This is a genomic window from Simplicispira sp. GW247-4R2A (assembly GCF_059424465.1).
This window is the reverse complement of the sequence record NZ_JBWKZM010000012.1, coordinates 1-111078: the sequence shown is the minus strand read 5'-3', so window position 1 is coordinate 111078 and position 111078 is coordinate 1. Positions and strand designations below refer to the sequence as shown.

The following is a 111078-nucleotide window of genomic DNA, read 5'->3' as shown; positions in this document are numbered from 1 at the left end:
AGCGCCGCTGCAGTACCGCGAATTGCTCGACTACATGGCGCGCACCGTGCTGGAGCTGCGCGTCAAGCTCCCGCCCGACGTGGCGGCCCACCTGCCCGACGGCGCCGACGCCATCCAGCGCACCATTGCCAGCTACCTGGCCGCCAAGGCCGGCGCGCTCGCCATGGCGGGGCGCGCCTGGCTGGGCGGCCTGCTCTATGCCTACGTGGGGCTGCTGATCGGCGCGCTTGCCGCCGTGCGCACCGTCGCCCCCAGAAGCGGCCCACTGGCGCTGGCACTGGCCAAGCGCTTGCGGGTGTTCGCCGAGGCGTTCCGCCAGATCGTCGCGGCGCAGATCTGGATTGCCGCCTTCAACACCACGCTCACCGCCATTTTTCTACTGTTCCTGATGCCGTTGTGGGGCGAGCGCCTGCCCTACACGCCGGCACTGATCACCCTGACCTTCGTGGCCGGGCTGGTGCCCATCGTCGGCAACCTGCTGTGCAACAGCGTCATCACCATCGTGGCCCTCTCCGTCTCGCCCCAGGCTGCCGCCGCCTGCCTGGCGTTTCTGGTGCTGATCCACAAGGCCGAATATGTGATCAACGCCCGTGTGGTCGGCCAACGCACGCAGATCGGCGTCTGGGAGCTGCTCACGGTGATGTTCGTTGCCGAAGCCGTCTTCGGCCCGGCAGGTCTGGTGGCGGCGCCGCTGTTTTATGCCTACCTGAAGAAAGAGCTGGCGGCGGCGGCTCTGGTGTAGCCGCCCCTTCGGACTGCGTAGAAAATAGTCTGAAATTGATCGGAAAATGTCCGGGTAGACAATAGCGCCCAGGGGCTAGCGCAGGCACCATAAGCGCTGCAATCTTCACCAGCCCAAGGAAATTGTCATGAAAACCTGTCTCATTGTGATCGACGTACAAGAGTCGTTTCGCCATCGTCCCTATTTCACGGACGCCGACATGCCGGCCTACTTGCAGGCACAGAACGCACTGATTGCGGGCGCTGGCGCGCTGGGCCTGCCCATCGTGCGCGTGCTGCACAGCGACGGCCCGCCGAGCGCCGACAACCCGTTCGCGCAAGTCTCCGGCCAGGTGCGCCCGCTCGATGGGCTGGCCGACTTCACCGCCGCCGCCAGCTTCACCAAGTCACGCCACAGCGCGCTGGTGGGCACGGGCCTGGACGTGTGGCTGACGCAGAACGGCATCGGCCGCCTGATCGTCAGCGGCATTCGCACCGAGCAGTGCTGCGAGACCACCACGCGCCACGCCAGCGATCTGGGCTGGCAGGTCGATTTCGTGCCCGACGCCACGCTCACCTGGGACATGGTTCAGCCCGATGGCCAGCCGCTCGCGGCCCGCGACATCAAGGCGCGCACGGCGACCGTGCTCACCGGGCGCTTTGCACGCATCTGCACGGTGGACGAAGCCCTCTCCCAAGCCCGTACGCACGCCCTGCCATGAAGCCCCCGGCCCCGGCGCCTGTTCACGTCTGGTTTGCCCTGCTGCCCGGCAGCCTGGCGCTGGACTGGGCCGGGCCGGCCGAGGCCCTGCGCTCGGCCAATGCGCAATTGGTGGCCGCCGGCCAGGCCGAGCGCTTCGTGCTGCACTTTGCCGCCCCCTCGCCAGTGGTGGCCAGTTCGGTCGGTGTGCAGCTCGCCGGGCTTGTGCCCTTGCCGGGCGAACTGCCGGCGCCCTCGTGGGTCATCGTCGTCGGGATGGCGGGCGGCGACATCGATGTCTCTGGCGACGACGCGCAGCAGCTGCTGCACTGGCTGCGCGGCCTGCGCTTGCGCCAGGGCCAGCTCGAACTGCTCACCGTCTGCGCCGGCGCCGTGCTGGCAGCCCACGCCGGGCTGCTCGCCGGGCGCCGCGCCACCACGCACCACCAGCACCTGGAGGAACTCGCCCGAACCGAGCCGCGCTGCGACGTGGTCGCCAACCGGGTGTTCGTGGCCGATGGCGCGCTCTACAGCAGCGCTGGCGTCAGTACGGGCATGGACCTGGTGCTGCACCGCATCGCCCAGATCTGCGGCCCGGCCGTCGCGGCGCAGGTCGCGCAAACGCTGGTGCTGGCACTGCGGCGCGGGCCGGACGACCCGCAGATTTCACCCTTCATGGCCAACCGCAACCATTTGCACGCCGGCGTGCACCGGGTGCAGGACGCGGTGTGCGCCGCGCCGCAGGCCACCTGGAGCGTGCCGGCGATGGCGGACGTCGCCCACACCTCGCCGCGCCACCTGACGCGCCTGTTCCTTGAACACGCCGAGATTGCCCCGCTGGCCTGGCTGCGCCGCATCCGGCTGGCACGGGCGGAGGCGCTTTTGCACGCCGGCCAGAACGTCACACAAGCCGCCGAAGGCGCCGGGTTTGCGTCAGACACCCAATTGCGCCGCGCCTGGCGCCAGTTCGGCCAACCGGGGTCGCCGGCACATCCGCCGGTCGGCTCGGCGGCATGATCCGGAGATTTCTATCGTTTTGATAGCTTGAAAGGCTTACGGGTATTGCGGTAGCGGCCAATTTACCCGCTATTGATCAACGAACTGACGCGCCATGAAGGCCCAGATCAGCGCCGTGGCATCCGGCCCGCTGGGGTCGCTGTAGGCGGCGCTCGCGGTGCCGCCGCTCCAGGCATGGCCGAGGCCCTCGATCTCGCGCAGCACCACTTGCACTTTGCCGCGTGCACGCCACTCGGTCACGCGCATGGCGCGCCGGGCACCGCGCTGCTGCACGCGCACGGGGCCTGGCTGCGCGCCCAATGCGTGTGCCCACCATGCCGCGGTGCGGCGCGCGCTCTGCAGCGCCACCACGCCGTCGGCGTCACCGTGCAAAAGCAGCAGCGGCGGCGGCGCGATGGCGGCAGATCCGGCATCGGCAGCGGCCAACCCCTGCGGCTCGCGCTCACCCCGCATCGCCGCCAACGCCGTGGCGGTGGACTCTGCGCTGCCCGGCGGCGCACCGGAATGCATCGCCACCGCACAAAAGCGCTGCGGCGCCAGCAGTGCCATCTGCCCCGCCATGCTGGCGCCCGCCGAGAGCCCGGCGACGCCAATGCGCGCCGGATGCACCGGATAGCGCTGCGCCACCTGGTCGATAGCGGCAAGCAGCGTCGCCGCCTCGGCGTCCGCCCGGCCATTGCGGCGTGCGAACCAGTTCCAGCAACCCTGGACGTTCGCCATCCGCTCCTGCTCGGGGTAGAGCACCAGAAAGCGCTCGCGCGCTGCGCGCTGGTTCATGCGCGTGCTGGCGGCAAAGCCGTGGGCCGTTTGCCCGCAGCCGTGCAGCATCACCAGCAGCGGAAGGCGCGTGCGGCTGGTACGGCTGACACCCGGCGGCACATAGAGCTGGTAACGCCGCGCGCCCGCCGGGCCGGGCGCGATGCCAGCCAGCCACTGGCCCAGCGCTGGTTTTGTGCTGATCGCGCGGACGGTTTTGCGCGCTGGCTGGCGCGCTCGAAGCGCCAGCGGCCCGGCAAGCGCCGACACGCGCTTGGGGCGACGCTTGGTTTTTGCCGCAGGCAGCGTTTGCAGGGCGCGCGCCATCGCGCGCAGGTTGCGCTGGTAGGCGCGCGTGAACGCTCCCAGCAAGGGCATCTTGGGGCGACGGGCCATCAATCTCCAGACAAAGCCATGGTGGCGGTGGGTGGGTGGACGGGGTCAGCCGGCCATCTCGGCGCGAGCAGGTGGCGAATGGGGCTACCGTATGGCGCGGCGCAGCGTCTGCAGCCGGTCGGCCAGAATTTCAGTGTTGTCGTCGCCGCGCACATGGTGCAGATAGGTTTCCAGGTCTGCCACCGCCAAGGCTGCATGGCCGCACTCAGCATGCGCCAGGCCCCGGTCGCGCACCTCGTCCCAGGCGGCGGGCAGCAGCAGCACCAGCCGCTCCTGCACCGCCAGCAGGCGCTGCCAGTCGCTGCCCGCGCGGTGCACTTCCTTCAGGTTGCGCAGCATGCGCGCGATGATCTCGCGCGGCTGCGCTGCCTGCAGGTACAAGCCCAGGGGGGGTTCGGCGCCGTCCGGCAGGCCGCCGGGCTGAAACGGCGCCAGGCGCTCCAGCAGCTCCTCGCGCGAGAGCGATTCGCCGGTGAACGGGTCGATCAGTACCTGCCCGCGCGGCAGCAGCGCCTTGACCATGAAGTGGCCGGGAAAGGCCACGCCGCGCACGTGCAGGCCCAGGCTCTGCGCCAACTCCAGCCAGAGCACGGCCAGGCTGATGGGAATGCCCCGGCGCGTACGCAGCACGCTGTTGAGGTAGCTGTTCTCGGCGTCGTAGTAGTCGTTGACGTTGCCAGCAAAGCGCAGGTCGACAAAGAACAACTGGTTCAGCGCACGCAGGCGCTCCAGGGCCGGTGCATCGCGCGCCACGGTGCGCGCCAGCCGCGCCGCCAGTTGATCGACTTCGTCCAGCAAGGCCTGGACGTCCAGCCCGGGGTACGCGTCCATGGCGAGGCTGGCGGCTGTCTCCAACAGGGGAAACTGCGCATCGCTTTGCACCAGCGAGGCGAAGTATTCCAACGGGGTGGGAAGTTCAAGGCTCAGGGGCATGCCGACATCCTAGCGGTTGGCCGCCAACGCTGCACGCAGGTCAGTGCCGCACAAGCGCGCCCACCCGCAGCCCGGCGAGCCACAGCACACCGAAGTACAGCAGCGCTGCCGCCGCCATACAGGCAGCGAGCAGCGCCGCGCGTACGCCGTGCGCATCGCCCATGGCAATCCAGGAAAAGTGCGTGCTGAACCACGACAGCAGCGCCCCAAGCAGCAGGCTGGCCGCAAGCACCTGCGCACCCAGAAGCCGCCAGCCAGGTTCCGGCCGAAAGCTGCCGCGCCGCAGCAGACCCAGCAGCAGCCACCCCGCATTGACCAGTGCACCCAGACCAATCGACAGCGCCAGGCCCGCGTGCGCCATGCGCGGCACCAGCACCACATTGAGCAACTGGGTAATGACCAGCACGGCGATGCCAATCTTCACCGGTGTGCGCACGTCCTGGCTGGCGTAGTAGCCGGGCGCCAGCACCTTGATCGCCACCAGCCCCAGCAGGCCGGCGCCGTAGCCTGAGAGCGCCACGGCAATCTGCACCACGTCGTCAGCTTTCAGTGCGCCGTGGTGGAACAAGGTGGCGACCAGCGGGGTGGCAAAGGTGAGCAGTGCCACGGCGCTGGGCACGGCCAGCAGCACGACGATGCGCAGGCCCCAGTCGAGCATGGACGAATAGCGCGCCGTATCGCCCGCAGCGCGCGCGGCGGTCAGCTGCGGCGTCAGCACCACGCCCAGCGCCACGCCCAGCAGCGCGGTGGGAAACTCCATCAAGCGGTCGGCATAGAACAGCCAGGTGACACTGCCCGGCGCCAGGTAGGAGGCAATCTGCGTATTGATCAGCAGCGAAAGCTGTGCCACGCCGACACCCAGGAGAATGGGGGCCATCAATTGCAGCACCCGGCGCACGCCCGGGTCGCGCGCCGCGTCGCGCAGCTGCGCCCAGTGCATGCCAATGCGCGGCAGCAGATCGAGCCGCAGCAACGCCGGTATTTGCACGCCCAACTGCAGCACCCCGCCCAGCACCACACCACCGGCCATCGCATAGATGGGCTCGATGCCCCAGCGGCGAAACAATGGCGCGCCGAACCAGGCGGCGCCGATCATGGCGATATTGAGCAGCACCGGCGAGACGGCCGGCACGGCAAAGTGCTTCCAGGTGTTCAGAATGCCGGCCGACAGCGCCACCAGCGACATGAAGCCGATGTAGGGAAACATCCAGCGCGTCATGACCACCGCAGCGGCGTACCCCTCGGGGCTCTGGCGCAGGCCGCTGGCCAGCGCCCACACCAGCAGCGGCGCCCCGAACACACCGAGCATGCAGGTGACCAACAGTGCCCAGAACAGCACCGTGGCGACGCTGGCGATCAGCACACGGGTGGTCGCATCGCCCTGCTGCGCGCGCGTCGTCGCCAGCACCGGCACAAACGCCTGGCTGAAAGCGCCTTCGGCAAACAATCGCCGGAACAGGTTGGGGATGCGAAAGGCGACGTTGAAGGCGTCGGTCAGCGCATTGGCGCCGAAAATGGACGCCATGAGCAGGTCACGCACCAAGCCCGTGACGCGGGACGCCAGGGTGAGCAACGAAACGGTGGAGGCGGATTTGAGCAGAGACACAGGCTGCGAAGTGTATGCGCTGGCTCTGGCTGGAGCGTGGAAACAGCTGGTAAAACGCCCGCAGGCTATAATGGCAGGCTTCGCTGGCAACATCCTCAGACCCTAGGAATATTTACCATGGCATCCACCAAGCCCAAGAAAAAGAACCCGCGCCTCGCGTCGGGCCGCAAACGCGTCCGTCAAGGCACCAAACTCAACGCAGCCAACACCTCGCTGCGCTCCAAATACCGCACGGCGGTCAAGAACGTTGAAAAAGCCGTTCTCGCCGGTGACAAGGTCAAGGCCACCGAACTCTTTGGCAAGATGCAGGCTGTGGTCGACACCATTGCCGACAAGGGCATCTTCCACAAGAACAAGGCCGCTCGCGACAAGAGCCGCCTGTCCACCAAGGTGAAAGCCTTGGCACTCGCCGCCTGACCCTCTTCAGGCAAACAGCCCGGGTGGCCCAGCCGCCCGCCGTTTGACACGGGTGCGCTGCCAGCAAAGCAAAAAAGCCGTCGCAAGACGGCTTTTTTGTTGGGTGAAACCCAAGCGCGCGACGCGCGCCTTTGCTGGCACCCTGCTGCTTTGGGGACAGACCTGACGCGGCGAGAGCCGTGGCAGCTCTGCCCTCGACACTTCAATGGATGTTTGCGTGCAGCGCGCCTTTGTTGGCACCCCGCTGCTTTGGGGGCAGGCCTGGCACAAGCCGTGGCAGCTCTGCCCTCTGCCTCTCAAGGGATGCTCAGCGCTTCTTCTCGACCGGCATATCCGGCAGCAAACACGCCTCTGCCACCTGCAACTCGTTGTCGCGCGCGAAGTGCATGACGAAATCCCAGGCCATGGGCTCGTAATCGCGCAGCTTCTCGTTCACCACCACGCATTTGATGCCATTGATGACCTTGGGAATACACCAGGGTGAATAGCTCAAGTGGCTTCCAGGCTGTACGCCACCTGGCCGAAAACTGCTCATCACGCCAGCCAGGCGCTCGGCCCAATCGCTCGGACGGAAAGTCTTGCCAGCAGACGTGATGCCCTGGATGAAAACTTCTTTGGAGGACGGTATGGCCATCGGCAGGAGAGTGGTTCAATCGGCAGCAAAATACTTGCTGCGCCGCAGCAGGAATTCTAACTCTTATATAAGAGCTGGCCTACCTTTTTCAGGCACGCGCTGGCCATCAGCCCAAAACAGGACATTACTGTGATGCGCAATCGTCAACAGGTCAGCGCCGCATCCGCCCTAGAATCGCCTCTCGATTTTGCGCGCCACCCTGGCGCCATGCCTGCCCTGGAGAACCCCGCATGACTGCATTGATTGAGGCTGCCTCGCCCCACGTGATGAACACCTATGGCCGCGTGCCGATCGCGCTGGAGCGCGGCCAGGGTTGCCGCGTGTGGGACGTGAACGGCAAGGAATACCTCGACGCCTTGGCCGGCATTGCCGTCAACACGCTGGGCCACAACCATCCGCAACTCGTGCCGGCGCTGTGCGACCAGATCGGCAAGCTGATCCACACCTCCAACTACTACCACATCCCTGGCCAGGAGCAGCTGGCCGCCAAGCTGGTGCAGCTCTCGGGCATGAGCAAGGTGTTTTTCTGCAATTCAGGGCTGGAGGCCAACGAGGCCGCGCTCAAGATTGCCCGCAAGTACGGGGTAGACCGAGGCATCGCCAAGCCGCAGATCGTCGTGTACGAAAAGGCCTTTCATGGCCGCTCGATTGCCACCATGTCGGCCACCGGCAACCCGAAGATCCACAGCGGCTTCGGCCCACTGGTCGAGGGCTTCATCCGCGTGCCAATCAACGATATCGCCGCCATCAAGGCCGCGACCGAAGGCAACCCGAATGTCGTCGCCGTGTTCTTCGAGACGATTCAGGGCGAAGGCGGCGTACACCCCATGCGCGTGGAATATCTGCAGCAGTTGCGCCAGCTGTGCGATGAGCGCGAGTGGCTCATGATGATCGACGAAGTGCAGTGCGGCATGGGCCGCACCGGCAAGTGGTTTGCCCACCAATGGGCCGGTATCGTGCCCGACGTGATGCCGCTGGCTAAAGGCCTGGGCTCGGGCGTGCCCATCGGCGCCGTCGTCGCCGGCCCGAAGGCGGCCGACGTGCTGCAACCGGGCAACCATGGCACCACCTTTGGCGGCAACCCGCTGGCCATGCGCGCGGGCAACGAGACCATTCGCATCATGGAAGAAGACGGCCTGTTGGCCAACGCAGCCGGTGTGGGGGCCCACTTGATGGCAGCGCTGCAGCGCGAGCTGGGGAACTTGCCGGGTGTGCAGGAGATTCGCGGCCAGGGCCTGATGATCGGCGTCGAGCTGGCCAAGCCCTGTGGCGCATTGGTAGCGCGTGCCGCCGAGGCCGGGCTGCTGATCAGCGTGACGGCGGAGAAGGTGATCCGCATCGTGCCAGCGCTTATCCTCACCCCCGACGAAGCCGACGAAATCGCCACACGGCTTGCCCCGCTGGTGCAAGCCCTGCTGGCCGAATGAAGCGCACTGCGCCTGATGCCATGAAACACTATCTCCAATTCAACGACCTGGACGCCAACGAGTACGCGTACCTCTTCGAGCGCGCCGCGCTGATCAAGAAGAAATTCAAGTCCTACGAAAAACACCACCCGCTGGTGGACCGCACGCTGGCCATGATTTTCGAAAAGGCCAGCACGCGCACCCGTGTGAGCTTCGAAGCCGGCATGTACCAGATGGGTGGCAGCGTCGTGCACCTGACCACCGGCGACAGCCAGCTCGGCCGCGCCGAGCCCATTGAGGACAGTGCCAAGGTCATCAGCCGCATGGTCGACCTGGTGATGATCCGCACCTTTGAGCAGACCAAGATCGAGCGCTTTGCCGAACATTCGCGTGTACCCGTCATCAACGGCCTGACCAACGAGTTTCACCCCTGCCAGATCCTGGCCGACATCTTCACCTTTCTTGAGCACCGCGGCACGAATTCGGAAGGCAAGCCCGACCTGGCTTGCCTGGCCGGCAAGACGGTGGCCTGGGTAGGCGACGGGAACAACATGGCCAACACCTGGCTGCAGGCCGCCGAGCTGCTGAACTTCAAGGTCCATGTCAGCACTCCTCGTGGCTATGAAGTCGATGAGAAATTGGCCGTTGGCGCAGGTGGAGCAAGCGCTGATAGCTATCAATTTTTTAGCAACCCATTGGATGCTTGCCGGGGCGTCGACTTGGTCACCACCGATGTCTGGACCAGCATGGGCTACGAGGCCGAGAACGAAACCCGCAGAAAAGCCTTTGCCGACTGGTGCGTGGACGAAGACATGATGGCCGCCGCCCGCCCCGACGCCCTGTTCATGCACTGCCTGCCCGCCCACCGCGGCGAGGAAGTCACCGCCGAAGTCATAGACGGCCCCCAATCCGTCGTCTGGGACGAGGCAGAAAACAGGATGCACGTGCAGAAGGCACTCATGGAGTACCTTCTGCTCGGTCGGATTGCATGAAATGCAAGCCGATGGCGCGCCAGCGCCAGCAGCCTGTTTCGGCGCAGGCTCCTATCCGCGCAGCGGATGTGAAGCAGCCGCAGGCTGCGCGAAGCCAAAATCGAATGCACGTGCAGAAGGCACTCATGGAGTACCTTCTGCTCGGGCGGGTTGCGTGATCCACCCAAATCCAGCCCGGCTCACGATGGACCTGATGGAGCGCTATCTACCGCAGCACCAGTTCGCTGAGCACCACCAGTTGCGCATGCCTGTAACACCCGCGCGGGCGCTGGAAGTCGCCGGTCACCCCGAAGTATTGGACGACCCGCTGGCGCGCCAGATGACCGTTCTGCGTGAAGTGCCCTCGCGCGTAGCAGGAACCCTGGGCTTTTCGTCAGGTCTGCGGGGGCGCCCCGCGTTTGGCGCGGCGAACTTCACCCTGCTGGGGCGTTCTGACGCTGAGCTTGCTTTCGGTCTGGCCGGGCGATTCTGGCAGGCCGACTATGGCCTGCTGGATGTTCCAGACGCACCGGCCTTCGCCGCAATACAGCAGGCGGGGGTGGCCAAGCTAGTCATGAATTTCGTGGCCGAACCGCACAGCCAAGGCACTTTGCTGCATACGCACACGCGCGTGTGGTGCACCGACGAGGCCGCACGTCGCCGCTTTCTTCCTTACTGGTTGCTGATACGCCCCGTGAGTGGGTTGATCCGCAAGCGCCTGCTGCGGCGCATCCTCGCTGCGGCACTGCCGGGCTGACGCCGTGTCACCCTGCCTCTCTTGCGGTGCCTGCTGCGCTGGCTTTCGGGTGGACTTCGCCGTGCAGGAGCGCAGCGACCAGGGCGGGTGCGTGCCCGAAGGGCTGACAGTGGAGGTCACCAGCACCATCAGCCGCATGCGTGGCACCGACCACGCGCTGCCCCGCTGTGCCGCGCTGACAGGCGTGGTGGGAAAGCAGGTAGCCTGCGGCATTTACGAATGGCGGCCGTCGCCCTGCCGGGAATTTGCCGCCGGCTCCGAGGCCTGCGAGCGCGCGCGGCTGCGGCGCGGCCTGGCGCCTTATCCCTGGTGACCCATACGGGCGCCTGTGCCCGCGCCAGCTCAGTCGAGCGTCAGAATGGTGCAACCTGTGGTCTTGCGCGCTTCCAGGTCGCGATGCGCCTGCTGTACTTCGCGCAGCGGGTAGCGCTGGTCGATGTGGATCTTGACCTGGCCACTTTCCACCACGGCAAACAGATCGTCGGCCATGGCCTGCGTGGCTTCGCGCGTGGCCATGTGCACAAACAGCGTCTGGCGCGTGACATACAGGCCGCCACGCGCGCCCAATGACGCGGGCGCGAACGGCGGCACCGGGCCGGAGGCATTGCCAAAGCTTGCCATCAGGCCAAAGGGGCGCAGGCAGTCGAGCGACTTGTCCCAGGTGTCCTTGCCCACCGAGTCGTACACCACCTTGACGCCCTTGCCGCCAGTGATCTCTTTGACGCGTGCGGCGAAGTCCTCGGTGCGGTAGTTGATGGCGTGCGCCGCGCCATTGGCAAGCGCCAGCTGGCACTTGGCATCAGACCCGGCCGTGGCAATCAGCTCCAGACCGAGCGCACGGGCCCACTGGCAGGCAATCAGGCCAACACCCCCCGCAGCGGCGTGGAACAGCACGGCGTCTCCACGGTGCAGGCCTTCTACCGGCAAGGTTTTCTTGAGCAGGTACTGCGCCGTCATGCCCTTGAGCATCATCGCGGCACCGGTCTCGAAGCTGATCGCGTCGGGCAGGCGGCAGACGCAGCGCGCCGGCATCACGCGCTCGGTGCTGTAGCTGCCGGGCGGGTTGCTGGCATAGGCAGCGCGGTCGCCCACGCGCAGGTGCGTCACGCCCTCGCCCACCGCCTCAATGACGCCTGAGGCTTCCATGCCCAGCGTGAGTGGCATGGCGTTGGGGTACAGGCCGGTGCGCTGGTAGACGTCGATGAAGTTCAGGCCAATGGCGCGGTGGCTGATGCGCACTTCGCCCGGCCCAGGGTCGCCCACCTGGATGTCGACCAACTGCATTTCTTCCGGGCCGCCGTTCTGGCGAATCTGTATGGCAAGGCTCATGGTGTCTCCTGAAGGGGGCTCAAAACCTTGAATCGTGCCATGTTTGCACGCGCTCTGCTGGGCGCCGCTACAGTGGTGGCATGCAAGAAAAACTCAGTGCCCGCACGGCCGTGCTTTTGGGCATTCCGCCACTGCTGTGGGCCGGCAATGCCGTGGTGGGCCGGGTGGTGCACGACATGGTGCCGCCGCTGACCCTCAACTTCCTGCGCTGGCTGCTGGCCTTCCTCATCCTGCTGCCGCTGGCACACGGCGTGCTGCGGCGTGGCAGCGGCTTGTGGCCGCACTGGCGGCGCTACGCCCTGCTGGGCCTGCTGGGCATCGGGCTCTACAACGCGTTGCAATACCAGGCGCTGCAGACCTCCATGCCGATCAACGTGACCCTGGTGGGCTCCAGCATGCCGGTGTGGATGCTTGCCGTAGGGGCGCTGTTCTTTGGTGCGCGCATCACCTCACAACAGTTGCTGGGCGCAGCGTTCTCGATGGCGGGCGTCCTCACGGTGCTCAGTCGGGGGCAGTGGAGTGCGTTGCTCGCGCTGCGGCTGGTGCCAGGCGACTTGTACATGCTGCTGGCAACCATTGCCTGGGCGTTCTACAGCTGGCTGCTGGTGAAAACCAGCGAACCCACCCAATTGCGTGGCGACTGGGCGGCGTTCCTGATGGCGCAACTGGTCTTCGGGCTGGTCTGGTCGGGCCTGCTGGCCGGCAGCGAGTGGGCCAGCGGCCGCACCGCCATCGATTGGGGCTGGCCACTGGTGGCGGCGCTGGTCTTTATTGCGGTGGGCCCAGCCGTGGTGGCCTACCGCTGCTGGGGCATCGGGGTGCAACGCGCTGGGCCGGCCGTAGCGGGTTTTTTCTCCAACCTTACCCCACTGTTTGCCGCACTGCTCTCGGCGGCATTTCTCGGCCAGGCGCCCCATGCCTACCACGCCGTAGCCTTTGCGCTGATTGTGGGCGGCATCCTGGTGTCTTCGCGCCGCTGAATTTTGCTTAAGGCGGTGGCAGCAAGGCCAGCAAATCAGTGATCGGCATGGGCTGGCCCAACAGATAGCCCTGGTAAAAGCTGCAGCCATAATTGCGCAGCAAGGCGCGCTGCTCTTCGGTTTCGACCCCCTCCGCAATCACCTCGAGTTCCAGGTTGTGGGCCATGCCGATGATGGTTTGCACGATCACTTCGTCGGTCGGGCGCGTTCCCAGGTTGCGTACAAACGACTGGTCGATTTTGAGCTGGTGCAGCGGCAAACGCGTGAGGTAGGCGAGCGACGAATAGCCCGTGCCAAAGTCATCCACCGAGAACCGGATGCCACGGGTACGCAGCTGGAGCATGCGGGCAACGGTTTCCTCCACGTTGTCCAGCACCAGCGATTCCGTGAGTTCCAGGGTCAGCAGATGGGCGCGGGCGCCCAGGGAAGCCACCTCGCCGAGCACCTGCTCGACAAACCCTGCATGGCGAAATTGGCGGGCGCTTACATTGACCGACAGTTGCAGCTTTTCGCAGCGTGGGTCTTGCTGCCACCGGGCCAACTGCGCACAGGCCGTGCGCAGCACCCAGTTGCCGATCAACACGATGAGATCGCTTTCTTCGGCAGCCGCTATGAAGGCAACGGGCGGTACCAGTCCACGCTCTGGGTGTTGCCAGCGCAGCAGTGCCTCGGCGCCCACCATGGTGCCATCGTACGCAAACTGAGGCTGGTAATAGAGCAGGAACTCGTCGTTGCGCAGTGCCGATTTCAGGTCGGTTTCCAATTGCGCCCGGTTGCTGATCGCCGTTTGCATTTGCGGGTCGAAAAAGCACAGCCCATTGCCATGGCGTGCCTTGACCTGGTACATCGCGATATCCGCCTGGCGCAGAAGTTCGGCTGCCGCCTGGGGTACCTGACCAAACAGCGTGGCGCCCAGGCTGGCAGTGATCTGGTGCACATGCTCCCCCAACGCATAAGGCTGCTCAAGACTGCACAGCAGCTTTTCAGACACGCGCTGGGCCTGGGCGGCGGCCTCCACCGCAGTGCCGGAGAGGTCATTGAGCATGATCACGAATTCGTCTCCGCCCAGCCGCGCGACGGTATCTGCGCCCCGCACGCCATCGCGCAGCCGACGCGCCACCTGCTGCAGCAAGGCATCGCCCATGTCATGCCCCAGCGTATCGTTAATGGTCTTGAACTGGTCCAGGTCCAGAAACAGCAGCGCACCGAGTTGACTGGAGCGCTGCGCACGCTCGGTCGCCTGGCCCAAACGGTCCAGCAGCAGGCGGCGGTTGGGAAGCCCGGTCAGTGGATCGTAGAACGCAAGCGTCTCGATTTCGGCCTGCGCACGCAGCACGTCGGTCACGTCGCTGTAGGTGATCACCATGCCGCCGTCGGGCGTGCGGTGCTCCATGATTTGGAGCGTCCGGCCATTGGGCAAGACCTGCTCATGCGGCCCGACCGAGTTCTTTTGTGCCGCCAGGCGTTTGTCTATCCAGGCGCTGCGTTCGGCTTCGCTCGCCTGCGGCAGGTGGTGCGATACGGTCGCCTCAAGCACCTTGCGGAACGGCAGTTGCGGCGCCATGACACCGGCAATCCAGGGAAATATTTCGTCGAAGCGCTGATTCCAATGCACCACCCGGTGCTCGCTGTCGAGCAACACGAAGCCGCTGGTCATGGCTTCGAGCGCCTGGTCGAGCTGCACTTTCGACTCTGCAAGCGCGTGGCGTGCCTGGCCAATGCGGTGCAGGTGCGCGGTAAACATATAGGCGGCAGCCAGGCACATCAGCGCAAATACGGCACTGACGACTGCCACGGCCTGGGCGTCATCACGCCAGGATTCCAACGCAGCACGCTCGGACAGGCTGGCGGATATCCACAGGTCGTCGTAGATCAGCGAGCGCGCCACCACCCGGCCCGGGGCACCGGTCAGCCGTGTCGGCATGTCCCAGGTCGGCGGCGCGGCGGGCACTTGCCGCAATGGCGCCAGCGCAGGCGCAGCAGCACCGCTGGCGGGCAGGGTGAACATACGCCTGCCGTCTCCCATTTCAAGAACGACCTCCAGACCCGGAATCTGCGCGTCCTGCGCCAGCACTGAGGCCAGCATGGCAACGGGCACTTCGGCGACGGCCACTAACCGCTCGCCGCTGCGCGTATGCAGATGGCGTGCCAGGAATATGACGTCCTCCGAACTGGCGAAACTGCGGACCGGGCCGCTGAGCACCACCACAGCCACGGCCGGCGCCAGCGCCTGTTGCACAAAACCCTCGGGCAGTTGCAGCTGCACCCTTGCCCCACGCGGATCGGAGGAGGCCAGCACCTGCCCCTTGGCATCGAGCACGGCCAACAGCCGCACGCTCAGATTGGGCCGCGTGGTGCGCGCCAGCATGGCGCTGGCGGCCTCGGGGGGCACGCCATTGGTGGCAGCGTCGTCCAAGCCAAGCACCTCACCCACACTGGCGAGCAAGATGTCGACGCCCAAAAATGCCCGATTGAGTGCCGCCTGGGCACCAGAGACGTAGCGGACCAGCTCGTGATCGGCTACTTCAAGCGCCGTGTTGCGGGTGGAGAGAATCTGCGCCGCCGCGACCAACAAGATCGCGCTGGCAAAAAAAACCACCACCGCCCAGACGGCCGACTGCGCACGTGCGGGCAGCGCCGGCTTCATGGCGAGTGCGCCGCCAGACCGGATACCCGACCAATGGTTTGGGACCAGACCTGCGCACACTGCGGGCCACAGCGTTGCAGCCAACGCGGCAACACGGCACTGGTGAAAATTTCCCGGCTGCGCACGGTATCGGTCGCGCTTGCGGGCACGATGCGCATCTTGCCCGGCCGGCCGGCCGCACAACCGGGTTTGCCACTGTTGCAGACCAGCCCCTGGGCGGTATCACGCTCGGATTCGGCCCAGACCGCCGCTTCAAGTTTCGGCAATTCCCTGCGCAGCAAGTCCTGCAAATCCATCGGCAAGGCCTGCCAGGCTGCCTGGTTGGCGCCAAAAATAGCCATGCCCCAATTCAGCGGCAAGGCATACAAATGGGTTGTCAATTCCGGTAGTCCGATGGTATTGCCCGACAGGGTGCCGGTGATCGCACAATCGAGCGCCCCGGCTTCAAAACGCGGCACAAGCTGCGCAAAGGCCGTGTGCACCGGCTCGGCCCCCAGGGCTTCGACAAAATCTGCCTGTCCTACCGACGATACCCGCACGCGCCAGCCTTTCAAGTCGCTCAGACTGGCAATCGGTTTCTTGCAAAACAGCATTTGCGCCGGATAGACGTAGATGGCAAGGGCTTCTATCCCCTGCTCTTCGCGCAGCGCGCGCTCCAGATACGGCCGAAACGCGGCAAGATGGGTCCGCAGCGTTGGCATGTCCGGATTCAAACCCACCAGATCAGGGGCCGCGTACTGCGGAAACGTGCCAACGAGAGAGCTCATGAGCACGGTGCCAAACGGCACCACGCCCAGCTGCAAGAACCGCAGCATGTCGGCGCCCGGAAGGCCGGCGCGGTCAAACGGCACGATGTTGGCGCGGTACTTGCCCGCGCTCAAGCGCTCAAGCTCGCGCGACCAGAAGGGTTCTTCGAGTTTGGTGTACTGACTGGTGCCAGCCAACCCGCCCACCACACGCAGCGTCATCACAGGCCGGGTGGCAGTGGCGGCCGCGGCCTGCTGGGCCGATGCCCCCCGCGCCCACAGCAAGCCCTGGCACAGCACCAGCAGCAAGCAGAGTATTCGCAGAGGGCGCATGGGATGGGACAAGAGGCTCTCCACTTGCATTTCAAAGACATCGAAGGTGCACATTGGGCTCCAGCATCGGGGCATTCTGCACCACTGGCGGCTCCTGTCCAGACAGGTGAACCGTGGTTTTTTTCAGAACGCCCCGGGGTACGCGCCCCCATCCACCAGCACGTTTTGTCCGGTCAGATAGCCCGCATGCACGCTGCACAGGAAGGCACAGATAGCGCCGAACTCGTCTGCCTGGCCAAAGCGCCCTGCGGGAATGCTGGCGCGCTGTGCCTGGCGCACCTCCTCTGTTGTTTTGCCGCTGCGCGCGGCGGCGCCGGCAAAGGTGGCGGCCAGCCGGTCGGTATCGAACTTGCCCGGCAGCAGGTTGTTGATGGTGACGCCATGCGCCGCCAGCGGGCTGCGCGCCACACCGGCCACAAAGCCCGTGAGCCCGCTGCGTGCGCCATTGGACAGGCCCAGAATATCAATGGGCGCCTTCACGGCGCTCGACGTGATGTTGACGATGCGGCCAAAGCCGCGCTCGGCCATGCCATCCACGGCAGCGCGGATCAGCGCGATGGGGGCCAGCATGTTCGCGTCCAGGGCGGCGATCCAGGCGTCCCGGTCCCAATCGCGGAAATCACCCGGCGGCGGGCCGCCCGCATTGGTGACGACGATATCGAAATCCTTCCCCGGCCCGCCGGGGACCGAGAGCGCCGCCTCGCGGCCTGCCTCGGTGGTGATGTCCGCAGCCACCGTCAGCACCGAAATATTCGAGGGTTTTTGGCCTCCACCGCTTATACCGTCTCGATATTCAGCTTTCAATTCAATAGCAACCTGTTGCAAGGCGGGCGCCCCCCTTGCATTGATCACCAGGTTGACGCCTTCGCGTGCCAGTGCCCGCGCGCAGCCCAGGCCAAGGCCCTTGCTCGCGCCACACACCAAGGCCCATTTGCCGGCAATACCCAAATCCATAACAATCCCCTCGCTCCGCCATCCGTGGCGCCAACGCATGATAAGGGGACTGTTTGATGAAACCCGGACCGATCTCGCGCGCCCTGCTGGCGGCCGCCGTTGCGGGCGCTGCACTGGCCTTGCCAGCCCACGCCCAGCAGGACGCCTCCGTGATCCAGCGCGCCACCGAGCTGCGCGACGCACCCGGCACCACCGGCGCCAGCCTGGGCGCATTGGCGGCCGACAGCCCGGTGGAGCGCACCGGTGAGCGCAAGGGCTCATGGATCAACGTGCGCACGCCGCAGGGCAGCGCCGGCTGGGTGCCCATGTTTGACGTGGGCACGCGCGCCAGCGCGGCGCCAGCGGCCGGCAATGCCGCGACCAGCGGCTTGCGCAGCCTGGGCAGTCTGTTTGGCGGCAACACGGGCACGACCACGGCCACCTCCACCGCGGGCATCCGGGGGCTGGATGCCGAGGACATTGCCAATGCGCAGCCCAATCCTGCCGCCGTCACTCAGGCAGAGCAGCAGCGCGTGAATGCAGAACAGGCCAGGCGTTTCGCCGGTGCCGCCTCACTGCAGGCGCACCAGGTCGCGGCATTGCCTGAGCCCGCGCCTCCCGCTTCCACATCGGCGCCTGCTGGCCGCATCAGCCCGATGAACGAAAACATCAGTCCCAACTGAAGGGGGTGCCATGCACACGATTCAAATTCCACGTGCCGCGCTCCAGCCCATGATCCGGGCGGCGATCGCCTGCGCCGCCCTGGCGCTGGCGCCGGCCCTGGTCCAGGCGCAGGATGTGATGAACCTGCTCAACTCGTTGGGCAGCCGGGCGGGAGGCACGTCCCCCGGTGGCCTGCTGGGCACGCTGACGGGCAACAACTCCGCCCCAGCCGCTGGCCAGGGCGACGACCTGATGGGCCTGCTCAGCCGCTCGGTGGAGACCATCGACGAGCCGCATGAAATCGACATCGGCCGCCAGCTCGCCGCGGTGCTGCTGGGCAGCAAGCCGCTCTACCCCGATGAGCGGCTGCAGCGCTATGTCAACCGACTGGGCCGCTGGATCAGCCTGCAGTCCGAGCGCCCCAACCTGCCCTGGACCTTCGTGGTGCTGGACGACACCGGCTACAACGCCTTTGCGGCGCCGGGCGGCTATGTGTTCGTCACCAAGGGGCTGATCGACCGCTGCGCCGACGAATCCGAGCTCGCCGGCATCCTGGCCCATGAAATCACCCACGTCACCCAACGCCACCATTTGCAGGCCATGCGCAAGACAGCGCAATCGGGCATGCTGACGCAACTCGTGGCCTCGCAGATTCACACCAATGGCGTGGGCAATCTGGTGGCGTCGCAAATCCTGGCGCTCGGGCGCAACCTGTATGCGCGCGGCCTGGACCAAAGCGACGAGTTCGAAGCCGACCGCCGCGGCGTGGCCCTGGCCGCGCGCAGCGGTTTCGACCCCTACGGCCTTCCCGCTGCCCTGCAGGTGCTGCGCGCCGCAGCGCCAGGCAATCCCATGTTCACGCTGGCGCTGGCCACGCACCCGCCGGCCGAGCAGCGCTTGGACCAGCTCCAGCAGGCCATGGGCAACCGGCTCGATGGCCTGAGTGGCGCCGCGCCGGTCACCATTGCGCAGCGCCTGCAAGGGGGCGCCAGCGCCGCGCCGGCAGTGGCCGCTGCCGTGGCTCCGGCAACCGACGCCAAGCCGGCCAAACGGCACAAGAAGAAATAGCGGCTCAGCTTGCGGGCGCGCGCGAGGCACGCGAGAACACGAAAATGCCGCAGATCACCAGCGCCGTCCCCAGCGCCACGCCAGCGGTGAACGGCTCGCCCAGCAGCCACACGCCCATGAGGATGGTCGCCATCGGTCCCACCATGCCGGTCTGCGCGGCGGCACTGGCGCCTATGCGCTCGATGGCCATCATCACCATCAGCACCGGCACCGCCGTGCACAGCGTGGCATTGAGCACCGAGAGCCACACCACCTGCGGCGCCACCAGCGCTGCACTCAAGGGGCGCAGCACCACGAACTGCAGCAGGCACAGCAAGCAGGCCACCGTCGTCGCCAGGCCCACCAGGCGCAGCGACCCCAGGCGCTTGACCAGCTCGCCGCTGTAGACCAGGTACACCGCGTAGCTGACCGCGCTGCCCAGCACCAGGAGCGCGCCCCACGCCGTTCCCGTGCCTTGGTGCACCGCCTCCTGGCCAAACACCAGCACCACGCCGCTGTAGCTCACGGCCATGCCGAGCAACTGGCCCGCACGCACACCGCGCCCATACAGCACCCGCCCCATCAGCAGCACCACGGTGGGGTTGAGGTACAGAATCAAGCGCTCCAGACTGGCGGTGATGTACGCAAGGCCAGCAAAATCGAGAAAACTCGCCAGGTAGTAGCCCGAGAACCCCAGGCCCAGCACGCCCAGCCAGTCGCTGCGGGTCAGCGCGGCCTTGCCGCGGCTCGCCCACCACGCCATGGTGGCAAACAGCGGCAGCGCGAACAGCATGCGGTACATGATGAGCGTGACCGCGTCCACGCCGTAGCGGTAGGCCAGCTTGACGATGATGGCCTTGCCGCTAAAGGCAACCGCGCCAAATAACGCAAGGGTCAGCCCAATTGCTCTGTCTTTGGTAGCTGCTTGCGCAGATGGGATAAGCGCTGCGGGCATATTTTGCTTAAATTTTCAAGCGCTCGACAAACGCGGCCGGAACGCGCGCCACCGTGCGGCTTTGCTTGTCCACAAACACCACCCCAATCTTGCCGCGGGCCACTTCGCGCTGGCTGCTGCGCTCGGTCATGCAGAACACCAGGTCGAAACCGTACTTGTTGAAGTCGGTCGGCAGCATTTGCACGCGCAACGTCTCGCCGTGAAAGCCCTCGGATTTGTACTGCGCGACGATGTCGCCCACCACGATGGACAAGCCTTCCACACCGGCCTCCCGATAACCGAGCGACTGGAAAAACCGCACGCGCGCCTCGGAGACCAGCGTGAGCAGTTGCGCGTTGTCCAGGTGGCCGCCCTGGTTGACGTGGCTGATGTAGATCTGCATCTCGGTCTCGAAACTGAAATGCGCGGGAAGCTCGAAAACGATACGTGGCATGGAAAGGAAATCAGTGGTTGGCGTGGAACATGCGCTGGTGCATGCGCCGCAGCGACCACCAGACCGAGAGGGCGACCACAGGGATCGCCAGTGCTGCCGTGATTTCCGGCGAAAGCGGCCAGCCGATCTTTTCCCCGCCCTTGGCCAGGTAGCTCACCAAGCCGACGATGTAGTAGGTGATGGCCGCCACCGACAGGCCTTCGACCGTGGCCTGCAGGCGCAGTTGCAGGTCCTGGCGCTGGTTCATGCTCGCCAGCAGTGCCTGGCTGCTTTGCTGCTGCTCGATTTCCACCCGCGTGCGCAGCAGGTTGCTGATGCGCGAGACGCGGCGCGAGAGTGCCTCCTGCCGCCGCGCCGCCCAATCGCAGGTGGCGCGCGCGGGCGAGAGGCGCCGGTCCATGAACTCGGCAATCGTCTGCATGCCGGCCAGACGCGACTCCCCAATGTCGGCAATGCGCCGGTCCACCAGCTCGAAATACGCGCTGCTGGCAGAAAAGCGCGAATGCGTGGCGGCAAACTGGCTCTCGACCTGGCCTGCCAGGCGGGTGAGGCGGTCGAGCAGGCCGGCCTCGGCGCTGCTGTCGGCGCTGCGAATGGCGTCGGCCAGCGCCGCCAGTTCGCTCTCGGCGCTGGCCAGCTCGCGGGCGGCATCGCGCGCTGCCGGCAGGCCCAGCAGGGCGGCCATGCGGTAGGTTTCAATCTCCAGCAGGCGCTGCACCAATCGGCCAACGCGGCGCGGCGTCATGCCGCCCACCAGCAGCACCATGCGCGAGCTGCCGTCGGCGTGGATGGCAAAGTCGGTGTACACCTCGCCGTGCCCACCCGCCACGGTGGAGGCGACCAGTGTGTCTTCGTGCAGCACCTGGCCGACCAGGCTGGCGTCGCTGGCGAACTCGCGCGTCTGCAGCGCCCACAGGTTCATGCTGCACAGGCACTGGCCGGGCAGACCGGCAAGCCAATCGCGCGGCACGGCGGCCCCGGCGCCCAGGGGCTCACGCTCGCCAAAGCCCTGCATCTGCAGCGGCACGGTGAAGGTCCAGGCGACGAACTCGGTATGCAGTTCCCAGCGGATCCGAAACGCACCCAGGTCGAGCCGCAAGTGGGTGGTGTGCGCGTCGGGCTGGGGTGCGTGGTGGTCGCGCAGGAGCGCGGCCAGGTGCACGCGGCTGGCTTCACGGCCTGCTTCATCCGCCAGCATGACGATGTGCAGGCAGGCCACCGGTGCCGTGATGGGCTCGGGTGGGCGGGCATGGATTTCGTTGTGCAGTTGCGCGCGCAGCGGGTGCTGCGCGGGGCCGGCGGCCTCGGGCTTGCGAAGGGAAGCATTCATCGTTCAGGTCGCCAGGGTGGTTGGGTTCAATTTTTCGAGCTGCCTGCATATGCCGCGGCGTGCGCATGGGCACGCGCGCCGTGCGCTGCATGTTCCAGATGCTCGGCCAGCAAGGCGCGGGTGACGCCATTGGTCCAGCCAAAGCCGTCCTGCAAGGGGTATTCTCCGCCGCCGCCACCATGCGCCTCGCCGCACGGCAGCTCGCGCAGGGCGTACTTTTCCACCAGCTTGCCCTCGGCCTCGTAAACCTCGGCGACGGTGGTGAGCCAGCGGTGGGCGATGTCCTGCGCCAGCACGCCGTGCCCGTACGCGCTCAAACCGCGTATGCCCATCCATTGCAGCGGCGCCCAGCCGTTGGGGCGGTCCCATTGCTGGTCGCTGGCGCATTCCGTGGTCGCCAGCCCGCCTGGGGCCAGCAGGCGGGCGCGCACCGTGTTCGCCATGGCGTCGGCCTGTGCTTGCTCGGCCAGGCCGACGAACAGCGGCGTCAGGCTGGCGGCGGTGAGACAGCTTCGGCGCTCGCCCTTGCGCCAGTCGTAGTCGAAGAAAGCGCCCTGCCCGGCATCCCAGCACAGCGAGAGCACCGCTTCGCGCCGCGCCTTTGCAAGCGCGGCATAGGACTCGCCCGCTGCCGCATCGCCCGCGCCATGGGACAGCACCGACAGCGTGGTTTCCAGTTTGTAGAGGAAAGCATTGAGGTCCACCGGCAGGATATCGGTGGTGCCGATAGCCGCCAATGTGGCGGCCGAAGCTGCGCGCGCGCGGAGGCTTGAATCGTCCTGCGGTCCAAGCACAGCCTCTTCGGTCAGCCAGCGGCTGCTGAAGTCCCAGCCAGATTCGGCCGCGGCGCGCAAATTGCGGTAAACGTCCTGCGGCTGGCGCTGACCGGCGTGCGCAGTGGCCACGTCTTCCAGCCAGGACTCTTCGCGCGGCGTATCGCGATCGTCCCAATAGCGGTTGAGTAGCACGCCGCCGGGCAGCCGCACCACGCGGCGCGCGGCCTGGCCATGGGCCAGTTCGTGCGCGCCGGCCATCCAGTACGCGTGCTCCTGCTGCAACTGGCCAATATGGTCCGCCGGGCTGGCCACGCCGTACTGGCCGGCGAGCTCCAGCATCAGCGCAAACACCGGCGGCTGCGAGCGACTCAGGTAGTAGCTGCGCGTGCCGTTGGGCACAAACCCATAGGTGTCGATCAGGTAGGAAAAATTCGCCACCATGTCGCCCAGCAGCTCGCTGCGTCCGCTGGCGGCCAGGCCGACCATGGTGAAGTAGGAATCCCAGTAATAAAGCTCGCCAAAGCGCCCGCCTGGGACAACGTAGGGCTGCGGCAACTGCAAGGCCGAAGACCGCGCGGCGTGCTTGCGTGGGTGGCGGGTGAGCACGCTCCACAGCGCGTCGATATGCCCACACAGACTTTGGCCCGGCACCGATACGTACTCGGACTTGGCAAGCTTGCTGATTTTGAAATACCGGTGCACGAAGGCGGCAAGGTCGAAATCGGGCTTGCGGTGCTGGGCGCGGTAGGCCTCGAGGATGGCTACCGGATCGGCGCGCGGCGCGCAATCGACAAAGGTTTTGCTGTCGCCAAACACACCGCCGCTTTGCACGGCAACAAACAGCTCCTGGTAGCGGTCGGCGGGCGAGAGCCGGTCAGGGGCCGGCGCCTTCGCTGCCTGGCGTTGGCGCTGATTGCGCGAGGGCGCCTTGTGGATGGTCTTGGCCTTCATGGCAGGGTGGTGACACGCTCTGGCCTGCCCTGCAGCCGCATCATTTGAGCTCCAGCGGCGGGGTGGCGGAGAGCACTTCCTCCAGCGTGGTAAGGCCCTCGGCCACGCGCAGCGCACCGGCCAGGCGCAACGGGCGCATGCCATCGTTGACGGCCTGGCGGCGCAGGGCGGAAATCGATGGCTCCTTGTTCAGTTCGTGCTTGAACTTGTCGGTCACGCTGAGCAGTTCGTACAGGCCCATGCGCCCCCTGAAACCCGTCATGCGGCAATCCACACAGCCCACCGGCTTGAAAGGCCGGTAGTCGCCCGAGAGCTTCCAGGGCTTGACGGCCTCGGCCAGGGCCTCCTGCGAGGCGGCTTCGTCGGGCTGCTTGCACTGCTTGCACAGCGTGCGCACCAGGCGCTGCGCCAGCACACCCAGCAGCGTGGCGTGGATCAGGTAGCTGGGAACCCCCAGTTCCATCAAGCGCGTGATGGCGCTGGGCGCATCGTTGGTGTGCAGGGTGGAGAACACCAAATGCCCGGTGAGCGCCGCCTGCACCGCCATGTCGGCCGTGGGCAGGTCGCGGATTTCGCCCACCATGATGATGTCCGGGTCCTGGCGCATCAGGGCGCGCACACCTTCCGAGAAACTGAAATCGAGCTGCGGCTGCACCTGCGTCTGGTTGAAGCTGGGCTCGATCATTTCGATCGGGTCTTCCACCGTGCTGACGTTGACCGCTTCGGTGGCCACGCGCTTGAGCGTGGAATACAGCGTGGTCGTCTTGCCCGAACCCGTGGGCCCCGTCACCAGAATCACACCGTGCGGGCGTTTGATGAGATCTTCCCAGCGTTTGGCGTCGTGGGGGGTAAAGCCCAGGGCGTCGAGGTCTTTCACTGCTGTATCGGGGTCGAAGATGCGCATGACCATCTTCTCGCCAAAGGCGGTGGGCAGCGTCGCCAGGCGCATTTCGACTTCGTCGCCGCGCTGGTTGCGGGTTTTGATGCGGCCATCCTGCGGGCGGCGCTTTTCCACCACGTCCATGCGCCCGAGCAGTTTCACGCGCGCCACCATGGCGCTCATGACCCCCAGCGGCATCTGGTAGACCGGGTGCAGCACGCCGTCGATACGAAAGCGGATCACGCCCTGCTCGCGCCGGGGTTCGAGGTGGATGTCGCTGGCGCGCTGGTCAAAGGCGTACTGCCAGAGCCAGTCGACCACCTTGACCACGCCCTGGTCGTTGGCGTCGAGCTGCTTGTTGCTTTTGCCCAGTTCGACCAGTTGCTCGAAGTTGCTGGTGGCAGACTGTCCGCCCGACTTTTGCGCTGCGCGCACCGACTTGGCCAGGGCAAAAAACTCGACCGTATAGCGCTGGATGTCCAGCGGGTTGGTCAGCACGCGGCGCACCGGGCGGCGCGCCTGGCGCTCGACTTCGCCCACCCAGTCGGTAATGAAGGGTTCGGCCGTGGCCACGACCACTTCCTTGAGGGTCACCTGCACCGGCAGCACCTTGTGCCGCTCGGCGTAGCTGGCGCTCATGGTGTCGGCCACCTTGCCCACATCCACCTTGAGCGGGTCAATGCGCAGGTAGTCCAGGCCCACGCGCTGGGCCAGGTACTGCGTGAGCATTTCGATATCGAGCGGCTTGCCGTCGCTGGCGCGCGACATGGCCACGCTGTCGAGGCGCACCAGCGGGTGCTGGCTGCTCTCGGCCTGCGAGCAGCGCGCAATGGTGCGCGCGGCCTCCTCTTCGCTGATCACGCCATCGGCTCGCAGCCACTCGACAATGCGCCGCCATTGCAGCGGGCCGGCGGGGCGATCCGTCTTGGTGGCGTGCGTGGCAGCGTGGGTGGCGGCGTGCGTAGAGGTCATGGCCGTATTTTGCGGCAGGTCGGTCGGGGGTTTACAGCCGCACCGGCCGCAGCCCGCGCACCCAGCGCGCCGTCGGCAAGCCCCAGCGCTGCTGTACGTCGGCGCAACGCTCGGCCTGCTCACCGCGCTTGAAGCGCGTGGGCGTGCGCTGGGCCAGCACCACAGTGTTGCCCTCGCGCGTGGGCTTGAACGCCCAGAGCGCATCTTCGCCAAAAGCCAAAGCCATCTTCTCCAGGCTCTGCACAAAACTCGATCCGCGGCCAAACAAGTTGACGGTCATGCTGCCATCTTCGGTCAGCAGCGCGCGGCAGTCGGCGTAGAAGGCTTCGCTGTCGAGCACAGGGGCCGCAGCGTTGTCGTCGTACAAATCGACGGCCAGCCCATCCACCGTGCCCTGCCACATCGGGTTCTTGATCTCCTCGCCCGCATCGGCCAGCACCACGCGCAGCTTGGGGCCGTCGGGCGGCAGCTTGAACCAGGCACGGCACACGGCCAGCACCTGCGGATTGAGCTCGATGGCGGTGGTGCACAGGCGCAATTTCTTGTGGCAAAACTTGGTGATGGCGCCAGCCCCCAGGCCAAGCTGCATGGCGTGGCGCTCGCGCACGCTGGCCGGGTCAATGAACAGCAGCCAGGCCATCATGCGCTGGATGTATTCGAGTTCCAGGTCGAAGGGCGCGGCCATGCGCATGGAGCCCTGAATCCAGGGCGTCCCCAGGTGCAGGTGGCGCACATCGCCATCGTCGGAGACGCTGACTTCGGGCAGTGGGGCGGGGGCGGCGGAGCGGGATCGGGTGGAAACCATCGGACAAAAATAGTAGATCAGATCAGGCCGTGGGCGGCAAACACGCTGCCCCAGGCCGCGCATTTGCGCTCAAAGCTCCAGACGGCGTGGGCCGGACTGGTGGAAGGAAGGCGGTAGCTGGCCATTGTCGGCTTCTCGCCGCCCAGCCCGGCAAGCGCCGATTGCACCGCCTCCGCATGCCGCGCACTCTCGCCGCCATTGTGGGCGATGGCGGCCAGGCGCGGGCACAGCGCCGCAAGGCGTGAGAAATCGTTGCGCTGGCCGTGGCGGATGGCGGCGTCCAGGCTGCCGCTGCGTTCGCAGGCGGCGTACACATCCCACAGGCCCAGGCCCCGCGCCAGCAGCCAGGCGCAGCGCCCGGCGTAGTCGTGCGCGCCGGGCTGCGGGTGCTGCGGCCACAGCGCGGCCAACAGGGGCCAGAACTGGTTGCGCGGGTGGGCGTAGTACTGCTGGGACTGCAACGAGGCGACGCTGGGAAAGCTGCCCAGCACCAGCAGCACGGTGCCTGGCCCGACGACCGGCGCCAGGCCGGTGTGCAGCTGGGGCACGGGGTTTGGCGTACTTTTTGCTACTCTATTAATAGCTTTTAACGCTTTGCTCATAAGCGCTATAGGCCATTTTTCATTAAATTTTCCAGCTTAGGCAAGGCCGCTTGCGCATTGCGGCAAGTTTGCTCGGCCAGCGCCTGGGCTGTCTCGCCGCGAAGCTGGGCCAGCAATTGGGCGATGCGCGGCAGCTCGCCCGGCTCGTTGCGCGCCTGGGGCGCGCCGGCATCGCGCTCGGCGGCGCTGCGGTAGAGCCAGTGCGGCGGGATGTCGGGCGCGTCGGTCTCCATCACGATGGCTTCGGACGGCAGCGCCTGGGCCAGCCGGCGCACCTGCAGCGCACGGTCAAACGTGAGCGTGCCGCCAAAACCGAGCTTGAATCCCATGCCAACCAAGCGTCGGGCCTGCTGTGCGCTCCCATTGAAGGCATGGGCAATGCCACCCGGCACCGGCACCTCACGCAGCGCCTTGAGCACGCGGTCCACCGAGCGGCGCACATGCAGCAGCACGGGCAAATCAAAGCGCCGCGCCAGGCGCAGTTGCGCGCGCAGCAGGGCCTCCTGGTGGTCGGCATCGAGTTCGGGCACGAAATAGTCGAGCCCGATTTCACCCACAGCCACCAGCGCCGGGTCGCGCTGACCCGCGTCCAGCGCGCATTCGAGCGCCTGCAGATCGGCCTCGCCCGCACCGGGCGAGCACAGCGGGTGGATCCCCAGCGCGTAGCTGTCGCCGTAGCGATGCGCCAGACCCCGTACCGCTTCGAAGTTGTGCACGTCCACCGCCGGAATCACGATGTGGCCGACACCGCGCTCGCGGGCACGCTGGCGCACAGCATCGACGTCATGCGCGAACTCACGCGCGTCCAGGTGGCAGTGGGTGTCGATCCAGAGGGGCATCGCAAACATCATGCCGCAAGTGCCTGCAGCAGCTCCCTGGATATGCTGCTTTGGCGTACTCTCCGAGCGCATGTACCCTGTGTACACCCGATCACCATGTTTCACAGCCTTCTACTTTCCCTTGGGCGAGCGCTGGCACGCTATCTGTCGCAGCCGCACACCAGCATCCAGACCGGCATGCCCACGGACCGCGCAGCGCTCGCACAACAACTGCAACCGGGCGACGTGCTGCTCATAGAAGGCAACAGCCGTGTCTCCACCGTCATCAAGTACTTCACACAGTCCACCTGGTCGCATGCGGCATTCTTTGTCGGCCCGCAGCTCGGCGGGTTCAACGCGCTCGGTGAGCCGTATCTGCTCATCGAGGCGGACATGCTTGACGGTGTCTGCAAACGCCCCTTGTCGCATTACTACACCTACCCGACGCGTATCTGCCGTCCCATCGGCCTGAGTGCTACCGACCTGCAGCAAGTGCTGATGGAAATCACCAGCAAGCTGGGGGCGCAGTACGACCTACGGAATGTCTTCGACCTGGCACGCTACTTTTTGCCGGCCCTGCCAGTGCACGGGCTTTGGCGCCGGCGCCTGCTGGCCCTGGGCAGTGGCGACCCAACGCGTGCCATTTGTTCTTCGCTGATTGCCGAGGCGTTTCAAAGCGTTGGCTACCCCTTGCTGCCCACCATCACCGTGGATCGCCAGGAAGACCCGGAACGCCACCACGCGGTGACCGAGACCATTTTCCATATCCACGACCGCCGGCTGTTTGCGCCTCGCGATTTCGATGTCTCACCCTATTTCGAGATTGTCAAACCCACACTGACCGAGGATTTTGATTTCCACCAGATCCATTGGGGGTAGCCACCAGCACGATTGAAGGAGTGTTGGGAGGCCAGGCAGCCGACTTTTCTGCTGCCCCGAGTTGGGTGGACGGATATCCCGGCCTCCGCGCTTTGGCTCACCACGGAAAAATGAGCGCTACACCCTCAAGCGCCTTCCCCACCGTCCCCACCTCTACGGGCCGAAGGATTCAATCCGAAGCGTCCTGAAGCCGTCCCGCCACCAGCCGCAGCACCCGGTCGCAGCGCGCCGCCAGGGTTTCGTCGTGCGTCACCAGGACAAAGGCCGTGCCCTGCTCGCGCGCCAGTTGCAGCATGTGCTGGAACACGCCCTCGGCGGTGCTGCGGTCGAGGTTGCCGGTGGGCTCGTCGGCCAGCACGCAGGCGGGGCGCGTGACCAAGGCACGCGCAATCGCCACGCGCTGTCGCTCGCCGCCCGAGAGTTCGGCCGGGCGGTGCTGCACGCGCTCGCTCAGCCCTACCTGGGCCAGCATCTGCGCGGCCTGGCGCGTGCATTCCTCGTACGGCAGGCGGCGAATACGCAGCGGCATGGCGACGTTGTCGAGCGCGCTGAACTCGGGCAGCAAATGGTGGAACTGGTAGACGAAGCCCAGGTGCTGGTTGCGCAAAGCGCCCTGCTCGGCGGCAGAGCGCCGCGCCAGGTCCTGCCCTAGGAGCTGCACATTGCCGGACGTGGGCGCATCGAGCGCACCCATCAGGTGCAAGAGCGTGCTCTTGCCCGAGCCCGAGGCGCCCACGATCGCCAGCGTTTCGCCGGCGTACACATCAAGGTCCACACCTTGCAGCACGGTCACGTCCAGGCGCCCTTCGGTGAAGCGCTTGGTCAGACCACGGGCTTGCAAGACAACATCATTTTTCAAGCCTATCTGGCCTCCAGCGCTTGTACCATAAGCGCCAACAGCTATATTATTCATAGCGCAATGCCTCCGCAGGGTTGACGCGGCTGGCACGCCAGCTCGGGTACAGCGTGGCGACAAAGGCCAGCACCAGCGAGATCAGCGCGATCGGCACGATGTCGCTCTGCTGCGGGTCGCTCGGCATCTTGCTGATGAGGTAAATATCCTTGGGCAAAAAGCTCGCGTGCAGCAGGTGCTCGATGGCCGGCACGATCACGTCGATGTTGAAGGCGATCCCCAGGCCCAGCAGCAGGCCGGCCAAGGTGCCGATCACGCCCACCATGGCGCCCTGCACGACAAAAATTCCCATGATGCTGCGCGGGCTCGCGCCGAGCGTGCGCAGGATGGCGATGTCCGCGCGCTTGTCCTGCACCGTCATCACCAGGGTGGAGACGAGGTTGAACGCCGCCACCGCGACGATGAGCGTGAGGATGATGAACATCATGCGTTTTTCGACCTGCACCGCCGCGAACCAGGTGCGGTTCTGCTGTGTCCAGTCGCGAATCAGGAGGTTGCCGCTGAGCGTGCCGGCGAGTTGCTGCGCCACATCGCGCGCCTGGTGCAGGTCGGTGAGGCGCAGGCGCACGCCGGTCGGGCCCTCCAGCCGGAAGATGCGCTCGGCATCCTCGATGTGCAGCAGCACCAGCGTCGAGTCGTACTCGTAGTGGCCCGAGTTGAAAGTGCCCGCCACGGTCACCTGCTTGAGGCGCGGCACCACGCCCGCTGGCGTCACCTGGCCGGACGGCGCGATCAGCGTGACCAGATCGCCCACTTCCACACCCAAGTCGCGCGCCAGCTCAACGCCCAGCACCACCTTGAACGAGCCCGGCGTCAGCTTCGCGATCGCCGCCGCGTTGGTGCTGGCAAGGTCCGTCACCTCGGCTTCGTGCGCCGGGTCGATGCCGCGCACCAGGGCGCCTTTCATGTCTTCGCCACGCGCCAGCAGCGCCTGGGAGGAGACAAAGGGGGCCGCGCCAACCACCTGCGGATTGCGCCGCGCCTCCTGCATGGTGAGCTGCGGGTCGGCCATGGCCGCGCCGCCCGGTGCGAAGATTTCGATGTGCGAGACCACGCTGAGCATGCGGTCGCGCACCTCTTTCTGAAAGCCGTTCATCACCGAGAGCACGATGATCAGCGCCGCCACCCCGAGCGCAATGCCCAGCATGGACACACCCGAGATGAAGGAGATGAAGCCGTTGCGGCGCGTGGCACGGCCAGCACGCGTATAGCGCCAGCCGAGCGCCAGTTCGTAGAGCGTGCTATGCACTTTTACATACCCGCGAAAGCCGGGAAAAGGTCCGGCAACAAGACGCAGGACACGCCGCGGTATGGACACCGCAAGTGGCCTGCAACGCAGTGGCAGGGCCTTTTCCCGGCTTTCCCGAAGGGTTGGGCAGCCAGGCCAGCGCCCGCAGCGTTGCGCCGTTTGGCAAGGCGCGGGCCTTGCCTGCGCGTCGCGTCTTGCGCTCACTGGCCTGGCTGCCCAACGCGGGTATGTAAAAGTGCATAGCACGCTCTCGGATTTGCATGAGTGCGCGATTGTGCCCCGGCGCACAATCGCGGGCATGTCGGACACAACCCATTTGCTGCTGCCCTGGGCAGCCACCAGCTCACCGGGCAGCGCCCAGGCCTGGCAAGGCCTGGCGCTGCCGCAGCTCGAACGCCTGATCAGGCAACTCACCCCACTGGCTGCCGATGTGCAGGACGAAGAGTGCTTCTCGCCCCCGCACGAGCGCGCGCTCGGCCGCACGCTGGGCCTGGGCGACGCGGACGGGCGCATTGCCTTCGCCGCACTGCACGCCGCACAGACCGGCTTGGCCAACGCCGCCAAGCCGGGCGACGGCTGGGCCTTTGTCACCCCCTGCCACTGGCAGGTGCGCACCGACCACGTCACGCTCTCGGACCCGGCCGGCCTGGACCTCGGCGACGAAGAATCGCGCGCGCTGCTGGCGCTGATGGCGCCCTGGTTCGCGCAAGACGGCATGGCCCTGCACTACGAGCAGCCAGGGCGCTGGCTGGCGAGCGGCCCGCTGCTGGCCGAAGTGGCCACCGCCTCGCTCGACCGCGCGCTGCAGCGCGATGTGCGCGCCTGGCTGCCGCACGAAGCCGCCGCTGCACCCCTGCGCCGCCTGCACAGCGAAATGCAGATGCTGCTCTACACCCACGCACTCACCGACGCCCGCGAAGCGCGCGGCCTGCCGCCGGTCAACGCCTTCTGGCTGCATGGGTCGGGCGCCCTGCCTGCACCGCTGCCCGCCAGCCCACCCCCGCAAGTGGTGGAGTCGCTGCGCGGCCCCGCCCTGCGTGAAGATTGGGCTGCGTGGCGCAGCGCCTGGGAGGCGCTGGACGCTGGCGCCGTGGCACAACTGGCGGCGCGCGCGGCGCAAGGCCAGCCGGTGCAGATCACGCTGTGCGGCGAGCGCGGCGCGCTCTCGTGGCGCAGCGCACCGCGCAGCCTGGGACAGAAAATTTCAAGCCTTTTTGGCCGCCATCGCTTACCCCAATTGCGCGAGCAGCTATGAACATAGTAGCAAGGCAAGTGCCCCCACGCGCCGCCTGGGCGCTGGAGCAAGCGGGCGTGCACCCGCTGCTGGCACGCCTGTTTGCGGCGCGCGGTGTGCTGAGCCACGACGAGCTGGACGACGGCTTGGCGCGCCTGCTGCCGCCCGCCGGCCTCAAAGGCATCGCCGCCGCTGCCCGGCTGCTGGCCGACGCCATCGCCGCGCAGCAGCGCATCTGCATCGTCGCCGACTACGACTGCGACGGCGCCACCGCCTGCGCCGTGGCGCTGCGCGGCCTGCGTTTGCTGGGCGCAGAGCACGTGGACTACCTTGTGCCCGACCGTGTGGTAGACGGCTATGGCCTGACGGCGCCGATCGCCCGCCGCGTGAAGGAGCGTGGCGCGGACCTGCTCGTCACCGTGGACAACGGCATCGCCAGCGTCGAGGGCGTGGCCGAGGCCAAGGCGCTGGGGCTCGCGGTGCTGGTGACCGACCACCACCTGCCGGGCGAACAGCTCCCCATGGCCGACGCCATCGTCAACCCCAACCAGCCGGGCTGCGGCTTCGAGAGCAAGGCCCTGGCCGGCGTGGGCGTGATGTTTTACGTGCTGCTGGCGCTGCGCAGCGAACTGCGCGCGCGCGGAACCTTCGACAAGGCCACACAGCCGCGCCTTGAGCCGCTGCTGCCCCTCGTCGCCCTGGGCACCGTGGCCGACGTGGTGCGGCTGGACGCCAACAACCGGCGCCTGGTCGCGCAGGGCTTGAAGCGCATCCGCACGGGCTACGCGCCTGCTGGCATCACCGCGCTGTTTGCGGCAGCCGGGCGCAAGATAGACGCTGCCACGAGCTTGGATTTTGGCTTTGCCCTGGGCCCGCGCATCAACGCCGCGGGGCGCCTGTCGGACATGTCACTGGGTATTGAATGCCTGCTGACGGACGACGCAGGCCACGCGGCGCAACTTGCCGCCCAGCTCGACGCCATCAACCGCGAGCGCCGCGACATCGAGGGCGGCATGCGCGAGCAAGCGCTGCTGATGGCCGAGAACCTGTTTGAAGAAGGGGCCGAACCCCCGCCCGCCGTCAGCGTGTTCGACGCCGATTTCCACGAGGGCGTGGTCGGCATCGTCGCCTCGCGCATCAAGGACAAGCTGCACCGCCCCACTTTCGTGTTCGCCACCAGCGGCGCGCCGGGCGCAGAGGGCGAACTCAAGGGCTCGGGCCGCTCGATCGCCGGGTTTCATCTACGCGACGCGCTGGACCTGGTCGCCAAGCGCCACCCTGGCGTGCTGCTCAAGTTCGGCGGCCACGCCATGGCGGCGGGCTGCACGCTGGCGGCCGGTCAGTTCGCAGTGTTCGAGCAGGCGCTGGCGCAGGTGGCGCGCGAATGGCTGGACGCCGCTGCCCTGACGCGCCGCATCGACACCGACGGCACGCTGGCGAGCGAATACTGCCGCGCCGATCTGGTGGACACGCTGCACCGCGAAGTCTGGGGCCAGGGCTTTGCGCCGCCCACCTTCAGCGAAGAAGTGGAGGTGCTCAGCCAGCGGCTGGTGGGCGAAAAACACCTCTCGCTCAAGCTGCGCCACCAGGGCCGGCCGGTGGACGGTATCTGGTTTGGCCACACCGACCCACTGCCCGCCCGCGTGCTGCTGGCCTTTCGGCTCGACGTCAACGAATGGAAAGGCGAGCGAAAAGTGCAGTTTCTGGTGGAGGGGGCGCAGGTCTAGAAGCTTTCCCAGTCGCCTTCTGCCACAGCCGCAGCTTGGCGCTTGGCGGGCGCAGCGATGCGGGCCGCAGGGACAACGGGTGCGCGGTATGCGCCGGTTGCGGTGCCTGTTTTGGTTTTTTCCGGCCCAGCAACCGCAGCCCGTGCAGCAGGCGCGGCGCCCAGCTTGCGCGGGGCCGGGGCAGCTCGCAAAGCAGCAGGTCGGGCCGGCGCCGGCGCACTGCGGTGCAGCGGTGCGCCGGCGGGCGTCAGCGCCACAGCGCCCACGTTGAACACCGACACCACACCGGTCAGGTGCTGGGCCTGGTCGCGCAGCGCCGTCGCCGCGGCGGTGGACTGCTCCACCAAAGCCGCGTTTTGCTGCGTCATCTGGTCGAGCTGGGTCACGGCCTGGTTCACCTGGGCAATGCCGTCGCGCTGCTCGGTGGACGATGCCGTGATCTCGCCAATCAAATCGCTCACACGGTGCACGCTGGCAACGATTTCCTCCATGCTCTGGCCGGCCTCGGTTACTTGGCGCGAGCCCGTTTCGACATTCGCGACCGAAGTGCCAATGAGCTGCTTGATCTCCTTGGCCGCCTCGGCGCTGCGCCCGGCCAGGCTGCGCACTTCGGACGCCACGACGGCAAAACCGCGCCCCTGCTCGCCCGCCCGGGCCGCCTCGACGGCGGCATTGAGCGCCAGGATGTTGGTCTGAAAGGCGATCCCATCGATGACGCCGATGATGTCGGCAATCTTGCGCGCGCTCTGGCTAATTTCCTCCATGCTGCTGACGACCTGCCCCACCACTTCGCCGCCGCGCGTGGCGGCCTTGGCGGCGTTGGCGGCCAGCTGATTGGCCTGGCGCGCCGTATCGGCGGACTGCGTGACGGTAGTGGTGAGCTGCTCCATGCTGGCCGCAGTCTCCTGCAAATTGGAGGCCGATTGCTCGGTGCGGGCCGACAGGTCCTGGTTGCCAATGGCGATCTCGGACGACGCCAGCGAGACCGCCTCGACACCAGTGCGCACGTCGCCCACCACACTGCGCAATTTCTCGGTCATGCCCGAGAGCGCGCGCAGCATGTGGCCGAATTCGTCCTTGCGCGTGGGGTGCAGTTCGCGCGTGAGGTCGCCAGCGGCAATGGCGTCGATCAGCTCCCCCGCCTGGGCCAGCGGCACGGTGATGGAGCGCACCAGCTTCCAGGCCAGCAGCAGGAAAACGGCCATCAGTACAGTGGCTGCCACCAACCCCTGGATGGCGTAGGACGTACGCTGCAAGAGCGCCTCCGCCCGCACCGCAGCGCCATGCTGGCGCAGGGTCTCGACAAAGGCATCCTGGTCTTTGAGGTAGCCGGCGATCAGTGGCGCAAACTGATCATCGGCGAAGGCCTGCGTCGCCGCCACATCGCCCGCGCCCTTGAGATCCCAGGTCTTGGCGGTTGCCGCCAGCACCGCCTTGCGCGCGACAAGTACCTTGTCCACCGCCGCCTTTTCGTCCGGCGCAGTGGCCTCGGCAACGACCTTTTCCTGAAGCTTGTTGATGTCGCCAATGATGGCCTTGACCTTGGCGTTGTACTGCTCTGCCAGCACAGAGTCGGACGTCACCGCCGCACCCATGACCATGTTGACGGCAATTTCAGTGGCGCCGCGCCAGCGTACGGCTGTGGCGATCCGCTCGTCGATATGAACGACTTCGTCCATGGCGTTGACCATGGAAGTGTTGGCGCGGTATTGCTGAACGCCAGAAATCACCAGCATGGCGAGCATCAGCGCCAAAAAGGCACCCCAGAGCTTGCGCGAGACACTGACATTGTCGAGTTGCATATTTTTTCCGAAAAACTGTCAAACCACCACTGTCGTACACAACAGGGGCCATAGATACATTCGTTCACATTTTAACGAGCGAGGCGGCTGACGCTTGGGTTTACCCCTAGTGACCACCCGGCGAACACAAAACCGTAAGATGGTCGCAACTATGTACGCCAACGCCGACCTGCACTGCCACTCCGTCGTCTCTGACGGCACCCTCACGCCCGAGGTGCTGGCAGCGCGAGCGCACGCCAACGGCGTGGACCTGTGGGCCCTGACCGACCACGACGAAGTGGGCGGCCAGGCGCGCGCGCTTGCCGCCGCCCAGGCGCTGGGCATGGCCTATATCACCGGTGTCGAGATTTCCGTCACCTTTGCCGGCACCACGGTGCACATCGTCGGCCTGGGGTTCGATCCGACCAACCCGCAAATGGTGCAAGGCCTGGCCGCCACGCGCGGCGGGCGTCTGGAGCGGGCGCGCGACATGGCCGGGCAGCTGGCTGCGGTCGGCATTGCCGGTGCGTACGAGGGTGCGCTGCGCTATGTGGGCAACCCAGAACTGGTCTCGCGCACCCACTTCGCGCGCTTTCTGGTGGAAGCCGGCATCTGCCGCGACACTTCCGAGGTGTTCCGCAAATACCTGGTCGAAGGCAAACCCGGCTACGTGCCCCACCGCTGGGCTGCCCTCGGCGACGCGGTGCGCTGGATCACCGAAGCAGGCGGCGTGGCCGTCATTGCGCACCCGGCGCGCTACCGCTTCACGCCCAACGAAGAATTCGCCCTGTTCTCTGAATTCCAGCAGCACGGCGGGCGCGGCGTCGAGGTCGTCACCGGCAGCCATTCCGCCAGCGAGGCCGTGCGCTATGCTGACCTGGCGCGCGAACTCGGCCTGGCGGCATCGCGCGGCAGCGACTTCCACAGCCCCGACGAATCCCACACCGATCTGGGTATCCTGCCCCCCTTGCCGGCGGACCTGACGCCCGCCTGGGATCTGGTGGCGGCGCACATCCACCCAGGCCGCTGAATCCATTCCCCCTATTTTCCATGGCCCTGTATTTCGAAGTCCATCCCGACAACCCGCAGCCCCGTTTGATCAAACAGGCCACCGCCCTGCTGCAGCAAGGCGGCGTGCTGGCAGTTCCCACCGATTCCAGCTATGCCCTGGTCTGCCAGCTGGACGACAAGGCCGCCGTGGACCGCCTGCGCCGCATCCGCGGCGTGGACGACAAGCACCATCTGACGCTGTTGTGCCGCGACCTCTCGGAGCTGGCCAGCTACGCACGCGTGGACAATCGCCAGTACCGGCTGCTCAAGCTGGGCACGCCGGGGCCGTACACCTTCATCCTCGACGCCACCAAGGAAGTGCCGCGCCGCATCAGCCACCCCAGCCGCAAGACGATTGGTCTGCGCGTGCCCGAAGGCGCGGCACTGCAGGCGCTGCTGGAGCTGCACGGCGGGCCGCTGCTGGGCACCACCTTGATCGCACCGGGCGAAACGCAATCCATGAACGACGCCGAGGAAATCCTGGCCCGCTTTGACAAGCTGATCGACGGCGTGATCGATGCGGGTGCCTGCCCGTCGCAGCCCACCACGGTGCTGGACCTGACGCCCATGGAGCGCGGTGGCGACCCCGAAGTGGTCCGCGAGGGGCGCGGCAAGCTGGCAGCGCTTGGGCTCTGAATTTTATAAAAATAGGCCTATAGCGCTTATCCAATAAGCGCTTCAAGCTATTTATAAGATAGCAAAAAGACACCATCTGGCGCTACCAAATCGCGTCCCTGGCCACACTTTGGGGTGTGCGCAGCGCGCAATGCGCGGCATAAGAACGTATTTACGATCTCCCAGGGGCCTCCTGCGAGATCGTAAACACGTTCTAAGGGACAATGTGGCCGGTGAACTTTTCCAACACCCTCCAGACCGTCCTCATCTACGCACTGCCAGTGCTATTCGCCATCACGGTGCACGAGGCTGCCCACGGCTATGTGGCGCGGCACTTTGGCGACCCTACGGCGACGCGCCTGGGGCGCGTCACGCTCAATCCCTTCACGCACATTGATCCGGTCGGCACCATCCTGATGCCGCTGATCCTGTACTTCGCCACCTCGGGCGCCTTTCTGTTTGGCTACGCCAAGCCGGTGCCAGTGAATTTCGGCGCGCTGGGCAACCCCAAGCGCGACATGATCTGGGTGGCACTGGCGGGACCGGTGTCGAACTTCATCCAGGCCATTTTGTGGGCCCTGCTGCTGGTGGCATTGGTGGCCATGGGCGTGAACGAACGGTTCTTCATGGAAATGGCGCGTGCCGGCGTCCTGGTCAACCTCGTGATGTGGGCCTTCAATCTGTTTCCGCTGCCACCGCTCGATGGTGGGCGGGTTCTGGTGGGGCTGTTGCCCTGGAAGCAGGCACAAATGGTGTCGCGCGTCGAGCCCTGGGGCTTCTTCATCGTCATGGCGCTGGTGCTCGCTGGCGTCGTCGGCACGCTGTGGCTGACCCCGCTGATGTCGCTGGGCTACGCTGCCATCAACCTGCTGCTGTCGCCTCTTGTCGCCCTGCTGGGCTGAGCCTTTTTTGATTTTGATTTCGTCATGAGCACCACCCGTTTTCTCACCGGCATCACGACCACCGGCACACCGCACCTGGGCAATTTTGTTGGCTCGATCCGCCCGTCCGTCGCGGCCAGTCTGCGCCCCGGCGTGCAAAGTTTTTACTTTCTGGCCGACTACCACGCGCTCATCAAATGCGAAGACCCGGCGCGCATTCAGCGCTCGACGCTGGAGATCGCCGCAAGTTGGCTGGCTGCCGGGCTCAATCCTGAGAAAGTGATTTTTTACCGCCAGTCGGACATCCCCGAAATCCCCGAGCTGACCTGGCTGCTGACCTGCGTGACCGGCAAGGGCCTACTCAACCGCGCCCATGCCTACAAGGCCAGCGTGGACAAGAACCACGAAGCCGGCCGCGAGAGCGACGACGGCGTGACCGCCGGTCTCTTCATGTACCCGGTGCTGATGGCCGCCGACATTTTGATGTTCAAGGCGCACAAGGTGCCCGTGGGGCGCGACCAGGTGCAGCATATCGAGATGGCGCGCGACATGGGCGCGAGCTTCAACCACCTCTACGGCGAGCATTTCGTGCTGCCCGAGGCCGCCATTGACGAGCACGTCGCCACCCTGCCCGGCCTGGATGGCCGCAAGATGAGCAAGAGCTACGACAACACGATTCCACTATTTGCCAGCAAGGCGCAGCTGCAAAAGCTGATCCAGGGCATCGACACCGACTCGCGTGCGCCCGGGGAGCCCAAGGAGACCGAGGGCTCGGCCCTGTTCCAAATCTACCAGGCCTTCTCCACGCCCGACGAAACCGCCGCGCTGCGCCAGCAGTACGCCGATGGCATTGCCTGGGGCGAGGCCAAGGCCATGCTGCTCGAGCGCGTGGATTCGGTGGTGGCCCCGATGCGCGCCCAGTACGAGGCCCTGATGGCCGACCCGGCCCGCATCGAAGCCACGCTGCTGGCCGGCGCCGAGCGTGCCCGTGCACTGGCCACGCCCTTCCTGCGCGAACTGCGCAACGCCGTGGGTTTGCGCAGCCTGGCGCAGGCCAGCACGGCGGCCAAAGCCGCCAAAGTCGCCAAAATCGCCCTGCCCTCCTTCAAGCAGTACCGCGAGCAGGATGGCAAGTTCTATTTCAAGCTGGTGGACGCCGATGGGCGTTTGCTGCTGCAAAGCCTGGCATTTGATGCCCCCAAGGAGGCGGGCGCCGCCATTGGGCAGTTGCAAAAGGACCCCGCCGCTCTGGGTCAGCTTGCGAGCCGGCTGGACCCGCTCCCCGGAGTGACCGAGCAGGACGTGGCTGCGGCCCTGGCGCTGCTGCGGGAGTAGCTTCGTTTTTCATAGCTGCCAACGCAAGCCCGATAAGCGCTAGGAGCCAAAAATTATCCGAATTTCCGGCCTTCCATCTCACGGCCGACAGCGTCTGCAATTTTCTCGGGGCTGAGGGAGTGTTGTTCGCGCAGCTTCATGCGCCTGACCTTGCCAATCATGTCCATGGTGATCACCTTGTATCCTCGCTGAAAGTATCAGCAGGCCCGTGGAACACCCTGGTCATTGTGGATCGGCACTGTGCGGTCTAGCAGGTCAGTTCTGCAACGGCACCAACACTGGGGAGAAAGGGCGAAAAAAAACCAACCGGGAACGGTTGGTTTTTTGAATAGTGGTGGAGCTGGCGGGAATTGAACCCGCGTCCGCAAGCCTTTACCGGGCAGATCTACATGTTTAGCGGTCTGATTTAAGTCTCGCCACCGGCATCGCGCAGTCGCACGCTCTACCGGCCGCCAGCACCCTATTGTCTCGCCCCAACCCAAGGTACCCGGATCAGGGCCAGCCCATGTAATTATCCTTGCAGCCGGGAGGCACCGATTGCTCGATACCCCCTTGCCCAGCCCATCGGCCAACTGTTGCAAGGCTCACTGGCAATTAAGCAGCGAGTGCGAAACGTTCGTCGTTTGCAGTTAGTTTTTTGAATGCAGATTTACGAGCGCCAATCAAGCTCGACATGCACCACGCCGATTCCGAACCCACGTCGAAACCAGGGCAGCCCCAAACCCCCTATATTAAGCGGGAAGACAGGAATTGCAAGAGCTGCGCAGGCGAATTAATTTCTGCGTCGGCACCCCAGGCCCTGACCGATGCAGTGGCGCCAAGATAGCCATAGTTGGCGGCCACGGTGGGCATGCCTGCTGCCCGTCCTGCCACGATGTCGCGCTCGTCGTCCCCCACATAAATACACTGGCCTGGAGCGACCCTCAGGCGCCGCGCAGCCTCGAACAGGGGCTCTGGATGCGGCTTCGCGTGCAGCGTGGTGTCGCCGCTGATGGCGACAGCACAGTTCGCGAAAACCGGCAGGGTGCGCAGCAGCGGCTCGGTGAAACGCGCCGCCTTGTTGGTCACAATACCCCAAAGAAAGCCACGCGCCGTGAGGGTAGCCAGCAGCTCGACCACCTCGTCGAATGCTGCCGTATGGTTGAACATGCACGCCGTGTAATTGGCAAAGAACTCTTCGCGCAGCAAGTCAAAGTCTGGATCTCCGGGCCCAATGCCAAACGCCACACCCAGCATGCCGCGTGCGCCGGCGCCTGCCATGGCACGGTAATCAGCAAGCGGCAGCGGCTCCAGGCCACGGTCGGTACGCATCTTGTCGGCAGCATGGCCAAGGTCGGTAGCGCTATCGATGAGCGTTCCGTCCAGATCAAACAGAACAGCGCGGACACCTTCAAACATCGGAAGGCAGTCGCTGCGCCGCCACCAGGTAGTTCACGCTGGTGTTTTGGCTAAGCCAATAGCGCCCAGTGAGCGGGTTATGCTCCAGTCCCCTCGTATGGGCAATGTCCAAACCAGCGTCGCGGCAGCTTTTTGCCAGCTCACTGGGGCGGATCAGACGCGCATATTCATGGGTACCACGGGGCAACAGCTTCAGCAGGTATTCGGCCCCCAGAATGGCAAATGCAAACGCCTTGGCGTTGCGGTTGATGGTGGAGAAAAACACCCAACCACCTGGCCGCACCAATTGGGCACAAGCACGGACAATGGAGTCCGGGTCAGGGACATGCTCCAGCATTTCCATGCAGGTGACGGTGTCGAAGCCCGCCGGCTGCTCCTGCGCCAGGGCCTCGGCGCTGATCTCCCGGTAGCTTACGCGGGGGGTCTCAGCTTCCAGAGCGTGCAACTGGGCGACTTTGAGGGACTTGGTAGCCAGGTCGATGCCCAGCACCTGGGCACCCTTGCGCGCCATGGCGTCCGCGAGAATGCCACCACCGCACCCGACATCAAGCACCTGCTTGCCCGAAAGGGGGGCGATGGAATCGACCCACGCCAGGCGCAAGGGGTTTATTTCGTGCAGCGGACGAAACTCGCTGTCCTTGTCCCACCAGCGATGGGCGAGATCGGAAAACTTGGCCAGTTCGGCAGGGTCAACGTTGGCGGTATTCGTCATTTCAGCGATCGATGGCAAAAGCATGGAAGCAAAAAACCATGAAAAAAGCCCCGTTGCCGGGGCTTTTTTATCAGCAATCAAAGATTACTGGGCAGCGCGGGTACCGACCACTTCGATCTCTACGCGGCGGTTCTTGGCGCGACCTTCTTTGGTCTTGTTATCGGCCACAGGCTGCTTCTCGCCCTTGCCTTCGGTGTAGACGCGGCTCTTTTCGATACCCTTGGACACCAGATAGGCCTTGACGGCTTCAGCGCGGCGAACCGACAGCTTCTGGTTGTAGGCGTCGGTACCGATAGAGTCGGTGTGGCCCACGGCAATGATCACTTCAAGGTTGATGCCTTGAACCTTGGAAACCAGATCATTCAGCTTGGCCTTGCCTGCGGGCTTCAGAACCGACTTGTCAAAGTCGAAGAAGGCATCGGCAGCATAGGTGACCTTGCTCGAAGTAGCCACTGCGGGGGCAGGAGCGGGAGCAGGAGCGGGAGCAGCTGCAGGTGCCGGTGCCGGTGCAGCGGCTACGGGAGCAGCCAGAGCGCCGTCGCAGCCAGGAGCTGCCGTAGCAGGGGTCCAGTTGGCATCGCGCCAGCACAGTTCGTTGGTGCCGTTCTTCCAGACCAGTTCATTGGTACCGTTTTTCCAGTTATCAACAGTCTGGGCACCAGCGGCGGTAGCAAGCGCTGCAGAGGCCAACAACATCGCCACTTTGTTCAGTTTATTCATGGTTCTCCTCTTGGGGGCAAAGGCCGCAGCAGCGCTGCGAATCAAGGACGTTATTCGGTGACCACCACCAAAAACGTTGACCGAATTGTGCCATACGTAACAGGGGAGAGTGGCCCCACATACCGCTCAGACCGTAGGACAAAAGCGCTTGAAAGCTTAAACGTTGCTCTACAGCTACAAAGCCTTGCGCCTAAAATGCCCGATTCCGGCCGTTTTGTACCTTATCCATGACCCAGTTCGCCAAAGAAACTCTCCCGATCAGCCTCGAAGAGGAAATGCGGCGCAGCTATCTGGATTACGCCATGAGCGTGATCGTGGGACGGGCGCTTCCCGATGCGCGAGACGGCCTCAAACCCGTGCATCGGCGCGTGCTGTTCGCCATGCACGAGCTCAACAACGACTGGAATCGGCCCTACAAGAAATCTGCCCGCATCGTCGGCGACGTGATCGGCAAATACCACCCGCACGGCGACAGCGCGGTGTACGACACCATCGTTCGCATGGCGCAGGATTTTTCCCTGCGCCATATGCTGGTGGACGGTCAAGGCAACTTCGGCTCGGTGGACGGCGACAACGCCGCCGCCATGCGGTACACGGAAATCCGCCTGGCCAAGATTGCCCACGAGATGCTGGGCGACATCGACAAGGAAACCGTCGATTTCGGCCCAAACTACGACGGCAGCGAGAAAGAACCTCTGGTGCTGCCTAGCAAGCTGCCCAACCTGCTGGTCAATGGCTCGTCGGGCATTGCAGTGGGTATGGCGACCAATATTCCGCCGCACAACCTGAACGAAGTGGTGGACGCCTGCCTGCACCTGCTGCACCACCCGGAGGCCTCGATCGACGACCTGATGGAGATCATCCCGGCACCTGATTTCCCTACCGCCGGCATCATTTACGGCATCAATGGCGTCAAGGACGGCTACCGCACCGGGCGCGGCAAGGTGGTGATGCGCGCGCGCTGCCACTTTGAAGACATCGACCGGGGCCAGCGCCAGTCCATCATCGTGGATGAGCTGCCCTACCAGGTCAACAAGAAGACGCTGCAGGAGCGCATGGCCGAGCTGGTGCACGAGAAGAAGATTGAAGGCATCAGCCACATCCAGGACGAGTCCGACAAATCGGGCATGCGCCTGGTGATCGAGCTCAAGCGCGGCGAAGTCCCCGAGGTGGTGCTGAACAACCTGTACAAGCAGACGCAGCTGCAGGACACCTTTGGCATGAACATGGTGGCGCTGATCGACGGCCAGCCGCGCTTGTGCAATCTCAAGGACCTGGTCAGCGTCTTCTTGCAGCACCGCCGCGAGGTGGTCACCCGGCGCACGGTGTTCGAACTGCGCAAGGCGCGCGACCGCGGCCATGTGCTCGAAGGCCTGGCCGTGGCGCTGGCCAACATCGACGATTTCATTGCCATCATTCGCAGCGCCCCCACGCCACCGGTTGCCAAAACCGAACTGATGGCGCGCTCCTGGGACAGCAAGCTGGTGCGCGAAATGCTCACCCGCACGCGCACCGATGGCGGCGTCATCAATGCCGACGACTACCGTCCCGAGGGGCTGGACAGGGAATTCGGCATGGGCCAGGACGGCCTGTACCGCCTGTCGGACACCCAGGCACAAGAAATTTTGCAGATGCGCCTGCAGCGCCTCACCGGGCTGGAGCAAGACAAGATCGTCGCCGAGTACAAGGACATCATGGCGGTCATCGAAGACCTGCTGGACATCCTGGCCACGCCCGAGCGCGTCTCGACCATCATTGGCGACGAACTGACTGCCATCAAGCAGGAGTTCGGCCAAACCAAGCTCGGCGCGCGCCGCAGCCTGGTCGAATACAGCGCGCAAGACCTGTCCACCGAAGACCTGATCACACCCACCGACATGGTGGTCACGCTCAGCCACACGGGCTACATCAAGAGCCAGCCGCTGTCCGAATACCGCGCGCAAAAGCGCGGCGGGCGCGGCAAACAGGCCACGGCGACCAAGGAAGACGACTGGATCGACCAGCTCTTCATCGCCAACACGCACGACTACATCCTGTGCTTCTCCAACCGTGGCCGCCTGTACTGGCTCAAGGTCTGGGAAGTGCCTGCCGGCTCGCGCGGTTCGCGCGGGCGGCCCATCGTCAACATGTTCCCGCTGGTCGAGGGAGAGAAGATCAACGTCGTGCTGCCGCTCACCGGCACCATGCGCACCTTCCCTGCTGACCACTATGTGTTCATGGCAACCAGCATGGGCACGGTCAAGAAAACCGCGCTCGACGATTTCTCCAACCCCCGCAAGGGCGGCATCATTGCCGTCAACCTCGACGAAGGCGACTACCTCATTGGCGCCGCACTGACCGACGGCCAGCACGACGTCATGCTGTTCTCTGATGGCGGCAAGGCGGTGCGCTTCGACGAGAACGATGTCCGCCCCTTGGGTCGCCAGGCACGTGGCGTGCGCGGCATGACGCTCGAAGAAGGCCAGAGCGTGATTGCCATGCTGGTCGCCGAAGACGAGACGCAAAGCGTGCTGACCGCCACCGAGAACGGCTACGGCAAGCGCACCGGCATTACCGAGTACACGCGCCACGGCCGTGGCACCAAGGGCATGATCGCCATCTCGCAAAGCGAGCGCAATGGCAAGGTCGTCGCCGCCACACTGGTGCGGGGGCACGACGAAATCATGCTCATCACCGACAAGGGCGTGCTGGTGCGCACCCGCGTCAGCGAAATCCGCGAACTGGGCCGGGCGACGCAGGGCGTCACACTGATCGCCCTGGACGAAGGCGCCCAACTCATCGGCCTGCAACGCATCGTGGAAAACGACGCCCAAGGCGCTGATGGTGCAGACGGTGATGCACCGGGGACAGAGCCCGAAGCAGGAGCGGAGTAACGCAGGGCCGCCAGCCCCCGTTTCGACATTTCACTTATTGATAGCTGCTAACGCTTACCCCATAAGCGCTAGCGCCTGATTTGATACCTATTTTGTGATGCAACGTCCTTACAACTTTTCTGCCGGGCCCGCCGCCATTCCCGAGGAGGTACTGCAGCGCGCTGCGGCCGAAATGCTGGACTGGCACGGCAGTGGCATGAGCGTGATGGAAATGAGCCACCGCGGCAAGGAGTTCCTCTCGATCTACGAGGCGGCCGAAGCGGGTCTGCGCAGTCTGCTCGCCGTGCCTCAGTATTTCAAGATTCTGTTCATGCAGGGCGGCGGCCTGGCCGAGAACGCCATCGTTCCGCTCAACCTCTCGCGCGCGGCCGGCGTGGATTTCGTCGTCACCGGCAGCTGGAGCCAGAAGTCGCAGAAAGAGGCGCGCAAGTACGCGTCGGAAGTGAACATCGTCGCCTCAGGCGAATCCAGCGGCTTCACCACCCTGCCCGACCCGGCCAGCTGGACGCCCAGCGTGGGCGCGAGCTACCTGCACATCTGCAGCAACGAAACCATCAACGGCATCGAATTCCACGAGCTGCCCGACCTCAAGGCACTGGGCAGCGATGCGCCCCTGGTCATCGACTTCTCCTCGCACGTCGCCTCGCGCCCGGTGGACTGGTCGCGCGTCGGCCTGGCCTTTGGCGGAGCGCAAAAGAATCTGGGGCCAGCGGGCCTGACCATCGTCGTGGTCCGCGAAGACCTGATCGGCCAGGCGCTCCCCGCCTGCCCCAGCGCGTTTGATTACAAGCTGGTGGCCGAGAACCATTCCATGTTCAACACGCCGCCGACCTGGGGCATCTACATGGCGGGCCTGACCTTTGATTGGCTGGCGCGCCAGAGCGAGGGCTCGGCGCGCGGCATTGCCGCCATGGAGCTGCGCAACATCGCCAAGGCGGAGCTGCTGTATGGCGCGATTGACAGCTCCGATCTGTACCTCAACAAAGTGGCCGCCAACTGCCGCTCGCGCATGAACGTGCCCTTCTTCCTGCGCGACGAATCGCTGAACGACGCGTTCCTCGCTGGCGCACGCGAGCGCGGCCTGCTGCAGCTCAAGGGCCACAAGTCGGTGGGCGGCATGCGTGCGAGCATTTACAACGCCATGCCGCTGGCCGGCGTGCAAGCGCTGGTGGACTACCTGCGAGAATTCGAAAAAACCCGCGCATGAGCTCCACCACACCCACCCCCGTAACCACGGCCGTCGCCTCGCCCGATCTGGCAAGCCTGCGCGTGCAGATCGACAACATCGACCAGCAGATGCTCACGCTGCTGAACCAGCGCGCACTGGTCGCCGAGCGCGTCGGCGAGGTGAAGAAGCGCGAGGGCACGCCGTTTTTTCGCCCCGACCGCGTGGCGCAGGTGATCGAGAAAATCGTCCGCACCAACCCTGGCCCGCTGCGCAGCGCACATGTCTCGGCCATCTGGCGCGAGATCATGTCGGCCTGTCTGGCGCTTGAGTCTCCCCAACGCGTCGCCGTGCTCGGCCCGGCCGGCACCTTCTGCGAGCAAGCGGCGATCGAGTTCTTTGGCGGCGCGGCCGACATCGTCTATTGCGCCAATTTCGACGAAGTGTTCCATGCCACGGCCTCGGGCAGCGCGCAGTTTGGCGTTGTCGGGGTTGAAAACTCGGTCGAAGGCGTAGTCACGCGCTCGCTCGACCTGTTCCTGCACACGCCCACGCACGTGGTGGGCGAAGTCAGCCTGCTGGTACGCCACAACCTGCTGCGCACCAGCGCCTCTGTCGAAGGCATCGAAGCCGTGCTGGCGCACCCACAGGCGCTGGCGCAGTGCCAGGCCTGGCTCTCCAAGCACTTGCCGCACGCCGAGCGGCGCCCCGTGTCGAGCAATGCCGAAGGCGCGCGCATGGCCGCTGGCAACCCCGCCCTGGCCGCGCTGGCCAGCGACCGTGCCGCAGCGCAATTTGGCTTGCATGTGGTAGCGCCCGCCATCCAGGACGACGCCTACAACCGCACACGCTTTGCCGTCATCTGCCTGCCGCACACGCTGGACACCCCACCGCCGTCGGCGCACGACTGCACAAGCCTGATTGTGTCTGTACCGAACAAGCCGGGCGCCGTGCACGACCTGCTGGTGCCGCTCAAGAACCACGGCGTATCGATGACACGCTTCGAGTCGCGCCCAGCACGCACGGGTCAGTGGGAATACTATTTTTATATCGACATCGACGGCCATCCAAGCCAGCCGCACGTGGCAGCGGCCCTTGCGGAACTGCGCAGCCTGAGCGCCTTCTACAAGGTGCTGGGCACCTACCCGGTGACGTCATGACCCCCACGCTTTTCACTGCGTGTAAGACGCTGCCCCCCAAGGGGGCCTTCGCGCCTTGGGGCGGCCCGGCGGCGCTCATCACCCTCACGCTTTTCACTGCGTGCAAGGCGCTGCCGCCAGGAGCACGCCATGTTTGAACAGCTTGGCCTGATCGGTTGCGGCCTGATGGGTGGCTCCTTTGCCTTGGCGCTCAAGCAGGCGGGGCTGGTCAACCGCGTGGTGGGCTACAGCAAGTCGCCCTCCACCACCGACCGCGCCCGGCAATTGGGCGTGATTGACGTCGAGGCGCCTTCCGCCCTGCTGGCGGTGGCCGGGGCCGACATTGTGCTCGTCGCTGTCCCGGTATCGGCCACGGAAGCCACCCTCAAGGCGATCAAGCACCTGGTGACACCGCAAATGCTGGTGATGGACGTGGGTTCGACCAAGGCCGACGTCGTACAGGCCGCGCGCCGTGCTCTGCGCGAACAGGTCGGCTCCTTCGTTCCTGCGCACCCGATCACCGGGCGCGAGGTGTCGGGCGTCGAGCATGCCGACGCCGAGCTCTACAGCGGCCGCCAGGTCATCCTGACACCCACGGAGCGCACACTGACCGCGCAATTGCAAAAGGCCGAGGAAGTCTGGACAGCGCTGGGCTGCCGCGTCACCAGCATGTCGCCCGAATCACACGATGAGGCCTTTGCCGCGGTCAGCCACCTGCCTCACTTGCTGGCGTTCTCGCTGGTCAACAGCATCACCGGGCAAGCCCAAGCCGACACGTTTCTCTCGCTGGCTGGCCCAGGGTTTCGCGATTTCACCCGCATTGCCGCCAGCGACCCCAAGATGTGGCGCGACGTGCTGCTGGCCAACCGAGACGAACTGCTGGCGCAGTCGAAACTGTTCCAGCAGGCGCTCTCGCAATTGGAAAACGCCATCCGCACCGACGACGCGCAGGGGCTGGAAGACATGCTGACCCTGGCCAGCGAAACACGCGCGCACTGGCGCATGGGCGCGCAGCGGAAGAAATCCCCCTGAAAAGTCACCCCCCCTGAGTCGCCTACGGCGCCTTCCCCCAAGGGGGACGCACCCGGTGGCCTGGCAAAGCCAGTTCCAGGGGTGCACGGGTATTGGGCCGCGCCGGGTTCATCGGTTTCTAGCGGCAGACACGCACCACGTTCGCACTAAAAATATAGTGTCAATAGGCCTTAGACGAACCTTTACCGATGTACAGCACCGCATTTCTCGATATCCCTGCACTTGCCTCGGCAGGCGGCAGCGTCCAACTGCCCGGCTCCAAGAGCATTTCCAACCGCGTGCTGCTGCTGGCGGCGCTGAGCAGCGGCACCACCGCCGTGCACGACTTGCTCGACTCGGACGACACCCGCGTCATGCTGGACGCCCTGCGCGCGCTGGGTTGCCAGGTCGAGCAGGCAGAAGGCACAACCCGCATCACTGGGCTGGGTGATGCGCGCCCCGCAGCAGCGCTGTCGCTGTTCATGGGCAATGCGGGCACCGCCATGCGCCCGCTGACCGCCGCGCTGGCCCTGCTGGGCGGTGCCTTCACGCTCGACGGCGTAGCACGGATGCGCGAGCGCCCGATTGGCGACCTGGTGGACGCGCTGCACCAGTTGGGCTGCCACATCGACTACCTGGGCGTTGAGGGCTTCCCACCGCTGCGCATTGCCCAGGGCGCGGGGGTACCGGCGCTGGCGCTGGGCCAGCCAGTCCGGGTGCGGGGCGACGTCTCCAGCCAATTCCTGACCGCCCTGCTGATGGCGCTGCCGCTGGCAGCGAAATCGCAAGAAGTGGTGATCGAGGTCGTTGGTGAGCTCATCTCCAAGCCCTACATCGCCATCACGCTGGCACTGCTGGCGCGCTTTGGTATCGCCGTGGCCAACGAGAACTGGCAACGTTTTCGCATTCCGGCGGGCAGCCGCTACCAGTCGCCCGGCAGCATTCACGTCGAGGCCGATGCCTCGTCTGCTAGCTACTTCATAGCGCTAGGCGGAATCGCAGCAAGCGCTAGAGGCCAAAAAGGCATTGAAATCCACGGCGTAGGGCTTGGTTCCATCCAAGGCGACATCCGCTTCGTCGAGGCGGCCCAGGCCATGGGCGCCCAGGTGAGCGGCGGCCCCAACTGGCTGCGGGTGGAGCGCGGCACCTGGCCGCTCAAGGCCATCGACCTGGACTGCAACCACATTCCCGACGCCGCCATGACGCTGGCCGTCATGGCACTGTATGCCGACGGCACCACCGTGCTGCGCAACATCGCCAGCTGGCGCGTCAAGGAAACCGACCGCATTGCCGCCATGGCCACCGAGCTGCGCAAGCTGGGCGCCACCACGGAAGAAGGGCCGGACTTCCTGCGCATCACGCCACCCGCGACGGCGCAAGCCTGGCACGCCGCCAGCATCCACACCTACGACGACCACCGCGTGGCCATGTGCTTCTCGCTCGCTGCCTTCAACCCCGCTGGCCTGCCGGTGCGCATTGAAGACCCGCGCTGTGTCGCCAAGACCTTCCCCGACTATTTCGAAACCCTGTTTGCCGTGGTGCAGCCTGCATCCGCAGGCGCTCCGGTCATCTGCATCGATGGCCCCACCGCCTCGGGCAAAGGCACCGTGGCCGCAAAAGTGGCCCAGGCGCTGGGCTACCACCTGCTGGATTCGGGCTCCATTTACCGGGCGACCGGGCTGGCGGCGCGGCAGGCCGGCCTTGCGATCGGCGCGGAGCATGCGGAGGCCATCGCGGACCTCGCACGCACCATGGCGCTGCGCTTTGACGCCGGGCGCGTGCTGCTGGCCGGCGTGGACGTCAGCGACGCCATACGCACCGAGCAGGCAGGCATGGACGCATCGCTGGTGTCCGCCCTGCCGCAGGTTCGCACGGCGGTCGTCGCGCTGCAGTTGGGGTTTCGCACCCTGCCCGGCCTGGTCGCCGACGGGCGCGACATGGGCACCGTGATCTTCCCGGCGGCGCCGCTCAAGGTGTACCTCACCGCCAGCGCCGCGTGCCGAGCCGAGCGGCGCCAACAACAATTGCTTGCGCGCGGAATAAACGCTAAAATAGCCGACCTTCGCGCAGACCTCGAGGCGCGCGACGCCCGCGACATGAACCGCAGCGTTGCCCCCTTGAAGAGCGCGCAGGACGCATTGCTTCTGGACAACTCCGAGCTCACGATCGAACAGGCCGTGGCCCAGGTGCTTGCCTGGTGGCAGCAGCGCCAGCCCTTTGCGCAGTCCGCAGCGGGCTGAAAAACCGGGGCCGCAAGGCCCCACCTTGGTCCACATGGCCTCCAGCCCGCGCCGCAGCGCACTGGCCTTGTGGTTGTTTCAACTCTAACCCGCGGCATCCGCCGTACCCCAACCACCACGGGCAGCCTTTCAAACCGCAGCAATGGTGCTGCTGTCAACCTGCACGTGGCAAGGAAATACATGTCTGAATCTTTTGCCGACCTTTTCGAAGAATCCTTGCAACGCACCGAGATGCGCCCGGGCGAAGTCATCACTGCCGAAGTCGTGCGCGTCGAGCACAGCTTCGTCGTGGTCAACGCCGGCCTCAAGTCTGAAGCCTATGTGCCGCTCGACGAGTTCAAGAACGACAAGGGCGAAGTCGAAGTCCAAGTGGGTGACTTCGTGTCGGTGGCCATCGGCTCCATCGAAAACGGTTACGGCGACACCATCCTCTCGCGCGACACGGCCAAGCGCCTGGCCTCGTGGATGAGCCTGGAAAAAGCCCTGGAATCCGGCGAATTCGTCACCGGCACCACCAGCGGCAAGGTCAAGGGCGGCCTGACGGTGCTGGTCAACGGCATCCGCGCCTTCCTGCCCGGCTCGCTGATCGATACGCGCCCGGTCAAGGACCTGACGCCGTACGAAAACAAGACCATGGAGTTCAAGGTCATCAAGCTTGACCGCAAGCGCAACAACGTGGTGCTGAGCCGCCGCGCTGTCGTGGAAGCTTCGATGGGCGAAGAGCGCGCCAAGCTGATGGAAACGCTGAAAGAAGGCGCCATCGTCCAGGGCGTGGTCAAGAACATCACCGAATACGGTGCCTTCGTGGACCTGGGCGGCATCGACGGCCTGCTGCACATCACCGACATGGCATGGCGCCGCGTTCGCCATCCTTCGGAAGTGGTCACGGCCGGTCAGGAAATCACCGCCAAGATCCTCAAGTTCGACACCGAGAAGAACCGCGTCTCGCTGGGCCTCAAGCAAATGGGCGACGACCCATGGATGGGCGTTTCGCGCCGCTACCCGCAAAGCACGCGCCTGTTCGGCAAGATCACCAACATCGCCGACTACGGTGCGTTTGTCGAACTCGAACCCGGCATCGAAGGCCTGGTGCACGTGTCTGAGATGGACTGGACGAACAAGAACATCGCTCCTGCCAAGCTGGTCACCCTGGGCGACGAAGTCGAAGTCATGGTCCTCGAGATCGACGAAGACAAGCGCCGCATCAGCCTGGGCATGAAGCAGTGCAAGGCCAACCCCTGGCAAGAATTCGCACAGGACACCAAGCGCGGCGACCGCGTCAAGGGCCCGATCAAATCGATCACCGACTTCGGCGTGTTCGTCGGCCTGGCGGCCGGTATCGACGGCCTCGTGCACCTGTCCGACCTCTCGTGGAACGAGCCCGGCGAAGCCGCCGTGCGCAACTACAAGAAGGGCCAGGAAGTCGAAGCCATCGTGCTGGCGGTGGACGTGGAGCGCGAGCGCATCAGCCTGGGCATCAAGCAGCTCGACGGCGACCCGTTCACCACCTTCGTGACCGTGAACGACAAGGGCCAGACCGTCACCGGCAAGGTCAAGACCGTGGACGCCCGCGGCGCCGAGATCGACCTGGGTGAAGACATCGTCGGCTACCTGCGCGCTTCGGAAATCTCGCGTGACCGCGTGGAAGACGCCCGCAACGTGCTCAAGGAAGGCGACGAAGTCACCGCCGTGGTGGTCAACGTGGATCGCAAGACCCGCAACATCCAGCTCTCGATCAAGCAAAAAGACATGCTCGACGAGCAAGGTGCCATGGCCAACCTGAGCCAGCAGTCGAGCCGCGAGAGCGCCGGCACGACCAGCCTGGGCGCCTTGCTGCGCGCCAAGCTGGACAACTCGGACAAGTAATTCCGTTTCTCAATCAATCGGGTGCGCGATGGCCAAGCGCAGACAGTACAGGCGTACTGGCTAAGCGAAGCCAACGAAGCAACCGTTTGATTTAGATTGGGAATCCAGCTTGTTCTGCCGGCGCCTCTGCTGCGCCGGCCTCATTTTTCATCGGGTGGGTGCACAATGCGCCCACCCGTTTTCATGTCTACGCCTCTCCCATGACCCGATCCGACCTTGTGGAAGCCCTGGCCGAGCGTTTTGACCAGCTCACCCACCGCGACGCGGAAGTCGCCGTGAAGGCGCTGCTTGACGCCGTTGGCGACGCCCTGGTGCGCGGCCACCGCATCGAAGTGCGGGGTTTTGGCAGTTTTTCCGTCAGCCACCGCCCGCCACGCATGGGCCGCAACCCGCGCAGTGGCGAAGCGGTTGCCATTCCCTCCAAACGTGTGCCGCACTTCAAGCCCGGCAAGGCCTTGCGCGAGGCGGTGGACCAACGCACCGACGAGCTCACCCAGCAAAGTTCAGTGAAATAAGGCTATAAAAATTATAGCTACCAGCGCATGCTGTATAAGCGCTAGAAGCCAAAAACACCCAGATTTCCTGGTAGATACGGGCCCGCCCGCCAGTTTGGCCGCTGGGCTTCGTAGAATCGTCCTACCACTGGGACCACCATGAAATACTTCCTGTGGCTGCTCAAGGCAGCCATTTTTTTTACATTGTTCGCCTTCGCGCTGAACAACCAGCAAGACGCCACCGTGCACCTGTTCTTCGGCACGCAATGGCGCGCACCGCTGGTGCTGGTGGTGCTTACCGCCTTTGCCTTTGGCCTCGTCGCCGGTGTGCTCGGCATGGTGCCGCGCTGGTGGAAGCACCGAAAAGCCGCGCAGCGCGCCCAGGCAAGCCAGGCCCAGGCTGCAGCACCTCTGCCGCCGGCACCTGCCGATTCCGTGCCGCCCCATGGAGTTTGACCTCACCTGGATCCTGCTGGGTCTGCCGCTCGCCTTCATACTGGGCTGGGGCGCCTCGCGCCTGGACCTGCGGCAACTGCGCGCGCAGAACCGCGACGCCCCCAAGGCCTACTTCAAGGGCCTGAACTTCCTGCTCAACGAGCAGCAGGACAAGGCCATTGACGCTTTCATCGAGGCGGTGCAAAACGACCCCGACACGTCAGAGCTGCACTTTGCGCTAGGCAACCTGTTTCGCCGCCGGGGCGAATACGACCGCGCCGTGCGCGTACACGAGCACTTGCTCTCGCGCGGCGACTTGAGCGGCGCCGACCGCGATCGCGCACAGCACGCGCTGGCGCTCGATTTCCTCAAAGCCGGCTTGCTCGACCGCGCGGAAGATGCACTCGCGCGCCTCGAAGGCACGGCCTTCGAGGGCGAGGCACGGCTGGCGCGGCTGGCCATTTTCGAACGCTCGCGCGACTGGCCGCAGGCCGCCAGTGTGGCGCGCCGCATGCACGCCGCCGGTCAGGGCGACTTCAGCACCCGCCAGGCGCACTACCTGTGTGAGCAGGCGCAGAGCCAGCGCGCAGCCGGCGACAACGCCGGTGCCGTCGCCCTGCTGGAACAGGCGCTGGCCGCAGCGCCGCAGGCCGCGCGCGCACGTCTCGAACTGGCGCGCATTGCCCAGCAGGCGGGCAACAGCGCAGAAGCCCTGGGCACGCTGCGCGAGCTGTGCGCGCAGGCCCCCGCTGCCCTGCCCCTGGCCGCAGCCCTGTTCACCGAAATCGCGCGAACCAGCGGCCGCGAGGCCGAGGTACTGGAACTGCTCACGGGGTACTACGCGGAGGCCCCCTCGCTCGATGTACTCGATGCCATCGTGGCGCTGTCCGCATCAGAACCGAAGGCGATACCGGGCACGGACGACAGCCGCATGTGGTACCTGCGCCACCTGGAACGCGAACCGTCGCTCGTCGCCGCCGCAAAATGGCTGGCCGGCGAACGCTTGGAGCATGAAGAATTCCACCCCCAAATCCAGGCGGCGCTCGACACCGCCGCACGCCCGCTGACACGCTACCGCTGCGCCGCCTGCGGCTTCGAGGCGCGCCAGCATTTCTGGCACTGCCCCGGTTGCCAGGCTTGGGACAGCTACCCGGCCAAGCGCGTGGAGGAGCTGTAGTGGGGCGCGTCGGCGCGCGCCGTGCCTGCCTGCTGGCGTGCGCCCTGCTGTGGTGCAGCGCCGCACTCGCCCAGGTGGATCTCAACAGCGCGAGCGAAGCACAGCTTGACGGCATTCGCGGCGTCGGTCCGGCGACCACGCGGCGCATCCTGGCCGAACGCGAGCGCCAGCCTTTCAAGGACTGGGCCGACCTTGTCGCGCGCGTACGCGGCATCGGTCGCACCAATGCCGCAAACTTCTCTGCCCAAGGTTTCACCGTCAACGGCCAGCCGTATCCGGGAGCGCGCGAGGCCGGTCACGCTGCAGAAAAGTAAGGTCCATGGACCTGCCGCAGTTGCCACTCGCCACCCTTGTCGCCCTGCCCTTTGTCGGCAGCCTGCTGGCGGCGTTCCTGCCGTCGAACGCACGCAACACCGAATCGACCATCGCCGGGTTGATTGCCGTTTTCTGCACAGTGCAAGCGGCCCTGCTGTTCCCGCACATTGCCGCTGGCGAAGTGCTGCGCCAGGAGATCAATTGGGCGCCGGCGCTGGGTCTCAAGCTGGTGCTGCGGCTTGACGGCTTTGCCTGGATGTTCTGCCTCCTGGTGCTGGGCATGGGTGCACTGGTGGTGCTGTACGCACGCTACTACATGTCGCCCAAAGACCCGGTGCCGCGCTTCTTCGCGTTCCTGCTGGCCTTTATGGGTTCCATGGTGGGGGTGGTGCTCTCGGGCAACCTGATTCAACTGGCGCTGTTCTGGGAGCTGACCAGTCTGTTCTCGTTCCTGCTGATCGGCTACTGGTACCACCGCAAGGACGCCCGGCGCGGCGCGCGCATGGCGCTCACGGTGACGGGTGCCGGCGGTCTGTGCCTATTCGCCGGGGTGATCGTGCTTGGCCACATCGTGGGCAGCTACGACCTCGACCATGTGCTCGCGGCGGGCGCGCTGGTGCGCGCGCACCCGCTCTACCCCGTGGCCCTGGTGTTGATCTTGCTGGGCGCGCTGACCAAGAGCGCGCAGTTCCCCTTTCACTTCTGGCTGCCGCACGCCATGGCAGCGCCGACGCCCGTATCGGCTTACCTGCATTCGGCCACGATGGTGAAGGCCGGCGTGTTCCTGCTGGCGCGGCTGTGGCCCGTGCTCTCGGGCACGGAGCCCTGGTTCTGGATCGTGGGCGGCTCCGGCCTCATCACCCTGCTGCTGGGCGCCTATGTGGCGATGTTCCAGAACGACCTCAAGGGCGTGCTGGCGTACTCAACCCTCTCGCACCTGGGGCTGATTACCCTGCTGCTGGGACTCAACAGCCCGCTGGCAGCCGTGGCCGCCGTGTTCCACACCATGAACCACGCGACCTTCAAGGCCTCGCTGTTCATGGCGGCGGGCATCATCGACCACGAAACCGGAACGCGCGACATGCGCCGGCTCTCGGGCCTCGCGCACGGCATGCCGATTACGGCCACGCTGGCCACCGTAGCGGCGGCGGCCATGGCAGGTGTGCCGCTGCTCAATGGTTTCTTGTCCAAGGAAATGTTCTTTGCCGAAACCGTGTTCGTGCAGGCCAGCCCACTGGTCGAGGCGCTGCTGCCCTGGGCCGCCACGCTTGCCGGTGTGTTCAGCGTGGCCTATTCCGTGCGCCTGTGCCTGCAAACCTTCGCCGGCCCGCCCGCCACCGACCTGCCACGCCAGCCGCACGAACCCCCGCACTGGATGCGCGTGCCGGTGGAGCTGCTGGTGCTGGCCTGCCTGGTGGTGGGCGTGCTGCCGCAGTGGTCGGTGGGGCGTGTGCTCGATACGGCTGCGCGCCCCGTCGTAGGCGGCGAACTGCCCAGCTACAGCCTGGCCGTGTGGCACGGCTTCAATACCCCTTTTCTGATGAGCCTGGTCGCCTTGGGTGGCGGCGCACTGCTCTACGCTTTGCTGCGCCGACGCAGCGACACCTCGGGCCGCACGCCCGGTCTCACCTGGGCCGACGGCCAACGCGCTTTCGAGGCGCTGCTCGCAGGGCTGACCGTGGCTGGCCGGCGCGGGCGGGCACTGCTGGGCACGAAAAAACTGCAGTGGCAGATGCTGTGGCTGGTGGCATTTGCACTGGTAGCGGCAACGCTACCGCTTTGGACGCGCGGCCTGCCGATCGGCAACCGCGCCAGCCTGCCCTTTGAGCCAGCGTTCGCAATGCTCTGGGCACTGGGCATGGTCTGCGCGCTGGCGACGGCATGGCAAGCCAAGTACCACCGCCTGGCCGCACTCACGCTGCTGGGCGGCGCGGGCCTGGTCACCTGCGTCACCTTTCTGTGGTTCTCCGCTCCGGATCTGGCGCTGACGCAACTGGCGGTCGAAACAGTGACCACGCTGCTGATCCTGCTGGGCCTGCGCTGGCTGCCCAAGCGCGTGCCGGAATGGCAGCGCCGCGCCCTGCCTGCGGCGGCGCGGCGGGCCCGCCTGCGCCGCACGCGAGACTTTGCCCTGGCAGCGGCGGCCGGCTTGGGCATGGCGCTGCTGTCCTTTGCCATGCAAAACCGGCCGTTTCCCACCAGCACCTCGACCTTCTTTCTGGAGCATGCGCTCTCGGGCGGCGGTGGCTCCAACGTGGTCAACGTGATGCTGGTGGATTTCCGCGGTTTCGACACCTTTGGCGAAATCGTGGTGTTGGGCGTGGTGGCGCTCACGGTGTACGCCCTGCTGCGGCGCTTTCGCCCAGCCATCGAGATGCTCGACCTGCCACCGCAGCAGCGCGCCCTGCCGGCCGACCTGGACACCGACCTCATCAACCCACGCCTGGCGAGTGACACGGCCATTGGCTACCTGCGCGTGCCTGCCGTGCTGGTGCGCCTGCTGCTGCCTTTCGCCACGCTGGTGGCCGTCTACCTGTTCTTGCGCGGACACAATGCCCCAGGCGGTGGTTTTGTCGCCGGCCTGGTGTTCTCGGCGGCCATCGTGCTGCAGTACACCATCTCCGGAACGCAGTGGGTCGAAGCCCACCTTGCGCTGTACCCGCGCCGCTGGATGGCGGCGGGCTTGCTGGTGGCACTGGCCACCGGTCTGGGTTCGCTGGTCTTTGGCTACCCCTTCATGACCACGCACACGGCGCACTTCACGCTGCCGCTGGTTGGCGAGGTGCACGTGGCGAGCGCCATGTTCTTTGATACCGGCGTGTTCCTGCTGGTGGTGGGCGCGACGCTGCTCATCCTCACCTCCATTGCCCACCAGTCGGTTCGCGGCCACCGGGCACACGCACGCCGCGCCGAAGAAGCGACAGCCGCGAAAGCAGAGGTCGCCTGATGGAACTTACCCTGGCGCTGGCCATAGGCGTACTCACCGGCTCGGGCGTCTGGCTGCTGCTGCGTCCGCGCACCTTCCAGGTCATCATGGGGCTGTCGCTCATCTCCTACGCGGTCAACCTCTTCATCTTCAGCATGGGGCGCCTGGGCCTGGCCACCGGCAAAGAACCCGTACTGCACGCTGGCGTACCGCAGGACCTGGCGCATTACACCGACCCCATGCCGCAGGCCCTGGTGCTCACGGCCATCGTCATCGGCTTTGCCATGACGGCGCTGTTCCTGGTGGTGCTGCTCGCGTCCCGAGGCTTGGCGGGCACCGACCATGTGGACGGCACCGAGCCGCCCGAGGGCGATGGGCCGGACGACGAAGGACTCGCCCCATGAGCGATGTCCTGGATACCGCCGCCGTACAGCACCTGATGCTGGTGCCGGTGCTGCTGCCACTCCTGGTGGCGGCCTGGATGATGCTGCTCGGCGAAGAGCGCCACCGGCTCAAGATGGCGCTCAACGTGGGCTCCTGCGCCGTGCTGCTGGCGGTCTCGTCGACCCTGCTGCTGCGCACCGCGCAGGAGGGCGCAGCCAACGCGCTGGGGGTGTACCTGCCGGGCAACTGGCAGGCGCCGTTTGGCATCGTGCTGGCGCTCGACCGGCTCTCGGCGCTGATGCTGGTCCTGACCAGCCTGCTGGCGCTCGCCGCCTCGGTGTTCGCCTGCGCGCGCTGGCACCGGGCAGGCGTGCACTTTCATCCGCTGTTCCAATTGCAACTGATGGGGCTGTGCGGTGCCTTCCTCACCGCCGACCTGTTCAATCTGTTCGTGTTTTTCGAGGTCACGCTGGCGGCCTCGTACGGCCTGCTGCTGCACGGCTCGGGCCGCGCGCGCGTGCTCGCCGGCATGCACTACATCGCCATCAACCTGGCGGCCTCGGCACTGTTCCTGATTGGCGTGTCCATGCTCTATGGCCTCACCGGCACACTGAACATGGCCGACCTGGCGCAGCACATTCCGGCCCTACCAGACGCCGACCGCGGCCTGCTGCATGCGGCGGCGGGCATTCTGGCCACGGCCTTCCTCATCAAGGCCGCCGTCTGGCCGCTCAACTTCTGGCTGGTGCCGGCCTACAGCGCGGCCACGGCGCCGGTGGGCGCGCTGTTTGCCATCATGACCAAGCTGGGCATCTACGCCATCCTGCGGCTGTGGACGCTGCTGTTTGGCGCCGAGGCCGGGGCGTCGGCGCAGTTTGGCAGCCAGTGGCTATTGGGCGCTGGCCTGCTGACCATGGCCTTTGGCGCCATCGGCATGATGGGCTCGCAACGCCTGGGCCATCTGGCGGGGTATGCGGCGCTGGTGTCCTCGGGCACGGTGCTGGCCGCCAGCAGCTTTGGGCAAAACCTGCTGACCGCCGGCATGCTGTACTACCTTCCCGGCTCGACACTGGCCGTTGGCGCTCTGTTCCTGCTGGGCGACGTGCTCGACCGCTGGCGCAGCCCCAATCAGGGCGCCGACCCCTACGAGCAGGAGGACGAAGAGGCGCCCTTTCTCAACGCCCGCCTGGAACACACGCGTGGCTTCAACCTCGACGAAAACGAAGACGCGCTGGTGGGGCGCCCCATCCCGGCTGCCACGGCGTTCGTCGGCCTGGCTTTCATGGGCTGCACGCTGATGCTCGCGGGCATGCCGCCGCTGCCCGGTTTTCTCGGGAAATTCGCCATGCTGAGCGCGCTCTTGAACCCCCTCGGGCTCGCCGCGTCGGCCGGGCAGCGGCCAGGGCTTGCCGGCTGGACTTTTCTCGCTGTACTGATCGTCAGCGGCTTCCTGGCGCTGACCGCACTCGTGCGCGTCGGCATCGCCCATTTCTGGGCGTCACAGGGACGCCGCCCGCTGCGCGTGGGGCTTGCCGAAGGCCTGCCGATTGGCGCCCTGCTGCTGGCCTGCGTGCTGCTGGCGGTGGCCGCCGGCCCGGCGCTGCATTTCACGCAGGCCGCAGCCGACGCGCTCTACGCACCGCGCGGCTACGTGCAGGCGGTGCTTGGCGCCGAGCCCGTGCCAAGCAGCGCTGCGGGCTCGACACCTTCAGAGCCTGGGGAGAAAACGCCTTGAAGCGCCTGTTGCCAACCTCATTGCCAACCCTATTGCGGGCACTCTTGCCGGCGCCCTTGCTGTCGCTGGCCCTGTGGGGGCTGTGGATGGCCCTGGGCCGCAGCTTCGACGCGGGCCAGGCGCTGATGGGCCTGGTGCTGGGCATCGCGATTCCGCTGCTCACGCGCGGGCTGCGGCCGCTGCCCGTGCGCGTGCGCCACCCGGCCGCCATTGCGCGGCTGGCACTGCGTGTCGCGGCGGACGCCATCGCGTCGAACCTGGACGCGCTGCGCGTGTTCCTTGCACCCAGCCTGCGCCGCCACCCTGCCGGCTTCGCCCACGTGCCACTGGAGTTGCGCGACCCGAACGCGCTTGCCGTGCTGGCGGTGATCGTCTGCCTGACGCCCGGCACGGCCTGGGCAGAACTCTCAAGCGACCACAGCATGCTGCTGCTGCACGTACTGGAGCTGGGCGATGAAGCCCAGTTCGTCGCCCTGGTGAAAGCGCGCTACGAGCGCCCGCTGATGGAGATTTTCGAATGAACCCGGTGCTGTCCTATGCCCTGCCTGCTGCGCTCTTCATTCTGGCGCTGGCCATGGCCTGCTCGCTGGTGCCCGTGCTGCGCGGCCCGACGGCCCAGGACCGGGTGCTGGCGCTCGACTGCCTGGCACTCAACGCCATGCTGCTGATGCTGGTGCTCGGCATCCACCAAGGCAGCAGCAACTACTTCGAGGCGGCGCTGCTGATTGCCCTGCTCGGCTTTGTCAGCTCCATGGCCATGGCCAAGTTCCTGCTGCGCGGCGAGGTGATTGAATGACGCCGCTGCCGTTGTGGGCGGACATCCTGGTCTCGGTCTTGGTGCTGGCTGGCGCGCTGATTGCGCTGATTGGCTCGTTCAACCTGATGCGCTTGCGCACGTTTTTCGAGCGCGTCCATGCGCCGGCCGTTATCGCCACGCTGGGCTGCTGGTGCGTGGTGGCCGGCACGGTGCTGTACTTCTCGCTGCAAAGCCGCGCCGTGGCGGCAAACGGCCTGCTGATCGCCGTGTTCCTGGCGGTCACGGTGCCGGTGACCAACATTTTCCTCATGCGCACCGGGCTGTTTCGCGCCCGGCTGGCTGGCCAGGACGTACCGCCACCGCTCTCGGGCAGCGGCGAGGGCAGCAAGGCTGCGGCTGCAGTTCGCCCTGCATCCGGGCAAAAGAACTCCTAGATTCATAGCTGCAAGCGCTTACTGGATAAGCGCTAGAGGCCATTTTTCCTCTATTTTTCTGATTCTCCGAAGCCGCCACCGCCCGGCGTGGTGACTTCAAACACATCGCCTGCCTGCATCTGCGCCTGCCCGATGTGGCCGAGCAGCGCTACCGTTCCATCCGCACGCAGCACGCGGTTGCGGCCCGGTGCGCCGGCGCTGCCGCCAGCCATGCCAAAGGCCGGGTGGATGCGGCCGTTGGAGAGGATGCTGGCGGTCATGGGTTCGAGAAAGCGCACCCGCCGCACGCCGCCATCGCCGCCGCGCCAGCGCCCGGCGCCGCCCGAGCCGCGCTGGATGGCAAAGCTCTCCAGCCGCACCGGAAAGCGGAACTCCAGCACCTCAGGGTCGGTGAGGCGTGAATTGGTCATCTGCGCCTGCACCACGCTGGTCCCCGGGAAGCCGCCGATCAGGCGACCGGCATCGTCAAACTCACCGCCTGCCCCGGTGCCGCCGGCAATGGTTTCGTAGTACTGGTGGCGCTCGCTGCCGAAGGTGAAGTTGTTCATGGTCGGCTGGCTCGACGCCATGACGCCCAGCGCGCCGAACAGCGCGTTGGTGATGCAGGTGGAGGTCTCCACATTGCCAGCGACCACCGAGGCCGGCGGATTCGGGTTGAGCATGCAGCCGGGCGGAATCACCACCTTGATCGGCTTCAAGCACCCGGCGTTGAGCGGAATGTCGTCGTCCACCAGGCAGCGGAACACAAACAGCACCGCCGCCATGCACACCGCCGTGGGTGCGTTGAAGTTGTTGGTCTGCTGCGGCGAGGTGCCGGTGAAGTCCACCACGGCGCTGCGCGAGGCGGCGTCGAGACAAACCGACACGGTGATCTGCGCGCCATTGTCGAGCTGAAGGGTGAAGGCGCCGTCCTGCATGCGCACCGCCAGGCGGGTGATGGCGCGGCGCACCGATTCCTCGGCGTTGTCCTGCACGTGGCCCATGTAGGCCTGCACCACGCCCAATCCGAATTGCTCGGCCATGCGGCGCAGCTCCTGCACGCCTTTTTCATTGGCGGCAATTTGGGCTTTCAGGTCGGCAAGATTCTGCTGCGGGTTGCGCGACGGGTAGCCACCCGAGGCGAGCAGCGCGAGGATCTCCGCCTCGCGCAGCACGCCCGCATCGACGAGTTTGAAATTGTCGATCTGCACACCCTCTTCTTCGATGCGCGTGGAAAACGGCGGCATCGAGCCCGGCGTGGTGCCGCCCACGTCGGCATGGTGGCCCCGGCTGCCCACGTAAAACGTCGGTTGGCCGCTTTGGTCCAGGTACACCGGTGTGATGACGGTGATGTCGGGCAGGTGCGTGCCGCCGTGGTACGGGTCGTTCAGCACAAACACGTCGCCAGGCCGCATGGCGCCTGCGTTTTCACGAATGACCGTCTTGATGCTCTCGCCCATGCTGCCCAGGTGCACCGGCATGTGCGGCGCGTTGGCAATGAGCTGGCCCTGGGCGTCGAACAGCGCGCACGAAAAATCAAGCCGCTCCTTGATGTTCACCGAATAGGCCGTGTTCTGCAGTTGCAGCCCCATCTGCTCGGCAATGTTCATGAACAGGTTGTTGAACACCTCCAGCAGCACCGGGTCGACCTGCGTGCCGACGGCATGGCGCGCGGCGCGCGGGACGCGGCGTTGCAGCAGCAGGTTGTCCTGCGCGGTGAGCTGCGCCTCCCAGCCGGGCTCGACGATGGTTGTCGCGTTCTGCTCGGCAATGATGGCCGGGCCAGCCAGGCGGTCGCCAGCGCGCAGGTCACCCCGCACCACCAGTGCGGCCTCGTGCCAGGCGGGGGCGCCATCGACGCCGCCCGTGTACATGCGCGCCGTGGCGCGGCGCGGCACCTCACGCTCGGGGTACAACGGCAGGTCGGGCACAGCGGGGGCAACGCCGGGCAAGATTGCTTCGACGGACACCGCCTCAACCACCAGGCGCTTGCCCTGCATGACAAAAGCGTAGCGCTGGCGGTAGGCCGTTTCAAAGGCCTTGCGCAGCAGATCCACGCGCACGGCTGCATCGTCCGAAGTCTCGGGGGTATGCGGCACGACCAGCGCAGCGTCGCTGCCCTCATAGCGCAAATGCACACGCCGGAGCACACGGACCTTGGCGGGCCGCGACCCAGCGGCACCCTCAGCGGCGGCAACCGCCTGCTGGCTGGCCAGCTCCTGGCGTGCCGCTTCGCCGAGCTGCGCCAACTGCGCCTCCACCTCGACCAGCACCTCGGCACCCAGCAGGCGCTCAACCGCCTGCTCGCGGATCACGTTCTGGTCGGCCAGGCCCATGCCGTAGGCCGAAAGCACACCCGCCAGTGGATGCACCAGCACCTGCTCCATGCCCAGCGCATCGGCCACCAGGCAGGCGTGCTGGCCGCCAGCGCCGCCAAAGCACTGCAGCGTGTAGCGCGTGACGTCGTAGCCGCGGGCGACGGAAATCTTCTTGATGGCGTTGGCCATCTGCTGCACGGCAATTTGGATGAACCCGTGCGCCACGTCTTCCGGCTCGCGGCCAGTACCCAAACCCAAGGCGGCAAACTTCTGCGCCACCACATCGGCATCCAGCGCCTCATTGGCCGCCGGGCCAAACACCTGCGGAAAGTGCGCTGGCTGGATTTTGCCGACCATGACGTTGGCGTCGGTCACGGCCAGCGGACCGCCGCGTCGGTAGCTCGCCGGGCCAGGGTTGGCGCCGGCGCTCTCGGGGCCGACACGAAAGCGTGCGCCGTCGAAGCTGAGCAGCGAGCCGCCACCCGCGGCAACGGTGTGGATGCTCATCATCGGCGCGCGCATGCGCACACCAGCCACTTGCGTTTCAAATTCGCGCTCGAAGCTGCCGGCATAGTGGCTCACGTCGGTAGAGGTGCCGCCCATGTCGAAACCGATGACGCGCGTGTGCCCGGCGATTTCCGCCGTGCGCGCCATGCCGACGATGCCGCCCGCCGGGCCCGAGAGGATGGCATCCTTTCCCTGAAAAGCGTTGGCATCGGTCAGCCCGCCAGACGACTGCATGAAGTACAGCGGCACGCCCGGCATCTGCCGTGCCACCTGTGCCACGTAGCGGCGCAGGATGGGCGAGAGGTAGGCGTCCACCACCGTGGTGTCGCCCCGGCCGACGAACTTCATCATCGGGCTGACCTCGTGCGAGGCACTTATTTGCGTAAACCCCAGCTCGCGCGCGATGCGGGCGGCCGCTTGCTCATGCTGCGCGTAGCGGTAGCCGTGCATGAACACGATGGCGCAGCTGCGCAGACCGGCGTCGTATGCCGCCCACAGGCGCTCGCGCAAACTGGCTTCGTCGAGCGGCGCTACCACATCGCCATGCGCACCAATGCGCTCGCTCGCCTCGACCACGCGCTCGTAGAGCAGCTCGGGCAGCACGATGTGGCGATCGAACAGGCGCGGGCGGTTCTGGTAGGCAATGCGCAGCGCATCGCGAAAGCCCCGCGTGGTGATGAGCAGGGTCGGTTCGCCCTTGCGTTCGAGCAGCGCGTTGGTGGCCACCGTGGTGCCCATCTTCACGCACTCCACCTGCTCGGGCGTCACCGGCACGCCACTGGCGAGTCCCAGCAACTGGCGGATGCCCGCCACCGCAGCGTCTGGGTACTGCTCGGGGTTTTCCGAGAGCAGCTTGTGCGTAACCAGGCTGCCATCGGGCCGGCGCCCCACCACATCGGTAAAGGTGCCGCCACGGTCAATCCAGAACTGCCAGCGCTGCTTGGGAGTGGGCTCGGTCATGGGGTGCTCTCGAATATGTAGCTGCTAGCGCTTATGGGTATTGCGCGAGAGGCCATTTTTGCTTGAAATTTCACAAGGACGCGGCGGCCCGCGCCGCCTGGTCGTACATGCCCGAGAGCACGCGCAGCAGCCGGGCCAGCTCGCCGATGTCGCGGTTGAGCGACTCATCGGCATTGAGCGCATTGATCAGGCAGCTCTCGCGGATTTCACGGTAGCGCTTGACGTAGGCGCGGCCCTGTTCGGTGGCGGCGTAGGTCACATCCTTGCCGCTCTTGTGCGACGCCACGACGGCCAGCCCCTGAAGCTTTTTGAGCGAGTAATTGACCAGGTGCGTGTCCTCGACGTTCATGATGAAACAGATGTCCGCCAGGCGCTTGTCGCGTGCGCGGTGCGTGACATGGTGCAGCACCAGCACATCGAGCGGTGTCAGCTCCTTCAGACCCGCCGCCGACATGCAGTGCACCACCCAGCGGTGAAACGCATTGCCGGCAACGATGAGGCCAAACTCGAATTCGCTCATCTCGGCACTGTGCGTCGAGACCAGATGCGCCGACGAGACGATGGGACCCGACTCGGACTTGGGACGCTTGGCTGCATTCATGCGGAACTCCGGCTGTGCAGCGGCATGGAACGCGGCTGCGCAGCGGATTGTAGGCAGCAGATCACCGATTTGCCGACAATTTGTTGACATTTAGCGTAAACACCTAGCGGCTCGCACGGCGTGCAAGGCTACAGTCATCCGCACTTCCTCAACCCAACCACAGTGGAGCGTCCCATGAAGCGTAGAACCCTTTCCACCGCCGTGCTAGGCCTTGCGCTGGCCGGCGGCCTGGCCTGTGTCCCCGCAGCAGCACAAACCGCCTGGGACCTGGCCGCCGCCTACCCGGCCAGCAACTTCCACACGCAGAACCTGGCCCAGTTCACGGCCGACGTGGACAAGGCCACGGGCGGCGCGTTCAAGATCACGCTGCACGCCAACGCCTCGCTGTTCAAGGCGCCGGAAATCAAGCGCGCGGTACAAGGCGGGCAGGCGCAGATCGGTGAGATCATCTTTGCCAACTTCCAGAACGAATGGCAGATTTTCGGCGCCGATGGCCAGCCCTTCCTGGCCACCAGTTTTGCCGATGCCCGGAAGCTCTACGAAGCGCAAAAACCGCTGCTGGACAAGAAATTTGCCGAGCAGGGCATGATGATGCTGTACTCGGTCCCCTGGCCGCCCCAGGGCCTGTACACCAAGAAACCCATTGAATCCGCCGCCGACTTGAAGGGCATCAAGTGGCGCGCGTACAGCCCCGCCACCGCACGCATTGCCGAGCTGGTCGGCGCCCAGCCCGTGACGGTGCAGGCAGCCGAGTTCTCGCAGGCCCTCGCCACCGGCGTGGTCGAGGCGACCATGACGTCGGGCGCCACCGGCGTGGACAGCAAGCTCTACGAGCAGCTCAAGTACTACTACGACCTGCAGGCCTGGTTGCCCAAAAATGCCGTCATCGTGAACAAAAAGGCGTTCGACGGCCTGAGCAAAGGCAATCAGGAAGCCCTTCTGAAAGCCGGCAAGGAGGCCGAAACACGCGGCTGGGCAGCGGCCGAGAAGGTCAACACCGAGACGCTGGCCACGCTCAAGGCGCACGGCATGCAGGTGCTGCCGCCCTCGCCGCAACTCAAGGCCGACATGGCCAAGGTGGGCGAGACCATGCTCAAGGAATGGCTGGACAAGGCCGGCCCCGACGGCAAGGCGCTGATCGACGCCTACCGCAAGTAAGCCCGCGCACTCCCTATGCGCCGCTTGCTCGATGGCCTCTACACCGGCGCTGCGGCGCTGGCAGCCCTGTGCATGGTCGTGCTCCTGGCATGCGTGCTGCTTTCCATTGCCAGCCGGCAGCTGCATTTCATGGTGCAGGGGCTGGACGCCTACGCCGGCTACCTGATGGCGGCGGCGGGGTTTCTGGCACTGGCACACACCTTGAAGCGCGGCGAGCACATTCGCGTCACGCTGGTGCTCAACCTGCTGCAGGGCCGCTGGAAAAAAGGCGCCGAGCTGTGGGCGCTTGGCGCCGCCACGCTGCTGGCGCTGCTGTTCGCCTTCTACAGCTGCAAGCTCGCCTGGCAATCGCACGTGTTCAACGACATCTCCACCGGCAACGATGCCACGCCCCTGTGGCTGCCGCAAATTGCCATGGCGCTGGGCACGGTGGTGCTGGCCATCGCCTTTGTCGATGAACTGGTGCTCGAAATCCTGGGCCGGCGCGTGCCGGCGCAAAGCAGCGAAGCGCTGCGCAACGAATAGGCCCCGCGACACCATGAGCGACATTGCCATCACCGGTCTGCTGATCGCCACGCTGTTCCTCATCCTGGGCAGCGGGGTGTGGATCGGGCTCACGCTCTCGGGCGTGGCCTGGATCGGCATGCAGCTGTTTTCGTCCCGTCCCGCGGGTGACGCCATGGCGGTCACCATCTGGGGTTCGTCGTCAAGCTGGACGCTGACCGCGCTGCCACTGTTCATCTGGATGGGCGAAATTCTGTTTCGTACCCGGCTCTCGCAGGACATGTTCAAGGGCCTGGCGCCCTGGGTGCAGGCGTTGCCGGGGCGGCTTCTGCACACCAACGTGATCGGCTGCACCATCTTCGCCGCCGTGTCGGGGTCAAGTGCGGCCACCTGCGCGACGATTGGCAAGATGACGCTACCGGAACTCACCCGCCGCGGCTACCCCGAGCACATGGTGATCGGCACGCTGGCCGGGGCCAGCACCCTGGGGCTGCTCATTCCGCCCTCCATCATCATGATCGTCTACGGCGTGGCGGCGGACGTGTCGATCTCGCAGCTCTTCATTGCCGGGGTACTCCCGGGCATCCTGCTGGCGACGCTGTTTTCGGGCTACATCGCTCTGTGGGCGCTGCGCCACCCGGACCAGATTCCCCAAGCGGACGAGCGCCTGTCGCTTATGCAAAAGCTGTCGGCGTCGCGCAGCCTGATTCCGGTGGTGCTGCTGATTGCCGCGGTGCTGGGCAGCATCTACACCGGCTTTGCCACCGCCACGGAAGCGGCGGCCGTGGGCGTGACCGGAGCGCTCATCCTCTCGTCGCTGCAGGGCTCCATGAGCTGGCAGACCTTCCAGGACGCACTGATGGGCGCCACGCGCCTGTACTGCATGATTGGGCTGATCCTCGCGGGTGCGGCCTTCCTCACGCTGTCCATGGGCTACATCGGCCTGCCGCGCCACCTGGCCGAATGGATTGCCTCGCTGGGCTTGAACCAGGCACAGCTCGTCGCAGCGCTGGCGTTGTTTTACATTGTGCTGGGCTGCTTTCTCGACGGCATCTCCATGGTGGTGCTGACCATGGGTGTGCTGATGCCCACGGTCCAGGCAGCGCACATTGACCCGCTGTGGTTTGGCGTGTTCGTGGTGCTGGTGGTCGAAATGGCGCAGATCACACCACCCGTGGGTTTCAATCTGTTTGTGCTGCAAGGCATGACCGGGCGCCAGCTTCCCTGGATCGCCCGTGTGACGCTGCCCATGTTTTTGCTGATGTGCGTGGCGGTGGCGCTGATTTACGTGTTCCCCGGCATCGTCACCTGGCTGCCCCAGCAGATGAGCGGACATTGACAGGCCGCAGCGCGCGCTACCATTGCGCCCCATGCTGAACGTCTTCTCCATTTGCGCTGGCGCCAGCCTGGGCGCCCTGGCCCGCTGGCGCCTGGGCCTGTGGCTGAGCCCCGGTGGCCTGCTGCCCTGGGGCACGTTGGCGGCCAACCTCATTGGTGGCTACGTCATCGGGCTGGCTGTGGGAGCCTTCCAGATCATGCCCCAGCTCGACCCGACCTGGCGGTTGGCGCTCATCACCGGTTTTCTGGGCGCGCTCACCACGTTTTCGAGTTTTTCGGTGGAAATCGTCGAACTGCTGCAGCAGCAGCGCCTGCTGCTTGCCTTCACCAGCGTGCTGCTGCACCTGGGCGGTTCGCTGCTGCTGACTTGGCTGGGCTTGCAGACGGTGGCGCTGGCACTGCGCGGTTAGACGGGTTTGGCCAGCCGCAGTGGCACACACGCCCAGCCGCTGGCCGGGTGCACGGCAGGCTCCGGCACTTGACCCGGCACGGGCGCTAGCACCACGCCAAGCGCGAGCAGCTCTTCCAGCAGCACGCGCAACTCCATCCGTGCCAGGGGCGCACCCGGGCAGACGTGGATGCCCGCGCCCCACAGCAGATTCGCCTCTTGCGAGCGCTCAGGGCGGTACTCCAGCGCGTCTTCAAACGCCTGCGGGTCGCGGTTCGCCGCCGTCCAGTGCAGCGTGACACGTGTGCCCGCTGGCAAATGGCGCCCCCCGATGTCCACCGGGCACGTAGCGACACGCCGATTGGTGGCCAGCGGGCCGCGCAGGCGCAGGATTTCCTCCACCGCCGAGGGGATGGTCTCGGGCCGCCCACGCAACTGCGACTGCACCGGCGCATGCTGCGCCAGCCAGTCGCACAGGATGCCGACCGAGGCGGCAATCGAGCCGATCTCGCCCACCGTCCAGTTGCGCAGGATGCTGGCGATCTCCGCATCCGTCAGAGGCACGCCATTGACCTGCTCACGCATCAGGGAAGCCGTGATGTCGTTTACATCAGCGCCAGGCGCGCGGCGCCGTGCCAGTTGGCGCGTGACGATGGACTGGAACTGAATCGCCAGGTCGGCCAGCAAACTGCGCTCCTGTGCCAGCGTAGCGGCATGGTTGGCATGCGTCCAATCGGACAATGCGGCGTAGTCTTCCTCGGTCCAGCCCAGAAAGGCGCACTGCACCTGCACCGCAAAGGGCAGCGCGAGCTGCGCGATGCATTCGACCTCGACGCCCTGAGGCAAGGCGCCCACCAAGCCACGAGCGATCGCTCGGCATTGCGGCTCAAAAGCGGCGACGCGCTCAGGTGAAAAATAGGGCTCGATCGCGCGCCGGTACGCGGTGTGCTGCGGCGGGTCCATGCCATTGGGCACCGCGACATGCTGGGACACCACGCTGCTGAAGGTTGCCGGGTCGTGCAGCACACGCAGCACATCGGCATGTCGCAACAGCGACCAGTGCAGCAAATTGCTATACGCCACAGGGCAATGCTCACGCAAGGCATCGGTGGCGGCCTGGGGATCGCGCTGCACCTCTGCGGCACGCGGATCCCAATCGGGTTCAACAGGGCTGGTCATGGCAGCATTTTCGAGCAATTGCCAAGGCTCTCGGATTGACCCATCTCACGCACGGGCTGAAGCAGGCAAAATCACTATCCGTTTCATAGCTCGCCGCGGTTGTCAGCTATGCCCAAACATCGTTTTCCCAAAAAAATAATGGACGCCACTACCCACCTCAACCAACGCCGCCTTGCCGACGCCCTGGCCGAGCTGCAACCTGACCCGAGCGACGTGGCGGCGCTGGAACCACACTCGAACCGCCTCGCCTTTACCGACCCCGAGTTTCTGTTGCGCCGCGAAACGCGCGGCATTCGCTTCCAGCTCGAAATGCTCAAGCCCGACCTGGGCCAAACCGCACAAGGCATTGAAAACACGGTGGTGGTCTATGGCAGCGCACGTTTTGTCGCCGCCGACGAAGCCGCTGCATTGCTCGCTACCGCCAAGGCCCAGGGTGACGCCGCAGCCCTTGCGCTGGCCGAGCGCGCGGTGCGCAATGCGCGCTACTACGAACTGGCGCGCGAGTTTGCCGGACTCGTCGCCCGGCACAGCAACGCGCAGGAGCTGGCCAATCGCCTCTACATCTGCACCGGCGGCGGCCCCGGCATCATGGAAGCGGCCAACCGGGGCGCCCATGAGGCCGGTGCGCTCACCATCGGCCTGAACATTGCGCTGCCCCACGAGCAGGGTGGCAACCGTTTCATTACCCCGACGCTGAGCTACCAATTCCACTACTTTGCGCTGCGCAAGATGCACTTCATGATGCGCGCCAAGGCACTGGTCGCCTTCCCCGGCGGTTTTGGCACCATGGATGAGCTGTTCGAGGTGCTGACCCTGGTGCAAACGGGCAAGGCCAAGCCGGTACCCATCGTGCTGTTCGGCACGGAATTTTGGAACCGGTTTCTGGATTTCGAGGCGCTGGTGGAGGTCGGCACCATCACCGAGGCCGACCTCGACCTGTTTCACCTCACCGACGACCCCCACGACGCGTGGAGCCGAATCCAAGCCTTTTACCAGCTCTGAGAATCAAGCGGCAACGCAGCCGCTTCAAGGAATGATTGGAATCGGAGGCCGAAACAGGATCGGGGGAGACAGCAGCACCGGAGGGATTCTGATGACAGGTGGCCTCGCCACACCGCCTGCCCCATTGCCTCCGGGCCTGGTGCCCCCGCCAGGCACCGTCCCACCAGGTGTGGTGCCTCCCGGCGTTGTCCCGCCAGGTGTCGTCCCACCGGGCGTTGTACCTCCAGGCGTCGTCCCGCCGGGCGTGGTACCTCCATTGCCAGGCGGAGTAGGCGTTGTCGGAACCACCGGCACAGGCGCAAGGAACACTGCCGCATTGCTGCCATCGCTGCGCACCTGCTCGCCTGCGGCAAACGGCCACGCAGGCGTGGGCAGGGGAAGCAAGGCCTGCGTATGGGTATAGACCGCAAGCCGGTCGCTGGACAGCACCAGAACCGACTCACCGACCTTCAAGCCGACGCAGCCAGCGTGGGTGCAGACCTCAATCTCATCTTGCTCGCCTCCGACTTCAAGCTGCCCTTGAGGGTTGAAGAAGGCCCGGTAGGCAGAACCCCGAATGCCCACCACTGCGGTCGGCGTGGTGAGTTTGTAATTGGCCGGGTTGCGCTTGCCAATCAGCCCCGTGATCGCGCGCATGCTGCCCCGCAGAAAGCTGACGGCAAAGCTGTCCTGCGCTGGGTCGCCGTTGTCCACGTACCGCGTCACGGTGAATTCGGAATCGGGGTACAGGGACACGAGGCCACCGTCGGTAAACCGAAGCTGGGCACGGCCCGTGGCTCCGGTCAAGACGGTATCCCCATTGTCGAGCGACGCACCACTCGCCAAGGCGGCCAGTGCAGCGCCTCGGCGCATCTGGACGTCGCCCGCAGCAAACTGCACCCGGCCAGCGGCCGCCAGCGCCGACAAGGGAAGCCCTGCGGCAACGACCAGCACCAGGCACAGGCGCGCAATGCAATGTTCAGCTTTCATGACATGTCTCCGTCTGGCTGGCGCACCGGCGCACTTCAGAAATCACGCCGTACCGTGATGGAAAAGACCCGCCGCTCGTACTGGGTGACCGGAATGCTGGAGTCGTTTTTCACCAGCGTCCATTGCGGGGTAATGCGCCAGTCCTGCGCCGGCACCCAGGACACACCGAGCGACACGCTCGCTTGCTGGTCGTGCCGTCGCACCGCAAAGAACGGGTCGCTGGCGCCGTAATGGCGCCTCTCCCCACTCAGTGCGGCAAACAGCGCCAGGCTGTGCGTCAGCGGCACCTGCCCCCCCAGCTGCCAGCCCGTCAGATGCTGTCCAAGATCCGCGGCCCCAGACGCATCTGGAGATTCCCGCCCTCCATACACGCTGCCATAGGCCAGTGCTCCATTGCGAAACACCTGGGAATACGAAACGCCGGCAATCGAACGCTGCACACTTCGGATGGACTGGTGGGGGTAGCGCACATCCAGCCATTGCACAAAGCTGCCCCATTGGCGAAAGCCATCGACCCGGTAGATCCACTCGCCCTGCACACCGCCCATGCTGCGCAGGCGCGCGCCATCGAGCAGTTGCGAGCCATACACACCCGAAAGAATGACTTCGTTGCGCTCCCGGCGCCATGCCACACCGGCATTGGCATCGAGCTGGCTGTTGTCATAGGCACGTGCGGCTTGTGTGTGGTTCCGGGTGCTGGCTGAGGCCGCCCCCACCAACGACCAGCCGGCATCCAGCACACGGCGCCCACGCACCGCCAGCAGCGCCGAGCCAAAACTGGCGGAGGTCGCCTGCGCCCCGGGAGCGAGGACCCACGCGGGTACCCCAGCCAACGGGGACGCCAGCAGGGCGCTCGCATCCGGCCCCGCATTCGCATTCGAATCGTGGCCCACCGCGAGCTCGGCGTAGCCCTTGATGCTGGAGGCGCCTCGGTAGTCGGCACGGTCGTAGGAGACCAGAAACTGGTCAATATCCAGCGCTGCATCGACCGGAATACCTTGCTCGCGCACAGCCTTGGAGAGGGCCAGCGCCGTGCGCTTGTCGCCTACGGCAAACAGCGCGCGGCCCAACTCCAGCTGGGCGATCATATTGTCTGGCTGCAAGGCCACCACACGCTCCCAGGCCAGAACGGCGCGCGGGTACTGCGCCGCAGCATAGGCGGCACGGCCGAGGGCAGCGTCAAACGCGGGATCCCCAGCGCGTTGCGGCTCCTCTGCAGCGAGCCGCGGAAAGTCCTCAGCGGATACCGTTTGCGCGCCCTCTGGTGTCACGACGGGCAAGTCACCCGCCCGCGCCCCTCCACTGCCACACGCCGCCAGACACACGCACCACACGGCAATCCAGGGGCTCCGATCGAACGAATCGACTGGCATGTCAACCCTCCTGCTCTGTTTGGCGCCCAATCTACTCCCGTTGCCTGCACCTGAGTGGATTGGCAGCACGAAAACGCTACTTCGTGATGAAAATCACTGCCGGGAACGCACAGATTCCTCAGCACGCGCACGCACGCGCGCGCCGCGAACCGCTATTCGGACTCGTCCCGCGCGCGCTCCACCAGTGCTGGCGGCAGCGCTTTGGTGGGCTTGACCCCCAGCTCTCGCAGCATCTCCGCCTGTCGGATGACGTTGCCCTTGTTTTGGCTCAGCTTGTTGTAGGCCTTGGTGTAGGCGTCCTGGGCCTGGCTGAGGTTTTTGCCCACCTTGTCCAGGTCGTCCACGAACCCGGCCAGCCGGTCGTAGAGCTCGGCGCCGCGCTTGGCGATTTCCTGGGCGTTGCGGCTTTGCGCCTCCTGGCGCCACAGGTGGGCCACGGTGCGCACGACGAATAGCAAGGTAGAGGGGCTGACCAGCAGCACGTTCTTGTTCCAGGCGTCACTGTAGAGCTGGCTGTCGCCGGTCACGGCGAGCATGAAGGCGGGCTCGATGGGCACGAACATCAGCACGAAGTCGAGCGACTGCAGCCCGTGCAATTGCTGGTAATTGCGCTCGGCCAGGCCCTTGATGTGCTGGCGCACCGATTCCATGTGGCGGCGCTGTGCGGCGGCGCGCTGCAGGTCGCCCTCGGCATTGGCGAACTCCTCGTAGGCAATGAGCGACACCTTGGCATCGACCACCAGGTGGCGGTCTTCCGGCAGGTGGATGACCACGTCGGGCTGGGCCCGCGTACCGTCGTCGCGCAAGTGGTTTTCCTGGACGTCGTATTCGATGCCCGGGCGCAGGCCGGCGAGTTCGAGCACGCGTTCGAGGATCAGCTCGCCCCAGTTGCCCTGGGCCTTGGTCGACCCTTTGAGGGCATGCGTGAGATTTTTTGCGTCCTCGCTCAGTGCCTGGTTCAGGCCCATGAGCTGGTGCACCTGCTGGGCGAGCGCCGAGCGCTGCTTGCCTTCGGTGTCGTAGAACAGCTCCACCTTGCCCTGGAACTCCTGCAGCCGCGTGCGCAGCGGGTCGAGCAACTGGCCCAGGCTCTGCTGGTTCTGCTCGGCAAAGCGCTTGCCTTTTTCTTCCAGGATGTCGTTGGCCAGGCTTTTGAACTGGTGGGTGAGCGCTTCGCGCGCCTCGCTCAAGAGCTGCAGTTTTTCTTCAGATGCCAGGCGCTGTGCCTCCAGTTGCGCGGCCTGGACGGCCAACTGGCTCTGCAGCGCTGACACCTGCTGCCGTGCAGCCTGGGTGTGCCCTGCCTGCTCCTGCGCCTGGGCTTCCAAGGTGGGCACACGCGCGGCGCGCTCGGCCAGCTGCGCGCGTTCGTCGCGGGCAGCGTCCAGCGCTTCGCGCCAGCCGTCGGCCTGCAGGCGCGATTGCTGCAGTTCGGACAGCAGGTTGGCACGCTCGGCTTCCAGCCCGCGCACGCGCTCTTGCGCGGTGGCGATCTGCGCACTGGCCGTGCCCTGAATTTCTATCTGCGCCTGGCTGCGCGCTTGCGCTGCGATCTGCTCGTGCAGCAGCGCCGCCGCGCGGCGTGCCCGTGCAGCGCCCCAGAGCCAGCCCAGGCACAGAGCGGCCAGCGCCAGCAGGGCTGCAGCGAGCGCGGTAGTGAAGTCAAAGCGCACGGTAATTACTTCTCTTTTTATAGCTGCTAGCGCTTACTGCATAAGCGTTAGAAGCCATTTTCAATCATATTTTCGCGGTGCAGGCGTGTTCACCGGCGTGAGCGGCCCGCGCCCATCGAAAAAGGCGATCAGGTTGTCAGCGGCCAGTGTGGCCATGGCGCGCCGCGTAGGCACGGTAGCGCTGGCAATGTGGGGGGTGAGCACAACGTTGGACAGTGCCAGCAGATCGGGGTGCACCCGCGGTTCGCCCTCGAACACGTCCAACCCGGCCGCCGCGATGCGCTGCTCGCGCAGGGCAACGGCCAGAGCGGCATCGTCCACGATGCCACCGCGGGCGATGTTGACCAGCGTGGCCGTGGGCTTCATCAGCGCCAGTTCCGCCGCGCCAATGGCGTGGTGCGACGCTGGCGTGTAGGGCAGCACCAGCAGCACATGGTCGGCCGTGCGCAGCAGTTCCTCTTTGCCCACGTAACGCGCCTTGCAGGCAGCTTCCAGGTCGGGCGCCAGGCGCGAGCGGTTGTGGTAGACCACGTCCATGCCGAAGCCGTGCGCGGCGCGGCGGGCAATGCCCTGTCCGATGCGCCCCATGCCGATGATGCCCAGGCGGCTGCCGTGCACCTCGGCACCCGCGAACTGGTCGTAGCGCCACTGCTTCCACTGGCCGGCGCGCAGGTAGTGCTCGGCTTCGGTGAGGCGGCGCGCTGTTGCCATGAGCAGGGCAAAGCCAAAATCCGCCGTCGTCTCGGTGAGCACATCGGGCGTGTTGGTGCCTTGCACGCCCGCCGCACCCATGGCGTCCACGTCAAAGTTGTTGAAGCCCACCGCCATGTTGGCGACGATGCGCAGCTGCGGACAAGCCGCCAACAGAGCAGCGTCGATGCGTTCGCTGGCCGTGGTCAGCACGCCCTGCTTATCCGCCAGACGGTGCGCCAACTCGGCCGGCGCCAGGATCTGGTCCTCCTGGTTGGCCTCGACATCGAACACGGCACGCAGCCGCTCCAGCACATCCGGGAACACTGCCCGGGCGACGAGTATGCGGGGGCGCACCGCAGCGTGCGCAAGAGTGGTTGGGATCATGCAAGTACTCCAGTGCACTGTGCACCACCCGCATTACATGCCACTGGCATGAACCCGCCCAGCGGCAACCGTGCAATGACGCCCCACCGCACGGGCTGCGCCCCCCTTCCCGCATCGGACCCACAATGCAAGGGGGAAGGCGACTCAGGGGAATGGCACATCTTCAGAACCAGATAAAGGTCATCACGATGAACAGCGGCACGAGGATGCCTCCCGACCACAGCATGTAGCCAAAGAAGCTCGGCATCTTCACACCGCGGTCTTCGGCAATGGCCTTCACCATGAGGTTCGGTGCATTACCGATGTAGCTGTTGGCGCCCATGAACACCGCACCCGCTGAAACGGCTGCGAGCGTCGGAGCCAGCGTGGTCATCAGCGTCGCCGGGTCGCCGCCTGCGGTGTTGAAGAACACCAGGTAGGTGGGTGCGTTGTCGAGAAAGGAACTCAGCGCCCCCGTCGCCCAGAAGTACATGCCTGGCAGCGGCGCTCCATCGGGTCCGGTCACCGCACTGACGATGGCACCAAATGGCCCGTGCACGCCCGCCTTGAGCATGGCGATCACGGGAATGATGGTCAGAAAAATACCGGCAAAGAGCTTGGCTACTTCCTGCATGGGCCCCCAGCCGAACTGATTGGCATCGTGCACGCGCGCGGGCGTGAGCCAGAGCGAGAGGCCGGTCACGGCCAGCAGCCCAACGTCGCGCACGATGCCGGGCAGGCCAACGTCCGTGCCTGCGATAGTGAAGACCACCGAAGATTTCCAGAAACCGCTCAGCAGCACCAGTCCCACGACAGCGCCCAGAAAGGCAAAGTTGACCTTGCCGTCAAAGCCAATGCCACGTGTGTCGGGCGTGGGGTCGGGGGCTGCAGTTTCGCCGCTCGTGTGGAAAAACCAGCTGTCGAGCGCAAAGAACAGAACCAGCAGCATGCCAACCAGAAACAGCGCCTCCGGGAGGATATGGCTCACTGTCCAGAAGAAATCCACCCCCTTCAAGAATCCCAGGAACAGCGGCGGATCACCCAGCGGCGTCAGCGAGCCACCGGCGTTCGAGACGATGAAGATGAAGAACACGACCACGTGTGCCTTGTGGGCACGGTTGTCGTTGGCCCGAATCAGCGGGCGAATGAGCAGCATCGACGCACCTGTCGTGCCCATGAAGCTCGCCAACACCGCGCCGATCGCCAGAATCGCGGTATTGAGAATAGGGGCTCCGTGCAGATTGCCGCGAATATAAATACCCCCCGCCACAGTGAACAAGGCGGTGAGCAAAATAACGAAGGGCAGGTATTCCGCCAGCAATGCGTGCGCCAGGCTGGCGCCCGCTGCCCCGCCGCCAAACACCAGTGCAAACGGCAGCAGGAACGCCAAGCCCCACGCGGCCGCGACTTTGCCGTAATGGTGGTGCCAGAAAATGGGTGCCAACAACGGCATCAGCGCAATGGACAGCAGGATACCGGCAAAAGGAACGCCCCACCACAAGGGCAGCGCAGCACCATCGATTTCTGCCGAACGGGCCAGCGCGGGAAGCACCAGCAAGGCCACAGGGACGAGGCTGCGCAGTCGTTTCATGGGGGTGTCTCCGTTGGTTTTATTGCGATCCGGGGTGCGCAGCAGGCACAAATCCGGCCCTGCTGTCGCCCTTGCCAAGTGTAGGCCGCGCCCGTGCACGGACCTGAGGCCAGCCTGTCAATGCGCCAGCAGGCGTTCGAGCACTGTGCGCAGTGGCGCCGGCAACGCCGCCGGACGCCGTGTGGCCCGGTCCACATACACGTGCACGAAGTGCCCGGCGGCTGCCGTCATGGACCCGCCACCAGCGAACAGCCCCACTTCGTAGCGCACGCTGGAGCCGCCAATGCGCGCTACGCGAATGCCGGCGTCCACCTGCTGGGGAAACGCCAGCGGCTCAAAGTAGTTGCACTGGGTTTCCACCACCAACCCTATGGTCTGGCCGGCATGGATGTCGAGCACGCCCGCTTCGATCAAGTGCGCGTTGACCGCCGTATCGAACCAACTGTAGTAAACAACATTGTTCACATGCCCATAGACATCGTTGTCCATCCAGCGTGTGCTGATACTGCGAAAAACCGGGTAGGCACTGCGCTGCTGCGGCAGCGCACGCGCGGAAGTGGCAGGTGAATTCATGTCGGACATTTTGCCAGCCCGCCTGACCGGCGTGTCCAGGTTGCGTGTCCCGGCACCCAGACCTCTGAAAATGTGCACACGTTCTGCGCGCGCGCCCCGTCGACTGGGCAAGCCTCTCTAATATGCTGCATTGCAGCAAAATCACTTGCATTTCTTCAGGCTTACCCTAGAATAGCCTCCATGCTGCACTGCAACATGCCGCTCAGAATGGCCAGCGCAGATATTTCGAGTTCCGTTTTCGGACCCCTATACCTCACCTGGAGAAATCTCATGTCCCTGACCCCTGAACAAATCCTCGCAGCCCACAAAGCCAACATTGAAACCCTCTTCGGCTTGACCAACAAGGCCTTCGAAGGCGTGGAAAAGCTGGTCGAGCTGAACCTGACCGCCTCGCGCGCTGCACTGAACGAAGCCGCTGCTCACACCCAGGCCGTACTGAATGTCAAGGACGCTCAGGAACTGATGGCTCTGCAAGCCAGCCTGTTCCAGCCCCTGGCCGACAAGGCTGCTTCCTACAGCCGCCACCTGTACGACATCGCTTCCGGCACCGGCAGCGAATTCGGCAAGGCCATGGAAGTCCAGACCGCTGAAGCACAGAAGAAATTCGCTGATTTGGTCGACAGCGCTGCCAAGAACGCCCCTGCCGGCTCGGAAACCGCCGTCGCCGTGATGAAGAGCGCCGTCTCTGCTGCCAACAACGCCTACGAATCGGTGCAAAAGGCCGTCAAGCAGGCAACCGACGCTGCAGAAGCCAACTTCAACGCTGTAGCCGCTACCGCCGCAGACGCAGCCAAATCGGCTACTCCCCGCAAGCGCTAAGCAAGTCCCGCAAGCGGTGCAGACCGCAGCGTGAACCCGAAGCCCGGCTCCCGCCGGGCTTTTTTCATGGCGAAAGCCGACGTGAGTGGGCGCCGTCATCCATCCGGCAGGCATTCACAATGTTATTGCGATGAGAATGACTCGCGTTTGCGTTATCATTTGATTTGTCTTATGCCCACGCTCTGAATTCATGCCACCCACCCTCCTTGCCCGCTGGGCAACCCCTTGGCTCATGGCCGCCAGCCTGCTCACGCCCGCACATGCCGAAGAGCCTGTCGTCAACCTCTATTCCGCACGCCACTACGCCACCGACGAAGCGCTGTACACGGGGTTCACCAAGGCCACCGGCATCAAGCTCAATCGTGTGGATGCCGACGACGCTGGCATCATCGCCAGGCTCAAGGCCGAGGGCGAAGCTTCGCCCGCTGATGTCATCCTGCTGGTGGACGCAGCACGCCTGTACCGCGGCGAGAAGGACGGCTTGTTCAAACCCATTCAGTCTCAAGCCCTGAACGCGGCCATTCCCGAGAATCTGCGCAGCCAGCCGACCGCCGATGGCGGTATCTTCTGGTTCGGCCTGTCCACCCGGGCACGCATCATCGTCTACAACAAGGCGCACGTGCAGCGGGACGATGTCGATACCTATGAAAAGCTGGCCGACCCCAAGAACAAGGGCAAACTGTGCATACGTTCGGGTTCACACCCCTACAACCTGAGCCTGTTTGGCGCCGTCAATGAACATATGGGGCCAGAAAAAACCCAGGCTTGGCTGAACGGCATGGTGGCCAACATGGCGCGCGACCCCAAGGGCGGGGACACCGACCAGATCAAGGCTGTGGCCTCGGGTGAGTGCCAAATTGCGGTCACCAACAGCTACTACCTCGCCCGGTTGATGCGTTCGTCCAAGCCCGAGGACGTCGCGGTTGCCAACAAAGTCGGCGCTGTCTTCCCGAACCAGCAAAGCTGGGGCACGCACGTGAACATTGCAGGCGGCGCCGTAGCCCGCTACGCCAAGCACCCAGACAACGCGATCAGGTTCCTCGAATACCTCGCCAGACCCGAGGCCCAGAACTACTTTGCCAATGGCAACAATGAGTGGCCCACCGCCAAAGGCGTTCATCCAGACAACCCTGCACTCAAGGCCATGACAGGCGGAAAACCGTTCAAGAGCGAAAGCATCCCGATCAGTGCCGTGGGTGCGCACATGGGCGCCATCCAGCAAATGCTTGACCGCGCTGGCTTCAAATAAGCCGCGCCACGCTCCCCAACGAGCCGCCCCACTCGGACGGCTTTCGTGTTTGTGCACCAACGGCATCCCGCATAATTGACGTTTACGTCAACGTCACTTAGAGGAGACTGGGCATGCAGATCAAAGGCAAAGTATTCATCGTCACCGGCGGCGCTTCGGGCCTGGGCGAAGGCACGGCGCGGCGGCTGGCCGCACAGGGCGCCACCGTCGTCATCGCAGACATGCAAGCAGATAAGGGCGAAGCCGTCGCCAAGGACATCGGCGGCGCCTTCGTGCGCTGCGATGTGAGCAGCGAGCAAGATGGCCAGGCCGTCGTCGCCAAAGCGGTGTCGCTGGGCAAACTGATGGGCCTGGTCAACTGTGCCGGCATTGCGCCCGCAGAAAAGACCGTGGGCAAGAACGGCGCGCATTCGCTGGCCGTGTTCAGCAAAACCATTACCGTCAACCTGATTGGCAGCTTCAACATGATCCGACTGGCCGCCGAGGCCATGGCCAAGAACGAAGCCGAAGACACGGGCGAGCGTGGTGTGCTGATCTCGACCGCCAGCGTCGCCGCCTACGACGGCCAGATCGGCCAGGCGGCGTATTCCGCCTCGAAGGGCGGCGTGGTCGGGATGACGCTCCCCATCGCCCGCGACCTGGCCCGCAGCGGCATTCGCAACATGACCATTGCCCCCGGCATTTTCGGCACCCCCATGCTGTTTGGCATGCCCCAGGAAGTGCAAGATGCGCTGGCTGCCGGCGTGCCCTTCCCGAGCCGCCTGGGTACGCCCGAGGATTACGCCAAGCTGGTGCAGCACATCATCGAGAACGACATGCTCAACGGTGAGGTGATCCGCCTCGACGGCGCCATTCGCCTGGCGCCGCGCTGAGGCAAGCCTCGGCTGGCGGCGTGTCCGTGCGGTATGGCACGCCGCTGGCCCCGCGCCGCAGCGGAAAACCCGCTGCGCGCCCACGGCCTCGCGTGGGCTGCGAGGGCCAGGAGTGCGCAGAAATTAGAGCATTTTTAGGCTCTAGCGCTTATTCCATAAGCTTTTATAGCTACATATAATATAGCATTCAGGCAAACCAGCCGGTGCTCAGCGCCCCAGCTCCTTGGCGCTGACCCCCGCGATGCCCCAGTTTTCCTTGGGCACGTCGTGAATCCAGACGCGCACGTTCTCCTTGGGGGCGCCCACGGCCTCGTGCAAGGCCTGGGTGACCTTTTCAATCACCGCTTTCTTCTGCGCTTCGGTGCGGCCTTCGATCATGTAAATCTGTGCAAATGGCATGGCAAGTCCTTGAGTGGTTTTCAAACAAACCGCACCGACACGCTGCCCAGGTGCTGAATGCGCAGCGTGACGTTGTCACCTGCCTGCACCGCCACGGCCTCGGTGATGCCCCCCGAAAGCACCAGGCTGCCCGCGGGCAATACCTTGCCACGCCGTCCCAAGTGATTGACCAGCATGGCAACTGCAGCTGCCGGGTGGCCCAGCACGGCAGCGCCAGCGCCCAGCGCCACCGGCTGGCCGTTCTTTTCCAGCACGATGCCCAGGGTGCGCAGATCCAGATCGCGCGCCGAAGCCACTCGGCCGCCGACAACGAAGCGCGCAGCCGAGGTGTTGTCGGCCACCACGCTCTTGAGGTCGAACTTGAAGTCGCGGTAGCGGCTGTCGATCACTTCGATGCCGGGCAGCACCACGTCGCTGGCGGCGAGCACAGCGCCGATGTGGCAGCCCGGGCCCTTGAGTTCGGTGCGCGTGACAAAGCAGATTTCAGGCTCGACCTTCGGGTGAATCAGGTCGCTGACCTTGATCTCTCCGCCTTCGGGCACGACGAATTCGTCCACCAGAAAGCCGAACACCGGGTCGGTCACGCCCATCTGCTTCATTTTGGCGTGCGAGGTAAGCCCCGCCTTGAAGCCCACCACGCGGGCGCCGCGCGCGAGCTTGCGCGCGAGGATACGGTCCTGAATGGCATAGGCATCGTCCCAGTCCATGTCCGGGTGTGCCTCGGTGATCTTGAGGGTGTCGTGCGCCTGCAGTTGGCAGTTTTCCAGTTGCTCTGCAAGCTGGTCGAGGGTGGTGGTATGCAATGCCATCGTGTTTCCTTCAGGCCACTTGGAGATTGCGGGCCTTGGCCAGCGTGAGGGCGGTGTCTTCGATCATGTCTTCCTGGCCGCCGACCATGCCGCGGCGGCCCATCTCGACCAGGATTTCGCGCGCCGGTACGCCGTACTTCTGGCTGGCGCGCTTGGCAAACAGCAGGAAGGAGCCGTACACGCCGGCATAACCCAGCGTGAGCGCATCGCGGTCGATGCGGATCGGGAAATCCATGATCGGCACGACCAGGTCTTCGGCCACGTCCTGAATCTTGAACACGTCCACGCCGGTCTCGATGCCCATCAGGTCACACACCGCAACGAGTACTTCCATGGGGGTGTTGCCCGCCCCTGCCCCCAGGCCGGCAGCCGCAGCGTCGATGCGGCTGGCGCCCACCTCGATGGCAGCCAGGCTGTTGGCCACGCCCATGGCCAGGTTGTGGTGGCCGTGGAAACCCAGCTCGGTCTCGGGCTTGAGGGCCTGGCGTACCGCACCGAGTTTTTCTTTCACGTCGTGCGGCAGCATGTGGCCAGCCGAGTCCGTGATGTAGATGCAGTTGGCGCCGTAGCCTTCCATCAGCCTGGCCTGCGCGACCAGGCCTTCGGCACTGTTCATGTGGCTCATCATCAGGAAGCCCACGGTGTCCATGCCGAGCTTACGCGCCAGACCAATGTGCTGTTCGCTCACATCCGCCTCGGTGCAGTGCGTGGCCACGCGAATGGTGGCGACGCCCAGGTCGTGCGCCATGCGCAAGTGGTCCACGGTGCCGATGCCAGGGATCAGCAAGGCCGAGACCTTTGCTTGCCGCATGAGCGGAATCACGGCGCCCAGATACTCCTCGTCAGTGTGTGCCGGGAAACCGTAGTTGACCGAGCTGCCGCCCAGACCGTCGCCGTGCGTCACCTCGATCAGCGGCATGCCGGCCTGGTCCAGTGCGGTGGCGATAGACGTCATTTGCTCCAAGGTCATCAGGTGGCGCTTGGGGTGCATGCCGTCGCGCAGCGTCATGTCGTGCAGACGAACTTTTTTGCCTTTGAGTGGGGTCATGGTGTGCTCCTTACGCGGCTACGGCTTCAAGCGTGAGCGAGCCGGCCAGAATTTCTTGTGCAAACATTTCGGCGGTCCGTGCAGCCGCCGCCGTCATGATGTCCAGATTGCCTGCGTACTTGGGCAGGTAGTCGCCCAGGCCTTCCACCTCCAGGAAGACCGAGACGCGCTTGCCGTCAAATACCGGGCCGTTGACCAGCCGGTAGCCAGGCACATATTTCTGCACCTCGCGGATCATGTCGTGAATGGACCGCGTGATGGCGGCCTGGTTGGGCTCGGCGTCAAGCAGGCAGTGCACGGTGTCGCGCATGATCATTGGCGGCTCGGCCGGGTTGATGATGATGATGGCCTTGCCTTTCTTGGCGCCGGCCACCTTCTCGACCGCACCAGCCGTGGTGCGGGTGAATTCGTCAATGTTCTTGCGCGTACCGGGGCCCGCCGAGCGCGACGAGACCGTGGCGACGATTTCGGCGTACGCCACCGGCTGCACCCGCGATACCGCTGCCACCATGGGAATCGTGGCCTGTCCACCGCAGGTGACCATGTTGACGTTCATCTCGCCCATGCCGACATGCTCCTTCAGGTTCACGGGCGGCACGCAGTAGGGACCGATGGCAGCGGGTGTCAGGTCGATCATCAGCGCGCCCTGGGCGTTGACCTTGCGGCTGTTCTCTGCATGCGCGTAGGCGCTGGTGGCGTCAAAGACGATCTGCACGCCGTCCGCCTTCATGTGCGGGATGAGGCCATCGACCCCTTCGGCGGTGGTCTTGATGCCCATGGCCTTGGCACGCTTGAGCCCATCGGACTCTGGGTCGATGCCGACCATCCACACGGGCTCCAGGACCGCGCTGCGCTGGAGCTTGGCCAACAGATCGGTGCCAATGTTGCCAGGCCCGATGAGGGCGCATTTGATTTTCTTCATGGGGATTTCCTGTATCAGATAAACCGTACCGAGCAACCGCCAATGCCACCGATGGTGACGCGCAAGGTGTCGCCTGCTACCACGGGGACCATGATGGCCAGCGACCCCGACAGCACGACTTCGCCCGCTTCCAGCGCGATGCCGTGCGCGCCCAGCGTGTTGGCCAGCCAGGCAACGGCATTGGCCGGGTGGCCCAGGGCAGCAGCACCCGCGCCGGTGGCGACGATTTCGCCGTTCTTCTCCAGCACCATGCCGCAGGTGACCAGGTCTACATCGCGCGGGTCCACCAGGCGGTCGCCGAGCACGAAGACGCCGCAAGAGGCGTTGTCGGCCACGGTGTCCTGAATCTTGATCTTCCAGTCCTGAATGCGTGAATCGACAATCTCGAAGCACGCCATCACGCCCTCGGTGGCAGCAAGCACGTCGGCCGCAGTGACGCCGGGGCCCTTGAGCGTCTTCTTGAGCACAAAGGCAATTTCGCCCTCGGCCTTGGGCTGGATCAGCGTGCTGGCGGCAATGGCCTCACCTTCGTTGTAGACCATGGCGTCGGTGAGCCAGCCGAAGTCAGGCTGGTAGACACCCAGCATGTTCATCACGGCGGCGCTGGTGACGCCAATTTTCTTGCCCACTACGCGCTCACCTGCTTGCAAGCGGCGCGCCATCATGCGTTGCTGGATGGCGTAAGCGTCTTCAATGGTGATGTCGGGTTCACGGTCGGAAAGTGGCACAACCGCCTGGCGACTTTGCAGCGCCTGGTAGAGCTCGTCGCCGTAGGTTTGAATTGTGGAAATATCCATGGGTTTCTTGTAGTAAGAATGAAGGAATCAGACGGTATCGGCCTCGCCCAGAAAGTCGGCGACCAGTCGGGCGAAACGCGCGGCATGTTCAATCTGGGTCCAGTGGCCGCAGTGACCGAACACATGCAGCTGACTGTTGGGAATCCACTGGCTGAGCGTGAGCGAGTTCTGCAGCGGGATGACCTCGTCTTCTCGGCCGTGCACGATCAGCGTCTCGTGCGGCAGCGCGCGGATGTCGGCCTCAGAGCTGACCATGGAGTCCACCCACCGCTGGCGCGGCGCCGGAAACATCGCTGCAAACGATTCCTGGAAGCCAGGGCGGATGCTGGCCTCGTACCGCAGCTGCGCCAGTTCGTCGGTGACCAAGGCCCTGCTGTAGGCAAAGATGTCGAGCAGACCTTTCATGTGGGCCAGTGAGGGCTGGTAGCCCCACACGGCGTCAAGCCCGGGTGTGATGGCAAACGGCACACCGACCGACCCCATAAGTACCAGCCTGCGCACGCGCTGCGGCGCGCGAATCGTCAGCGCCAACGAGAGTGCGCCGCCAAAGCTGTTGCCGACCAGGTCCACTTGCGGCACCTCCAGCGCGTCCATCAAGTCCAGCGCCTGCTGCACCCAGGTGTCCATGGTGTAGGCGATGCCAACGGGCCGGTCGGTGTAGCCAAAACCCACCATGTCGGGGGCAATCACCCGCCGCTGCTGACCGATGACGGGGAGCGCCAGACGCCAGTTGGCCCAGGCGCTGACACCAGGGCCGGAACCATGCACGAACAGCACGGGTGGCTGGCCCGGAGCAGAGGATCCGAGGTCATGCACATTGGTGTTGAAGGCGCCGGTGCGCACGCTGCGTGCGACTTCTGGGTTGTGCGGGAGGCTCATGCAAATAGCCTCAGAGCTTGATGCAGACATTCTTGAGCTCGGTGTAGAACTCCAGCGAATGCACGCCGCCCTCGCGCCCGATACCCGATTGCTTGGAGCCACCAAAGGGCGTGCGCAGGTCGCGCAGGAACCAGCTGTTGACCCATGAGAGCCCCACCTTCATGCGCTGCGCGACACGGTGCGCCCGCGCCAGGTCGCGCGTCCAGATGGCGGTGGCCAGGCCGTACACGTTGTCGTTGGCCTTGGCGAGCACCTCGTCTTCGGTATCGAAGGGGGCGATGTGGCAGCAGGGGCCAAAGATCTCTTCCTTGATGACGCGCGCCGTCTCGGGCAGGCCGGTCCAGATCGTCGGCTGAATCCACGAGCCCCCCGCATGCGCCGGCCCCATGTCGGGCACGCCGCCGCCGGTGACCACCGTGGCGCCCTCTTCCACTGCAAGCTTGTAATACGACAGCACTTTGGCCTGGTGCTCCTTGCTGATCAAGGGGCCCATGCCGACCGCGGCGTCTTCAGGTACACCGATCTTCATGCCCTCGGCGCCTTGCTTGAGCGCAGTGACGAACTTCTCGAAGATCGGGCGCTCAACATAGACCCGCTCAGTGCCCAGGCAGACCTGGCCACAGTTGACGAACACCGAGCGCAGCGTGCCCTCGATGGCGGCGTCAAAGTCGCAATCGGCAAACACGATGGCCGCGTTCTTGCCGCCCATCTCCAGGCTCACGGGGCGCGCACCGTGGGCGGCAGCCTTCATGATGGCCTCGCCTGTGCGCGTCTCGCCCGTGAAGGTGATAGCGTCCACGCCGGGGTGCGTGGTGAGGAATTCACCCGCCGAATCAGGGCCAAAGCCGTGCACGACGTTGTACACACCGGGCGGAATACCGGCCGCGTTCATCACTTCACCCAGCAAGGCGGCGGTCTGCGGCGTTTCTTCCGAGGGCTTGACGACCACGGTGTTGCCGCAGGCCAGCGCCGGGCCCACCTTCCAGGTCATCAGCAGCAGCGGCAGGTTCCAGGGGCAGATCACGCCGACCACGCCGACTGGCGTACGGTAACCGTAGTTGATGGCGCCGCGCCCGTCGGGCGTTGCGGTTTCGAAAAATTCGGTGGCGACGTTCTTGACGACGTCGGCAAACACCTTGAAGTTCGCCGCGCCGCGCGGGATGTCGATGTGGCTGGCCAGGCTGCGGGGTTTGCCGGTATCGGCGCACTCGGCATCCAGAAATTCATCGAAACGTTGGTTGATGCCGTCGGCCAAAGCGTGCAGGCGCTCGACTCGCTCAGCCACGCTCATCTTGCCCCAGGGACCCTCAAGGGCAGCGCGGGCGGCAGCCACCGCAGCGTTGACCTGCGAGCGATCGGCCTCATGCACCTTGGCAATCACGGCGCCGGTGGTCGGCGAGTGCTTGTCGAACTGGCGCTCGCTGCCGAGGTATTCGCCGTTGATGAAGTTTTGGATATTTTTCATGGGTTCTATTCAATAGAAGGTTCAGGGGCTCCAAGCCCCAAGGCGCACAGGCCCGCACGGGCAATCGCCTCGTCCTGCGCTTCGCTGCCACCCGAAACACCGATGGCGCCAATGCGTTCGCCGCCTTCGATTGCAGGCAGGCCACCGCCAAAGGCAATAAAGCGCGGGCGCAGCACCAGGCCTTCGCGGACGGCGGGCGAATGCCCCGCCAGCACCGCGCGCCACTGCGAGGTTGCCAAGCCAAAGCTCGCCGCGGTGTAGGCCTTGTCGATGGCGATGTCCACCGAGTGCAGCGGCGCGCCCGTCATGCGCACAAAGGCCGCCAGCACCCCTGCCGCATCGACCAGCGCCACGTTCACCGCAACGCCCATCGCCGCCGCTTGCGCCGCGGCTGCACCCGCGGCTGCGTGCGCAGCCTGCCAGGTGATGCAGCGCTGCACGGTGCTGTGCAGGCCTACCGAAGTGGGGGTGGGCTCAGGTGTAGACATCGGTGAACGAGGTCACAAGCTCGCCCGTGTGGTAGAAAATTCCACTGCCCAGGCGGTCTTCGGTCCAGGTGGTCACGGGGCGGTCAGGCTGCGCCAGGTAGCCCAGGCCGGCAAAGGTTTCGTTGCGGTTGCCACTCGGGTCGAAGAAGTAAATCGTCTCGCCACGCGTGATGCCATGGCGGGTGGGCGCCACATCGATCTTGACCTTCTTCTTGGCCATGATGTCGGCGGCCTTGAGCACGTCGTGCCACGAATCGAGGAAGAAGGCAATGTGGTGCAGGCCGCTGACCGGGCCGCCGACGAAGGCAATATCGTGCGGCGTGCTGGTGCGCGCCAGCCAGGTGGCGGCCTGCATGTCGCCGTTGGGGCCGACCAGGATTTGCTCGGTCAGGAAGAAGTCCAGGCACTCCTTCATGAAACGCGTGTTGTCCTGTACGGTATTGATGCCGGCCTCAGGATTCATCTCGCACATCAGCAGGCAGTGGTCCAGCCAGTGCGCGCCGGCACCCCGGATGCCGTCCGGCCACGGATCGGGGTTCGTGGTGCCCACATCGGTGCCTGCATATTCCTTCATCGCATACAGGCGCATTTCGTGGCCGCTCGGCAGGTTGAACTGCAGCATGCGACCGGTGGACGGCAGCGCGCCTTCCGCCAGCATGGTGGTCTTGATGCCCCAGGCTTCAATGCGTGTCTGAAGGGCCTCCAGATCGGCGTCGTCCTGCACCTTGTAGGCCACATGGTTCAGGCCCGCGCGGTCGCTGGGGCTGAGGATGAGCGAGTACTTGTCCCACTCGTCCCAGCACTTGAGGTACACGTTGCCGGCCTTGTCCTTCATGACGGTCTTGAGGCCCAACACGTCCTCGTAATGCCTGACGGCAGCCTCGATATCCATCACGCGCAAACTCGCGTGGCCCATTCGCAATACACCCATGTCTGTCTCCTTCGGTTGGTGAATCAATCGGTCATTCGGTTGGGGGCGCACCGCTGCGCTGCGGCCCAGAAGAAAAAGGCTTGCACAGCCTGCCTGCCACTTCGAGCCGCACCGCTTCGGTGGGCGCCACCCGGCAGGCCAGGGTGTATCCGTCAGCCTCTTCGGCCAGGCTCACATGGGCGCGGCTGACTGGCCCGATCGGCTGCACCGTGCCCTCGAGAATCCGCACCTTGCACACGCCGCAGCCGCCGTTGACGCAACCCACCGGAATGCCTTTGCGGCCCAGGCGCAACATGCCGGCCAGCAGGCTCTCTGTCGTGGCGCAGACGTAGCACTCGCCGGTCTGTGCGACGCTCACGCTGACTTTTGGCCGGGTATCAAAAAGCATGGCTACGACTCCCTCAGACGCGCTTGAACAGCGGGCTGCGTGCGCCCTGTGCGTCAGCAGCCGAGAGGAACTTCTCGGTATAGATGTCGCGCTCGAACAAGCGGCCCTGCATCAACGCACCGATGCAGGCTTCAATCATGGGCGGCGGGCCGCAGAGGTAGGCCTTGTGGCCCGCAAAGCCGTCTTTGAAATGTGCCTGTGCCGCCTGGTGGACAAAGCCACGTGCACCACTCCAATCGTGGCCTTCACCCACCTCGGAGAGTGCCGGGACATAGGTGAAATGCGGGTGCTGCTCGGCGAGCGCGCGAAACTCCGCGTCGTAGTACAGCTCTTCGGCTGAGCGCTGTCCATAGACCAGGGTGATGGGCTCGGTGGCGCCGCTTGCCAGCAATTCAAGAATCATGGCGCGCGGGCTCGACAGCCCCGACCCCCCGGCCATGAAGACCATGGGCATGGCGGCCGAGCGGCGCACAAAGAAGCGCCCATACGGCCCGGCCAACTGCACACGGTCGCCTTCCTTCAAGCTTTGGTGCAGCCAGGTGGTGCCGGCACCGCCAGGCACCAGGCGCACATTCAATTCAATTTCACTGCTCTGCCCATCGGGCCCCGGAGCATTGGCAATCGAAAAGGCGCGGCCACCTTCGACGCCAGGAATCTGGACCTGCACATACTGACCTGCCTGGTAGCGTATGGGCGTGCTCAGGCGCAGGTGCAGCGCCTTGATGGTCGGCGTCAGCGGATCAATGCGCACCACGGTGGCGGCAAAGTCGCGCACGGGGATGGTTTGCGCATCAGGCTCGTCTTCCATGTCGGCTTCGACCGTCACATCGGACAGCAGCGTGGCGCAGCACGCCAGCGCCATGCCATCGTCACGCTCCATCTCCATCAGCGCAAAGGGGTTGGCCGGGCCTAGGTCGACCTCGCCTTCGGTGACCTGAATCTTGCAAGTACCGCACAGGCCATGGCCACAGGCGTGCGGGATGTACAGCCCGGCGCGCAAAGCGGCGTCGAGCACGGTCTGGCCGTCTTCCACGTCAATGGTGGCGCCCAGCGGTTCAAGCGTCAGTTGGTGGCTCATGGCATGTAGGGCTGGCGGACTGGTGACAGGACCGCCAGAGCCCTCTCCTCAATGGTTAGCTAAACGATCCCTGGATACCGGTCAGGCCGGGCGTGCGAAAGCGGATCGCATCCTTGTGCTTGAGCCCATTGGCTTCCAGAGATTTGGCGGGGTCGGGCTTCCAAGCCTGGCCCGACTTGAACCATTCCACCTTGTCCCAATCGATGCGTCCGAAATCGGGGTGCGCGCCGTACACGCCAGGCAGCACCGCCTGCACCAGGGCGCCAAACGGCGTTTCGGCGGGCAGCGGCAGGGCCACGGGCGAGCAATACATCAAGTGGTCTTCCCAGCCGATGTACAGCAGCGGCGCCGGGAAATTGGCGCGCACATCCTTGGCAGGAAAGTCGTAGGGCTTGAGGGCTTTGACACTCATGGCTTGGCTCCTTGTGCCGTGGCATCGGCAGGATTGGCCGGCACGGGGTCGCCGCGCCAGGCGGCAAAGTTCTTCTGGTCTTCCGAGCCTTCAAAATCGAAGTTGTCGCGGCCGACTTCCATCTGGTACCAGTCGAGCACGGCCAGCAGCGGATCAAAACCTTCGGCGGTGGGATCGACATCCGGCTTGAAGCAGTGGCCCTGGTAGATCTGGTGCACCGGCAACCAGGCCTGGATGTATTTCTCGGGCTCGTGGTCGAAGATGTCCTTGCAGCCATCGCTGCAGAAGTGGTACTTCTCACCCGCGTGCTCCGACTCGCGGTAGCAGATCTTGGTGGGGTCGCCCGGCTCGGTGAAGCCCATAGGAATCTGGCAGGTCGTGCACAGCATAGGCAGCGTGCTGTTGTAGAAGCGCTTGCCCGCTTGCTGTTGCTCGCGGTAGTGCTCCAGGCGGGGGCGGTAGTACTTGTCGAACGTATCCGGGTACTTCTCGCTGAGCCACTGCATTTCTTCTTCCTTGGGCACCCAGGTGTGGAAGGTGGCGGCGGCGGTGTAGTTGTAGAAGATGTTCCAGGCCTGGTGGCTGATGTGGTCCTTGCCCTCGCAGGCCATCTTCCAGCCGAGTGGCTCACGGATGCCGTAACGCGCCAGGTCGCGGAACAGCGCGCCGCCGTTTTCTTCCGCATACATCTCCCAGGCTTCCTTCCAGCTCATCACCCGCTTGGGCAGCATGTAGTCCTGCATCATGGCCACGAGCGTCAGCACGCGGTAGCCGCGCCAGAACCATTTGTCGATCCAGCCCTGCACGATGGGCACGTTGGCCGGGTCTTGCTCCAGCATGAACTTGATGCACTCGATGCCCAGCGTCATGTGGCGCGACTCATCGCTCTGCGCCGAGAAGCCGAAGGTGACGGTGGACAGGTCGCCGTTGTGCGCGGCGCCCGACATGAAGGGCACGAAGAGCAGGTTGGTCAGCACGTACTCGAACGAGAAGCTCACTGCCGTGAGGAACTCGAATGGCCCGGCGGTCAGCGCATCCTCAAAGAACGACTTGGGCACCGACAGGAACCAGACCCGGTCAAACCAATGGCTGCTGTTGTGCATGCCGTTGAAGTACTTGTTGTAGTGCGACAGCGCGTGGGTTTCGGTCTGGAAGTGGCGCAGCTCGTCGATCGACTGCATCTGCGCCGCCACCCGTGCACCCGGACCGGTGAAATGCCGGCCAGCGTGCGCGAAACCCCGGTGCGCGTAGTACTCGAGCGGCACCACGCCCTGAATGAAGAGCTTGAGCGCGTTGATGTAGCGCGCATCCGAGACGCCCAGCTGGCCATTGTTCTGTGCAAAGGCCTCGATGACGGCGTAGAGCTTTTTCTCTTTTTCGCCCTGGTACTTCCAGTAGGCATCCATGGTCAGGCGAAACGGGTCTTCCCACTTGTCCCAATCGTGAATCTTGATGCCCTCGTACTTGTCGTACGGGAACACCTTGTCCATCGGCTGGTAGGTCGTGTCCCAACCCAGGCCGCGCGTCATGGCGGTGTAGCGGTCTTTCAGGCCGAGTTTCTTTTTGCTGACAGGGGCGTCCATCGGTGTCTCCTTGTGTGCTTATGGGGTACTGGTGGGGGGCTTAGCCGAGCCAGCTGAGCGAGAGCTCGTCGTCGTCTTCATCGACGTTCCCGGACAGGGTGACCAGGTTGACCTGAATCTGCTGCAGATCGAACGGGCGGCCCACGATGTCTTCAATCGTGGCGCGGCGAATGACCATGCGGCCGGGGGCGTCGAGCTTCACGAGGCCAGGCGAATGCACTGCTGTGGCCTGTGGGTTGTCGGCGAGGATCGCCTCCACCACGGGGCGGGACTCTTCGTTGTCCTGAAAGGCAATGAAGACCTTGGAAATCACGGCTGTTGTCATGGGTGTTCCTGGCTGAAGGGCTTAGACATCGAGGCCGGCCTTGCGGGCGCGGGCGTCGAGCGACTCACGAACGGTTTGCAGCGCGTCCAGGCCCTGCGCTCCCAGAGCAAGCTCGGCCACTGGAGCAAGCGCCGCCTGGGCCTGAGCGGCATAGGCCTGGTACCAGCCACTGATCAGCGAGCGATTGGCCTCGGACTCGGCAGCCGCCACCTTGACCACCGCATCCACCCAACGTGCCGACTCTTCGTGCCATTCGGGGATGAAGGCCGTGAGCATGGACACCGCCGTGCCGCCGTGCGGCGCCAGGTAGTCGTCCACGAAGTGCTTGTAGATCAGCGGGTACAGCAAGCCATCGAGCGCCAGGTTCTGCGCCACGAACAATTCAAACGGGTCCTGCACCACCAGGGTGTCTTCCACCAGTCGGCGCAGCGCCTGCCAGCGGGGGTGCTCCAGCCAGTCCTTCTTGCCCGCATCCAGGGCGCCTGGTTCTTCGAGCGCCAGTCCTAGACGCGTCAGGTACTGCGCCACGCCGAGCTGGTCCATGGCGTGCAGCATGGCCGGCGCCGTGAAGGCGGTGCCATAACCACGCGCGCACACCTGGGTGTTGTTCATGTTGCCGCCCCAGGCCACATGGCGCAGGGGCAGCAGCACCTCACAGGCCTTGGCACGCAAGGCGTCGGGCATTTTTGCCGCCAGGCCGCGCAACTCGACGAACTGGTAGTTCGACTCCATCGCGTCCTGCTGGCGCGCCCGGGCGATGGTCCAGTTGGCGTAGTAGTACTGGCGTGGATCGCGCAGCACGTACCAGTCGGCCAGCTTGACCGCTGTGCGACCGGTGTCGAACAGCTCAAACTCAGGCTCCCAGGTGGGTCGGTAATGGAAATTCGCCGTGGGCTGCACCCCCAGCGTCGCCTCCTGGTAGCGCGAAGCGGTCTTGTCGCCAATGTAGGCGGCCACGCGGGCAAAGGTGTGGCGCTGCGGCTCGATAGCCCTCGCCTGCAAGTCGATATTCATCTGGTTTGTCTCCTCAAACGGTAGGGAAATTCGTGCCTGGAGCGGCAGCGTCGAGCCTGCGCACCTGGTGCGTTTGGCAGAACGCATCGAAGTCCTGGTGTGGCAGCATCAGCTCCACCACCAGCTCCGGCCAGCCGATCGAAAACTCGAACTCAACAAGGCCGTTGTCGCGTCTTCTCAATACACGGATGAAGCGCTTGGTCACGTCACACTGCGGACTGTTGGTGGCGAGCGATTCGGTATTCATGGCGGACTCCCTGGATTGGCTTTGCCCATTCGTTATTGCACGGGCTGTGCCAGATATCGATAAAAATGTCTCATTGGGGAAAATTCAAGGGTTAACACTTAGCAAATGGAAGCATTCCAGCTGCCGGGCCTTGTTTTTGGTCTTTTCTTTTTGGAAATCGCCAAAAATTGCGGCATTGCAGCATCATGAATTGATGAAAACGTAGAATTTCGATAGATCAAATGATGAATTCCTGGGCGAGGCAGGCTAAATAAAGCCCACAGATCAAATTTATTTATCGATAATTAAGGCATGTCCTCTTCTGAGATCCCCCCACTCCCCTCAGACACCGATCTGCGGCGCCTGGTGCATTTCTCGGCCGGCGACGGGCGTATCTGGCTGTCGGGCCAGCGCATGCTGCTGGTCCACGCCGCCGCATTCGGAGCCATGCGCAGGGAGTTGATGGCCACCCTCGGGCCGCTGCAAACGCGGCGCGTGCTAATGCGTGCCGGCTATGCCTCAGGTGAGCGCGATGCGCTGCTGGCGCGCCAAGTGCGCCCCGACGCGGCGCTGTTCGACACCTTTGCCGTCGGGCCACAACTGCACATGCTTGAAGGCGCAGTGCAGGTCACGCCTCAAACATTCGAACTGGACGAAGCAGCCGGCCATTTCCTGGGGCGGTTCCGCTGGGACCACAGCTGGGAGGCGGAATCACACACACGCGATTTCGGCCCTCAGCAATCCCCTGTTTGCTGGATGCTGCTGGGCTACGCCTCGGGCTACACCAGCGCGTTCTTTCGCCGCTCGGTGCTGTACAAGGAAGTCCAGTGCACTGCCTGCGGCTGCAGCCACTGCCTGATTGAAGGGCGTTTTGCCGAAGAGTGGCCAGACGCCGCCGCCCTGGCACGTGACTACGACGCCGATTCGGTGCTGGTCAAACTCGACGAATTGCAGTCGCAGGTGCAGTCCCTGCGCACGCAGATGCAGCCAGCGGACGAGCAGGGCCCGCTGGTGGGGCGCTCGCGCGCATTCGAGCAAACCGTGGACCTGCTGCGCAAAGCGGCACAAACCCAGGTCACCGTGCTGCTTACCGGAGAAACCGGTGTCGGCAAGGAGCGGTTTGCCCGCGCCCTGCACAGCATGGGCTCCCGCGCCGACAAACCGTTTGTGGCCGTGAACTGCGCTGCACTACCGGCCGAGCTGGTCGAGAGCGAGTTGTTTGGCGCCGAAAAAGGCGCCTACACCGGCGCGGGCGCCGCGCGCATCGGGCGGTTCGAGCGTGCGCACGGCGGCACCCTGATGCTGGACGAACTTGGCGAGCTGCCGCTGTCGGCGCAGGCCAAGCTGCTGCGCGTGCTGCAAACCGGGGAAATCGAGCGCCTGGGCGGCACCGAGGCGCGCAAGGTGGATGTGCGCCTCGTTGCCGCCACCAACCTCGATCTGGAAAAGGCGGTGGAGGCCGGCCACTTCCGGCGCGATCTGTTGTACCGCCTGAACGTGTACCCGATCCGCATCCCGCCACTTCGCGAGCGCGCCGACGACATCGAAGCACTGGCCATGCACCTGCTGCAAAAGTACGCGGTTCGCCACGGCAAACGCATGCTGGGGTTTTCCGACCGTGCTCTGCTGGCCATGCGCGCCCACAGCTGGCCAGGCAACGTGCGCGAGCTGGAGAACCTGATCGAGCGCGGCGTCATCCTCACGCCCTCAGACGACAACGTGGAGGCCGAGGTGCTGTTTCCACATGTCACCCTGCAAGCGGGCGCCACCATCAACGACGCCGGCACGCTGGAGCGCGCTGCCGCGCCCACGGCACAGACAGTGCAAATGTACGACGCGCTACAAGATAGTGGCCTGACCCTGGAGGCACTGGAAGACACCCTGATTCGCGAAGCCGTTGCACGTGCTGGCGGCAACCTCTCGGCCGCCGCACGTGCACTGGGGCTGACGCGCCCACAGTTGAGCTACCGCCTGGCGCGCCTGCAAGAGCGCGCGCAAGTCTGAACGTCTAGACCCCTACCATGGCCAAACGCCCCTTTTTACAAGTTCTCGGAACAGACGCGGGGTTGTCCGATGATGGCACGGCCACCTCGCGCACCCTGATCGAGCAGACCTACGCCGAACTGCGCAACGACATCATCGAAGGCCGGCTGGAGCCCGCGAGCAAACTGCCCATCGAGCACCTGCGCGTGCACTACGGTGTGAGCGCAGGCACGCTGCGCGAGGCGATCACCCGTCTGGTCAGCGATGCGTTGGTGACCACCGAAGGCCAGAGGGGCTTTCGCGTGGCCCCGATTGCCATTACCGAGCTGGAAGACCTGACACGCCTGCGCGTGCAACTGGAAATCGAGACCTTGCGCCTGTCGATTCGCCACGGCGGCAGCGCCTGGCGCGACGGTCTCGCAAAAAGCTACGAGGCTATTTCAGCACTGGAGCAACCTATAAAACCGGTCTATCGGCGCCAATGGGAAGCGCTGAACGTGCAGTTCCACGATGCCCTGCTGGCCGGCCACCACTCACCCTGGACGCAAAAGGTGCTGCGACTTCTCTCCCGCCACAGTGAGCGCTACCGGCGCTACGCCATGGGGCTGGCCAACTCGGCGCGCGACGTGCACGCCGAACACACACAGATCTTTGACTTGGCCATGGCGGGCCACGAAGCGCGTGCGGCGCTGGCGCTGGAGGCGCATATCCGCGCCACACCAGATCTGCTGGCACAGGCGCTGCGCAGCGGCGAACTGGTGCTGCCGACAGGCGCATGCCGCGACCTTGCGGCCAATCAAACGGCCGCCTGATACCGCGCCTTGGCGTGGCAAGAGGCTGTTGCCCCCCTATCCCCACGACGCAATTTGTCTGTCTGAATGCACGCCGTAGCTACACCGCAGGCACTGCGTAGCCACTGCTGTCGGCAAATACAACGGTGCCCTCACCATCGAGCCGAAAACTGCCAGCCCGGTATTCGCTGCGCAGGTGCGCCTGCACGCGTCCAAAGGCCATATCCACGGCACCTGCCACGGCCACCCCAACGGCTACCACCGCATGGCGCGACAGTGCCATTTGCTGTTCCAGGTCCTTGAACGCCAGCAGGGATTTGGCATGTGCGCTCTGCGCATTTTTTAACGACGCCTGTGCACGGCTGAGCAAGCCCTTGGGATCGCCCACGGCAGTCAGATGGGCGATCAACTTGTGCAAGCTCTCCTGCGCAGCAGTTTCCTTTTCCATCTGCTGTTGCAAGTCGTGGCAGCGTGCATCCAGTTCGGGGTTGGCACCAAGCACCAGCTTGGTGATACCCCCGCTGGGCGAACCCACCAACGGCGCCTGGATCAGCATCATGGCCGTGGCACAACCGCCGATCAGCCGCCCGCGCTGGGGTGCGCTGGCGCCGATCACGATCTGGTTGAGCGATTGCAACTCACATTCCAGCGCCATGTCGCCGATGGCGATGGAAGTGCCGGCATACAGCTGCGCGGCCTCGGCAAAGCGCGCGCTGATAGTGCCTGCAGCGCGCAGCATGGCGTGGGCAATGACGCCGCCCGTGACCTTGATGTCGCCCCCGGCTTGCAAAATGCCGCCATCGACCATGCCCCCGACAAGGATGTCGCCGCTCGCTTGCACCCGCATGCCTTGACCAATTTCACCATCGACCTGCACCGTTCCGTCGTAATGGATGTTGCCGGTGTCCATGTTGACCTCTGCAAGTCGCAGGATCGGTTCGACCATCACACCGCCGTGCACCCGAACCGGATGACCGGTCTGGCTGGCCTGGAGCAGATTGGGGTCTTCGTCGGACACCTTGGCACCCGTCAGTTGGGCCGCAAAGGGCTCGTCCAGCCCAGGCTTGGCCGACAGGGTGTCGCCGCGCACGGTAAACCCCGGAACGCCCGGCGTTGCCGGCTGGCGGCGCATCAACAAGGCACCGGTGTGCACCATGACGATGTCCCCATGCTCACGGTAGTCGATGAAGCCGCTGTCATCGAGCTTCGGGGCGCGGTCGGGAGCGGCGGGAATCAGTTCCTCGAACGCTGCATCGTGGCCATTCTGCACCAGCGCACCACGCGCCACCACAACGGCTTCACAGGCTTGGGCCACGACCGCCTGGGCGATTGCCACCTCATCGATTCCGGCCACCACGCCCGCAAGCATGAGGCCATGGCGCACGTCCTCAACTGTTGCCGGTGCACCGCCGCGCGCTGGCTTGATGTCGAGGCTGGCAGACATGGCATCCGTGGCGATATGGACCACCACCGTGGCATCACAGCGCTCTGCAACGGGTAGCGAGAAGGGCGCAGACGCAGCCCTCGCATCCTTGGCGGCACGCTCCAGCGCCTCGTGGTGAAACAAACAGTCCCCATAACCGTCGCGCACCAGCCAATCGCGCAGCGCCGCTGCGTCAATGTCGCCCCGGTCTTCCAGAGGCTGGACGTGAAGCAGGATGCTGCCGCCGGACTCGCTAAGCGCCATGCCAACAAAATCCATAGTCGATCGCCTCCATCCAGGCAGGTGCCTTGCCTGTGATCGCATCGTTGCCGTAGGAACTGCGATCCGGGATTTATCGCTGCGAAAGGTCTCGTCCGCTATCCCAGAAAGGCAATGCTGCTACTGCGCTTATAGCGCACTCAGGGCACTTGGGGAATGCGCAAAATCCGCTTGCAGACGGCAAGGGAATGCATACGAATTTGGAACATGCCCACAACCTCAGGTCAGCAGGCTTGCCTCCAACCAGCCGCGCAGGTGGTTGAGGAACGCCCAGGCCTGAATGCGGGGAACCTCTTCCAGACGCACCGTCGCTTCCTGTACCCGGCCTGCTTCCAGTGCCAGGGCGCGGCCCACACCGGGCAGCAGACCGCACGCGAGCGGCGGCGTGACCCACCGACCGCCGAGCAGCATGGCGACATTGCCGCGCGTGCATTCGGTGATTTCGCCTGCCGCGTTGTAGAGCACGGTGTCGAACACGCCGGCATCCTGCGGCGCAAACGCCTCGTAGTGTGCACGCCGGGTGGTCTTGTAGCGGACAAATTCACCATGCGCCTCGGCCAGGGGCCGGCTGGCCAGTTGCAGGCGCACCGGTTGGTGCGTTTCCCGCAGCGCAAACGCCTCGGTGCACGCCACGCCATCGGCGCCGAGCAGCAGCCGTACGCGCCAGGCGCCGTAGAGATGCTGCAAGGCCACAATTTGCAGATCCTGGCGCACCGCGTGGGCGTTCCAGGGGAAGCCGAAATGCGCCGCCGCCTCGCCCATCCGGGCCAGATGGCGGTCTGCCTGGTGAAAACTGCCCTCCTCCAGCAACAGCGTTTCGAGCAGCTCGAACGGGGCGCTGGCACGCTCCAGGAATGCGGCTTTGTAAAGCCACTCCTGCCATTCGGCATCCGGCTGCGACCCAGCCGTAATGCCGCTGCCCACGCCAAAGCGCAGCTCGCCGCCTGAGAGCACCGGCGTGCGGATGGGCACATTGAAAGTGGCATGCACGCCGCCCTGCGCACCAGGGCGCACGACACCCAGGGCCCCGCAATAGAGGCCGCGCGGGCCGGATTCCAGTGCCTGGATGGCGGCCATCGCTGCCGCCTTGGGCGCTCCCGTTACCGAGCCACAAGGGAACAGCGCAGCAAACACATCGGACAGGCGGGTACCGGTGCGCGTGCGTGCCTGGACATCGGAGGTCATCTGCCACACCGCTGGCAGCGCCTCGGTGTGGAACAGCCTGGGCACCTGCACGCTGTGCGGCTCGGCAATACGCGAAAGATCGTTGCGCAGCAGGTCCACGACCATGACGTTTTCCGCGCGCTCCTTGGGCGACGCGCGCAACCGAGCGGCTTGCGCGGCGTCCTGCTCCGGCGTGGCGCCGCGCGGCGCCGTGCCTTTCATGGGGCGGGTGAGGATATGGCCCACTTCAGCGCTACCGCCGCTCTCCCAGTCAAAGAACAATTCAGGCGACACGGACAGCACCTGCTCGCCTCCCATGTCCATGCAGGCCGCGTAGCCGCCGGGCTGCGCACATTGCAGCGCGGCGAACAAGGCTGAAACCGCCTGCACGCCGCCGCCGTGCAGCGTGGCCCGAAGCATGGCGGTGTAGTTCACTTGGTAGCAGTCGCCGGCAGCTATGGCATTCCCAATGGAAGCCAATGCTTCATCGAAGCGCGCACGATCTGGCGGCGCCTGCCAATCCAGCGTGGGCGCATCTGCGATCGCCGACGCGCCCGGCCAAGGCAGCGGCGCATCGTGCACGGCAAACCAGGCCAGTGGGCCGTCGGCAGGGTGGGTCTTGAGCGCGGCGTCTAAGGCTGGCGCCGCCTCGTAGCGCACGCCTCCGACGCACCAGGCGCCAGCTTCGGCAGCAACCTGCACCGCGTCAAGCACGCCGCGCACCTCCTCTGCCCGCCGCGCTATGAGCAGATCCCGTGGCGCCCCGAACGCGTGGCGCAGGCGCGGGGCACTGGCGTCACGGGGGTTGGCGAAGTCAAGCAGAGTTTTAAGTACCAAATTGACCTCCAGCGCTTTATTGATCTGCGCTGTCAGCTATCAAAAAAATAGTAAAACAAAGCCAGGGGCACTCAGGCTGCCCCGATGTTGGGCACCAGCCCCGCCACTGGCTGGCCCTTCTTGAGCGCGGCGGTAAAGGCCAGCATGCGATCGATCGGCAGGCGCGCACGCGGAATAATGGCCGGATCGACATGGATGGTGTTGCTGCCCGTCTCCAGCACCTGGGCCACGCCTGCCAGGCCGTTCATCGCCATCCAGGGGCAGTGGGCGCAGCTCTTGCAGGTGGCGCTGTTGCCAGCGGTGGGTGCTTCGTAAAACACCTTGCCGGGGTTGAGCGTGCGCAGCTTGTGCATCATGCCGTTGTCGGTGGCGACGATGAACTCGGTGGCGTCCATCTCCTGCGCAGCTTTCAAAATGCCCGAGGTAGAGCCCACGGCGTCCGCCAGGGCAATCACGTCCGGTGGCGATTCAGGGTGCACCAGCACCTTGGCGCCGGGGTGGTCTTTTTTCAGCGCTTCGAGCTCGAAGGCCTTGAACTCGTCGTGCACGATACAGGCGCCGTTCCACATCACCATGTCGGCGCCCGTTTCACGCTGGATATAGGCGCCCAGGTGGCGGTCGGGCGCCCAGAGGATTTTCTGCCCGGCATCTTTCAGGGCGCGCACGATGTCGAGCGCGCAACTCGACGTGACCAGCCAGTCGGCCCGTGCCTTCACCGCCGCGCTGGTGTTGGCATAGACCACGACCGTGCGGTCCGGGTGCTGGTCACAAAACGGGCTGAAGGCTTCGATGGGGCAGCCCAGATCAAGCGAGCAGGTGGCGTCCAGATCGGGCATGAGCACGGTTTTCTCAGGCGAGAGGATTTTCGCCGTCTCCCCCATGAAGCGAACGCCCGAGACGACCAGCGTCTGCGCGGCGTGGTCGCGGCCAAAACGCGCCATCTCCAGCGAGTCGCTGACGATGCCGCCGGTCTCCTCGGCCAGATCCTGTAGGTCGGGGTGCACGTAGTAGTGCGACACCATGACCGCGTTCTTTTCCTTGAGCAGGCGGCGGATTTTGTCCTTGGTCGCTGCGCGCTCGTCCGGCGTCAGCTCGGCGGGCACGCGCGCCCAGGCGTGTTTGGTGGAGCAGACCGCGCCGTCCGTGCCCTCGCGGGGCTGCTCGTACTCGACCTCTTTAATGGCAATAACAGGATTCATTTCAGTGCTCCAGAGTGCGTCGCTGCGCCCGCCAAACGTCGAAGTTGCAGAGCCAAGGCCAGCGGACGCCGTGCAAGGGCCGCCCCGCCGCACTGGCGTCGTCCCCCTTCCCGCGCAGCGAGAGAAGGGGGAAGGCACCGAAGGCGACGCAGGGGGTTGTTCACCATACTTCTATGCGCATCGAAAAATCCGTGGCTTTGACGTCCTTGGTCAGCGCTCCGGTGGAGATGCGGTCGACCCCGGTTTCTGCAAGCGCACGCAAGCCATCGAGCGTGACGCCGCCCGAAATTTCCAGAATGGCGCCTCCGCCCGGGTGTGCGGCATTCATGCGTACCGCCTCATGCAGCGTGGCGAGATCCATGTTGTCGAGCAGCACCATGCGCGCGCCGGCGTCCAGCGCTTCGCGCAGCTGCTCCAGGGTTTCGACCTCGATTTCGATGAATTCGGCACGCGCGGCCACCTCGGCGGCAGCGCGCAGCACGGCGGCAACGCCACCGGCAGCGGCAATGTGGTTTTCCTTGATCAACACCGCATCGTGCAGGCCGATGCGGTGGTTGGTGCCGCCGCCGATCCGCACCGCGTATTTCTGCGCAATGCGCAGGCCGGGCAAGGTTTTGCGCGTGTCCACGATGTGGGCCTTGGTGCCGGCCACTGCGTCCACGTAGCTGCGTGTCTTGGTGGCCACGGCCGAGAGCATCTGCAGAAAGTTGAGCGCCGTGCGCTCGGCGCTGAGCAAGGCGCGGGCGTCGCCCTGCATCGTCAGCACCACCTGGTCCGCAGCGCAGCGCCCGCCCTCGGCCACATGCCAGGTGAGTTCCACGGCCGGGTCGAGCGTGCGCAGCGCGGCCTCGGCCCAGGGGGCGCCGCACAGCACAGCCGCCTCGCGCACCAGGATGCGGGCGCGCACGCGCCGGTGGGCAGGCACCAGGCCCGCAGTCAGGTCGCCGGCGCCCAGGTCTTCCTGCAGCGCACGGGCCACGTCCAGCAGCACCTGCGCGCGCAGCGGGGCTTCAAGGGTGTCCAAAGGAGAGTTCATGGGTGCCAAGCATAGCGCCGGCTGCGCGCTGCATCCGGCTGCCAGCCAATAGCTGCACAAAGCGCACGACTACACTCCCGGGTCCATCCTTTCAGCGCCGCCAGCCATGACCGAACCGCTTGCCCCGCCTGTCCAGCCCGCAGGCACGCCCTACGGCACCCTGCCTCCCGCATCGCCCCTGCCCCAGCGCCGCCCGGTCAGCCTGCCGCGCCTGCAGCAGATGCGCGAGGCCGGCGAGAAGATCACCATGCTGACCGCCTACGACGCCACCTTTGCCGCGGTGGCCGATGCCGCAGGCGTCGAATGCCTGCTGGTGGGCGACTCGCTGGGCATGGTCTGCCAGGGCCTGCCCAGCACCGTGGGCGTGACGCTGGAGACCATGGTCTACCACACGGAGAGCGTGGCGCGCGGCCTGCACCGGGTGCAGGGCACGGCCTGGCTGATTGCCGACCTGCCCTTCGGCAGCTACGCCGAAAGCCGCGAACAAGCCTTGCACAGCGCCTGCGCCCTGATGCGCGCCGGCGCGCACATGGTCAAGCTGGAGGGCGGCGGCTGGACGGCCCCCACGGTGCAATTCCTGGTGGAACGCGGCGTGCCCGTCTGCGCCCACCTGGGCCTCACGCCCCAGACCGTGCACGCCCTGGGCGGCTACCGCGTACAGGGCAAGACCGACCAGGCCGCCCAGGCCCTGCGCCGCCACGCGCGCGAACTGCAGGATGCCGGCGCCGCCATGCTGGTGCTGGAGATGGTGCCGGCGCAACTATCGGCCGAGCTGACGAGCGAACTGACCCAGTGCGCCACCATCGGCATCGGCGCCGGCAAGGGCACTGCCGGCCAGGTGCTGGTGCTGCACGACATGCTGGGCATGAACCTGGGAAAGATGGCGCGTTTCGTGCACAACTTCATGCAGGACGCCGGCAGCATGCGCGGCGCCATGGAGGCGTACGTGGCCGCCGTCAAGGCCCAGACCTTTCCCAACGACGCGCTTCACGCCTGGTAAAACGCCTGGCCCTACACCGCCCCCTTTGCCGATTCTTCCCATGCACATCGTCCACAGCATTTCCGACCTGCGCGCCGTGCTCGGCCCCCTCGGTCGCCCCGCCTTTGTACCCACCATGGGCAACCTGCACGACGGCCACATTGCCCTGGTGCGCCGCGCCGTGCAACTGGGCGAGGTGCCGGTGGCGAGCATTTTTGTGAACCGCCTGCAATTTTTGCCGCACGAAGATTTCGATAGCTACCCGCGCACCTGGGACGCCGACTGCGAGCGCCTGGCCGCAGCCGGCTGCCAGGTGCTGTTCGCCCCGCGCGAGCACGATCTGTACCCCGAGCCGCAAACCTTCACGGTGCAGCCCGATCCGCAGCTCGCCAACCTGCTGGAAGGGGAATTTCGCCCTGGTTTCTTCACCGGCGTGTGCACGGTGGTGATGAAGCTGTTTTCCGCCGTGTTTGCCGGCAAGGCGGGCGGCGCCGCCGTGTTCGGCCAGAAGGACTACCAGCAACTGATGGTGGTGCGGCGCATGGTGCAGCAATTTGCGCTGCCCATCGACATCGTCGCGAACCCCACCGAGCGCGCACCAGACGGTCTGGCGCTGAGTTCCCGCAACGGCTACCTGAGCGCACTGGAGCGCACGGAAGCCGTTGAATTGTCCAAGGCGCTGCGCAGCCTGGGCGAAGCAGCAAAGGCGGCCGGCGATGCCCTGCCCGCACAGCGCGAGGCGCTGGAGCAAGCGGCGCGTGCGCAGCTCAATGCCCGCGGCTGGCAAACGGACTACCTCAGCGTGCGCCGCCGCAGCGACCTGCTGGTGCCGCAGCCGGGCGATGCGCTGGTGGTACTGGGCGCCGCCCGGCTGGGCGCCACGCGCCTCATCGACAACCTTGAAATCTAAGGCAATGCTGAACAAGTCCCTCACGCGCCGCGCATCCGTCCCTCGGGCGGTCTGCGGCGTTGCCAATCCTCGCCATAGCTACAGCTATGACTGCAGTTTGCGCCTTGCATCCCATCCCGATGCACGGCGCGCGCCATTGCAGTGACTGATTCAGAATCGCCCTAAGCCCGACACACCTTCATGGACCCCATGTTTCTTTTTCTGCTGCTGGGCAGCGGCGGCCTGCTGATGGCCAATGGCCACCAGCAGCGCCAGCGCATTGCCCTGCTCGCCCACCACCTCGGCCCGCTGCAAATCGAAAAGCTGATGGAAACGCTGACGCAGGGCTATTTGCGCGCGCTGGGCGAGCGCGACCCCACGCGCCAGGCGCAGATATTTGCCGTGCTGGAGGGCAGCGAAGCGCAGCTCGCCACCCAGTTCGCCCAGCTGGCGCGTGAATTTGCCGCCGTGCCCGCCGCCCAGGCGCGTGCCAGCACCCTGCCGTTCTCGATGCCCTGGGCCAGCACCCTGCTGCCGCGCGCCAGCTTTGATATGCGCAAGCTCCTGGCCGTGCACGCCAATGGCATCGCACGTGCCCTGCGCACCGATGCAGCGCGCTCGCCACGCGACCGTGCCTTTTTGATCTCTGCCGAACTGTTTCTCATGCAACACAGTTGCCACTGGTTCTGCAAGTCGCGCGCGGTGGCGTCGGCGCGCATGGTGGCGCGGCACCACACGCCCCACGCCCAACTGGTGGCTTCGGTGTCTGCCGAAACACGCAGCGCCTACCGGGCGCTGACCGGCAGCTAAAACGGCTGCCCACAGGCATGGCGACTTCGCCGCCCTCGCGCCCACACCGCGTGCAGCCCCAGGTGCGGCGCAGCGCCCGGCCAGCGCCTGCCGCGCCGCGCCTGATCCTGCTCAACAAGCCTTTTGGCGTGCTGAGCCAGTTCAGTGGAGATGGCACGCACCAGACCCTGAGCGACTTCGTGGATGTCCCCAACGTCTACCCCGCAGGCCGGCTGGACCGCGACAGCGAAGGCCTGCTTCTGCTGACCAACGACGGCGCCCTGCAAGCGCGCATTGCCGACCCGCGCCACAAACTGCCCAAGACCTATTGGGCGCAGGTAGAAGGAGCGCCCAGCGAAAAGGCCTTGGCCCAGTTGCGCGCCGGCGTGCTGCTGAACGACGGACTGACCCGCCCTGCCGAGGCAACGCTACTGCCCGAGCCCGCGCTGTGGCCACGCGACCCACCGATCCGCGTGCGGGCGCAGATCCCGACGCACTGGATCGCCCTCACCCTGCGCGAAGGCCGCAACCGCCAGGTGCGTCGCATGACCGCCGCGGTGGGCTTGCCTACGCTGCGCCTGGTGCGGGTACAGATCGGGCCCTGGTGCCTGGACAACCTGCCGCCAGGCAGTTGGCGCGACGGCGATCTGCCCCGAGTTTGATACCGGGTTTCTGCCGTGGTCCACAGAAAAAACTATTAAAAATATAGCTTGATACGCTTGCTATATAAGCGCCAGAGCCCTATTTGACCAAAAATTCCCCGTCAACCCGCCCGACTGCTTTCCCCCTGCACGGCAGCTTCAGTGGCTCATGGCAATGGCAAGGGTGGCGGTAGGGGTGTGCGCTATAGTGCCAGCGTCTTCAGGGCGGGGTGCAATTCCCCACCGGCGGTAGGCGGCACACAGGGCAACCTGGTGGCCGCGAGCCCGCGAGCGCCCTGGCCGCCTCCAAGCGGCCAGGGGTCAGCAGACTCGGTGCGACGGGGCAATGCCCCGTCCAGTCCGAGGCCGACGGTCATAGTCCGGATGAAAGAAGATCCGCCAAGCACCTAGGTGCCTGGCGACGTACCCGCGCGCGGCCTGGTCTGCACGCGGGTGCTTCTTGCATGCCTTGAAGCGTTTTCTGTCACTTTCAGGAGCGTTTCATGATTCAACTTACCCCATCGCCATTGGCCGGCGCAGACCACACCACGCTTGCCGCAGAGCCATCGCTGGCACCGGTCGCCGACGTCATCGGCGCCATCCGGGCAGGACAGCCCGTTCTGGTGCTGGACGACGCCAACCGCGAAAACGAAGCCGACCTGATCTGCGCTGCAGAGCGGATCACCGAAGCCACCATGGCCTTGATGATCCGTGAAGGCAGTGGCATCGTCTGCCTGTGCTTGCCGGCTGGGCATGCCCAGCAGCTCGGTCTTCGGCCCATGGTCGAGGTCAACCGTTCGGCGTTCTCCACGGCCTTCACCCAATCCATCGAAGCGGCGCACGGCGTGAGCACCGGCGTGTCGGCCGCGGACCGGGTCCAAACCATTCGCTGCGCACTGCGCCTGCCAACACCGGGCACTGCCCCAGAAATCGTCAGCCCCGGCCATGTGTTTCCGCTGGTGGCGCGCCCCGGTGGCGTGCTTGAGCGCACCGGCCACACGGAGGCTGCCGTAGACCTGGTCCGCTGGGCAGGCCTGCAACCCGCAGGCGTACTGTGCGAACTCATGAACCCCGATGGCAGCATGGCGCGTGGCGCGCAGGTCGCCCAATTCGCCCACACACATGGTCTGCTGTGCACTACGGTACAAGCACTGGTCGCATTTGCCCAGTCCCACTCCACCCCGCAATGCCCTACCATCCGGTTTCGCTCTCAAGGCACCACTTTTCGAGAAATCCCATGAGCTCTTCCAACGATCGCGTCGTTTACAGCACCGAGCATGTGCTGACCAGCCTGTGCAATTCGGTCACCCGTGTGCTCACCGTGGCAACCCAGAGCCAGATTCAGTACTCGGCCATGGTGCAGCGCATCACCAAAACCTGCCTGCGACCCGACATTGGCTGCTTCGTGCTGTTTGATGGCGGTTTCTCAGGCCTGATGGTCATCAACTTCTCGGCACAGGCGGCGATGGAGCTGTATTCCAGCTACCTCCTGAGCATGGGCATGTCCAAGGACGAGCTGGCACGCTCCTATACGGCCGACGAAGTGAGCAACGTCATGGGCGAGCTGATGAACCAGGTGGCCGGCGACTTCACCAGCAAGGTGCGGCGCGAGCTGCAAACCCACATCACACAAAACCAGCCCAAGATGCTGGTGCTCAACAAACAGGTCATGCTGAGCGTGGACGCCAACCTCGACCAACCCGAGGCGCGCCGCGTGACCTTCTACACGGGCAACAACAACATCTTTTACCTGGAGCTCGCCATCGACCGCACCGAGTTCATCAAACTCTACGACTTCGAACCCCAGGCACGGGCCAATCCCGATGAAGTCATGGCCGAAGCCAACGCGCCGCGCGAGCTCGCCCCACCGCCGCCGCCCGACAGCGACACCGATGAGCTGCTGCGCTCGCTCGGCATGTAAACGCGCCGCGGCCCGCTAGAATGCGGGCCTGCCATGGGAGACTTGGGTGAGTGGTTTAAACCAGCAGTCTTGAAAACTGCCGACGGGCAACCGTCCGTGAGTTCGAATCTCACAGTCTCCGCCAATATTAAGCCTAAGTGATTGATTTACTTAGGCTTTTTTCTTTGTCTACTTTTTGACCCCCATGCCGTCCCCCGCATTTCTCTGGTATTTGGCGGGACCTCTTGAAATCATTTGACACAGATTTCTGAAGGCTCAGCGGGCTGACTGCAGCGCAAATCCTGCCATCCAAGTGCCTGCAGCGCCACGGGCTCAAGGCGTATGCCTAGTCCTTCGGGGCCATTTCGCCGCTCTGCAGTTGCACAGTCTCACGTTCAACGTGACGGCCCCAGCAACCCCGTGCACCGCCCCTCAGAATCGCACAGAGAGCGCGAGCCATCCACCCTCTCGCGCAGCGTCACCAGCTCCCCCTTGCGCAGACTGGCCCCCTCCTGCAGCGAATAGAACCCCACATCGGTTTCCACCAATGCCCGGGTGAATAGGCCCCCCTTGAGCTTGACCCGCAGCACCTGCCCGGCAGCCGTCTCCTTTTGCACGCTTCCACCACGCTCATGGGTCAGCCACCACATCGGGCTCAGCACCAGCGAGATCGCCAGCATGGCCAGCAAGCCGATCCCGATCAACTGAATCAAGGCGAACAGGCCGCTCAGTCGGGCCATCGCCCTGTGCAGGCGCCCGGTACGCGCAGCACCTGGGCGTTTGTCGTTGTTTGGACCTTCGGCTTTGTCTTCGCCGTCGATTGCGTCGTTGGGTTTGATCGTCATTACGGTCCTTCCTTGATTGGTTGAGGGGCTGGGGCCAGCGCACAGGGACAGGGCGCTGCTTGTGTGCCCCTGAATCGGCAGACCTGCCCCATGCCCCGTAGAGACAGGCCATCTCTGGCTCCGGGCAGCGATCGCTCAATCCTCGCCGTCGCACTCACCCTGCGGGTCGAGCAGCCAGTACCAGTCCTTGGCGAGCGGCTGGTACACATGGGCCTCCAGACGCTGCAGGGTGCGGCATTTGCCCGGTGCAGAAGAGTCGCTCGCCTGCAGGTGCGTGAGCAGATGCCGGGCGCCGCTGGCAAGCACAGCTCCTACCTCCGTCTGCACCGCCACCAGCTCCATCTCTTCCTGCACTTCCCGCAGGAGGAGCTGGAGCGCATGGCGCTCGCGCTGCAAGCGCCTGAGCGCAGCCTCCACATGGGCCGCCCAGGTGGCAAGCGAAACACGTCCCTCCCAGTGGATCCCGGCCAGCTCCAGGTCCTGCACCAGCTGCGCGGGAAGTGGCTCAGCCAGAATATGGGTGCCGGGTGCCTGTGCAAACAGCGCCCGAACGCCACGCGCGACCTCCAGCACCGCCTGGATGCGAAACCCTACGGTGGACAGCGCCAACTGCTCGCGCTCAAGGCGGCGCTCCAGGATGGTCTGGTCCAGCTGGCGCAGCTGGGCAGAGAGTTCGGAATTGAGCAATGCCGGAAGGATGGAATCGGCCACCTGGGCATGCAGGCCGCCGAGTGCGCAGGCCAGGGCAGCCTGGGAACCGGCCAGGCCCGAGTCCTCCCAGCAGATGAACTCGGGCTCTTGCAGGGGAGCCACGGGGCTGCTGCGCAGGACGGACGATACAGAAGGTGCGGGGCCTTGCGTGCCCGCGTTGGAGGAAAGAGAAGTTGCAGTAGGTTTGATCGTCATGATGGTTTTCATGTGAGTCTGGATGCCACCCGGTCAGACCATCTGGTCGGGTTGGCAATACCAAGATCTCATGGAAATCGGCGAAGTCAAATCGGAGCAATGCACCGCAGCGGCCACGTAGAACCGGTCCGCCATCGGAACGCTAGTCGAGCAATCAAGCTGCTTCACTATTGCTCCGCCCCATGAAGTCTCAACCGGCGGCATATTTGACCCTGGGATCTTGGAAGTAGCTCATCACGCGCTCGGGTGACTTCTCCAACATGGCCATGTGCTCGTTGGCTGCATCGCGCAGCTTGGCCTCGGTCCTCACCGGTACACGCTTGCCCATGGCCTGCTTGAGGTCGGCGTTGAGCCGCTCCTCTGGGTTGAGCTCCGGGCTGTAGCTGGGTAGGTAGAACACCTCAATCTGGTTTGTTCGCTCGGCCAGCCAAGCCTTGACGGGCTTGCTGTGGTGAACCCGCAGGTTGTCCAGAATCAGAAACACCTTCTTGCCCGCGTCCTTGATCAGCGCCTGCAGGAACTCGATGAGCTTGTCACTGTTGAAGGTCTCGTCAATGATCATCCAGCGCGCCTTACTGCGCACGTCACGCATGCGTGCAACGACAGGAGGCAGGGCTTTTAGATGGCCCCTTCTGATGGCTGCAGATGGGGAAGCAAGTCTGAGCTAAAATTACAACTTATCTCAGGCATCCTGCTATCATTAACTGGCGGAAAATCTACTTGGAACCACCATGGATGCACTCAACGACGGCTCGCCTAGCTTGGAAAAGAACCGCCCGAGCGGCATCTGCTACCTTATCGGCCGACTCGACCATGCACTGAACCGCCGCATCCGCGATGCCCTGACCCCGCTTAATCTGACGGTCAGCCAATACACGGCGCTGTCCTTTCTCGAGTCGCAGACGCAAATCAGCAATGCACAGCTCGCCGAGCGCTCGATGATTTCGCCGCAATCGGCCAATGAAATGGTCAAACTGATGGAGAAGAAGGGTTGGGTCGAACGCCAGCCTGACGCCACGCATGGCCGCATCGTCCGCCTGAGCCTGACCGCTGCCGGCCAAGCTCTGCTCGACCAAGCTCACCACCATGTCTCGCGACTTGAATCCGGCGTGATGACCAAGCTGACATTGACCCAGCGAAACGCGCTACACCAGAACCTGAGGCAGGTCCTGCACGCTCTCAGCGCGATTATGATGGACCCGGACCTCAGTGATCAGGTTAGCAACGGCACCCGAAGCGCGCGGCAAAACGCAGCTCTATCGCTCCAACGTCTTGATGGACGCTCCGGGCTTTAGGATTTATCCGTAAATAATATTAACTGGCAGCTCGATCTTGCGCAGGGCGATGATGGCTGCAGCGAGGTGGTTGAGCGCCAGGAACGTGTGTTCGAGCTTTTCGTAGCGCACCAATAATTTCCTGAATCGGTTGAACCAGCCATGGCAGGCCTCGACCACCCAGCGGCGTGCCTTCTTATTGGGGTCTCGCTTTTTCTGGGCCGCTTCGCTCTTGCGGCTGACCACATGCGCAATGTAGCCATGGGCCAGGATCACGACCATGGCACCTTTGCCACGATATCCTGCATCGGC

General features: G+C 65.1%; 109 protein-coding genes, 1 tRNA gene, 1 other RNA gene, 1 pseudogene and 1 riboswitch (1 of these 113 only partly in view). Of the genes and pseudogenes, 55 read left to right on the top strand and 57 right to left on the bottom strand.

The window, feature by feature from the left end:
* From AC07ZH_RS10245 to AC07ZH_RS10235, 3 genes are all read left to right on the top strand, one after another.
* Positions 1-742, top strand: the 3' portion of a protein-coding gene (locus tag AC07ZH_RS10245) for an AI-2E family transporter (protein ID WP_495199632.1). The gene continues 344 nt to the left of window position 1, outside the view; only the last 742 of its 1086 coding nucleotides appear in the window; its start codon lies beyond the left edge, outside the window; it ends in the stop codon at positions 740-742.
* 127 nt (positions 743-869) lie between these two features.
* On the top strand, positions 870-1442 hold the full coding sequence (locus AC07ZH_RS10240; RefSeq protein WP_495199631.1) for a cysteine hydrolase family protein: 573 nt from the start codon (positions 870-872) through the stop codon (positions 1440-1442).
* On the top strand, positions 1439-2437 hold the full coding sequence (locus AC07ZH_RS10235) for a GlxA family transcriptional regulator (protein WP_495199630.1): 999 nt from the start codon (positions 1439-1441) through the stop codon (positions 2435-2437). Before AC07ZH_RS10240 ends, AC07ZH_RS10235 begins: the two co-directional genes overlap by 4 nt.
* Positions 2438-2506: 69 nt before the next feature.
* Here AC07ZH_RS10235 and AC07ZH_RS10230 read toward each other — a convergent pair whose 3' ends face one another.
* The 3 genes from AC07ZH_RS10230 to murJ form a co-directional block, all read right to left on the bottom strand.
* Entirely contained in the window at positions 2507-3589 is a 1083-nt protein-coding gene (locus AC07ZH_RS10230; RefSeq protein ID WP_495199629.1) for an extracellular catalytic domain type 1 short-chain-length polyhydroxyalkanoate depolymerase, read from the bottom strand.
* An 84-nt stretch (positions 3590-3673) separates the two neighbouring features.
* Positions 3674-4522: a SirB1 family protein gene (locus AC07ZH_RS10225; protein ID WP_119108203.1), complete on the bottom strand. Its 849-nt coding sequence runs from the start codon at positions 4520-4522 to the stop codon at positions 3674-3676.
* Between the two features lie 40 nt (positions 4523-4562).
* Positions 4563-6128, bottom strand: a complete 1566-nt coding sequence (gene murJ / locus AC07ZH_RS10220; RefSeq protein ID WP_495199628.1) for a murein biosynthesis integral membrane protein MurJ — start codon at positions 6126-6128, stop codon at positions 4563-4565.
* A gap of 117 nt (positions 6129-6245) precedes the next feature.
* On the opposite strand from murJ, the gene rpsT reads away from it, so the two are divergent.
* A complete protein-coding gene (gene rpsT, locus AC07ZH_RS10215; protein ID WP_119108205.1) occupies positions 6246-6545 on the top strand; it encodes a 30S ribosomal protein S20 in 300 nt (99 codons plus the stop codon).
* A gap of 307 nt (positions 6546-6852) precedes the next feature.
* Here the strand turns inward: rpsT and AC07ZH_RS10210 are convergent, their stop codons facing one another.
* Entirely contained in the window at positions 6853-7179 is a 327-nt protein-coding gene (locus AC07ZH_RS10210) for a DUF3579 domain-containing protein (protein ID WP_119108206.1), read from the bottom strand.
* 230 nt (positions 7180-7409) lie between these two features.
* Between AC07ZH_RS10210 and AC07ZH_RS10205 the strand changes: the two genes are divergently transcribed.
* From AC07ZH_RS10205 to AC07ZH_RS10190, 4 genes are all read left to right on the top strand, one after another.
* Complete coding sequence (locus AC07ZH_RS10205; RefSeq protein ID WP_495199627.1) at positions 7410-8606, top strand: aspartate aminotransferase family protein; 1197 nt, start codon at positions 7410-7412, stop codon at positions 8604-8606.
* Between the two features lie 20 nt (positions 8607-8626).
* A complete protein-coding gene (gene argF, locus AC07ZH_RS10200) occupies positions 8627-9577 on the top strand; it encodes an ornithine carbamoyltransferase (protein ID WP_495199626.1) in 951 nt (316 codons plus the stop codon).
* Positions 9578-9761: 184 nt separating this feature from the next.
* Complete coding sequence (locus AC07ZH_RS10195; RefSeq protein WP_495199642.1) at positions 9762-10313, top strand: hypothetical protein; 552 nt, start codon at positions 9762-9764, stop codon at positions 10311-10313.
* Positions 10314-10317: 4 nt separating this feature from the next.
* Positions 10318-10626 carry a YkgJ family cysteine cluster protein gene (locus tag AC07ZH_RS10190; protein ID WP_495199625.1) on the top strand — a complete coding sequence of 103 codons (309 nt, stop codon included), beginning with the start codon at positions 10318-10320 and terminating at the stop codon, positions 10624-10626.
* A gap of 29 nt (positions 10627-10655) precedes the next feature.
* On the opposite strand, the gene AC07ZH_RS10185 is transcribed toward AC07ZH_RS10190, so the two are convergent.
* Positions 10656-11642 carry a quinone oxidoreductase family protein gene (locus tag AC07ZH_RS10185; RefSeq protein WP_495199624.1) on the bottom strand — a complete coding sequence of 329 codons (987 nt, stop codon included), beginning with the start codon at positions 11640-11642 and terminating at the stop codon, positions 10656-10658.
* Between the two features lie 80 nt (positions 11643-11722).
* Here AC07ZH_RS10185 and AC07ZH_RS10180 point away from each other — a divergent pair, with 80 nt between their 5' ends.
* Complete coding sequence (locus tag AC07ZH_RS10180; RefSeq protein ID WP_495199623.1) at positions 11723-12622, top strand: DMT family transporter; 900 nt, start codon at positions 11723-11725, stop codon at positions 12620-12622.
* Positions 12623-12629: 7 nt separating this feature from the next.
* Here AC07ZH_RS10180 and AC07ZH_RS10175 read toward each other — a convergent pair whose 3' ends face one another.
* The 3 genes from AC07ZH_RS10175 to AC07ZH_RS10165 form a co-directional block, all read right to left on the bottom strand.
* Positions 12630-15269, bottom strand: a complete 2640-nt coding sequence (locus AC07ZH_RS10175; RefSeq protein ID WP_495199622.1) for a bifunctional diguanylate cyclase/phosphodiesterase — start codon at positions 15267-15269, stop codon at positions 12630-12632.
* The gene (locus tag AC07ZH_RS10170) at positions 15266-16348 is read right to left on the bottom strand and encodes a TRAP transporter substrate-binding protein (RefSeq protein WP_495199621.1); all 1083 of its coding nucleotides are present in this window, start codon (positions 16346-16348) and stop codon (positions 15266-15268) included. The genes AC07ZH_RS10175 and AC07ZH_RS10170 overlap by 4 nt, the downstream gene beginning before the upstream one ends.
* A gap of 123 nt (positions 16349-16471) precedes the next feature.
* Positions 16472-17302: an SDR family oxidoreductase gene (locus AC07ZH_RS10165; protein WP_495199620.1), complete on the bottom strand. Its 831-nt coding sequence runs from the start codon at positions 17300-17302 to the stop codon at positions 16472-16474.
* Positions 17303-17358: 56 nt separating this feature from the next.
* On the opposite strand from AC07ZH_RS10165, the gene AC07ZH_RS10160 reads away from it, so the two are divergent.
* Entirely contained in the window at positions 17359-17964 is a 606-nt protein-coding gene (locus AC07ZH_RS10160; protein ID WP_495199619.1) for an SH3 domain-containing protein, read from the top strand.
* Between the two features lie 10 nt (positions 17965-17974).
* Positions 17975-19012: a M48 family metalloprotease gene (locus AC07ZH_RS10155; protein WP_495199618.1), complete on the top strand. Its 1038-nt coding sequence runs from the start codon at positions 17975-17977 to the stop codon at positions 19010-19012.
* A gap of 4 nt (positions 19013-19016) precedes the next feature.
* Here the strand turns inward: AC07ZH_RS10155 and AC07ZH_RS10150 are convergent, their stop codons facing one another.
* From AC07ZH_RS10150 to AC07ZH_RS10115, 8 genes are read right to left on the bottom strand one after another with little or no spacing between them, the layout of a single operon-like run.
* The gene (locus AC07ZH_RS10150) at positions 19017-19946 is read right to left on the bottom strand and encodes a DMT family transporter (RefSeq protein WP_495199617.1); all 930 of its coding nucleotides are present in this window, start codon (positions 19944-19946) and stop codon (positions 19017-19019) included.
* Positions 19947-19953: 7 nt separating this feature from the next.
* Complete coding sequence (locus AC07ZH_RS10145; RefSeq protein ID WP_495199616.1) at positions 19954-20379, bottom strand: acyl-CoA thioesterase; 426 nt, start codon at positions 20377-20379, stop codon at positions 19954-19956.
* Positions 20380-20389: 10 nt separating this feature from the next.
* Positions 20390-21709, bottom strand: a complete 1320-nt coding sequence (locus AC07ZH_RS10140; RefSeq protein ID WP_495199615.1) for a DUF3422 family protein — start codon at positions 21707-21709, stop codon at positions 20390-20392.
* Between the two features lie 26 nt (positions 21710-21735).
* The gene (treF, locus tag AC07ZH_RS10135; protein ID WP_495199614.1) at positions 21736-23436 is read right to left on the bottom strand and encodes an alpha,alpha-trehalase TreF; all 1701 of its coding nucleotides are present in this window, start codon (positions 23434-23436) and stop codon (positions 21736-21738) included.
* A gap of 40 nt (positions 23437-23476) precedes the next feature.
* A complete protein-coding gene (gene tfpB / locus AC07ZH_RS10130; protein ID WP_495199613.1) occupies positions 23477-25288 on the bottom strand; it encodes a type IV pilus assembly ATPase TfpB in 1812 nt (603 codons plus the stop codon).
* A gap of 31 nt (positions 25289-25319) precedes the next feature.
* Positions 25320-26093 (bottom strand): class I SAM-dependent methyltransferase, encoded by a 774-nt coding sequence (locus AC07ZH_RS10125; RefSeq protein ID WP_495199612.1) that lies wholly within the window; start codon positions 26091-26093, stop codon positions 25320-25322.
* Between the two features lie 17 nt (positions 26094-26110).
* On the bottom strand, positions 26111-26695 hold the full coding sequence (locus AC07ZH_RS10120; RefSeq protein ID WP_495199611.1) for a DNA-deoxyinosine glycosylase: 585 nt from the start codon (positions 26693-26695) through the stop codon (positions 26111-26113).
* 5 nt (positions 26696-26700) lie between these two features.
* Positions 26701-27534 carry a TatD family hydrolase gene (locus tag AC07ZH_RS10115; RefSeq protein WP_495199641.1) on the bottom strand — a complete coding sequence of 278 codons (834 nt, stop codon included), beginning with the start codon at positions 27532-27534 and terminating at the stop codon, positions 26701-26703.
* A 96-nt stretch (positions 27535-27630) separates the two neighbouring features.
* Here AC07ZH_RS10115 and AC07ZH_RS10110 point away from each other — a divergent pair, with 96 nt between their 5' ends.
* Positions 27631-28392: a lipo-like protein gene (locus AC07ZH_RS10110; RefSeq protein WP_119108222.1), complete on the top strand. Its 762-nt coding sequence runs from the start codon at positions 27631-27633 to the stop codon at positions 28390-28392.
* Between the two features lie 169 nt (positions 28393-28561).
* Here AC07ZH_RS10110 and lolD read toward each other — a convergent pair whose 3' ends face one another.
* Positions 28562-29251 (bottom strand): lipoprotein-releasing ABC transporter ATP-binding protein LolD, encoded by a 690-nt coding sequence (lolD, locus tag AC07ZH_RS10105; protein WP_245960501.1) that lies wholly within the window; start codon positions 29249-29251, stop codon positions 28562-28564.
* Between lolD and AC07ZH_RS10100 the strand changes: the two genes are divergently transcribed.
* A complete protein-coding gene (locus AC07ZH_RS10100) occupies positions 29228-29329 on the top strand; it encodes a DUF1010 domain-containing protein (RefSeq protein ID WP_495199610.1) in 102 nt (33 codons plus the stop codon). The genes lolD and AC07ZH_RS10100 overlap by 24 nt on opposite strands.
* On the opposite strand, the gene AC07ZH_RS10095 is transcribed toward AC07ZH_RS10100, so the two are convergent.
* Entirely contained in the window at positions 29298-30554 is a 1257-nt protein-coding gene (locus tag AC07ZH_RS10095; RefSeq protein WP_495199609.1) for a lipoprotein-releasing ABC transporter permease subunit, read from the bottom strand. The genes AC07ZH_RS10100 and AC07ZH_RS10095 overlap by 32 nt on opposite strands.
* A gap of 298 nt (positions 30555-30852) precedes the next feature.
* On the opposite strand from AC07ZH_RS10095, the gene AC07ZH_RS10090 reads away from it, so the two are divergent.
* Entirely contained in the window at positions 30853-31809 is a 957-nt protein-coding gene (locus AC07ZH_RS10090; protein ID WP_495199608.1) for a phosphoglycerate mutase, read from the top strand.
* The gene (gene recJ / locus AC07ZH_RS10085; RefSeq protein ID WP_495199607.1) at positions 31806-33515 is read left to right on the top strand and encodes a single-stranded-DNA-specific exonuclease RecJ; all 1710 of its coding nucleotides are present in this window, start codon (positions 31806-31808) and stop codon (positions 33513-33515) included. Before AC07ZH_RS10090 ends, recJ begins: the two co-directional genes overlap by 4 nt.
* On the opposite strand, the gene AC07ZH_RS10080 is transcribed toward recJ, so the two are convergent.
* The gene (locus AC07ZH_RS10080; protein WP_495199606.1) at positions 33512-35317 is read right to left on the bottom strand and encodes a methyl-accepting chemotaxis protein; all 1806 of its coding nucleotides are present in this window, start codon (positions 35315-35317) and stop codon (positions 33512-33514) included. The two genes, recJ and AC07ZH_RS10080, sit on opposite strands and share 4 nt — an antisense overlap.
* Before the next feature lie 151 nt (positions 35318-35468).
* On the opposite strand from AC07ZH_RS10080, the gene AC07ZH_RS10075 reads away from it, so the two are divergent.
* The 4 genes from AC07ZH_RS10075 to AC07ZH_RS10060 all read left to right on the top strand — a co-directional run bounded on the left by AC07ZH_RS10075 (position 35469) and on the right by AC07ZH_RS10060 (position 39177).
* Positions 35469-36326, top strand: coding sequence for a 3',5'-nucleoside bisphosphate phosphatase (locus tag AC07ZH_RS10075; protein WP_495199605.1), 858 nt, complete (start codon positions 35469-35471; stop codon positions 36324-36326).
* A 20-nt stretch (positions 36327-36346) separates the two neighbouring features.
* Positions 36347-36982: an L-threonylcarbamoyladenylate synthase gene (locus tag AC07ZH_RS10070; protein ID WP_495199604.1), complete on the top strand. Its 636-nt coding sequence runs from the start codon at positions 36347-36349 to the stop codon at positions 36980-36982.
* 212 nt (positions 36983-37194) lie between these two features.
* A complete protein-coding gene (locus AC07ZH_RS10065; RefSeq protein WP_495199603.1) occupies positions 37195-37863 on the top strand; it encodes a site-2 protease family protein in 669 nt (222 codons plus the stop codon).
* A gap of 24 nt (positions 37864-37887) precedes the next feature.
* Positions 37888-39177 carry a tryptophan--tRNA ligase gene (locus AC07ZH_RS10060; protein ID WP_495199602.1) on the top strand — a complete coding sequence of 430 codons (1290 nt, stop codon included), beginning with the start codon at positions 37888-37890 and terminating at the stop codon, positions 39175-39177.
* A gap of 53 nt (positions 39178-39230) precedes the next feature.
* Here the strand turns inward: AC07ZH_RS10060 and AC07ZH_RS10055 are convergent, their stop codons facing one another.
* The 5 genes from AC07ZH_RS10055 to ompA form a co-directional block, all read right to left on the bottom strand.
* Positions 39231-39353 (bottom strand): hypothetical protein, encoded by a 123-nt coding sequence (locus AC07ZH_RS10055; RefSeq protein ID WP_495199601.1) that lies wholly within the window; start codon positions 39351-39353, stop codon positions 39231-39233.
* Positions 39354-39509: 156 nt separating this feature from the next.
* Positions 39510-39896: a transfer-messenger RNA gene (gene ssrA, locus AC07ZH_RS10050) on the bottom strand.
* A 7-nt stretch (positions 39897-39903) separates the two neighbouring features.
* Positions 39904-40575, bottom strand: a complete 672-nt coding sequence (locus AC07ZH_RS10045; RefSeq protein ID WP_119108232.1) for an HAD family hydrolase — start codon at positions 40573-40575, stop codon at positions 39904-39906.
* A complete protein-coding gene (ubiG, locus tag AC07ZH_RS10040) occupies positions 40568-41287 on the bottom strand; it encodes a bifunctional 2-polyprenyl-6-hydroxyphenol methylase/3-demethylubiquinol 3-O-methyltransferase UbiG (RefSeq protein WP_495199640.1) in 720 nt (239 codons plus the stop codon). Before ubiG ends, AC07ZH_RS10045 begins: the two co-directional genes overlap by 8 nt.
* An 84-nt stretch (positions 41288-41371) precedes the next feature.
* On the bottom strand, positions 41372-42007 hold the full coding sequence (gene ompA, locus AC07ZH_RS10035; RefSeq protein WP_119108234.1) for an outer membrane protein OmpA: 636 nt from the start codon (positions 42005-42007) through the stop codon (positions 41372-41374).
* Between the two features lie 227 nt (positions 42008-42234).
* Between ompA and gyrA the strand changes: the two genes are divergently transcribed.
* The 17 genes from gyrA to AC07ZH_RS09950 all read left to right on the top strand — a co-directional run bounded on the left by gyrA (position 42235) and on the right by AC07ZH_RS09950 (position 60958).
* Complete coding sequence (gene gyrA, locus AC07ZH_RS10030) at positions 42235-44880, top strand: DNA gyrase subunit A (RefSeq protein ID WP_495199600.1); 2646 nt, start codon at positions 42235-42237, stop codon at positions 44878-44880.
* Between the two features lie 97 nt (positions 44881-44977).
* The gene (gene serC / locus AC07ZH_RS10025; RefSeq protein ID WP_495199599.1) at positions 44978-46087 is read left to right on the top strand and encodes a 3-phosphoserine/phosphohydroxythreonine transaminase; all 1110 of its coding nucleotides are present in this window, start codon (positions 44978-44980) and stop codon (positions 46085-46087) included.
* Entirely contained in the window at positions 46084-47205 is a 1122-nt protein-coding gene (gene pheA / locus AC07ZH_RS10020) for a prephenate dehydratase (protein ID WP_119108237.1), read from the top strand. Before serC ends, pheA begins: the two co-directional genes overlap by 4 nt.
* Entirely contained in the window at positions 47202-47342 is a 141-nt protein-coding gene (locus AC07ZH_RS10015; RefSeq protein ID WP_495199598.1) for a hypothetical protein, read from the top strand. Before pheA ends, AC07ZH_RS10015 begins: the two co-directional genes overlap by 4 nt.
* Positions 47335-48216 carry a prephenate dehydrogenase gene (locus AC07ZH_RS10010; RefSeq protein WP_495199597.1) on the top strand — a complete coding sequence of 294 codons (882 nt, stop codon included), beginning with the start codon at positions 47335-47337 and terminating at the stop codon, positions 48214-48216. The genes AC07ZH_RS10015 and AC07ZH_RS10010 overlap by 8 nt, the downstream gene beginning before the upstream one ends.
* Before the next feature lie 188 nt (positions 48217-48404).
* On the top strand, positions 48405-50435 hold the full coding sequence (locus AC07ZH_RS10005; RefSeq protein WP_495199596.1) for a bifunctional 3-phosphoshikimate 1-carboxyvinyltransferase/cytidylate kinase: 2031 nt from the start codon (positions 48405-48407) through the stop codon (positions 50433-50435).
* Positions 50436-50600: 165 nt separating this feature from the next.
* Positions 50601-52301: a 30S ribosomal protein S1 gene (gene rpsA / locus AC07ZH_RS10000; protein ID WP_281271412.1), complete on the top strand. Its 1701-nt coding sequence runs from the start codon at positions 50601-50603 to the stop codon at positions 52299-52301.
* 200 nt (positions 52302-52501) lie between these two features.
* Positions 52502-52816: an integration host factor subunit beta gene (locus tag AC07ZH_RS09995; protein WP_495199595.1), complete on the top strand. Its 315-nt coding sequence runs from the start codon at positions 52502-52504 to the stop codon at positions 52814-52816.
* Between the two features lie 138 nt (positions 52817-52954).
* The gene (locus tag AC07ZH_RS09990) at positions 52955-53251 is read left to right on the top strand and encodes a LapA family protein (protein ID WP_495199594.1); all 297 of its coding nucleotides are present in this window, start codon (positions 52955-52957) and stop codon (positions 53249-53251) included.
* Entirely contained in the window at positions 53241-54407 is a 1167-nt protein-coding gene (gene lapB, locus AC07ZH_RS09985; protein ID WP_495199593.1) for a lipopolysaccharide assembly protein LapB, read from the top strand. Before AC07ZH_RS09990 ends, lapB begins: the two co-directional genes overlap by 11 nt.
* Positions 54407-54721: a ComEA family DNA-binding protein gene (locus tag AC07ZH_RS09980; protein ID WP_245960502.1), complete on the top strand. Its 315-nt coding sequence runs from the start codon at positions 54407-54409 to the stop codon at positions 54719-54721. The genes lapB and AC07ZH_RS09980 overlap by 1 nt, the downstream gene beginning before the upstream one ends.
* 20 nt (positions 54722-54741) lie before the next feature.
* Positions 54742-57669, top strand: a complete 2928-nt coding sequence (locus AC07ZH_RS09975) for a monovalent cation/H+ antiporter subunit A (RefSeq protein WP_495199639.1) — start codon at positions 54742-54744, stop codon at positions 57667-57669.
* Positions 57669-58052, top strand: coding sequence for a Na+/H+ antiporter subunit C (locus AC07ZH_RS09970; protein WP_495199592.1), 384 nt, complete (start codon positions 57669-57671; stop codon positions 58050-58052). Before AC07ZH_RS09975 ends, AC07ZH_RS09970 begins: the two co-directional genes overlap by 1 nt.
* The gene (locus AC07ZH_RS09965; protein ID WP_495199591.1) at positions 58049-59767 is read left to right on the top strand and encodes a monovalent cation/H+ antiporter subunit D; all 1719 of its coding nucleotides are present in this window, start codon (positions 58049-58051) and stop codon (positions 59765-59767) included. Before AC07ZH_RS09970 ends, AC07ZH_RS09965 begins: the two co-directional genes overlap by 4 nt.
* A 5-nt stretch (positions 59768-59772) precedes the next feature.
* Entirely contained in the window at positions 59773-60288 is a 516-nt protein-coding gene (locus AC07ZH_RS09960; RefSeq protein ID WP_495199638.1) for a Na+/H+ antiporter subunit E, read from the top strand.
* Positions 60285-60563 carry a K+/H+ antiporter subunit F gene (locus tag AC07ZH_RS09955; RefSeq protein WP_495199590.1) on the top strand — a complete coding sequence of 93 codons (279 nt, stop codon included), beginning with the start codon at positions 60285-60287 and terminating at the stop codon, positions 60561-60563. The genes AC07ZH_RS09960 and AC07ZH_RS09955 overlap by 4 nt, the downstream gene beginning before the upstream one ends.
* Positions 60560-60958 carry a monovalent cation/H(+) antiporter subunit G gene (locus AC07ZH_RS09950; RefSeq protein ID WP_495199589.1) on the top strand — a complete coding sequence of 133 codons (399 nt, stop codon included), beginning with the start codon at positions 60560-60562 and terminating at the stop codon, positions 60956-60958. The genes AC07ZH_RS09955 and AC07ZH_RS09950 overlap by 4 nt, the downstream gene beginning before the upstream one ends.
* A 50-nt stretch (positions 60959-61008) precedes the next feature.
* Here the strand turns inward: AC07ZH_RS09950 and AC07ZH_RS09945 are convergent, their stop codons facing one another.
* Together AC07ZH_RS09945 and AC07ZH_RS09940 are read right to left on the bottom strand one after the other, a co-directional pair.
* The gene (locus AC07ZH_RS09945; RefSeq protein WP_495199588.1) at positions 61009-64722 is read right to left on the bottom strand and encodes a hydantoinase B/oxoprolinase family protein; all 3714 of its coding nucleotides are present in this window, start codon (positions 64720-64722) and stop codon (positions 61009-61011) included.
* Between the two features lie 70 nt (positions 64723-64792).
* The gene (locus tag AC07ZH_RS09940; protein WP_119108248.1) at positions 64793-65323 is read right to left on the bottom strand and encodes a winged helix DNA-binding protein; all 531 of its coding nucleotides are present in this window, start codon (positions 65321-65323) and stop codon (positions 64793-64795) included.
* Positions 65324-65497: 174 nt separating this feature from the next.
* Here AC07ZH_RS09940 and AC07ZH_RS09935 point away from each other — a divergent pair, with 174 nt between their 5' ends.
* From AC07ZH_RS09935 to crcB, 4 genes are read left to right on the top strand one after another with little or no spacing between them, the layout of a single operon-like run.
* Positions 65498-66481, top strand: a complete 984-nt coding sequence (locus AC07ZH_RS09935; RefSeq protein WP_119108249.1) for a TRAP transporter substrate-binding protein — start codon at positions 65498-65500, stop codon at positions 66479-66481.
* 15 nt (positions 66482-66496) lie between these two features.
* Positions 66497-67006 (top strand): TRAP transporter small permease, encoded by a 510-nt coding sequence (locus AC07ZH_RS09930; protein WP_119108250.1) that lies wholly within the window; start codon positions 66497-66499, stop codon positions 67004-67006.
* Positions 67007-67019: 13 nt separating this feature from the next.
* Positions 67020-68324: a TRAP transporter large permease gene (locus tag AC07ZH_RS09925; RefSeq protein WP_495199587.1), complete on the top strand. Its 1305-nt coding sequence runs from the start codon at positions 67020-67022 to the stop codon at positions 68322-68324.
* 31 nt (positions 68325-68355) lie between these two features.
* Entirely contained in the window at positions 68356-68733 is a 378-nt protein-coding gene (crcB, locus tag AC07ZH_RS09920; protein WP_495199586.1) for a fluoride efflux transporter CrcB, read from the top strand.
* On the opposite strand, the gene AC07ZH_RS09915 is transcribed toward crcB, so the two are convergent.
* A complete protein-coding gene (locus AC07ZH_RS09915) occupies positions 68730-69890 on the bottom strand; it encodes a cytochrome P450 (protein ID WP_495199585.1) in 1161 nt (386 codons plus the stop codon). The genes crcB and AC07ZH_RS09915 overlap by 4 nt on opposite strands.
* Before the next feature lie 138 nt (positions 69891-70028).
* Here AC07ZH_RS09915 and AC07ZH_RS09910 point away from each other — a divergent pair, with 138 nt between their 5' ends.
* On the top strand, positions 70029-70892 hold the full coding sequence (locus AC07ZH_RS09910) for an LOG family protein (RefSeq protein ID WP_495199584.1): 864 nt from the start codon (positions 70029-70031) through the stop codon (positions 70890-70892).
* A 24-nt stretch (positions 70893-70916) separates the two neighbouring features.
* Here AC07ZH_RS09910 and AC07ZH_RS09905 read toward each other — a convergent pair whose 3' ends face one another.
* The 6 genes from AC07ZH_RS09905 to AC07ZH_RS09880 form a co-directional block, all read right to left on the bottom strand.
* Positions 70917-71861 carry a FecR family protein gene (locus AC07ZH_RS09905; protein ID WP_495199583.1) on the bottom strand — a complete coding sequence of 315 codons (945 nt, stop codon included), beginning with the start codon at positions 71859-71861 and terminating at the stop codon, positions 70917-70919.
* Positions 71862-71896: 35 nt separating this feature from the next.
* Positions 71897-73234 (bottom strand): surface lipoprotein assembly modifier, encoded by a 1338-nt coding sequence (locus AC07ZH_RS09900; protein WP_495199582.1) that lies wholly within the window; start codon positions 73232-73234, stop codon positions 71897-71899.
* Positions 73235-73386: 152 nt separating this feature from the next.
* Positions 73387-74907, bottom strand: coding sequence for a DNA recombination protein RmuC (locus AC07ZH_RS09895; RefSeq protein ID WP_495199581.1), 1521 nt, complete (start codon positions 74905-74907; stop codon positions 73387-73389).
* A gap of 60 nt (positions 74908-74967) precedes the next feature.
* Entirely contained in the window at positions 74968-75984 is a 1017-nt protein-coding gene (locus tag AC07ZH_RS09890; protein WP_495199580.1) for a 2-hydroxyacid dehydrogenase, read from the bottom strand.
* A gap of 163 nt (positions 75985-76147) precedes the next feature.
* Entirely contained in the window at positions 76148-77554 is a 1407-nt protein-coding gene (locus tag AC07ZH_RS09885; protein WP_495199579.1) for a sodium:proton antiporter, read from the bottom strand.
* Between the two features lie 117 nt (positions 77555-77671).
* On the bottom strand, positions 77672-78127 hold the full coding sequence (locus tag AC07ZH_RS09880; RefSeq protein ID WP_495199578.1) for an acyl-CoA thioesterase: 456 nt from the start codon (positions 78125-78127) through the stop codon (positions 77672-77674).
* A 270-nt stretch (positions 78128-78397) separates the two neighbouring features.
* Between AC07ZH_RS09880 and AC07ZH_RS09875 the strand changes: the two genes are divergently transcribed.
* The 3 genes from AC07ZH_RS09875 (at position 78398) to AC07ZH_RS09865 (ending at position 81067) form a co-directional block, all read left to right on the top strand.
* Positions 78398-78946 carry a phasin family protein gene (locus tag AC07ZH_RS09875; protein ID WP_119108260.1) on the top strand — a complete coding sequence of 183 codons (549 nt, stop codon included), beginning with the start codon at positions 78398-78400 and terminating at the stop codon, positions 78944-78946.
* A 232-nt stretch (positions 78947-79178) separates the two neighbouring features.
* A complete protein-coding gene (locus tag AC07ZH_RS09870; RefSeq protein WP_495199637.1) occupies positions 79179-80195 on the top strand; it encodes an extracellular solute-binding protein in 1017 nt (338 codons plus the stop codon).
* Between the two features lie 113 nt (positions 80196-80308).
* The gene (locus AC07ZH_RS09865) at positions 80309-81067 is read left to right on the top strand and encodes a 3-hydroxyacyl-CoA dehydrogenase (RefSeq protein ID WP_119108262.1); all 759 of its coding nucleotides are present in this window, start codon (positions 80309-80311) and stop codon (positions 81065-81067) included.
* 207 nt (positions 81068-81274) lie between these two features.
* Here the strand turns inward: AC07ZH_RS09865 and thmT are convergent, their stop codons facing one another.
* The 16 genes from thmT to AC07ZH_RS09785 are packed head-to-tail and all read right to left on the bottom strand — an operon-like array spanning position 81275 to position 93852.
* Positions 81275-81466 carry a 2-hydroxymuconate tautomerase gene (gene thmT / locus AC07ZH_RS09860; protein ID WP_119108263.1) on the bottom strand — a complete coding sequence of 64 codons (192 nt, stop codon included), beginning with the start codon at positions 81464-81466 and terminating at the stop codon, positions 81275-81277.
* A gap of 20 nt (positions 81467-81486) precedes the next feature.
* Entirely contained in the window at positions 81487-82275 is a 789-nt protein-coding gene (gene dmpH / locus AC07ZH_RS09855; RefSeq protein ID WP_495199577.1) for a 2-oxo-3-hexenedioate decarboxylase, read from the bottom strand.
* A gap of 10 nt (positions 82276-82285) precedes the next feature.
* The gene (dmpG, locus tag AC07ZH_RS09850; protein WP_495199576.1) at positions 82286-83323 is read right to left on the bottom strand and encodes a 4-hydroxy-2-oxovalerate aldolase; all 1038 of its coding nucleotides are present in this window, start codon (positions 83321-83323) and stop codon (positions 82286-82288) included.
* Between the two features lie 10 nt (positions 83324-83333).
* Positions 83334-84245 carry an acetaldehyde dehydrogenase (acetylating) gene (locus tag AC07ZH_RS09845; RefSeq protein ID WP_495199575.1) on the bottom strand — a complete coding sequence of 304 codons (912 nt, stop codon included), beginning with the start codon at positions 84243-84245 and terminating at the stop codon, positions 83334-83336.
* 14 nt (positions 84246-84259) lie between these two features.
* On the bottom strand, positions 84260-85042 hold the full coding sequence (dmpE, locus tag AC07ZH_RS09840) for a 2-oxopent-4-enoate hydratase (RefSeq protein WP_495199574.1): 783 nt from the start codon (positions 85040-85042) through the stop codon (positions 84260-84262).
* Positions 85043-85069: 27 nt separating this feature from the next.
* Positions 85070-85921 (bottom strand): alpha/beta fold hydrolase, encoded by an 852-nt coding sequence (locus AC07ZH_RS09835; RefSeq protein ID WP_495199573.1) that lies wholly within the window; start codon positions 85919-85921, stop codon positions 85070-85072.
* A 10-nt stretch (positions 85922-85931) separates the two neighbouring features.
* Positions 85932-87386 carry a 2-hydroxymuconic semialdehyde dehydrogenase gene (locus AC07ZH_RS09830; RefSeq protein WP_495199572.1) on the bottom strand — a complete coding sequence of 485 codons (1455 nt, stop codon included), beginning with the start codon at positions 87384-87386 and terminating at the stop codon, positions 85932-85934.
* Positions 87387-87391: 5 nt separating this feature from the next.
* Positions 87392-87874, bottom strand: coding sequence for a GlcG/HbpS family heme-binding protein (locus AC07ZH_RS09825; RefSeq protein WP_495199571.1), 483 nt, complete (start codon positions 87872-87874; stop codon positions 87392-87394).
* Positions 87861-88805 (bottom strand): catechol 2,3-dioxygenase, encoded by a 945-nt coding sequence (locus AC07ZH_RS09820; RefSeq protein ID WP_119108271.1) that lies wholly within the window; start codon positions 88803-88805, stop codon positions 87861-87863. The genes AC07ZH_RS09825 and AC07ZH_RS09820 overlap by 14 nt, the downstream gene beginning before the upstream one ends.
* A gap of 31 nt (positions 88806-88836) precedes the next feature.
* Positions 88837-89193 carry a 2Fe-2S iron-sulfur cluster-binding protein gene (locus AC07ZH_RS09815; protein WP_119108272.1) on the bottom strand — a complete coding sequence of 119 codons (357 nt, stop codon included), beginning with the start codon at positions 89191-89193 and terminating at the stop codon, positions 88837-88839.
* Between the two features lie 13 nt (positions 89194-89206).
* Complete coding sequence (locus tag AC07ZH_RS09810; RefSeq protein ID WP_495199570.1) at positions 89207-90271, bottom strand: NADH:ubiquinone reductase (Na(+)-transporting) subunit F; 1065 nt, start codon at positions 90269-90271, stop codon at positions 89207-89209.
* Between the two features lie 55 nt (positions 90272-90326).
* Positions 90327-90683, bottom strand: a complete 357-nt coding sequence (locus AC07ZH_RS09805; protein WP_495199569.1) for a phenol hydroxylase subunit P4 — start codon at positions 90681-90683, stop codon at positions 90327-90329.
* Entirely contained in the window at positions 90680-92266 is a 1587-nt protein-coding gene (locus tag AC07ZH_RS09800) for an aromatic/alkene/methane monooxygenase hydroxylase/oxygenase subunit alpha (RefSeq protein ID WP_119108275.1), read from the bottom strand. The genes AC07ZH_RS09805 and AC07ZH_RS09800 overlap by 4 nt, the downstream gene beginning before the upstream one ends.
* A gap of 40 nt (positions 92267-92306) precedes the next feature.
* Positions 92307-92576, bottom strand: a complete 270-nt coding sequence (locus AC07ZH_RS09795) for an MmoB/DmpM family protein (RefSeq protein WP_119108593.1) — start codon at positions 92574-92576, stop codon at positions 92307-92309.
* Between the two features lie 36 nt (positions 92577-92612).
* A complete protein-coding gene (locus tag AC07ZH_RS09790) occupies positions 92613-93605 on the bottom strand; it encodes a ferritin family protein (protein WP_495199568.1) in 993 nt (330 codons plus the stop codon).
* 13 nt (positions 93606-93618) lie between these two features.
* On the bottom strand, positions 93619-93852 hold the full coding sequence (locus tag AC07ZH_RS09785; protein WP_495199567.1) for a phenol hydroxylase subunit: 234 nt from the start codon (positions 93850-93852) through the stop codon (positions 93619-93621).
* Here AC07ZH_RS09785 and AC07ZH_RS09780 point away from each other — a divergent pair.
* The 3 genes from AC07ZH_RS09780 to AC07ZH_RS09770 all read left to right on the top strand — a co-directional run bounded on the left by AC07ZH_RS09780 (position 93851) and on the right by AC07ZH_RS09770 (position 96626).
* Positions 93851-94057 carry a hypothetical protein gene (locus AC07ZH_RS09780; protein WP_495199566.1) on the top strand — a complete coding sequence of 69 codons (207 nt, stop codon included), beginning with the start codon at positions 93851-93853 and terminating at the stop codon, positions 94055-94057. The two genes, AC07ZH_RS09785 and AC07ZH_RS09780, sit on opposite strands and share 2 nt — an antisense overlap.
* An 86-nt stretch (positions 94058-94143) precedes the next feature.
* Positions 94144-95835, top strand: coding sequence for a sigma-54-dependent Fis family transcriptional regulator (locus AC07ZH_RS09775; RefSeq protein WP_119108278.1), 1692 nt, complete (start codon positions 94144-94146; stop codon positions 95833-95835).
* A gap of 17 nt (positions 95836-95852) precedes the next feature.
* Complete coding sequence (locus tag AC07ZH_RS09770) at positions 95853-96626, top strand: GntR family transcriptional regulator (RefSeq protein ID WP_495199565.1); 774 nt, start codon at positions 95853-95855, stop codon at positions 96624-96626.
* 79 nt (positions 96627-96705) lie between these two features.
* Here AC07ZH_RS09770 and AC07ZH_RS09765 read toward each other — a convergent pair whose 3' ends face one another.
* The 4 genes from AC07ZH_RS09765 to nadC form a co-directional block, all read right to left on the bottom strand.
* Complete coding sequence (locus AC07ZH_RS09765; protein ID WP_495199564.1) at positions 96706-98307, bottom strand: flagellar assembly protein A; 1602 nt, start codon at positions 98305-98307, stop codon at positions 96706-96708.
* A 219-nt stretch (positions 98308-98526) separates the two neighbouring features.
* A complete protein-coding gene (locus tag AC07ZH_RS09760) occupies positions 98527-100308 on the bottom strand; it encodes a chorismate-binding protein (RefSeq protein ID WP_495199563.1) in 1782 nt (593 codons plus the stop codon).
* 71 nt (positions 100309-100379) lie between these two features.
* Positions 100380-101507, bottom strand: a complete 1128-nt coding sequence (gene nadA / locus AC07ZH_RS09755) for a quinolinate synthase NadA (protein ID WP_495199562.1) — start codon at positions 101505-101507, stop codon at positions 100380-100382.
* A 160-nt stretch (positions 101508-101667) separates the two neighbouring features.
* On the bottom strand, positions 101668-102543 hold the full coding sequence (gene nadC, locus AC07ZH_RS09750) for a carboxylating nicotinate-nucleotide diphosphorylase (protein WP_495199561.1): 876 nt from the start codon (positions 102541-102543) through the stop codon (positions 101668-101670).
* 106 nt (positions 102544-102649) lie between these two features.
* Between nadC and panB the strand changes: the two genes are divergently transcribed.
* From panB to AC07ZH_RS09715, 7 genes are all read left to right on the top strand, one after another.
* On the top strand, positions 102650-103543 hold the full coding sequence (gene panB / locus AC07ZH_RS09745) for a 3-methyl-2-oxobutanoate hydroxymethyltransferase (protein ID WP_495199560.1): 894 nt from the start codon (positions 102650-102652) through the stop codon (positions 103541-103543).
* 40 nt (positions 103544-103583) lie between these two features.
* Positions 103584-104432 (top strand): pantoate--beta-alanine ligase, encoded by an 849-nt coding sequence (gene panC / locus AC07ZH_RS09740; RefSeq protein WP_495199559.1) that lies wholly within the window; start codon positions 103584-103586, stop codon positions 104430-104432.
* 180 nt (positions 104433-104612) lie between these two features.
* A complete protein-coding gene (locus AC07ZH_RS09735) occupies positions 104613-105221 on the top strand; it encodes a hypothetical protein (RefSeq protein WP_495199558.1) in 609 nt (202 codons plus the stop codon).
* Positions 105222-105238: 17 nt separating this feature from the next.
* Complete coding sequence (locus tag AC07ZH_RS09730) at positions 105239-105862, top strand: pseudouridine synthase (protein WP_495199557.1); 624 nt, start codon at positions 105239-105241, stop codon at positions 105860-105862.
* A 191-nt stretch (positions 105863-106053) separates the two neighbouring features.
* Positions 106054-106241: riboswitch (FMN riboswitch) on the top strand.
* A gap of 103 nt (positions 106242-106344) precedes the next feature.
* A complete protein-coding gene (ribB, locus tag AC07ZH_RS09725; RefSeq protein ID WP_495199556.1) occupies positions 106345-107082 on the top strand; it encodes a 3,4-dihydroxy-2-butanone-4-phosphate synthase in 738 nt (245 codons plus the stop codon).
* A complete protein-coding gene (locus AC07ZH_RS09720; RefSeq protein ID WP_119108289.1) occupies positions 107079-107762 on the top strand; it encodes a DUF3334 family protein in 684 nt (227 codons plus the stop codon). The genes ribB and AC07ZH_RS09720 overlap by 4 nt, the downstream gene beginning before the upstream one ends.
* 36 nt (positions 107763-107798) lie before the next feature.
* Positions 107799-107886: transfer RNA gene (locus AC07ZH_RS09715), tRNA-Ser, on the top strand.
* A 250-nt stretch (positions 107887-108136) separates the two neighbouring features.
* Here the strand turns inward: AC07ZH_RS09715 and AC07ZH_RS09710 are convergent.
* The 3 genes and pseudogenes from AC07ZH_RS09710 to AC07ZH_RS09700 all read right to left on the bottom strand — a co-directional run.
* Positions 108137-108586, bottom strand: a complete 450-nt coding sequence (locus AC07ZH_RS09710; RefSeq protein ID WP_495199555.1) for a hypothetical protein — start codon at positions 108584-108586, stop codon at positions 108137-108139.
* 135 nt (positions 108587-108721) lie between these two features.
* Positions 108722-109492: a hypothetical protein gene (locus AC07ZH_RS09705; protein WP_495199554.1), complete on the bottom strand. Its 771-nt coding sequence runs from the start codon at positions 109490-109492 to the stop codon at positions 108722-108724.
* A gap of 190 nt (positions 109493-109682) precedes the next feature.
* A pseudogene (locus AC07ZH_RS09700) lies at positions 109683-110072 on the bottom strand (IS630 family transposase); the annotation flags it as partial.
* A gap of 151 nt (positions 110073-110223) precedes the next feature.
* Between AC07ZH_RS09700 and AC07ZH_RS09695 the strand changes: the two are divergent.
* Positions 110224-110787, top strand: a complete 564-nt coding sequence (locus AC07ZH_RS09695; protein ID WP_495199553.1) for a MarR family winged helix-turn-helix transcriptional regulator — start codon at positions 110224-110226, stop codon at positions 110785-110787.
* A gap of 3 nt (positions 110788-110790) precedes the next feature.
* On the opposite strand, the gene AC07ZH_RS09690 is transcribed toward AC07ZH_RS09695, so the two are convergent.
* On the bottom strand, positions 110791-111078 hold a 288-nt coding region (locus AC07ZH_RS09690), incomplete at its 5' end, for a transposase (protein WP_495199552.1).

What these genes read in the sequence shown, in the direction of transcription:
- AC07ZH_RS09875 (WP_119108260.1), top strand. Translation starts at nt 78,398, where the DNA reads ATGTCCCTGACCCCTGAACAAATCCTCGCAGCCCACAAAGCCAACATT.
- ubiG (WP_495199640.1), bottom strand. Translation starts at nt 41,287, where the DNA reads ATGACGAATACCGCCAACGTTGACCCTGCCGAACTGGCCAAGTTTTCC.
- crcB (WP_495199586.1), top strand. Translation starts at nt 68,356, where the DNA reads ATGCTGAACGTCTTCTCCATTTGCGCTGGCGCCAGCCTGGGCGCCCTG.
- AC07ZH_RS09995 (WP_495199595.1), top strand. Translation starts at nt 52,502, where the DNA reads ATGACCCGATCCGACCTTGTGGAAGCCCTGGCCGAGCGTTTTGACCAG.
- argF (WP_495199626.1), top strand. Translation starts at nt 8,627, where the DNA reads ATGAAACACTATCTCCAATTCAACGACCTGGACGCCAACGAGTACGCG.
- AC07ZH_RS09950 (WP_495199589.1), top strand. Translation starts at nt 60,560, where the DNA reads ATGACGCCGCTGCCGTTGTGGGCGGACATCCTGGTCTCGGTCTTGGTG.
- AC07ZH_RS09810 (WP_495199570.1), bottom strand. Translation starts at nt 90,271, where the DNA reads ATGAGCCACCAACTGACGCTTGAACCGCTGGGCGCCACCATTGACGTG.
- dmpH (WP_495199577.1), bottom strand. Translation starts at nt 82,275, where the DNA reads ATGGCATTGCATACCACCACCCTCGACCAGCTTGCAGAGCAACTGGAA.
- dmpE (WP_495199574.1), bottom strand. Translation starts at nt 85,042, where the DNA reads ATGGATATTTCCACAATTCAAACCTACGGCGACGAGCTCTACCAGGCG.
- AC07ZH_RS09830 (WP_495199572.1), bottom strand. Translation starts at nt 87,386, where the DNA reads ATGAAAAATATCCAAAACTTCATCAACGGCGAATACCTCGGCAGCGAG.
- AC07ZH_RS09805 (WP_495199569.1), bottom strand. Translation starts at nt 90,683, where the DNA reads ATGAGTGTCAAAGCCCTCAAGCCCTACGACTTTCCTGCCAAGGATGTG.
- dmpG (WP_495199576.1), bottom strand. Translation starts at nt 83,323, where the DNA reads ATGACCCCACTCAAAGGCAAAAAAGTTCGTCTGCACGACATGACGCTG.
- AC07ZH_RS10240 (WP_495199631.1), top strand. Translation starts at nt 870, where the DNA reads ATGAAAACCTGTCTCATTGTGATCGACGTACAAGAGTCGTTTCGCCAT.
- AC07ZH_RS09885 (WP_495199579.1), bottom strand. Translation starts at nt 77,554, where the DNA reads ATGAAACGACTGCGCAGCCTCGTCCCTGTGGCCTTGCTGGTGCTTCCC.
- AC07ZH_RS10060 (WP_495199602.1), top strand. Translation starts at nt 37,888, where the DNA reads ATGAGCACCACCCGTTTTCTCACCGGCATCACGACCACCGGCACACCG.
- AC07ZH_RS10160 (WP_495199619.1), top strand. Translation starts at nt 17,359, where the DNA reads ATGAAACCCGGACCGATCTCGCGCGCCCTGCTGGCGGCCGCCGTTGCG.
- AC07ZH_RS10115 (WP_495199641.1), bottom strand. Translation starts at nt 27,534, where the DNA reads ATGCCCCTCTGGATCGACACCCACTGCCACCTGGACGCGCGTGAGTTC.
- AC07ZH_RS09815 (WP_119108272.1), bottom strand. Translation starts at nt 89,193, where the DNA reads ATGCTTTTTGATACCCGGCCAAAAGTCAGCGTGAGCGTCGCACAGACC.
- nadC (WP_495199561.1), bottom strand. Translation starts at nt 102,543, where the DNA reads ATGAACTCTCCTTTGGACACCCTTGAAGCCCCGCTGCGCGCGCAGGTG.
- AC07ZH_RS09910 (WP_495199584.1), top strand. Translation starts at nt 70,029, where the DNA reads ATGGACGCCACTACCCACCTCAACCAACGCCGCCTTGCCGACGCCCTG.
- AC07ZH_RS09735 (WP_495199558.1), top strand. Translation starts at nt 104,613, where the DNA reads ATGGACCCCATGTTTCTTTTTCTGCTGCTGGGCAGCGGCGGCCTGCTG.
- AC07ZH_RS09925 (WP_495199587.1), top strand. Translation starts at nt 67,020, where the DNA reads ATGAGCGACATTGCCATCACCGGTCTGCTGATCGCCACGCTGTTCCTC.
- AC07ZH_RS10005 (WP_495199596.1), top strand. Translation starts at nt 48,405, where the DNA reads ATGTACAGCACCGCATTTCTCGATATCCCTGCACTTGCCTCGGCAGGC.
- panC (WP_495199559.1), top strand. Translation starts at nt 103,584, where the DNA reads ATGCACATCGTCCACAGCATTTCCGACCTGCGCGCCGTGCTCGGCCCC.
- AC07ZH_RS09945 (WP_495199588.1), bottom strand. Translation starts at nt 64,722, where the DNA reads ATGACCGAGCCCACTCCCAAGCAGCGCTGGCAGTTCTGGATTGACCGT.
- AC07ZH_RS10175 (WP_495199622.1), bottom strand. Translation starts at nt 15,269, where the DNA reads ATGAAGCCGGCGCTGCCCGCACGTGCGCAGTCGGCCGTCTGGGCGGTG.
- nadA (WP_495199562.1), bottom strand. Translation starts at nt 101,507, where the DNA reads ATGAATCCTGTTATTGCCATTAAAGAGGTCGAGTACGAGCAGCCCCGC.
- ribB (WP_495199556.1), top strand. Translation starts at nt 106,345, where the DNA reads ATGATTCAACTTACCCCATCGCCATTGGCCGGCGCAGACCACACCACG.
- AC07ZH_RS09820 (WP_119108271.1), bottom strand. Translation starts at nt 88,805, where the DNA reads ATGGGTGTATTGCGAATGGGCCACGCGAGTTTGCGCGTGATGGATATC.
- AC07ZH_RS10235 (WP_495199630.1), top strand. Translation starts at nt 1,439, where the DNA reads ATGAAGCCCCCGGCCCCGGCGCCTGTTCACGTCTGGTTTGCCCTGCTG.
- AC07ZH_RS10205 (WP_495199627.1), top strand. Translation starts at nt 7,410, where the DNA reads ATGACTGCATTGATTGAGGCTGCCTCGCCCCACGTGATGAACACCTAT.
- AC07ZH_RS09800 (WP_119108275.1), bottom strand. Translation starts at nt 92,266, where the DNA reads ATGGACGCCCCTGTCAGCAAAAAGAAACTCGGCCTGAAAGACCGCTAC.
- ompA (WP_119108234.1), bottom strand. Translation starts at nt 42,007, where the DNA reads ATGAATAAACTGAACAAAGTGGCGATGTTGTTGGCCTCTGCAGCGCTT.
- AC07ZH_RS10230 (WP_495199629.1), bottom strand. Translation starts at nt 3,589, where the DNA reads ATGGCCCGTCGCCCCAAGATGCCCTTGCTGGGAGCGTTCACGCGCGCC.
- panB (WP_495199560.1), top strand. Translation starts at nt 102,650, where the DNA reads ATGACCGAACCGCTTGCCCCGCCTGTCCAGCCCGCAGGCACGCCCTAC.
- AC07ZH_RS10080 (WP_495199606.1), bottom strand. Translation starts at nt 35,317, where the DNA reads ATGCAACTCGACAATGTCAGTGTCTCGCGCAAGCTCTGGGGTGCCTTT.
- rpsT (WP_119108205.1), top strand. Translation starts at nt 6,246, where the DNA reads ATGGCATCCACCAAGCCCAAGAAAAAGAACCCGCGCCTCGCGTCGGGC.
- AC07ZH_RS10125 (WP_495199612.1), bottom strand. Translation starts at nt 26,093, where the DNA reads ATGGTTTCCACCCGATCCCGCTCCGCCGCCCCCGCCCCACTGCCCGAA.
- AC07ZH_RS10195 (WP_495199642.1), top strand. Translation starts at nt 9,762, where the DNA reads ATGGACCTGATGGAGCGCTATCTACCGCAGCACCAGTTCGCTGAGCAC.
- AC07ZH_RS10110 (WP_119108222.1), top strand. Translation starts at nt 27,631, where the DNA reads ATGTTTCACAGCCTTCTACTTTCCCTTGGGCGAGCGCTGGCACGCTAT.
- AC07ZH_RS09940 (WP_119108248.1), bottom strand. Translation starts at nt 65,323, where the DNA reads ATGAATGCAGCCAAGCGTCCCAAGTCCGAGTCGGGTCCCATCGTCTCG.
- AC07ZH_RS09845 (WP_495199575.1), bottom strand. Translation starts at nt 84,245, where the DNA reads ATGAAGAAAATCAAATGCGCCCTCATCGGGCCTGGCAACATTGGCACC.
- AC07ZH_RS09935 (WP_119108249.1), top strand. Translation starts at nt 65,498, where the DNA reads ATGAAGCGTAGAACCCTTTCCACCGCCGTGCTAGGCCTTGCGCTGGCC.
- AC07ZH_RS09900 (WP_495199582.1), bottom strand. Translation starts at nt 73,234, where the DNA reads ATGCCAGTCGATTCGTTCGATCGGAGCCCCTGGATTGCCGTGTGGTGC.
- AC07ZH_RS10120 (WP_495199611.1), bottom strand. Translation starts at nt 26,695, where the DNA reads ATGAGCAAAGCGTTAAAAGCTATTAATAGAGTAGCAAAAAGTACGCCA.
- AC07ZH_RS09835 (WP_495199573.1), bottom strand. Translation starts at nt 85,921, where the DNA reads ATGAGCCTCCCGCACAACCCAGAAGTCGCACGCAGCGTGCGCACCGGC.
- AC07ZH_RS09870 (WP_495199637.1), top strand. Translation starts at nt 79,179, where the DNA reads ATGGCCGCCAGCCTGCTCACGCCCGCACATGCCGAAGAGCCTGTCGTC.
- AC07ZH_RS09970 (WP_495199592.1), top strand. Translation starts at nt 57,669, where the DNA reads ATGGAACTTACCCTGGCGCTGGCCATAGGCGTACTCACCGGCTCGGGC.
- pheA (WP_119108237.1), top strand. Translation starts at nt 46,084, where the DNA reads ATGAGCTCCACCACACCCACCCCCGTAACCACGGCCGTCGCCTCGCCC.
- recJ (WP_495199607.1), top strand. Translation starts at nt 31,806, where the DNA reads ATGAACATAGTAGCAAGGCAAGTGCCCCCACGCGCCGCCTGGGCGCTG.
- AC07ZH_RS09780 (WP_495199566.1), top strand. Translation starts at nt 93,851, where the DNA reads ATGGCGGACTCCCTGGATTGGCTTTGCCCATTCGTTATTGCACGGGCT.
- AC07ZH_RS09965 (WP_495199591.1), top strand. Translation starts at nt 58,049, where the DNA reads ATGAGCGATGTCCTGGATACCGCCGCCGTACAGCACCTGATGCTGGTG.
- thmT (WP_119108263.1), bottom strand. Translation starts at nt 81,466, where the DNA reads ATGCCATTTGCACAGATTTACATGATCGAAGGCCGCACCGAAGCGCAG.
- AC07ZH_RS10225 (WP_119108203.1), bottom strand. Translation starts at nt 4,522, where the DNA reads ATGCCCCTGAGCCTTGAACTTCCCACCCCGTTGGAATACTTCGCCTCG.
- AC07ZH_RS10210 (WP_119108206.1), bottom strand. Translation starts at nt 7,179, where the DNA reads ATGGCCATACCGTCCTCCAAAGAAGTTTTCATCCAGGGCATCACGTCT.
- AC07ZH_RS10165 (WP_495199620.1), bottom strand. Translation starts at nt 17,302, where the DNA reads ATGGATTTGGGTATTGCCGGCAAATGGGCCTTGGTGTGTGGCGCGAGC.
- AC07ZH_RS09865 (WP_119108262.1), top strand. Translation starts at nt 80,309, where the DNA reads ATGCAGATCAAAGGCAAAGTATTCATCGTCACCGGCGGCGCTTCGGGC.
- serC (WP_495199599.1), top strand. Translation starts at nt 44,978, where the DNA reads ATGCAACGTCCTTACAACTTTTCTGCCGGGCCCGCCGCCATTCCCGAG.
- AC07ZH_RS10155 (WP_495199618.1), top strand. Translation starts at nt 17,975, where the DNA reads ATGCACACGATTCAAATTCCACGTGCCGCGCTCCAGCCCATGATCCGG.
- AC07ZH_RS10185 (WP_495199624.1), bottom strand. Translation starts at nt 11,642, where the DNA reads ATGAGCCTTGCCATACAGATTCGCCAGAACGGCGGCCCGGAAGAAATG.
- AC07ZH_RS09770 (WP_495199565.1), top strand. Translation starts at nt 95,853, where the DNA reads ATGGCCAAACGCCCCTTTTTACAAGTTCTCGGAACAGACGCGGGGTTG.
- AC07ZH_RS09905 (WP_495199583.1), bottom strand. Translation starts at nt 71,861, where the DNA reads ATGAAAGCTGAACATTGCATTGCGCGCCTGTGCCTGGTGCTGGTCGTT.
- AC07ZH_RS09765 (WP_495199564.1), bottom strand. Translation starts at nt 98,307, where the DNA reads ATGGATTTTGTTGGCATGGCGCTTAGCGAGTCCGGCGGCAGCATCCTG.
- AC07ZH_RS09775 (WP_119108278.1), top strand. Translation starts at nt 94,144, where the DNA reads ATGTCCTCTTCTGAGATCCCCCCACTCCCCTCAGACACCGATCTGCGG.
- AC07ZH_RS10145 (WP_495199616.1), bottom strand. Translation starts at nt 20,379, where the DNA reads ATGCCACGTATCGTTTTCGAGCTTCCCGCGCATTTCAGTTTCGAGACC.
- AC07ZH_RS09790 (WP_495199568.1), bottom strand. Translation starts at nt 93,605, where the DNA reads ATGAATATCGACTTGCAGGCGAGGGCTATCGAGCCGCAGCGCCACACC.
- tfpB (WP_495199613.1), bottom strand. Translation starts at nt 25,288, where the DNA reads ATGACCTCTACGCACGCCGCCACCCACGCTGCCACGCACGCCACCAAG.
- AC07ZH_RS09825 (WP_495199571.1), bottom strand. Translation starts at nt 87,874, where the DNA reads ATGTCTACACCTGAGCCCACCCCCACTTCGGTAGGCCTGCACAGCACC.
- AC07ZH_RS09695 (WP_495199553.1), top strand. Translation starts at nt 110,224, where the DNA reads ATGGATGCACTCAACGACGGCTCGCCTAGCTTGGAAAAGAACCGCCCG.
- AC07ZH_RS09705 (WP_495199554.1), bottom strand. Translation starts at nt 109,492, where the DNA reads ATGACGATCAAACCTACTGCAACTTCTCTTTCCTCCAACGCGGGCACG.
- AC07ZH_RS10045 (WP_119108232.1), bottom strand. Translation starts at nt 40,575, where the DNA reads ATGTTTGAAGGTGTCCGCGCTGTTCTGTTTGATCTGGACGGAACGCTC.
- AC07ZH_RS09915 (WP_495199585.1), bottom strand. Translation starts at nt 69,890, where the DNA reads ATGACCAGCCCTGTTGAACCCGATTGGGATCCGCGTGCCGCAGAGGTG.
- gyrA (WP_495199600.1), top strand. Translation starts at nt 42,235, where the DNA reads ATGACCCAGTTCGCCAAAGAAACTCTCCCGATCAGCCTCGAAGAGGAA.
- AC07ZH_RS10180 (WP_495199623.1), top strand. Translation starts at nt 11,723, where the DNA reads ATGCAAGAAAAACTCAGTGCCCGCACGGCCGTGCTTTTGGGCATTCCG.
- AC07ZH_RS09930 (WP_119108250.1), top strand. Translation starts at nt 66,497, where the DNA reads ATGCGCCGCTTGCTCGATGGCCTCTACACCGGCGCTGCGGCGCTGGCA.
- AC07ZH_RS09720 (WP_119108289.1), top strand. Translation starts at nt 107,079, where the DNA reads ATGAGCTCTTCCAACGATCGCGTCGTTTACAGCACCGAGCATGTGCTG.
- AC07ZH_RS10015 (WP_495199598.1), top strand. Translation starts at nt 47,202, where the DNA reads ATGACCCCCACGCTTTTCACTGCGTGTAAGACGCTGCCCCCCAAGGGG.
- AC07ZH_RS10075 (WP_495199605.1), top strand. Translation starts at nt 35,469, where the DNA reads ATGTACGCCAACGCCGACCTGCACTGCCACTCCGTCGTCTCTGACGGC.
- AC07ZH_RS09990 (WP_495199594.1), top strand. Translation starts at nt 52,955, where the DNA reads ATGAAATACTTCCTGTGGCTGCTCAAGGCAGCCATTTTTTTTACATTG.
- AC07ZH_RS09785 (WP_495199567.1), bottom strand. Translation starts at nt 93,852, where the DNA reads ATGAATACCGAATCGCTCGCCACCAACAGTCCGCAGTGTGACGTGACC.
- AC07ZH_RS10070 (WP_495199604.1), top strand. Translation starts at nt 36,347, where the DNA reads ATGGCCCTGTATTTCGAAGTCCATCCCGACAACCCGCAGCCCCGTTTG.
- AC07ZH_RS09710 (WP_495199555.1), bottom strand. Translation starts at nt 108,586, where the DNA reads ATGACGATCAAACCCAACGACGCAATCGACGGCGAAGACAAAGCCGAA.
- AC07ZH_RS10170 (WP_495199621.1), bottom strand. Translation starts at nt 16,348, where the DNA reads ATGCGCCCTCTGCGAATACTCTGCTTGCTGCTGGTGCTGTGCCAGGGC.
- lapB (WP_495199593.1), top strand. Translation starts at nt 53,241, where the DNA reads ATGGAGTTTGACCTCACCTGGATCCTGCTGGGTCTGCCGCTCGCCTTC.
- treF (WP_495199614.1), bottom strand. Translation starts at nt 23,436, where the DNA reads ATGAAGGCCAAGACCATCCACAAGGCGCCCTCGCGCAATCAGCGCCAA.
- AC07ZH_RS09890 (WP_495199580.1), bottom strand. Translation starts at nt 75,984, where the DNA reads ATGATCCCAACCACTCTTGCGCACGCTGCGGTGCGCCCCCGCATACTC.
- AC07ZH_RS09730 (WP_495199557.1), top strand. Translation starts at nt 105,239, where the DNA reads ATGGCGACTTCGCCGCCCTCGCGCCCACACCGCGTGCAGCCCCAGGTG.
- AC07ZH_RS09880 (WP_495199578.1), bottom strand. Translation starts at nt 78,127, where the DNA reads ATGAATTCACCTGCCACTTCCGCGCGTGCGCTGCCGCAGCAGCGCAGT.
- AC07ZH_RS10010 (WP_495199597.1), top strand. Translation starts at nt 47,335, where the DNA reads ATGTTTGAACAGCTTGGCCTGATCGGTTGCGGCCTGATGGGTGGCTCC.
- AC07ZH_RS10140 (WP_495199615.1), bottom strand. Translation starts at nt 21,709, where the DNA reads ATGAATGCTTCCCTTCGCAAGCCCGAGGCCGCCGGCCCCGCGCAGCAC.
- AC07ZH_RS09955 (WP_495199590.1), top strand. Translation starts at nt 60,285, where the DNA reads ATGAACCCGGTGCTGTCCTATGCCCTGCCTGCTGCGCTCTTCATTCTG.
- AC07ZH_RS10150 (WP_495199617.1), bottom strand. Translation starts at nt 19,946, where the DNA reads ATGCCCGCAGCGCTTATCCCATCTGCGCAAGCAGCTACCAAAGACAGA.
- AC07ZH_RS10090 (WP_495199608.1), top strand. Translation starts at nt 30,853, where the DNA reads ATGTCGGACACAACCCATTTGCTGCTGCCCTGGGCAGCCACCAGCTCA.